This is a genomic window from Curtobacterium sp. PvP017, from assembly GCF_054060195.1.
This window is the reverse complement of record NZ_JBSSCY010000007.1, coordinates 56,206-165,675: the sequence shown is the minus strand read 5'-3', so window position 1 is coordinate 165,675 and position 109,470 is coordinate 56,206. Positions and strand designations below refer to the sequence as shown.

At 71.0% G+C, this 109,470-nt stretch carries 118 protein-coding genes and 1 pseudogene (2 of these 119 cut by a window edge); 53 read left to right on the top strand and 66 right to left on the bottom strand.

Features of this window, described 5'->3' with window-relative positions:
• The 5 genes in view from ACVKXF_RS14630 to ACVKXF_RS14610 are tightly spaced (at most 56 nt apart) and all read left to right on the top strand, a layout consistent with a single transcriptional unit that may run on beyond the window.
• Positions 1–718, top strand: partial view of a carbohydrate kinase family protein gene (locus ACVKXF_RS14630; RefSeq protein ID WP_456796166.1) — the 3' portion only. The gene continues 191 nt to the left of window position 1, outside the view; 718 of the gene's 909 nt are visible here — the last part of the coding sequence; the start codon falls outside the window, past its left edge; its stop codon occupies positions 716–718.
• Between the two features lie 56 nt (positions 719–774).
• Positions 775–1,536 carry a twin-arginine translocase subunit TatC gene (tatC, locus tag ACVKXF_RS14625; RefSeq protein WP_071293195.1) on the top strand — a complete coding sequence of 254 codons (762 nt, stop codon included), beginning with the start codon at positions 775–777 and terminating at the stop codon, positions 1,534–1,536.
• Positions 1,537–1,571: 35 nt separating this feature from the next.
• The gene (locus ACVKXF_RS14620; RefSeq protein WP_071293194.1) at positions 1,572–1,784 is read left to right on the top strand and encodes a twin-arginine translocase TatA/TatE family subunit; all 213 of its coding nucleotides are present in this window, start codon (positions 1,572–1,574) and stop codon (positions 1,782–1,784) included.
• A gap of 32 nt (positions 1,785–1,816) precedes the next feature.
• Positions 1,817–2,143 (top strand): preprotein translocase subunit TatA, encoded by a 327-nt coding sequence (locus tag ACVKXF_RS14615; protein WP_456796165.1) that lies wholly within the window; start codon positions 1,817–1,819, stop codon positions 2,141–2,143.
• Positions 2,133–3,722, top strand: coding sequence for a glycoside hydrolase family 32 protein (locus ACVKXF_RS14610; RefSeq protein WP_071293193.1), 1,590 nt, complete (start codon positions 2,133–2,135; stop codon positions 3,720–3,722). The genes ACVKXF_RS14615 and ACVKXF_RS14610 overlap by 11 nt, the downstream gene beginning before the upstream one ends.
• A 186-nt stretch (positions 3,723–3,908) precedes the next feature.
• On the opposite strand, the gene ACVKXF_RS14605 is transcribed toward ACVKXF_RS14610, so the two are convergent.
• Together ACVKXF_RS14605 and ACVKXF_RS14600 are read right to left on the bottom strand one after the other, a co-directional pair.
• On the bottom strand, positions 3,909–4,334 hold the full coding sequence (locus tag ACVKXF_RS14605) for a hypothetical protein (protein WP_456796164.1): 426 nt from the start codon (positions 4,332–4,334) through the stop codon (positions 3,909–3,911).
• A gap of 8 nt (positions 4,335–4,342) precedes the next feature.
• Positions 4,343–4,747 carry an SdpI family protein gene (locus ACVKXF_RS14600; protein ID WP_456796163.1) on the bottom strand — a complete coding sequence of 135 codons (405 nt, stop codon included), beginning with the start codon at positions 4,745–4,747 and terminating at the stop codon, positions 4,343–4,345.
• Positions 4,748–4,765: 18 nt separating this feature from the next.
• Between ACVKXF_RS14600 and ACVKXF_RS14595 the strand changes: the two genes are divergently transcribed.
• The 3 genes from ACVKXF_RS14595 (at position 4,766) to ACVKXF_RS14585 (ending at position 6,331) form a co-directional block, all read left to right on the top strand.
• Complete coding sequence (locus tag ACVKXF_RS14595; RefSeq protein WP_456796162.1) at positions 4,766–5,074, top strand: hypothetical protein; 309 nt, start codon at positions 4,766–4,768, stop codon at positions 5,072–5,074.
• A gap of 107 nt (positions 5,075–5,181) precedes the next feature.
• Positions 5,182–5,778: a hypothetical protein gene (locus tag ACVKXF_RS14590; RefSeq protein ID WP_456796161.1), complete on the top strand. Its 597-nt coding sequence runs from the start codon at positions 5,182–5,184 to the stop codon at positions 5,776–5,778.
• Positions 5,779–5,833: 55 nt separating this feature from the next.
• On the top strand, positions 5,834–6,331 hold the full coding sequence (locus ACVKXF_RS14585) for a hypothetical protein (RefSeq protein ID WP_456796193.1): 498 nt from the start codon (positions 5,834–5,836) through the stop codon (positions 6,329–6,331).
• 178 nt (positions 6,332–6,509) lie between these two features.
• On the opposite strand, the pseudogene ACVKXF_RS14580 reads toward ACVKXF_RS14585, so the two are convergent.
• From ACVKXF_RS14580 to ACVKXF_RS14570, 3 genes and pseudogenes are all read right to left on the bottom strand, one after another.
• Positions 6,510–6,620, bottom strand: a pseudogene (locus ACVKXF_RS14580) (methionine synthase); the annotation flags it as partial.
• 2 nt (positions 6,621–6,622) lie between these two features.
• Entirely contained in the window at positions 6,623–6,991 is a 369-nt protein-coding gene (locus tag ACVKXF_RS14575; protein ID WP_456796160.1) for a hypothetical protein, read from the bottom strand.
• 214 nt (positions 6,992–7,205) lie between these two features.
• Positions 7,206–9,188 (bottom strand): alpha/beta hydrolase, encoded by a 1,983-nt coding sequence (locus ACVKXF_RS14570; protein ID WP_456796159.1) that lies wholly within the window; start codon positions 9,186–9,188, stop codon positions 7,206–7,208.
• 420 nt (positions 9,189–9,608) lie between these two features.
• On the opposite strand from ACVKXF_RS14570, the gene ACVKXF_RS14565 reads away from it, so the two are divergent.
• On the top strand, positions 9,609–10,007 hold the full coding sequence (locus tag ACVKXF_RS14565; RefSeq protein ID WP_456796158.1) for a hypothetical protein: 399 nt from the start codon (positions 9,609–9,611) through the stop codon (positions 10,005–10,007).
• A 129-nt stretch (positions 10,008–10,136) separates the two neighbouring features.
• On the opposite strand, the gene ACVKXF_RS14560 is transcribed toward ACVKXF_RS14565, so the two are convergent.
• Entirely contained in the window at positions 10,137–11,186 is a 1,050-nt protein-coding gene (locus tag ACVKXF_RS14560) for a methionine synthase (protein ID WP_456796157.1), read from the bottom strand.
• Complete coding sequence (locus tag ACVKXF_RS14555) at positions 11,183–12,169, bottom strand: putative oxygenase MesX (protein WP_456796156.1); 987 nt, start codon at positions 12,167–12,169, stop codon at positions 11,183–11,185. Before ACVKXF_RS14555 ends, ACVKXF_RS14560 begins: the two co-directional genes overlap by 4 nt.
• A gap of 119 nt (positions 12,170–12,288) precedes the next feature.
• On the opposite strand from ACVKXF_RS14555, the gene ACVKXF_RS14550 reads away from it, so the two are divergent.
• Positions 12,289–13,230 (top strand): LysR family transcriptional regulator, encoded by a 942-nt coding sequence (locus ACVKXF_RS14550; protein ID WP_456796155.1) that lies wholly within the window; start codon positions 12,289–12,291, stop codon positions 13,228–13,230.
• Positions 13,231–13,304: 74 nt separating this feature from the next.
• Here ACVKXF_RS14550 and ACVKXF_RS14545 read toward each other — a convergent pair whose 3' ends face one another.
• Positions 13,305–14,702: a family 20 glycosylhydrolase gene (locus ACVKXF_RS14545; protein ID WP_456796154.1), complete on the bottom strand. Its 1,398-nt coding sequence runs from the start codon at positions 14,700–14,702 to the stop codon at positions 13,305–13,307.
• Between the two features lie 186 nt (positions 14,703–14,888).
• Between ACVKXF_RS14545 and ACVKXF_RS14540 the strand changes: the two genes are divergently transcribed.
• The gene (locus tag ACVKXF_RS14540; RefSeq protein WP_456796153.1) at positions 14,889–16,067 is read left to right on the top strand and encodes an SGNH/GDSL hydrolase family protein; all 1,179 of its coding nucleotides are present in this window, start codon (positions 14,889–14,891) and stop codon (positions 16,065–16,067) included.
• Positions 16,068–16,129: 62 nt separating this feature from the next.
• Here ACVKXF_RS14540 and ACVKXF_RS14535 read toward each other — a convergent pair whose 3' ends face one another.
• Positions 16,130–16,876 (bottom strand): SDR family NAD(P)-dependent oxidoreductase, encoded by a 747-nt coding sequence (locus ACVKXF_RS14535; protein ID WP_456796152.1) that lies wholly within the window; start codon positions 16,874–16,876, stop codon positions 16,130–16,132.
• 86 nt (positions 16,877–16,962) lie between these two features.
• Between ACVKXF_RS14535 and ACVKXF_RS14530 the strand changes: the two genes are divergently transcribed.
• Positions 16,963–17,592: a TetR/AcrR family transcriptional regulator gene (locus ACVKXF_RS14530; protein ID WP_456796151.1), complete on the top strand. Its 630-nt coding sequence runs from the start codon at positions 16,963–16,965 to the stop codon at positions 17,590–17,592.
• Here the strand turns inward: ACVKXF_RS14530 and ACVKXF_RS14525 are convergent.
• The 6 genes from ACVKXF_RS14525 to ACVKXF_RS14500 all read right to left on the bottom strand — a co-directional run bounded on the left by ACVKXF_RS14525 (position 17,540) and on the right by ACVKXF_RS14500 (position 23,266).
• A complete protein-coding gene (locus tag ACVKXF_RS14525) occupies positions 17,540–18,007 on the bottom strand; it encodes an alpha/beta fold hydrolase (protein ID WP_456796150.1) in 468 nt (155 codons plus the stop codon). The genes ACVKXF_RS14530 and ACVKXF_RS14525 overlap by 53 nt on opposite strands.
• Positions 17,976–18,224 (bottom strand): hypothetical protein, encoded by a 249-nt coding sequence (locus ACVKXF_RS14520; protein WP_456796149.1) that lies wholly within the window; start codon positions 18,222–18,224, stop codon positions 17,976–17,978. Before ACVKXF_RS14520 ends, ACVKXF_RS14525 begins: the two co-directional genes overlap by 32 nt.
• Before the next feature lie 341 nt (positions 18,225–18,565).
• On the bottom strand, positions 18,566–20,032 hold the full coding sequence (locus ACVKXF_RS14515) for an SDR family NAD(P)-dependent oxidoreductase (RefSeq protein ID WP_456796148.1): 1,467 nt from the start codon (positions 20,030–20,032) through the stop codon (positions 18,566–18,568).
• Positions 20,033–20,050: 18 nt separating this feature from the next.
• Positions 20,051–21,124: a threonine aldolase family protein gene (locus ACVKXF_RS14510; RefSeq protein WP_456796147.1), complete on the bottom strand. Its 1,074-nt coding sequence runs from the start codon at positions 21,122–21,124 to the stop codon at positions 20,051–20,053.
• A gap of 4 nt (positions 21,125–21,128) precedes the next feature.
• Entirely contained in the window at positions 21,129–21,800 is a 672-nt protein-coding gene (locus ACVKXF_RS14505) for an SDR family NAD(P)-dependent oxidoreductase (protein ID WP_456796146.1), read from the bottom strand.
• Positions 21,797–23,266, bottom strand: coding sequence for a DUF6421 family protein (locus ACVKXF_RS14500; protein ID WP_456796145.1), 1,470 nt, complete (start codon positions 23,264–23,266; stop codon positions 21,797–21,799). Before ACVKXF_RS14500 ends, ACVKXF_RS14505 begins: the two co-directional genes overlap by 4 nt.
• 328 nt (positions 23,267–23,594) lie before the next feature.
• Between ACVKXF_RS14500 and ACVKXF_RS14495 the strand changes: the two genes are divergently transcribed.
• From ACVKXF_RS14495 to ACVKXF_RS14485, 3 genes are all read left to right on the top strand, one after another.
• Positions 23,595–24,134 (top strand): hypothetical protein, encoded by a 540-nt coding sequence (locus ACVKXF_RS14495; protein WP_456796144.1) that lies wholly within the window; start codon positions 23,595–23,597, stop codon positions 24,132–24,134.
• 61 nt (positions 24,135–24,195) lie between these two features.
• A complete protein-coding gene (locus ACVKXF_RS14490) occupies positions 24,196–24,771 on the top strand; it encodes a TetR family transcriptional regulator (protein WP_456796143.1) in 576 nt (191 codons plus the stop codon).
• Positions 24,772–24,803: 32 nt separating this feature from the next.
• Entirely contained in the window at positions 24,804–25,025 is a 222-nt protein-coding gene (locus tag ACVKXF_RS14485) for a hypothetical protein (protein WP_148061831.1), read from the top strand.
• A 46-nt stretch (positions 25,026–25,071) separates the two neighbouring features.
• Here the strand turns inward: ACVKXF_RS14485 and ACVKXF_RS14480 are convergent, their stop codons facing one another.
• Positions 25,072–25,716 (bottom strand): GntR family transcriptional regulator, encoded by a 645-nt coding sequence (locus ACVKXF_RS14480; RefSeq protein WP_123314313.1) that lies wholly within the window; start codon positions 25,714–25,716, stop codon positions 25,072–25,074.
• A gap of 120 nt (positions 25,717–25,836) precedes the next feature.
• On the opposite strand from ACVKXF_RS14480, the gene ACVKXF_RS14475 reads away from it, so the two are divergent.
• The 4 genes from ACVKXF_RS14475 to ACVKXF_RS14460 all read left to right on the top strand — a co-directional run bounded on the left by ACVKXF_RS14475 (position 25,837) and on the right by ACVKXF_RS14460 (position 29,562).
• Positions 25,837–26,544 carry a DUF969 domain-containing protein gene (locus tag ACVKXF_RS14475; protein WP_123291728.1) on the top strand — a complete coding sequence of 236 codons (708 nt, stop codon included), beginning with the start codon at positions 25,837–25,839 and terminating at the stop codon, positions 26,542–26,544.
• Positions 26,541–27,611 carry a DUF979 domain-containing protein gene (locus tag ACVKXF_RS14470; protein ID WP_123291729.1) on the top strand — a complete coding sequence of 357 codons (1,071 nt, stop codon included), beginning with the start codon at positions 26,541–26,543 and terminating at the stop codon, positions 27,609–27,611. The genes ACVKXF_RS14475 and ACVKXF_RS14470 overlap by 4 nt, the downstream gene beginning before the upstream one ends.
• Complete coding sequence (locus ACVKXF_RS14465) at positions 27,598–28,653, top strand: DUF2891 family protein (protein ID WP_456796142.1); 1,056 nt, start codon at positions 27,598–27,600, stop codon at positions 28,651–28,653. Before ACVKXF_RS14470 ends, ACVKXF_RS14465 begins: the two co-directional genes overlap by 14 nt.
• Before the next feature lie 150 nt (positions 28,654–28,803).
• Positions 28,804–29,562 (top strand): glycoside hydrolase family 16 protein, encoded by a 759-nt coding sequence (locus ACVKXF_RS14460; protein WP_456796141.1) that lies wholly within the window; start codon positions 28,804–28,806, stop codon positions 29,560–29,562.
• Between the two features lie 11 nt (positions 29,563–29,573).
• Here ACVKXF_RS14460 and ACVKXF_RS14455 read toward each other — a convergent pair whose 3' ends face one another.
• The 4 genes from ACVKXF_RS14455 to ACVKXF_RS14440 form a co-directional block, all read right to left on the bottom strand.
• Entirely contained in the window at positions 29,574–29,876 is a 303-nt protein-coding gene (locus ACVKXF_RS14455; protein ID WP_456796140.1) for a putative quinol monooxygenase, read from the bottom strand.
• Positions 29,877–29,977: 101 nt separating this feature from the next.
• Complete coding sequence (locus ACVKXF_RS14450; protein WP_456796139.1) at positions 29,978–30,862, bottom strand: 5-oxoprolinase subunit C family protein; 885 nt, start codon at positions 30,860–30,862, stop codon at positions 29,978–29,980.
• A complete protein-coding gene (locus ACVKXF_RS14445; protein WP_456796138.1) occupies positions 30,859–31,482 on the bottom strand; it encodes a 5-oxoprolinase subunit B family protein in 624 nt (207 codons plus the stop codon). The genes ACVKXF_RS14450 and ACVKXF_RS14445 overlap by 4 nt, the downstream gene beginning before the upstream one ends.
• A 5-nt stretch (positions 31,483–31,487) precedes the next feature.
• Positions 31,488–32,258: a LamB/YcsF family protein gene (locus tag ACVKXF_RS14440; protein WP_456796137.1), complete on the bottom strand. Its 771-nt coding sequence runs from the start codon at positions 32,256–32,258 to the stop codon at positions 31,488–31,490.
• Positions 32,259–32,405: 147 nt separating this feature from the next.
• On the opposite strand from ACVKXF_RS14440, the gene ACVKXF_RS14435 reads away from it, so the two are divergent.
• Positions 32,406–32,588: a hypothetical protein gene (locus ACVKXF_RS14435; protein WP_456796136.1), complete on the top strand. Its 183-nt coding sequence runs from the start codon at positions 32,406–32,408 to the stop codon at positions 32,586–32,588.
• Between the two features lie 117 nt (positions 32,589–32,705).
• Here ACVKXF_RS14435 and ACVKXF_RS14430 read toward each other — a convergent pair whose 3' ends face one another.
• Both ACVKXF_RS14430 and ACVKXF_RS14425 read right to left on the bottom strand, forming a co-directional pair.
• Positions 32,706–33,050: a hypothetical protein gene (locus ACVKXF_RS14430; protein ID WP_123314304.1), complete on the bottom strand. Its 345-nt coding sequence runs from the start codon at positions 33,048–33,050 to the stop codon at positions 32,706–32,708.
• Between the two features lie 146 nt (positions 33,051–33,196).
• Positions 33,197–34,012 (bottom strand): alpha/beta hydrolase, encoded by an 816-nt coding sequence (locus ACVKXF_RS14425; RefSeq protein ID WP_456796135.1) that lies wholly within the window; start codon positions 34,010–34,012, stop codon positions 33,197–33,199.
• A 64-nt stretch (positions 34,013–34,076) separates the two neighbouring features.
• Between ACVKXF_RS14425 and ACVKXF_RS14420 the strand changes: the two genes are divergently transcribed.
• Positions 34,077–34,685, top strand: a complete 609-nt coding sequence (locus ACVKXF_RS14420; RefSeq protein ID WP_456796134.1) for an LppP/LprE family lipoprotein — start codon at positions 34,077–34,079, stop codon at positions 34,683–34,685.
• A gap of 17 nt (positions 34,686–34,702) precedes the next feature.
• Here ACVKXF_RS14420 and ACVKXF_RS14415 read toward each other — a convergent pair whose 3' ends face one another.
• Entirely contained in the window at positions 34,703–35,368 is a 666-nt protein-coding gene (locus ACVKXF_RS14415) for a hypothetical protein (protein WP_456796133.1), read from the bottom strand.
• 57 nt (positions 35,369–35,425) lie between these two features.
• On the opposite strand from ACVKXF_RS14415, the gene ACVKXF_RS14410 reads away from it, so the two are divergent.
• The 3 genes from ACVKXF_RS14410 (at position 35,426) to ACVKXF_RS14400 (ending at position 37,395) form a co-directional block, all read left to right on the top strand.
• A complete protein-coding gene (locus ACVKXF_RS14410) occupies positions 35,426–36,457 on the top strand; it encodes a YeiH family protein (protein ID WP_456796132.1) in 1,032 nt (343 codons plus the stop codon).
• A gap of 93 nt (positions 36,458–36,550) precedes the next feature.
• A complete protein-coding gene (locus tag ACVKXF_RS14405; RefSeq protein ID WP_456796131.1) occupies positions 36,551–37,162 on the top strand; it encodes a hypothetical protein in 612 nt (203 codons plus the stop codon).
• The gene (locus ACVKXF_RS14400) at positions 37,162–37,395 is read left to right on the top strand and encodes a helix-turn-helix domain-containing protein (RefSeq protein ID WP_456796130.1); all 234 of its coding nucleotides are present in this window, start codon (positions 37,162–37,164) and stop codon (positions 37,393–37,395) included. Before ACVKXF_RS14405 ends, ACVKXF_RS14400 begins: the two co-directional genes overlap by 1 nt.
• A gap of 58 nt (positions 37,396–37,453) precedes the next feature.
• Here the strand turns inward: ACVKXF_RS14400 and ACVKXF_RS14395 are convergent, their stop codons facing one another.
• The 3 genes from ACVKXF_RS14395 to ACVKXF_RS14385 are packed head-to-tail and all read right to left on the bottom strand — an operon-like array spanning position 37,454 to position 40,794.
• On the bottom strand, positions 37,454–38,233 hold the full coding sequence (locus tag ACVKXF_RS14395) for a TIM barrel protein (protein ID WP_456796191.1): 780 nt from the start codon (positions 38,231–38,233) through the stop codon (positions 37,454–37,456).
• A gap of 47 nt (positions 38,234–38,280) precedes the next feature.
• Positions 38,281–39,342, bottom strand: coding sequence for a Gfo/Idh/MocA family oxidoreductase (locus tag ACVKXF_RS14390; RefSeq protein WP_456796129.1), 1,062 nt, complete (start codon positions 39,340–39,342; stop codon positions 38,281–38,283).
• Between the two features lie 24 nt (positions 39,343–39,366).
• Positions 39,367–40,794 (bottom strand): sugar porter family MFS transporter, encoded by a 1,428-nt coding sequence (locus ACVKXF_RS14385; RefSeq protein ID WP_456796128.1) that lies wholly within the window; start codon positions 40,792–40,794, stop codon positions 39,367–39,369.
• Between the two features lie 123 nt (positions 40,795–40,917).
• Between ACVKXF_RS14385 and ACVKXF_RS14380 the strand changes: the two genes are divergently transcribed.
• Positions 40,918–41,934: a LacI family DNA-binding transcriptional regulator gene (locus tag ACVKXF_RS14380; protein ID WP_456796127.1), complete on the top strand. Its 1,017-nt coding sequence runs from the start codon at positions 40,918–40,920 to the stop codon at positions 41,932–41,934.
• 75 nt (positions 41,935–42,009) lie between these two features.
• Here the strand turns inward: ACVKXF_RS14380 and ACVKXF_RS14375 are convergent, their stop codons facing one another.
• From ACVKXF_RS14375 to ACVKXF_RS14360, 4 genes are all read right to left on the bottom strand, one after another.
• Positions 42,010–43,086 carry an ABC transporter permease gene (locus ACVKXF_RS14375; protein WP_456796126.1) on the bottom strand — a complete coding sequence of 359 codons (1,077 nt, stop codon included), beginning with the start codon at positions 43,084–43,086 and terminating at the stop codon, positions 42,010–42,012.
• The gene (locus ACVKXF_RS14370; protein ID WP_456796125.1) at positions 43,083–43,964 is read right to left on the bottom strand and encodes an ABC transporter ATP-binding protein; all 882 of its coding nucleotides are present in this window, start codon (positions 43,962–43,964) and stop codon (positions 43,083–43,085) included. The genes ACVKXF_RS14375 and ACVKXF_RS14370 overlap by 4 nt, the downstream gene beginning before the upstream one ends.
• A 337-nt stretch (positions 43,965–44,301) precedes the next feature.
• Positions 44,302–45,000 (bottom strand): response regulator, encoded by a 699-nt coding sequence (locus tag ACVKXF_RS14365; protein ID WP_456796124.1) that lies wholly within the window; start codon positions 44,998–45,000, stop codon positions 44,302–44,304.
• Positions 44,982–46,256: a sensor histidine kinase gene (locus tag ACVKXF_RS14360; RefSeq protein ID WP_456796123.1), complete on the bottom strand. Its 1,275-nt coding sequence runs from the start codon at positions 46,254–46,256 to the stop codon at positions 44,982–44,984. Before ACVKXF_RS14360 ends, ACVKXF_RS14365 begins: the two co-directional genes overlap by 19 nt.
• Before the next feature lie 65 nt (positions 46,257–46,321).
• On the opposite strand from ACVKXF_RS14360, the gene ACVKXF_RS14355 reads away from it, so the two are divergent.
• Positions 46,322–46,660, top strand: a complete 339-nt coding sequence (locus ACVKXF_RS14355; RefSeq protein ID WP_123314294.1) for a YciI family protein — start codon at positions 46,322–46,324, stop codon at positions 46,658–46,660.
• On the opposite strand, the gene ACVKXF_RS14350 is transcribed toward ACVKXF_RS14355, so the two are convergent.
• The gene (locus ACVKXF_RS14350) at positions 46,566–47,792 is read right to left on the bottom strand and encodes an MFS transporter (RefSeq protein WP_456796122.1); all 1,227 of its coding nucleotides are present in this window, start codon (positions 47,790–47,792) and stop codon (positions 46,566–46,568) included. The two genes, ACVKXF_RS14355 and ACVKXF_RS14350, sit on opposite strands and share 95 nt — an antisense overlap.
• Positions 47,793–47,845: 53 nt before the next feature.
• Here ACVKXF_RS14350 and ACVKXF_RS14345 point away from each other — a divergent pair, with 53 nt between their 5' ends.
• Complete coding sequence (locus ACVKXF_RS14345) at positions 47,846–48,406, top strand: TetR/AcrR family transcriptional regulator (RefSeq protein WP_123314292.1); 561 nt, start codon at positions 47,846–47,848, stop codon at positions 48,404–48,406.
• 117 nt (positions 48,407–48,523) lie between these two features.
• Positions 48,524–49,417, top strand: coding sequence for an alpha/beta hydrolase (locus tag ACVKXF_RS14340; protein WP_456796121.1), 894 nt, complete (start codon positions 48,524–48,526; stop codon positions 49,415–49,417).
• Between the two features lie 118 nt (positions 49,418–49,535).
• Here ACVKXF_RS14340 and ACVKXF_RS14335 read toward each other — a convergent pair whose 3' ends face one another.
• On the bottom strand, positions 49,536–50,018 hold the full coding sequence (locus tag ACVKXF_RS14335) for an ATP-dependent zinc protease family protein (RefSeq protein ID WP_123314290.1): 483 nt from the start codon (positions 50,016–50,018) through the stop codon (positions 49,536–49,538).
• An 87-nt stretch (positions 50,019–50,105) separates the two neighbouring features.
• Here ACVKXF_RS14335 and rimK point away from each other — a divergent pair, with 87 nt between their 5' ends.
• The 4 genes from rimK to ACVKXF_RS14315 are packed head-to-tail and all read left to right on the top strand — an operon-like array spanning position 50,106 to position 56,159.
• Positions 50,106–51,284 carry a 30S ribosomal protein S6--L-glutamate ligase gene (rimK, locus tag ACVKXF_RS14330; RefSeq protein ID WP_123314388.1) on the top strand — a complete coding sequence of 393 codons (1,179 nt, stop codon included), beginning with the start codon at positions 50,106–50,108 and terminating at the stop codon, positions 51,282–51,284.
• 53 nt (positions 51,285–51,337) lie between these two features.
• The gene (locus ACVKXF_RS14325; RefSeq protein ID WP_123314289.1) at positions 51,338–52,444 is read left to right on the top strand and encodes a 3-oxoacyl-ACP synthase III; all 1,107 of its coding nucleotides are present in this window, start codon (positions 51,338–51,340) and stop codon (positions 52,442–52,444) included.
• The gene (locus tag ACVKXF_RS14320; RefSeq protein ID WP_456796120.1) at positions 52,441–55,155 is read left to right on the top strand and encodes an alpha/beta fold hydrolase; all 2,715 of its coding nucleotides are present in this window, start codon (positions 52,441–52,443) and stop codon (positions 55,153–55,155) included. The genes ACVKXF_RS14325 and ACVKXF_RS14320 overlap by 4 nt, the downstream gene beginning before the upstream one ends.
• A complete protein-coding gene (locus tag ACVKXF_RS14315) occupies positions 55,152–56,159 on the top strand; it encodes an NAD-dependent epimerase/dehydratase family protein (protein WP_456796119.1) in 1,008 nt (335 codons plus the stop codon). Before ACVKXF_RS14320 ends, ACVKXF_RS14315 begins: the two co-directional genes overlap by 4 nt.
• On the opposite strand, the gene ACVKXF_RS14310 is transcribed toward ACVKXF_RS14315, so the two are convergent.
• The 11 genes from ACVKXF_RS14310 to ACVKXF_RS14260 all read right to left on the bottom strand — a co-directional run bounded on the left by ACVKXF_RS14310 (position 56,135) and on the right by ACVKXF_RS14260 (position 62,344).
• Entirely contained in the window at positions 56,135–56,710 is a 576-nt protein-coding gene (locus ACVKXF_RS14310) for a gamma-glutamylcyclotransferase family protein (RefSeq protein WP_260233164.1), read from the bottom strand. The genes ACVKXF_RS14315 and ACVKXF_RS14310 overlap by 25 nt on opposite strands.
• Before the next feature lie 73 nt (positions 56,711–56,783).
• Complete coding sequence (locus ACVKXF_RS14305) at positions 56,784–56,975, bottom strand: hypothetical protein (RefSeq protein WP_123314286.1); 192 nt, start codon at positions 56,973–56,975, stop codon at positions 56,784–56,786.
• A 38-nt stretch (positions 56,976–57,013) separates the two neighbouring features.
• A complete protein-coding gene (locus tag ACVKXF_RS14300; RefSeq protein WP_456796118.1) occupies positions 57,014–57,430 on the bottom strand; it encodes an MFS transporter permease in 417 nt (138 codons plus the stop codon).
• Complete coding sequence (locus tag ACVKXF_RS14295; protein WP_456796117.1) at positions 57,427–58,512, bottom strand: Asp23/Gls24 family envelope stress response protein; 1,086 nt, start codon at positions 58,510–58,512, stop codon at positions 57,427–57,429. Before ACVKXF_RS14295 ends, ACVKXF_RS14300 begins: the two co-directional genes overlap by 4 nt.
• A gap of 77 nt (positions 58,513–58,589) precedes the next feature.
• On the bottom strand, positions 58,590–58,763 hold the full coding sequence (locus ACVKXF_RS14290; protein ID WP_123314283.1) for a CsbD family protein: 174 nt from the start codon (positions 58,761–58,763) through the stop codon (positions 58,590–58,592).
• 98 nt (positions 58,764–58,861) lie between these two features.
• Positions 58,862–59,425 carry a hypothetical protein gene (locus ACVKXF_RS14285; RefSeq protein ID WP_123314282.1) on the bottom strand — a complete coding sequence of 188 codons (564 nt, stop codon included), beginning with the start codon at positions 59,423–59,425 and terminating at the stop codon, positions 58,862–58,864.
• Positions 59,422–59,997 (bottom strand): DUF6286 domain-containing protein, encoded by a 576-nt coding sequence (locus tag ACVKXF_RS14280; RefSeq protein ID WP_456796116.1) that lies wholly within the window; start codon positions 59,995–59,997, stop codon positions 59,422–59,424. The genes ACVKXF_RS14285 and ACVKXF_RS14280 overlap by 4 nt, the downstream gene beginning before the upstream one ends.
• A gap of 9 nt (positions 59,998–60,006) precedes the next feature.
• Positions 60,007–60,321 (bottom strand): hypothetical protein, encoded by a 315-nt coding sequence (locus ACVKXF_RS14275; protein ID WP_123314280.1) that lies wholly within the window; start codon positions 60,319–60,321, stop codon positions 60,007–60,009.
• Positions 60,318–60,509, bottom strand: a complete 192-nt coding sequence (locus tag ACVKXF_RS14270) for a DUF2273 domain-containing protein (RefSeq protein WP_123291766.1) — start codon at positions 60,507–60,509, stop codon at positions 60,318–60,320. The genes ACVKXF_RS14275 and ACVKXF_RS14270 overlap by 4 nt, the downstream gene beginning before the upstream one ends.
• Positions 60,506–60,973 carry an Asp23/Gls24 family envelope stress response protein gene (locus ACVKXF_RS14265; protein WP_111084754.1) on the bottom strand — a complete coding sequence of 156 codons (468 nt, stop codon included), beginning with the start codon at positions 60,971–60,973 and terminating at the stop codon, positions 60,506–60,508. The genes ACVKXF_RS14270 and ACVKXF_RS14265 overlap by 4 nt, the downstream gene beginning before the upstream one ends.
• Before the next feature lie 162 nt (positions 60,974–61,135).
• The gene (locus ACVKXF_RS14260) at positions 61,136–62,344 is read right to left on the bottom strand and encodes a helix-turn-helix domain-containing protein (protein ID WP_456796115.1); all 1,209 of its coding nucleotides are present in this window, start codon (positions 62,342–62,344) and stop codon (positions 61,136–61,138) included.
• A gap of 115 nt (positions 62,345–62,459) precedes the next feature.
• On the opposite strand from ACVKXF_RS14260, the gene ACVKXF_RS14255 reads away from it, so the two are divergent.
• The 4 genes from ACVKXF_RS14255 (at position 62,460) to pgi (ending at position 67,130) form a co-directional block, all read left to right on the top strand.
• Positions 62,460–62,750 carry a metal-sensitive transcriptional regulator gene (locus ACVKXF_RS14255; RefSeq protein ID WP_111084793.1) on the top strand — a complete coding sequence of 97 codons (291 nt, stop codon included), beginning with the start codon at positions 62,460–62,462 and terminating at the stop codon, positions 62,748–62,750.
• A 35-nt stretch (positions 62,751–62,785) separates the two neighbouring features.
• On the top strand, positions 62,786–63,004 hold the full coding sequence (locus ACVKXF_RS14250) for a heavy-metal-associated domain-containing protein (protein WP_260233163.1): 219 nt from the start codon (positions 62,786–62,788) through the stop codon (positions 63,002–63,004).
• Complete coding sequence (locus tag ACVKXF_RS14245) at positions 63,001–65,241, top strand: heavy metal translocating P-type ATPase (RefSeq protein WP_456796114.1); 2,241 nt, start codon at positions 63,001–63,003, stop codon at positions 65,239–65,241. Before ACVKXF_RS14250 ends, ACVKXF_RS14245 begins: the two co-directional genes overlap by 4 nt.
• A 167-nt stretch (positions 65,242–65,408) precedes the next feature.
• Positions 65,409–67,130 carry a glucose-6-phosphate isomerase gene (gene pgi, locus ACVKXF_RS14240; RefSeq protein ID WP_456796113.1) on the top strand — a complete coding sequence of 574 codons (1,722 nt, stop codon included), beginning with the start codon at positions 65,409–65,411 and terminating at the stop codon, positions 67,128–67,130.
• 221 nt (positions 67,131–67,351) lie between these two features.
• Here pgi and ACVKXF_RS14235 read toward each other — a convergent pair whose 3' ends face one another.
• Positions 67,352–68,251 (bottom strand): LysM peptidoglycan-binding domain-containing protein, encoded by a 900-nt coding sequence (locus ACVKXF_RS14235; RefSeq protein ID WP_456796112.1) that lies wholly within the window; start codon positions 68,249–68,251, stop codon positions 67,352–67,354.
• A 69-nt stretch (positions 68,252–68,320) separates the two neighbouring features.
• Between ACVKXF_RS14235 and ACVKXF_RS14230 the strand changes: the two genes are divergently transcribed.
• The gene (locus ACVKXF_RS14230) at positions 68,321–68,857 is read left to right on the top strand and encodes a hypothetical protein (protein ID WP_123314275.1); all 537 of its coding nucleotides are present in this window, start codon (positions 68,321–68,323) and stop codon (positions 68,855–68,857) included.
• A 158-nt stretch (positions 68,858–69,015) separates the two neighbouring features.
• The gene (locus ACVKXF_RS14225) at positions 69,016–70,473 is read left to right on the top strand and encodes a sugar porter family MFS transporter (protein ID WP_123314274.1); all 1,458 of its coding nucleotides are present in this window, start codon (positions 69,016–69,018) and stop codon (positions 70,471–70,473) included.
• 70 nt (positions 70,474–70,543) lie between these two features.
• On the opposite strand, the gene ACVKXF_RS14220 is transcribed toward ACVKXF_RS14225, so the two are convergent.
• From ACVKXF_RS14220 to ACVKXF_RS14210, 3 genes are read right to left on the bottom strand one after another with little or no spacing between them, the layout of a single operon-like run.
• A complete protein-coding gene (locus ACVKXF_RS14220; RefSeq protein ID WP_111084791.1) occupies positions 70,544–71,518 on the bottom strand; it encodes a zinc-binding dehydrogenase in 975 nt (324 codons plus the stop codon).
• A gap of 24 nt (positions 71,519–71,542) precedes the next feature.
• Positions 71,543–71,965 (bottom strand): organic hydroperoxide resistance protein, encoded by a 423-nt coding sequence (locus ACVKXF_RS14215; protein ID WP_071406102.1) that lies wholly within the window; start codon positions 71,963–71,965, stop codon positions 71,543–71,545.
• 21 nt (positions 71,966–71,986) lie between these two features.
• Positions 71,987–72,445, bottom strand: a complete 459-nt coding sequence (locus ACVKXF_RS14210; protein WP_456796111.1) for a MarR family winged helix-turn-helix transcriptional regulator — start codon at positions 72,443–72,445, stop codon at positions 71,987–71,989.
• 107 nt (positions 72,446–72,552) lie between these two features.
• Between ACVKXF_RS14210 and mvk the strand changes: the two genes are divergently transcribed.
• Genes mvk through ACVKXF_RS14185 form a run of 5 tightly spaced genes read left to right on the top strand, consistent with a single transcriptional unit; the run spans position 72,553 to position 77,866 of the window.
• Entirely contained in the window at positions 72,553–73,548 is a 996-nt protein-coding gene (gene mvk, locus ACVKXF_RS14205) for a mevalonate kinase (RefSeq protein ID WP_456796110.1), read from the top strand.
• Positions 73,548–74,558: a diphosphomevalonate decarboxylase gene (gene mvaD / locus ACVKXF_RS14200; protein WP_456796109.1), complete on the top strand. Its 1,011-nt coding sequence runs from the start codon at positions 73,548–73,550 to the stop codon at positions 74,556–74,558. Before mvk ends, mvaD begins: the two co-directional genes overlap by 1 nt.
• Positions 74,555–75,637, top strand: coding sequence for a phosphomevalonate kinase (locus ACVKXF_RS14195; RefSeq protein WP_456796108.1), 1,083 nt, complete (start codon positions 74,555–74,557; stop codon positions 75,635–75,637). The genes mvaD and ACVKXF_RS14195 overlap by 4 nt, the downstream gene beginning before the upstream one ends.
• Entirely contained in the window at positions 75,630–76,694 is a 1,065-nt protein-coding gene (locus ACVKXF_RS14190; protein ID WP_222658495.1) for a hydroxymethylglutaryl-CoA reductase, read from the top strand. The genes ACVKXF_RS14195 and ACVKXF_RS14190 overlap by 8 nt, the downstream gene beginning before the upstream one ends.
• Entirely contained in the window at positions 76,691–77,866 is a 1,176-nt protein-coding gene (locus ACVKXF_RS14185; RefSeq protein WP_340197074.1) for a hydroxymethylglutaryl-CoA synthase, read from the top strand. Before ACVKXF_RS14190 ends, ACVKXF_RS14185 begins: the two co-directional genes overlap by 4 nt.
• A gap of 82 nt (positions 77,867–77,948) precedes the next feature.
• Here the strand turns inward: ACVKXF_RS14185 and ACVKXF_RS14180 are convergent, their stop codons facing one another.
• Complete coding sequence (locus ACVKXF_RS14180) at positions 77,949–78,932, bottom strand: SRPBCC family protein (RefSeq protein WP_456796107.1); 984 nt, start codon at positions 78,930–78,932, stop codon at positions 77,949–77,951.
• A gap of 120 nt (positions 78,933–79,052) precedes the next feature.
• Between ACVKXF_RS14180 and ACVKXF_RS14175 the strand changes: the two genes are divergently transcribed.
• From ACVKXF_RS14175 to ACVKXF_RS14160, 4 genes are read left to right on the top strand one after another with little or no spacing between them, the layout of a single operon-like run.
• The gene (locus ACVKXF_RS14175) at positions 79,053–79,520 is read left to right on the top strand and encodes a hypothetical protein (protein WP_148061830.1); all 468 of its coding nucleotides are present in this window, start codon (positions 79,053–79,055) and stop codon (positions 79,518–79,520) included.
• Positions 79,520–80,425 (top strand): hypothetical protein, encoded by a 906-nt coding sequence (locus ACVKXF_RS14170; RefSeq protein ID WP_456796106.1) that lies wholly within the window; start codon positions 79,520–79,522, stop codon positions 80,423–80,425. Before ACVKXF_RS14175 ends, ACVKXF_RS14170 begins: the two co-directional genes overlap by 1 nt.
• Before the next feature lie 4 nt (positions 80,426–80,429).
• Positions 80,430–81,602, top strand: a complete 1,173-nt coding sequence (locus tag ACVKXF_RS14165; protein ID WP_456796105.1) for an alpha/beta hydrolase family protein — start codon at positions 80,430–80,432, stop codon at positions 81,600–81,602.
• Positions 81,603–81,610: 8 nt separating this feature from the next.
• Positions 81,611–82,006, top strand: a complete 396-nt coding sequence (locus ACVKXF_RS14160; protein WP_111084738.1) for a DUF7882 family protein — start codon at positions 81,611–81,613, stop codon at positions 82,004–82,006.
• A 413-nt stretch (positions 82,007–82,419) separates the two neighbouring features.
• Here the strand turns inward: ACVKXF_RS14160 and ACVKXF_RS14155 are convergent, their stop codons facing one another.
• The 3 genes from ACVKXF_RS14155 to ACVKXF_RS14145 all read right to left on the bottom strand — a co-directional run bounded on the left by ACVKXF_RS14155 (position 82,420) and on the right by ACVKXF_RS14145 (position 91,409).
• A complete protein-coding gene (locus ACVKXF_RS14155) occupies positions 82,420–84,210 on the bottom strand; it encodes a sulfite reductase subunit alpha (protein ID WP_456796104.1) in 1,791 nt (596 codons plus the stop codon).
• The gene (locus tag ACVKXF_RS14150; RefSeq protein ID WP_456796103.1) at positions 84,207–89,774 is read right to left on the bottom strand and encodes a glutamate synthase-related protein; all 5,568 of its coding nucleotides are present in this window, start codon (positions 89,772–89,774) and stop codon (positions 84,207–84,209) included. Before ACVKXF_RS14150 ends, ACVKXF_RS14155 begins: the two co-directional genes overlap by 4 nt.
• A 327-nt stretch (positions 89,775–90,101) precedes the next feature.
• Positions 90,102–91,409: a glycosyltransferase gene (locus ACVKXF_RS14145; protein ID WP_456796102.1), complete on the bottom strand. Its 1,308-nt coding sequence runs from the start codon at positions 91,407–91,409 to the stop codon at positions 90,102–90,104.
• A 136-nt stretch (positions 91,410–91,545) separates the two neighbouring features.
• Here ACVKXF_RS14145 and ACVKXF_RS14140 point away from each other — a divergent pair, with 136 nt between their 5' ends.
• On the top strand, positions 91,546–92,586 hold the full coding sequence (locus tag ACVKXF_RS14140; RefSeq protein ID WP_456796101.1) for a hypothetical protein: 1,041 nt from the start codon (positions 91,546–91,548) through the stop codon (positions 92,584–92,586).
• A gap of 11 nt (positions 92,587–92,597) precedes the next feature.
• Here ACVKXF_RS14140 and ACVKXF_RS14135 read toward each other — a convergent pair whose 3' ends face one another.
• The 9 genes from ACVKXF_RS14135 to ACVKXF_RS14095 all read right to left on the bottom strand — a co-directional run bounded on the left by ACVKXF_RS14135 (position 92,598) and on the right by ACVKXF_RS14095 (position 100,604).
• Positions 92,598–92,867: a hypothetical protein gene (locus ACVKXF_RS14135; protein ID WP_456796100.1), complete on the bottom strand. Its 270-nt coding sequence runs from the start codon at positions 92,865–92,867 to the stop codon at positions 92,598–92,600.
• A 177-nt stretch (positions 92,868–93,044) separates the two neighbouring features.
• Positions 93,045–94,559: a sensor histidine kinase gene (locus tag ACVKXF_RS14130; RefSeq protein WP_456796099.1), complete on the bottom strand. Its 1,515-nt coding sequence runs from the start codon at positions 94,557–94,559 to the stop codon at positions 93,045–93,047.
• 41 nt (positions 94,560–94,600) lie between these two features.
• Positions 94,601–95,323 (bottom strand): response regulator transcription factor, encoded by a 723-nt coding sequence (locus ACVKXF_RS14125; protein WP_456796098.1) that lies wholly within the window; start codon positions 95,321–95,323, stop codon positions 94,601–94,603.
• Positions 95,324–95,358: 35 nt separating this feature from the next.
• Entirely contained in the window at positions 95,359–97,506 is a 2,148-nt protein-coding gene (locus tag ACVKXF_RS14120; protein WP_456796097.1) for an ArnT family glycosyltransferase, read from the bottom strand.
• A 287-nt stretch (positions 97,507–97,793) separates the two neighbouring features.
• On the bottom strand, positions 97,794–98,606 hold the full coding sequence (locus ACVKXF_RS14115; protein WP_456796096.1) for a fructosamine kinase family protein: 813 nt from the start codon (positions 98,604–98,606) through the stop codon (positions 97,794–97,796).
• 45 nt (positions 98,607–98,651) lie between these two features.
• A complete protein-coding gene (locus tag ACVKXF_RS14110) occupies positions 98,652–98,939 on the bottom strand; it encodes a hypothetical protein (protein ID WP_456796095.1) in 288 nt (95 codons plus the stop codon).
• Between the two features lie 87 nt (positions 98,940–99,026).
• Positions 99,027–99,221 (bottom strand): hypothetical protein, encoded by a 195-nt coding sequence (locus ACVKXF_RS14105; protein ID WP_456796094.1) that lies wholly within the window; start codon positions 99,219–99,221, stop codon positions 99,027–99,029.
• A gap of 25 nt (positions 99,222–99,246) precedes the next feature.
• Positions 99,247–99,681 (bottom strand): excisionase family DNA-binding protein, encoded by a 435-nt coding sequence (locus ACVKXF_RS14100; protein WP_123314259.1) that lies wholly within the window; start codon positions 99,679–99,681, stop codon positions 99,247–99,249.
• A 74-nt stretch (positions 99,682–99,755) separates the two neighbouring features.
• Positions 99,756–100,604 carry a LysR family transcriptional regulator gene (locus tag ACVKXF_RS14095; RefSeq protein WP_456796093.1) on the bottom strand — a complete coding sequence of 283 codons (849 nt, stop codon included), beginning with the start codon at positions 100,602–100,604 and terminating at the stop codon, positions 99,756–99,758.
• Positions 100,605–100,675: 71 nt separating this feature from the next.
• Here ACVKXF_RS14095 and ACVKXF_RS14090 point away from each other — a divergent pair, with 71 nt between their 5' ends.
• Both ACVKXF_RS14090 and ACVKXF_RS14085 read left to right on the top strand, forming a co-directional pair.
• On the top strand, positions 100,676–101,599 hold the full coding sequence (locus ACVKXF_RS14090; RefSeq protein WP_456796092.1) for a DMT family transporter: 924 nt from the start codon (positions 100,676–100,678) through the stop codon (positions 101,597–101,599).
• Positions 101,596–102,465 (top strand): UbiA family prenyltransferase, encoded by an 870-nt coding sequence (locus tag ACVKXF_RS14085; protein WP_456796091.1) that lies wholly within the window; start codon positions 101,596–101,598, stop codon positions 102,463–102,465. Before ACVKXF_RS14090 ends, ACVKXF_RS14085 begins: the two co-directional genes overlap by 4 nt.
• Positions 102,466–102,514: 49 nt before the next feature.
• On the opposite strand, the gene ACVKXF_RS14080 is transcribed toward ACVKXF_RS14085, so the two are convergent.
• Both ACVKXF_RS14080 and ACVKXF_RS14075 read right to left on the bottom strand, forming a co-directional pair.
• Positions 102,515–103,696 carry an FAD-dependent oxidoreductase gene (locus ACVKXF_RS14080; protein ID WP_456796090.1) on the bottom strand — a complete coding sequence of 394 codons (1,182 nt, stop codon included), beginning with the start codon at positions 103,694–103,696 and terminating at the stop codon, positions 102,515–102,517.
• 35 nt (positions 103,697–103,731) lie between these two features.
• Positions 103,732–104,304, bottom strand: a complete 573-nt coding sequence (locus ACVKXF_RS14075) for a TetR/AcrR family transcriptional regulator (protein WP_456796089.1) — start codon at positions 104,302–104,304, stop codon at positions 103,732–103,734.
• A 109-nt stretch (positions 104,305–104,413) separates the two neighbouring features.
• Here ACVKXF_RS14075 and ACVKXF_RS14070 point away from each other — a divergent pair, with 109 nt between their 5' ends.
• Positions 104,414–105,319 (top strand): SDR family oxidoreductase, encoded by a 906-nt coding sequence (locus ACVKXF_RS14070; RefSeq protein ID WP_456796088.1) that lies wholly within the window; start codon positions 104,414–104,416, stop codon positions 105,317–105,319.
• Positions 105,320–105,432: 113 nt separating this feature from the next.
• Here the strand turns inward: ACVKXF_RS14070 and ACVKXF_RS14065 are convergent, their stop codons facing one another.
• The 3 genes from ACVKXF_RS14065 to ACVKXF_RS14055 form a co-directional block, all read right to left on the bottom strand.
• Positions 105,433–106,731 (bottom strand): NAD(P)/FAD-dependent oxidoreductase, encoded by a 1,299-nt coding sequence (locus tag ACVKXF_RS14065; protein ID WP_123314380.1) that lies wholly within the window; start codon positions 106,729–106,731, stop codon positions 105,433–105,435.
• A gap of 99 nt (positions 106,732–106,830) precedes the next feature.
• Positions 106,831–107,379, bottom strand: a complete 549-nt coding sequence (locus ACVKXF_RS14060) for a dihydrofolate reductase family protein (protein WP_456796087.1) — start codon at positions 107,377–107,379, stop codon at positions 106,831–106,833.
• 19 nt (positions 107,380–107,398) lie between these two features.
• Positions 107,399–107,767, bottom strand: coding sequence for a hypothetical protein (locus ACVKXF_RS14055; RefSeq protein ID WP_456796086.1), 369 nt, complete (start codon positions 107,765–107,767; stop codon positions 107,399–107,401).
• Between the two features lie 83 nt (positions 107,768–107,850).
• Here ACVKXF_RS14055 and ACVKXF_RS14050 point away from each other — a divergent pair, with 83 nt between their 5' ends.
• Both ACVKXF_RS14050 and ACVKXF_RS14045 read left to right on the top strand, forming a co-directional pair.
• Entirely contained in the window at positions 107,851–108,624 is a 774-nt protein-coding gene (locus ACVKXF_RS14050) for an alpha/beta fold hydrolase (protein WP_456796085.1), read from the top strand.
• A complete protein-coding gene (locus ACVKXF_RS14045; protein WP_456796084.1) occupies positions 108,621–109,358 on the top strand; it encodes an esterase/lipase family protein in 738 nt (245 codons plus the stop codon). Before ACVKXF_RS14050 ends, ACVKXF_RS14045 begins: the two co-directional genes overlap by 4 nt.
• 103 nt (positions 109,359–109,461) lie before the next feature.
• Here the strand turns inward: ACVKXF_RS14045 and ACVKXF_RS14040 are convergent, their stop codons facing one another.
• Positions 109,462–109,470: the end of a VOC family protein gene (locus ACVKXF_RS14040; protein WP_456796083.1), read on the bottom strand. Its footprint extends 378 nt past the window's final position; only the last 9 of its 387 coding nucleotides appear in the window; its start codon lies beyond the right edge, outside the window; its stop codon occupies positions 109,462–109,464.

Below are 109,470 nucleotides of genomic sequence, written 5' to 3'. Positions count from 1 at the left end.
CGCGTCAGAGGTCGGGCTGGTTCCCGGCGTCTTCGGGGCCACGAGAACCCCGGCGGCGACAGTCCGGCTCACTCCCGACGGCCAGCCCACGTACGAGTTCGACATCGAATGGGACCTGCCGCACCTACCGCAAACGCCGCGATGGCTGCACATCGGATCGATCGGCGCGTTCCTGCAGCCGGGAGCGGGCAAAGTGCGAGAGCTCGTCCAGCGCACCGCAGCCGCCGGCGGCATCGTCTCGTTCGATCCGAACATCCGGCCCGCGCTCCTCGGAGACGCGGCCGCTGAGCGGGTCTGGTTCGAGCACCTCGCGGCAGAAGCCACTGTGCTGAAACTCTCCGACGAGGACGCCGCCTGGCTCTACCCAGGCGACAGCGTCGACGTCGTCCTCGACCGTCTCCTCGAGCTCGGCGTGACGCTGGCCGTCATCACCACCGGTGCCGCCGGCGCAACGCTTGCGACCACCCGAGAGCGGGTTGCCGTGCCCAGCAAACGCGTCGACGTCGTCGACACGGTCGGCGCCGGAGACACCTACATGGCCACCCTCATCTGGCAACTTCAGGACACCATCGTCACCCTCGATGCCTTGGACTCCAGCGCTTTGGCACGACTCGGCCAGATCAGCGCCAGCGCCGCGGCGATCACAGTGAGCCGTCGTGGTGCGGACCTACCAACCGCTAGTGACGTGCTCGCAGCGCTTGGAGAACCCACCAGATGAGCGCCCCGTCCGTTCCGCGCGGGACGACGCGGCAGAAGCGCCCCGAAGCCGGAACGATGTCACTCGGACAGCACCTCAACGAGCTCCGGAAACGGCTCTTCCGCGCGGTGCTCGCCATCGCAATCTGCGCAGTCATCGGCTGGTTCCTCACACCGTTCGTGCTCGACCAACTCCGCGCACCCGTCACCGAGCTCGCAGACGCCGGCGGCGGTCACACCGCGGAACTGAACTTCCCTGCCATCAGCGGCGCCTTCGACCTGCGCCTTCAAATCACGATCACGATCGCGGTCGTCATCGCCAGCCCCGTTTGGCTGTACCAAGTCTGGGCGTTCATCGTTCCTGCCCTGGTTCGGAAGGAACGGCTCTACGCAATCGGGTTCCTCGGCTCCGCGATCCCGCTCTTCCTCGGCGGATGCTGGTTCGGCTGGTACGTCCTGCCGCACATCGTGCAGATCCTAGGCAGCTTCGTCGCACACCAGGACACCTCGATCGTCGACGCGAAGGCGTACTACGACTTCGCCGTGAAGCTCGTCCTTGCCGTCGGTATCGCGTTCGTCTTGCCGGTGTTCCTCGTCCTGCTCAACTTCGTCGGCGTCCTCACCGCGAAAGCGATCCTCGGTGCCTGGCGCATCGCCGTGCTCTGCATCCTCATCTTCACCGCGCTCGTCACACCATCGGCGGACATCGCATCGATGTTCCTCCTCGCCATTCCGATGGGCGTGCTCTACCTCGCAGCGTGCGCGGTCACTTGGCTGCATGACCGCCGTCTCGCCCGCCGCCTCGCGGCCGCTTCCTCAACCACCCACCCCGTGACGTAGCGTCCGCTTCGCCGCCTGCACACGAAGGACTCATCATGCTCGGCAACCTCACCGGCATCCACCTGCTCATCATCCTCGGCATCGTCGTACTGCTCTTCGGCGCCACCAAGCTGCCCGCCCTGGCAAAGGGGCTCGGGCAGTCGCTCAACATCTTCCGCAGTGAGATCCACGCCGGAGACAACAAGAAGAGCTCCGACCAGGCCAGCGCCCCTGTCGCACACGACGGCACCGTGCCGTCGCACGAGTGAGCTGCTTTTCGGCGAGCTGACGGGTAAGCACCGTGGACGTCGAGAAACTGCTCGTCATCGCCGTCATCGCCGGGTTGTGTCTCGGACCGGCTCGGCTGGCCGCCCACACCAAACAGCTCACCAACTTCCTGCGTCAGCTGCGGGGATGGGCTGACACGACTAAAGCTCAGATCGAGGAGCAGACCGGAGTCGACATCGACTGGTCAGAACTCGACCCGCGCCGTTATGACCCGCGCCGCATCATCCGCGACGCACTCACCCAACCTCCGACACCGCACGAACCCGCCGTTGAACCAACGGTGCTCACCCACACTGCGGAACCAACCAACTCTCGAACCGGAGTCAACGATGACGTCTGAATTCCACCGCCGAGCTCTCTTCCAGGGCGCCGGCATCGGCGCCCTGGCGCTGCTCGCCACCGCCGCGCCCGCTGAAGCCGCCCAGGCTGCCACCGCGGGATCCGCCTCCACATCAGCGACCGCAGCGACATCATTCCGCGCGAAGTACCACATGACCCCGCCGTCGGGATGGCTCTCGGACCCGCAGCGACCGGTCTTCACCCGGGGCGCCTACCAGCTGTACTACCTGCACTCCGACGTCGACAACGGGGACGGCGGGTGGGACCACGTCTCCACCACCGACGGCATCAACTTCACCTTCCAGGGCACCGTCATCCCCCTGCAGACCAACCTGCCCACCTGGACCGGTTGCACCCTGATCGACACGAACAACACCGCCGGCTATGGCGCCGGTGCCGTCATCGCCCTCGCCACCCGACCCACCGGAGGGGTGCGAAAGTACCAGGAGCAGTACCTCTTCTACTCCACCGACGGCGGCTTCACCTTCACCGCCCGACCCAACCCCGTCATCGTCAACACCGACGGACGCACCGCAACCACCGACGCGCAGATCTCCAATGCCGAGTGGTTCCGCGACCCCAAGGTCGCGTGGGACGACGCCCGCAACGAATGGGTCTGTGTCATCGGCCGGCAGCGCTACGCGGCGTTCTACACGTCGAAGAACCTCATCGACTGGACCCTGCAGCACAACTTCGACTACCCCGACCACAACCTCGGCGGCATCGAATGCCCCGATCTCTTCCAGATCACAGCAGATGACGGCACCAAGCACTGGGTTCTCAGCGGCAGCATGGACGCCTACAACGAGGGGCTGCCCTGCACGTACGCGTATTGGACCGGCTCCTGGAACGGCACCGCGTACACGGCGGATAACCTCACCCCGCAATGGCTCGACTGGGGATGGGACTGGTACGCGGCAGTCACCTGGCCGGCCAACGAAGCGCCGACAACGAAGCGGTACGGCCTCGGCTGGATGAACAACTGGAAGTACGCCAACCGGCAGGTCCCCACCGACGCATCCGACGGGTACAACGGCCAAAACTCGATCGTCCGCGAGATCACACTCCAGAAGCAGACCGATGGTCATTACACCCTCCTCAGCGCACCGATCGCGGCGCTCAAGGGCACCGCGAAGCGCACCGTGCCGATCGCGAACCAGACCGTCAACGGTTCAGTGGTCTTGCCCTACAACGGCCGCGCGTATGAGATCGAGCTCGACGTCACGTGGACCAACGCCACCAACGTCGGAGTCTCCGTCGGACGCTCGGCGGACGGAGCGCGACACACCAACATCGGCAAGTACGGCAGCGATCTGTACGTGGACAGGGCCCCGTCCGACCGTGCAGGATTCGCATTGGCGCCCTACACGCGGGCTGCAGCGCCCATCGACCCCGCCGCCCGCGCCGTGCACCTTCGCATCCTCGTCGACACGCAGAGCGTTGAGGTGTTCGTCAACGCCGGCTACACGGTCCTGTCCAACCAGGTGAACTTCGACGCCGGCGACACAGGCATCTCGCTGTACTCCGACGGCGGCACCGCAACGTTCTCCAACATCACCATCCGCGAATACGGAAGCTAGCGCGCGCAGGGCGGAAGGCAGCAGCTGCCTTCCGGCCTGCGGCTGCTTCTTCGCTGCCCGCCAGACGATCGTCTGGTGAGACGCCGACGCCGACGCCGACGCGGGCTCGGCACGCGAATCGCTGGGTGACGTGGACCGGGTTGCCGGGGTCCGCTCGCAGGGGGATGTCGCCTTTCCGGCAACCACTCACGCCGGCGGCGTCGTTCCCGCGCCCTCGGTGTCGTCTGCGCCAGCCGGAGCGGTGCCGGCCTGGTCGAGGTTCTCGTGCGGGTCGCCCATGTCGCCGGTGGCCTTGCCGGCGAGGGACAGCCCGAAGTGCTTGCGGACGGCGTTCGCCTCGGAAGGGGACAAGGTCTGTCCGACTCCGACGGACGGCGCGCCCTTGATCGCGCTCTTCGTGTACCCGACGTGCAGGTCCGTGCCGTCGAAGGTGGCGTCCTCGACCGGGACGAGCGTGGTGTGACCCCCGAGGAGTCCGGTCGCGACGCTGACGAACGCAGCGCTGCCGTCCTCGTCGGAGGGGAACACCTGCGCGACCTTGCCGACCGATGCGCCGACGCGGTCTCGGACGGTCGCGTGCTCCACTTCGTGGATCTGGTCCTTCGTGATCATGTGTGCAGTCAACGCCCTCGGCCTGACGCCGGTGAGTCAGTCTGCGCGTCCTCGTGACCGGTCTGATCCTCGAGCGCCGCTCGGCGTACCGCGAGGTGGGCAGCAGGAACGGAGAGGGCTGCGCCGCCCACGAGGATGACCGACGCGACGATCGCCGGGGCGGGGCGGGGCGGGGTGCGGAGCGCGGGCACGAGGATGCACACCGCGCACCAGAGGACGGTGATCACGCCCGAGATCAGCGTCGGAGGTAGCGCCGCTCGGTGCCCGGTCCGCCAGGCGTCGTCGCTGGACATCGTGGCGCGCGTCCGGACGCCGGCGAGGTAGTTCCGGCCGAGCTGCCCGGTCGCAGCTCTCCACGTCAACCACATCACGAGGACCGCTCCGCCGATCTCGAGGGCGAGTGCGGACACCATTGCTAGGTCGACTCGTTCGTGTCGTACGGGTCCGTCGCCTTCCCGCGCGGGACCGAGATCGACGACGTCCACGCCGCGAACGTGTACGCGAAGGACGATCCGCTCGCGCCGGTCGGTCAGTGGCTGGGCATGGCGACCGGAGCGGATCCGCTCGGGTTCGACGACGTGCAGGAGTTCTCCTCGGAAGCAGCCGAGGGTAGGAGAGGGGTGACGGGCCACGACATGTGGCACGACTCCGATTCGGACGACGTCGGGTACCTCTCGAACGACTCGACCACGCTCCGCACGCTGGCGCAGATCGTCGCAGACGGGAAGATGGGGCCATGAGAGTCAAGCTTCGTCGCCGACTGCGCGGCGCGATCGTGACCATGCTCGCGGCCGTGGTGCTCACGACGACCGGATGCGCCTCAGGCGGCGCACGCAGAGGAGGCGACGTGACCGGACAGGACGCGCAAGACGCAGCAGGCAAGACCCAGGCGCAGGTAGCCGACCTCTCGTTGCAGGACGAGTTCGAGCTGGCTGGCGAGCGGTACGAGCACGGGCAGGCCGTGCTCGCAGCCGCACAACGACAGATCTCGGACGGCACGTGGTACTGGAACGGCGGAGACGTCCGTCCTCTGCCCGGAGGCGACGACGCGTTCGGCAAGGCGCCGGAGGGTGCGACCAACGAGAACTCCTACGCGTTCCGAGCCGTACGGATCATCGAACCGGAGGGTGCGACCGGCGGGGTGGAGGACCTCGATCCGATGCAGCGCTACTTTGATGAAGAAGGGTGGCGCTGGAGCAGCGCGAAGGTCGGTACGGATCACGAGGTCCGGGCCGACACCGGTGACGGATGGTGGGTGACCTGGAACGTGCGGCCGAACGGGCAGTACTCGCTCGGGGCGTACAGCGAGGCGTTCTGGGCACACGATGCTCCGGAGCTCATCAAGGCGATCGCACTGCGCGACCCCGCCGACTTCCCCGATGAATCCGAGCCGGGTGTCTCGGAGCCGTTCCCGAAGTGGAGCGATCCTGTCCGGCAGCGCTGATCTCCGGACGAGGGTGCGCCTCGCAGATGCCGACCGGTCTGCGAGGAACTCCCGCGTGGCACCCACTCGGTGGAGGGCTGTCGCCGGCCTCCGAACGACCGCAGCCGCACTGCTCATGGTGGTCGTCCTCACCGGCTGCAGCGCCGGCATCGGGAAGACTCCCGAGCAGGCGAAGGAGTCCATCGTCACGTTCGTCGAGGGCTCGACCGACGTGGTGGGGGACGGCTGGGAGGTCAGTGAGGGCCCTGGGCTCGGGAAGTGCGGCTTCGCCCCGGGCGTCCGCGGCGTCGAGTACTCCTACGCCATGGTCCGGTCCACGAGCGTTGACCCGAAGGCCGACGTCGAGGCGGTGGAGCAGCACTGGAAGGACCTCGGGGTCACGACCGAGCGCTACCAGACCGGCGGCGAGGACCCGATCCTCGGCGTCCGAGGTCGCGGTGGCCCAGCGAAGTCTTCGGACTTCCGCGCCGATCCCCGCGGGTACACCATCGACGGCAGCTCGCAGTGCTTCGTGGGGAACTTCGACCGGATGAGCCTGGACAGCCAGGACTGACGGACGTGACCCGCCTGCCGGAGCCGAGCCGTGCCTCCAGGTCGGTCCGGAGCCGCGCCGTTACCGCGCTGCCGGCACCGCGACGTTCGCCAGCTCGGCCCGCACGATGTCCGCACCCGCGGACAGTGCACTGAGCTTCCCGAGCGCCGCGCCCCGCGCCAGCGGTGCCATCCCGCAGTTCGAGCGCGGCGACGCCCCAGTCCTGCACCTCGTCGTGGAAGACGGTGAAGGCGGGCTCGTCGAACTGGATGACGTCGACGGCCGCAGCTTCGAGCTCCCGCGCCTCTTGGATCACTCCCCGTTGCGCTGGAGCTCCTCCGCGTCGCCAGCGGTGCAGGAGGAGACGGCGTCGAGACTGTAGCCGCGTTCGTCGGCGAGGAAGTCGATGCTTTTCATCGGGCCACCGACACCTCGGAGGCCGAGCGTCGGATCCGCGCCGCCGCTCTTGTATCGCTCGGTTTCTATCCCCTTCTCCTTCCAGAGCCGTTCGACGTTCGCCACGTCTTCGGCGGGGTCGCTGCTGCGCTGCTCCCGCATCTTCGTGTAGAAGTACGCAGCGCCGCGTCCGCCGCTGTCGCGATTGCAGCCCTGGACTGCCGGTCCGCTCGCCACCGACCACGCGCCGCCGACCGCGTTCGCGGTGTCGTCGACGATCGCCATGACGGCCTCTTTTGCCTGGGTAGGGGTCTGCTCGTTCTCCACGGTGGTTCCTCCGTTGCATCCCGTCAATGAAAATACCGCTGCCGCGACTACGGCGATCGTTGCCGACAAACGAACCGTCGGCAGCTGGGGAGTCCGTTGGATCATGCGTCGAGCCAAGTCGCTGTCGCTTCCTGCGGTCGGCGAATTCGTAGGCGTTGCTGATGCTGAGGGTTCACTTCGTGAGCTTCCCTTCTTGATTGGTCGTGGCGTAAGCGACGTTACGGAGCGACTGTGTGTCGCGGTCGAGATAGCCGGTGTCGTGGGACGTATGCACGCCGTGGTCCGTCACACCTACGAGCGGGCCATCGCCGTCCGCGCCGAACGTGTGAGCACCGAACCCGGGCGTACTGGGATCGACATGATGATCGTCACTGAACTCTCGTCCGACCGAGGCCCACTGGTCACCTTTCCCCTCGCGGAACCACGGGATGGTGCCATCAGTGATGGGATTGACGTACTCGGCCTGACCGGCGTACACCTCATCGGCATGGAGGGTCGAGGCGTTCGGTACTGAGTCAGGAAGCCCAGCGGAAGCCAGCGTGACCAGCGAGTCGACGTGGACGCCCTCCTCGGTCAAGGCGAAGGCGGCGGTCGTCGTGCCGTAGGAGTGCGCGACGACGTTCGTGGTCGGCGCGCTTCCAGCGCGGACGGCCTCAAGCCCTCGCAGTGTGTTTGCGAGATTCTTGCCGCCCGCCTTCGCGTAGTCGCTCTGCCAGACACCGGGGTCGACATTGCCAGCGCCCGGAATGGGGGGAGAGTCGTAACCCATCCAGGCAACGACGGCCCTCTCGGGTTCGCCGTGCACCCGCCCTTGCTCGTCGAAGATCTGCTGGGACGCATCGGCCCAGTCGGTCATCTTCTCGGAACTCGATGCCATGCCGGGAACGGCGAGAGTGACGTTCCTGGCGGTGTCGAGGTCACCGATCGACACCGCAGCGAGCGGAGGGTGATCGCCCGTCAGAGAGATGAGGGAGCGCTCTCCGGCACGTCGCCCCTGGACCAGTGAGGTCTTGATGTTCTCGAGTGCGCGAAGGTCCCGAGCATTTGCAGCGCGAGCTGGTTGGTTTTGGTTCGAGGGCTGGTTGAGCCCGTTGAGGAAGTTCCGAGCGTCGGCAATACGTTGATCAAGTACGGCGACGTTCGCGGTGTTGCGCGCCCAGTACGGAACCCCCTCAAGGTTGCCGAGCTTGCTCAGCGCGCTCGTCGGGAGAGCGGCGAGGTCGCGCTCGTCCGCTTTCGTGTAGCCGAGCCTCGCCCAGAACGCTGCGACTTCTGCCGGGGTGAGCCCGTTTCGGAACAGTCCCTGGAGCTGAGCGGGCAAACCGTTCGCATCCGAGGCGTCAAGCGACACGTTGGACAAGGAGCCATCTCCGCCAGCGCGTTCGAACGCTTGCGCAATCCGTTCCACCCACGCGGCGTCAGCTTCGTTCTCTTCGAGCAGACGCTCGAAGCCGCCAACGAAGGTCGCGCTGGTGACCGATACCCAAGTACAGGCGCCGGTGAACGCTGACCAAGCGTTCTTCACTGAGACAGCGCGAGCCGACAACGCTGCGTCCTTTGCTCGGGTCGTCGTCGCGAAGGATCGCAGCGTGGATGGATCAGCGGAGCTTCTGCCGGTCCCCGTGCCCAGGCCAGTGCGAACCCGCCCGCGCGGAGAGAAGGACGCTTCGATCGGCACAGGCCGGACGGGTTTTTCCGAGGGCTTCATGTCGAACGGCTGCGCGGGAGGAAGGCTGAGCGGTCCGAGCGGTGCGGCGGCTTCGGCTGCGTGTCGATCGTCCTGCCGCTTCTGCCAGGCCGCGAGGTCGTGAAGACGGGCGCGCTCCTTCTCAGCGTCGGCCTTGGCGGCGGCCACGGCTTCGCTGAGGTCGTCCAAGACAGATGCAAGCTTGGGGCGATCCTCGGCTTCTGTGGCCACGGACTCAGTGAAGCGGCCCGCGTAGGCGCCTGTGAAGTCCTGCGCCGCGTCCTCAGCAGCTCCACGCCTCGCGCCGGCTTGCGCCCGCATGTCGTCAGCCGCAGTCTTCGCGGCTCGGGCCAGACGATCGGCCACGGCGTCGTCGAACGGTATCGCGCCCACGAGATCCCCCAATGCTTCCCCCCGGCAATAGGCGAGCATAGTGGCATGAAAGCTTGTCGGGCCGCCGATCCACATCGGCTGTGGGGAGGCGGCAAGGCCCTTCTCGCCGCCCTCGCATCGGAGGTGACCCCGGACAGCATCCACGGGGCGCGCCGAGATCAACGCCGATGTGGTGTCGCGTGCAAGCAGGACGCCAGAAGCTTCGGCGGCCGATGGAGCGCCAGGTCTCGAGGCCGTCCACGGCCATGAAGTCCACCTCGTACGGCGGTGGTCATCTCGACGAGGACACGCAGTCGCTGCAGAACGTCGCGTACGCCACGACCGGACAGCCCGAACGATTGACGAACTGATCATGCCGATTTCGCAGAAGCGAAAGGGTCTGGAAGGAACGCCCAGATGAAGAAACCTCGGCGGAGAGCCGTCTCCGTTCTCCGGTCGACAGGAGCAGTCCTGCTCGCGGTCGCCGTTCTCACTGGTTGCAGCGAAGGGTCTGGCATGAATACAAAAGAAGCGAAGCAGTCGATCGTCACGTTCGTCGACGAGTCGACCGACGTTGTCGGTGACGGTTGGGAACCCAACGACGGTCCACGGCTGGGGAAGTGCGGACTCGGCCTCGGGACCGGCGGCGTCCAGTACGTCTACGCCAAGGTCCGCGCTGCCAGCGCTGATCCAAAGGCCGACGTCGAGGCGGTGGAACAGCACTGGAAGGAGCTCGGGGTCACGACCGAGCGGTACCAGACCGGCGGCGAGGACCCGATCCTCGGCGTCCGGGGCAGGGGCGGTCCGGTGAGCTCCTTCGACTTCCGCGCGGATCCCCGCGGATACACGATCGACGGCAGCTCGCAGTGCGTTGCGGGGGACTTCGAGAAGATGAGCCTCGACAGTCAGGAGTGACGACCGCGACCTGACCACCGGAACCGAGCCGCGCCTCCCGGTCGGACCCAGACCCGGGCGCCTGCTGGACGCGACACGAACGACGGCCCGCCCCGTTGCCGAGGCGAGCCGTCCGGTCGGACCGGGACGCTAACGCGCAGACGGAACGGCCGAGCCAACGAGTTCAGCCCGCACGATGTCCGCCCCAGCGGACAGCGCCCCGAGCTTGTCGAGCGCGGCCCCACGCGCAAGGGGAGCCATCCCGCAGTTCGAGCTGGGGATGAGCTTGTCCGCGTCGACGAACTCGAGCGCTCGACGCAGCACTTCCGCCACCTCTTCCGGGGTCTCCACGGTCTCGGTCGCGACGTCGATGGCCCCGAGCATGACCTTCTTGCCGCGGATCAGCTCGACGAGCTCGAGCGGCACGTGCGAGTGGATGCATTCGAGCGAGACGATGTCGATGGATGACTGCTGCAGGAGCGGGAACGACTGCTCGTACTGCCGCCACTCGGCCCCGAGGGTCTCCTTCCACTTGTTGTTCGCCTCGATGCCGTACCCGTAACAGATGTGCACGGCGGTCTCGGCGCGCAGGCCCTCGGTGGCGCGTTCGAGTGCGGCCACGCCCCAGTCCTGCACCTCGTCGTGGAAGACGGTGAAGGCGGGCTCGTCGAACTGGATGATGTCGACGCCGGCGTCCTGCAGTTCGCGTGCCTCTTGGTTGAGGATCGTGGCGAACTCCCACGCCAGCTTCTCGCGGCTCTTGTAGTGCTGGTCGGAGAGCGTGTCGATCATGGTCATCGGGCCGGGGAGCGCCCACTTGATCGGTCGGTCGGTCTGGGCGCGGAGGAAGCGGGCGTCGTCCACGAACACGGGCGCCCGGCGGCTCACGGCACCGACGACGGTCGGGACGGCCGCGTCGTACCGGTCACGGATTCGGACGGTCTCCTTGCGCTCCTGGTCGATGCCGTCGAGGTGCTCGATGAACGTCGTGACGAAGTGCTGCCGGGTCTGCTCGCCGTCGCTGATGATGTCGATGCCGCGGTGCTCCTGCTCGTGCACGGCTGCGCGGAGGGCGTCCTGCTTGCCCTCGGTCAGCGCGGCGCCGTCGAGCAGCCAGGGGGACCAGAGCCGTTCGGGCTCGGCGAGCCAGGACGGCTTCGGCAGGCTGCCGACGATCGAGGTGGGGAGGAGGGTGCTCATGCGGTTGCGAGTCCTAACGATCGAAGAGAAGGAACGGCGGCTTCGGCGGCGAAACGCGACAGCAGCGCGTGGTGCGGCGTCACGAGGTGCTCCTCGGTCCACCGGCCCTGGGTGATCCCGAGGCGGCTGCGCTCCTCGCGGTCGTAGGTGACCGGAGTGGGCGTGAAGTCGGTGTGGTCGAGCGTGGGGCGGTAGGTGCTGCCGGCCGGGGTGTTCGCGGCGTAGATCTCCGGGCGGTAGATCTTCTGGAACGTCTCCATGGTGGCGATCGTGCCGATGAGCTGGAGGTCCGTGTAGTCCCCGGTCAGGTCGCCGCGCGTGTAGAACGCGAGCGGGGCCGACGCTCCGGCGGGCTGGAAGTACCGGACCTGCATGCCCATCGGGCCGAAGTAGTCGTCGGTGAGCGAGGAGTGCTCGTGCTCGTACTCGGCGCCGAGGACGGGGTGGACGTACCCGTTCTGGCGGTAGGTCTGACTCGTCGAGACGCTGATGCAGACGACGGGCTCGGCACCGAACTCCGAGCGGAACGCGGAGGACTCCAGGAAGCGCTGGAAGAGCGCCCCGTGCAGCGCCCCGAAGTCAGACGGCAAGCCCGGCGATGACGGCAGCAGCACCGAGAAGTCGTAGTCGCGCAGGTACGACGAGAAGTTGTTCCCGAGGATGCCGTGGTGGTGCTCGCCGGTGAGCTGGTCGACGATCGTGACGTCGAGCATCTCGAGCAGTGGGAACTCGGCGTCCGCTCCATCGTCGAAGAACTGCAGCGAGGCCGAAACGATGTCGAGCTGCAAGCGGTAGCGATCACCGGCAGCCAAGAGGTCGTTCGCGCGTCCGTCGATCATCGCCAGCGCTGCACGCAGGTTTTCCTGTCGACGCTCGCCCCGCGCCAGGTTCGCGAAGTTCGTGGTCAACCGGGAGCTGTCCGCGGGGGAGTAGTCCTCGTCGAAGCGGGTCCGGGTGATGCTGAAGGTGAGGTCGTTCGCCATGGTCGGCAATCTGTTCGTCGAGCACCCGAGGGCACTGGGGAAGGGGTACCTCGATGATGGCGGGAACCACGAGCCATCAGGTAATACCGAGACGCTATGCACCGGTATAGCCTCGGCCTATGGCCCGTGTCTCGAACGACATCACCCTGCAGCAGCTCCGGTACTTCATCGAGGTCGCGACGGAGGGCTCGATCAGCGCAGCGGCCGACCTGCTCTACGTGTCGCAGCCGACGATGTCCGCCGCGATGAAGGACCTCGAGACGCGGATCGGGCGCCCGCTCTTCACCCGCTCGGCCCGGGGAGTCGTGCTCACCGTCGACGGCGTCGAGTTCCTCGGGTACGCCCGACAGGTCGTCGAGCAGGTCTCCCTGCTCGAGCAGCGGTACGTCGGCGGCCAGCGGTCGCGTCGGCTGCTCGGGGTGTCCGCCCAGCACTACTCGTTCGCGGTGGAGGCCTTCGTCCGGATGGTCGAGGCAGCGGCTGCGGACGAGTACCAGTTCTCGCTCCGAGAGACGCGCACCTGGGACATCATCGAGGACGTCCGCACCCTGCGCAGCGAGGTGGGCATCCTCTACCGCAACGACTTCAACACGCAGGTGCTCGGCAAGCTGCTGCGGGACGCCGGCGTCGTGTTCACGCCGCTGTTCGTCGCGCAGCCGCACATCTTCGTGGCCCGTCGGAACCCCATCGCGTCACGGGAGCGCGCGACTCTGGAGGACCTCGCCGACCTGCCTCGGCTCACCTTCGACCAGGGCGCGAACAACTCCTTCTACCTGGCGGAGGAGATCCTGTCGACGATGTCGAGCAAGCGGGAGATCCGCGTCTCGGACCGGGCGACGATCTTCAACCTCATGATCGGCCTGGGTGGGTACACGATCTCGACCGGGCTCATCAGCGACGACCTCGACCCCGAGATCGTCGCCATCCCCCTCGACGTCGACGAACGCATCGAGATCGGCTGGATCGCGCACGCCTCCGTGCCCCTCACCGTGCAGGCGCAGACGTACCTGGACGAGTTGCGTGCGGTGGTCAGCAGCTACGGCGTCGAGCCGCTCGGGTAGGCAGGCCGCGGTTCGCGCGGTTCGCGCGGTTCGCGCGGTTCCGGCGGTCGGCCGGGAGGCCCGTCATGCGTCCGTCAAGAGGCTGCGGTCTCGAGCATCGCCGTCACGTGCGGCGCGCTCCACCGCAGGAGCGCGTCAGCGGGTGGACTGTCGAGGTCCTCGCCCCAGATCGCGACGGCGGCACCCGACATCGGAGCTGCGAGCAGCGAGCCGGAGTCGCCGTCCCACGCCCGGAGTGACCAGTTCTCGCGGAGGTCGGCGACGGTGTACTCGCTGTCACCCGGGTCGAGGTCGGTCGGCACCTCGTACAGGTAGTACGAGTTGTAGTTGAGCAGGTCGATCCCGGCCTGCTGCAGGTCGACCGCACTCGCCCGTCGCACTCGGCGTTCGCGGCGCTCGGCTGCGTCCTCGGTGTCGCCGTCGAAGCTCCAGTAGGTGACGCGGATGCGCGGATCCAGGCGCCCGACCGCAGCGCGATCGATCCCGTCGTTCCACGCCCAGACCTCGCGGTTGCCGAGGGTGGCCGCCATCGCGTTCATCCACGTGACGCGTTGGGCGGCGGTGACGCCGTCGCCCCATTCATCGCCGCCGATGTGCACGGCGCGGCTGGACGGGAACGTCGACTGCAGCTCCGCGTAGAGCTTGGTCGCCAGCGCGAGACTCCCGGGTGCTGACGGGTCGAGCTCGCTCGCACCCGAGCGGATGCGATCGACCCACTTCGTGCCGTGTTCCGCCTCGAGCAGGGCGAAGGCGGCAGCCATGTGCCCGGGGGTGTCGACCTCGGGCACGATCGCGATGCCCCGCTTCGCCGCGTAGGTGGTGATCGTGCGTGCCTGCGCGGCGCTCAGGAACGGGCGATGGGTCACACGGCTCGTGTAGACACCGTGGTCGAGATCGGCGTTCGCGAGGGTCTGGCCGAGGACCTTGCTCTCGATCCCGACGTTCTGGTCGTCGGTGAGGTGCAGGTGCAGGAAGCGCCCGCCGTTGTCGTCGAGCAGGTCGATGTACCGCTTGATCAACGCCACGGGGTAGTAGGCGCGGGCGACGTCGAGCATCACGCCTGTCTCGGGACGCGTGCGTTTCGTGGGTTTCGTGCTGACGGTCGCGGTCGACGTGCGGCACTGTTTTGCGGAGTACGCACCAGTGCAGGCGAGGACCGAGTACTTCCCGGCTGCTGCACGGGAAGGTGTCCCGCGGACTGCGGTGACCGTCGTGCTCGAACCAGCGGACAACGCCTTCACCGCGACCCGGCCGAGTGTGTACTTCTTGGTGCCCGTGGACAGGTACAGCCAAGCTGAGGTAGCGGGCTTCCGCACCGAGGCGGTGTTCTTGAGCTTCAGGGTGGTGCGCACGGCGCTGCCGGTCGAGGTGACGGTGGTGGACGCGGTGACCTTCGTGACCGTCACCGTCGAGGCTGCGGTGTCCGCGGATCCTGCCGTTGCACGGATGCCGACCAGAGCTGCTGCCGACACGGCGATTGCCAAACCGACCGCGATGGTCCGTCTGACGGAGTGCGGCGCGGTCGCTGGACCGGCAGTCGGGTCCGGAGTTCCGGTGGAGGAGGGCACGAAGACGACGGTAGTTCACCAGGGTTGCGCGGTTAGCATTGCCCGACCCGGCGCCCGGTCGCGGACCACATCCCACCCAGGGGAGACAACGTGAACGGCCACGAGCGCACCACCGATCGCGGTCGGCGTCGCGGGTCGCCCCGGCTCGTCGCAGGCCTGGTCGTCGCACTCGTGTCGATCGTCGCGACGGGGTGCTCCGCGGCGAAGACCCCGGAGGTCGCCGAGCCGCTCGCGACATGGAACGCCGCCGTGGCCGACCGGACCGGGGCGCCCGCGAACTGGGTCGCCCTGGGGGACTCGATCACCGAGGGGCAGGGCGCCTCGTCACGCTCCACCCGGTGGATGGACCTCACGCTCGACCAGCTGCGCACGGAGCACCCGACCGACGGGGTCACCGGAGGGGCCGGGTACCTCCCGGCGCAGTTCGCCGTGTACGCACCGGACTCGACCTGGGGTGACTGGGCGACGGCGCGCACGGGGGAGAGTCAGTTCGACGTCACCACCCCCGACCTCGGCTACCGATCGGTCGCCATGCAGGCGGGCGCTTCGCGGAGCTACGGCTTCTCGGGCACCGGGATCGACATCTGGTGGGCGCGCTACCCCGGGTCCGGCGACTTCACCTACAGCGTCGACGGAGCCGCACCGACGACCGTGGCCACGACGGGGACCGCCAGCACCGGGACGACCACGACGGTGGACGGATTGTCGAGCGGGGAGCACACAGTGACCGTCACCGCCGTCGCGCCGTTCTCCTTGCTGGGGTTCACGATCTACGACGGTGACCGGGACAAGGGGATCCACCGCTACGACTCCGCGCACTCGGGATCGACGATCGCGACGTTCACGAAGGACCAAGAGGGCTTCCTGACGGCGATGCGTCGTGCTGCTCCGGACCTCATCACCATCACGCTGGGTGGCAACGACGCGGCGAACCTCACACCCGACGAGCTCGGCGCCCGGTACGTGGCGTTTCTCGAGACGCTCGCGGCGTTGCCCACGAAGCCCTCGCTGCTCGTGGTCGGCGAGTTCACGCCGGCGTCGAGCATGACGGACGGCATGGCGGAGCCGTGGTCGAGCTACCTCGCAGAGATCAAGCGTGCCGCGGCGAAGGGCGGCGCCGCGTACGTCAGCATGGCTGACACCTTCCCCGAGGCCGACACCTCCGGGACGGGGATCTACTCGACGGACGGCATCCACCCCAACGACGAGGGGCAGCGTCGGATCACGAAGCTCGTACTCGCCACCCTGGCTGCGCACGAGGGCGACTGAGCGACGGACGGGAGGCGCGGCGCCAGCTTGCACCGTGCCTCCCGTCCGCCGTGTGGCCCGGTTCAGGCGATGGTGCTGCCACCGTCGACCAGGAGCTCGCTTCCGGTCATGCCGGAGCTCTGGTCGGACACGAGGAAGAGGACCGCGGCGGCGACCTCCTCCGGACGCAGGAGTCGACCGAGGGGCATCCCGTCGGCCATCTGTTCCAGCAGCGCGTCGCCGTTGTCCGGAGCGAGACCCTTCAGCCCGGGCGTCTCGGTGGGCCCGGGGACGACCGTGTTGATCCGGATGCGTCGCGGTGCGAGCTCCGCGGCCCAGGTGCGGGTCAGGGTCGCGATCGCGGCCTTCGACGCGCCGTAGAGCCCGAACGACGGTTCCGTGCCGGAGGCTGCCGTCGACCCGGTGACGACGATCGCGGATCCTTCGAGCAGGAACGGCAGTGCGCCCTGCACGGTGAGGGTGGTACCGCGGACGTTCGTGCCGAAGGTCGCCTCGAAGTCCTCCGCGGTGACGTCAGCGAGGGGCTTGAACTCGCCGATCCCGGCGTTGACGTGCACGGCGTCGAGGCCGGACCCTCGCTCGGCGACGGCGCGGAAGACGGTCGCGATGCCGTCCGGATCGGTGGTGTCCGCGCGGATCGGCGTGACGGCGTTACCCAGTTCCTCGCGGATGGTGTCGAGTGCTTCCTGGCGTCGTCCGGTGACGAAGACGTGCGCTCCTTCGTCGACGAAGCGGTGGACGACGGCGAGGCCGATCCCCGACGTTCCGCCCGAGACGAGCGCGGTCTTACCCTGCAGTGCACCGGTCATGGTGTCCTCCTTGTTATTGACTGAATGATCCAGAACGGTACGTCATAATGGACGGATCAGTCAACAACCGACCTGCAGGAGTTCCGATGCCGCGACCACGCAAGTTCGACGAGGCCGACGTGATCGAACGCGCCCGACGAACCTTCGCCGAGAGCGGGTTCGAGGGGACGTCGCTCGACGACCTGCTCGAGGCGACCGGACTCGGGCGTCAGAGCCTGTACAACGCGTTCGGTGGCAAGAAGGAACTCTTCATGCGGGCCTTCCTCAGCGACACCGCGGAGGCCGTCGACGCGGTGAAGACCGTCCTGCAGGGGGCCGAACACCCGATCGCCCGGATCCGGACGCAGCTCGTGTCCTCGGCGGTCGAGCACGGTGAGGCCCAGGGGCCGCCGTCACTGCTGCTCCGCGCGGCGGTCGAACTCTCCGCTCGTGATCCGGAGGTCGCGGCGACCGTCACCGAGGCCTTCGACGCCATCCGTGCCGACTACACCGCGTGCATCGTCGACGCGCAGGAGGCCGGCGAGATCGAGGCCGACGCCGACGCGGAGGCGCTCGGTACCTACTTCTGCGCCGTCATCGAGGGGATGGGTGCGATCGGCCGCGTCGGGACGTCCCGCGCCGCGCTCCTGCAGGTCGGTCTCACCAGTCTGGGCGTCGTGCCGATCACGCCCCTGGGGCACGAGCACCTCGGCACCGCTGACGGCCCCTGGACCTGACCGGCGCACGGTGGGCAACGCCATCCGCGTCGGGCACGACCCGGTCGTCGTCGCCCTGCAGGACGAGGACGGGCCCGGTGATCGCGCACAGGTCCTCGGTCTGGTCCGTCTCCGAGAGCGCCTCGATGCCCTCGTCGTGCGCGACGGCGCTCCCCGTCATGCCCTGACGCCACCAGTTGGCGATGACCGGCTCGGACGGCGTCACGCCGTCACGGTTGAAGCCGGAGAACGGGCCGGAGGCGACGGCCTGGAAGAACTCGGCACGGTTGGCGGCGGGTGCCTGGCGGAACCCGTCGAAGACCGAGACGTCGGTGCCCTCCCGGCGGCTGCGACTCGTGCCGATCCGGCGCCCCTTCGTCTGGGCAGCGGCTTCCGGGCGTCGATCAGTTTTCCGACCGGAGCTTGTCGGGCACACCGTCGGAGCATGCGGAGCTAGCGGAGATCTGGTAGTCGCCGGGGTAGGCGTTGAAGCTCGCCGAGGTCACCGGACCGCCTCGACCACGGACGCCGGGTACTGGATTCGCGCCTCCGCTCTGGTACTCCTCGACCTGGATGCCGAGGTCCTGCCAGTGCTTGCTCACCGACTGGACGGCGGTCTTCGCGTCGGCGCCCGTGGTGTCCGCTCGCTTCATGACGTACACGAACGTCGTCCCCGTCGCACCACTCGGCTGCTCGCACTCCCGAACTCCCGGACCGCTCAGGTGCTCCCAGCGCCCGCCGGCTGCTGACGAGGACTGTTCCACGAAGTCGACAACGGACTGCTTCGCTTCTGACGGTTGCACGGTGGGTTCTGCTGGATCGTTGCTGCAGCCGGACAGGAGGAGGGTGGAGCATCCGAGGACCACTGCGGCCGCGATCGACCTGTTGAGCGGGGAGCGCTTCGTCGTCACGGTTGCCCCTGCATCTGATAGATCACGGTCTTCTCCTACCACGTCATTCCTCTGGGCTGCGCAGCGTCACTGCCGTACGGAGGTCACCAGGAGCTCGGCTTGTAGTCCTTCAGGAACACACCGAACACGTCCTCGCCCGCCTCGCCCCGCACGATCGGGTCGTACACGCGGGCAGCCCCGTCGACGAGGTCGAGCGGCGCGTGGAAGCCCTCTTCGGCCAGCCGGACCTTCGTCGGGTGCGGCCGCTCGTCGGTGATCCACCCGGTGTCGACGCTCGTCATCAGGATGCGATCGGTCTCGAACATCTCCTGTGCGCTCGTGCGGGTCAGCATGTTCACGGCGGCCTTCGCCATGTTCGTGTGCGGGTGCCCCGGCCCCTTGTAGGCGCGGCCGAACACACCCTCCATCGCACTGACGTTCACCACGTAGGTGCGGTGCGCCTCGCTCGCCGCCATTGCGGGGCGGAGCTTCGAGATCAGGATGAAGGGAGCCGTCGTGTTCGCGAGCTGGACCTCGAGCATCTCGAGCGGGTCGACCTCGTCGACGGCTTGCGTCCACGAGTTCGCGTCGTGCAGGTCGGGCACGAGTCCGCCGGCATCGATGGCGGTACCCATCGCGAGCCGTTCGAGCGAGCTGGAACCCGGAGCCATGGCCTGCTCGGTCAGTTCGTCGGCCCGGGCTGCAGCGGCCGCGAGGATCGGGTGCGCCGTCACCGACCGGGCGAGCGCCTGCGGGTGCTGGTCGTTCGTGTGCCCGAAGGTCACGAGCTCCGGCAGCGGGCCGTCCGGCAGCGGCGCGAGCTCGGCGTCGACGAGGGGCTGGTACGCGCCGGTCGATCGGCGGACCGTCTGCGTGGCGTTGTTGATCAGGATGTCGAGGGGGCCGGCCGCGGCGACGTCCTCGGCGAGCCCGATGACCTGAGCGGGGTCGCGCAGGTCGATGCCGACGACCTTGAGGCGCGAGATCCAGTCGGCCGAGTCGGGCAGGCTCGTGAACCGACGGACGGCGTCGCGGGGGAACCGCGTCGTGATGGTCGTGTGGGCGCCGTCACGCAGCAGGCGGAGCGCGATGTACATGCCGATCTTCGCGCGACCGCCGGTCAGCAGCGCCCGCTTGCCCGTCAGGTCGGTCCGGGCATCGCGCTTCGCGTGGCTCATCGCCGCGCACGAGGGGCACAGCTGGTGGTAGAACGCGTCGACGACGGTGTACTGCTGCTTGCACATGTAGCAGGGGCGTGACTTCAGCAGTGTGCCGGCGGTGGACGCCGTGGTCGAGGTGCTGATCGGGACCCCGCGGGTCTCGTCGTCGATCCGGTCGGCGGCTCCGGTCGCGGTGGCGGCGATCACGAGGCGGTCGGCCTCGGCGATGACCGCGCGCTTCTCGAGTCGGTGCGCACGCTTCACGGCCTTGAACATCTTCGCCGTGGCCTGTCGCACCCGCACGAAGTCGGGGTGCGTCTCGTCGATCTCGGTCATCTGCTCGAGCACCCGGAGCGTGGCGTCGAGGTCCTCGGGGAGGATGCCGCTGGGTTCGGGGTGCTCGGAGATCACACGGGATTCTACGTTGGATCAGGCCGCGTCGAGCTCCCGCGTCAACGCCGCCACGAAGTCGTCGATGTCCTGCTCCGACGTGTCGTACGCGCACATCCACCGCACCTCGTTGCGGCTGGCGTCCCAGTCGTAGAACCGGAAGTGCTTGCGCAGCCGCTCGGCCACCCCGGCGGGCAGCGTCGCGAACACCCCGTTCGCCTGGGTCTCCTGGCTGAACCCCACGCCCTGGATGCTGCCGTCGGCGATCCGGGCCTCGAGTGCTCCGCGGAGTCGGGCGGCCATGGCGTTGGCGTGCCCGGCGGAGCGCAGGTACAGGTCGTCGGACAACAGCGCGATGAGCTGGGCGGAGACGAACCGCATCTTCGACGACAGCTGCATGTTCATCTTGCGCAGGTAGTGCAGTCCCTCTGACGCGTCGGGGTTGAGCACCACGATCGCTTCGCCGTAGAGCATGCCGTTCTTCGTGCCGCCGAAGCTCAGCACGTCCACGCCGGCGTCGGTCGTGAAGTCACGCAGGGGGAGCCCGAGGGTCGCGGCGGCGTTGGAGATCCGAGCGCCGTCCATGTGCAGCGTCATGCCGAGCGGGTGGACGTGGTCCGCGATCGCCCGGATCTCGTCGACCGTGTAGGCGGTGCCGAGCTCGGTGGTCTGCGTGATCGACACCACGAGCGGCTGGGCGCGGTGCTCGTCACCCCAGCCCCAGGCCTCCTTGTCGATGAGCTCGGGGGTGAGCTTGCCCTCGGGGGTCTCGACCGGCAGCAGCTTGATCCCGCCGATGCGCTCGGGAGCGCCCGCTTCGTCGGTGTGGATGTGCGCGGTCGTGGTGCACACGACGGCACCCCACCGCGGCAGCATCGACTGCAGCCCGACGACGTTCGCGCCGGTCCCGTTGAACACCGGGAACGCCTGCGCCTGCGAGCCGAAGTGCTCGGCGATCACCTCGTTGAGGCGGGCCGTGTAGACGTCCTCGCCGTACGCGATCTGGTGGCCGTCGTTGGCCGCGGCGATCGCGTCGAGGACCTCGGGGTGGACGCCGGCGTAGTTGTCCGAGGCGAAGCCCCGCAGGTCCAGGTCGTGGAGTCGAAGGGTCACTGGTTCATCCTAAGGAAAGGGAGAGCGGGAGACGGGCGCCGTTCACGTCGGCCGGCGGTGCCGTCCAGAGCCGCACGACCTCGTCGCCGAGCCGCTCTTCGAGACCGGCCAGAGCGCCGACGACGAACACGGTGGCTGCCGCCGAGTCCGGTGCGTCCTTCCGGAAGCCCTGTGCGACGGCACGCACCCAAGCATCGGAAGCGGCCTTGGCGGCGGCGTAGTTGGCGGCACCCGCGGTGGGGGAGTCGACCGCGGTGGAGGAGACGAACGCGAGCCGTCCGGCCGGGGACGCCACCAGGTCGTCGTAGAACGCCCGCGTGGTGTTCCGGAGGGTGCGGAACGCTCGGTCGAAGAAGTCCCAGTCCTCGTCCGTCTGGCCGGCGATGCCGCCGCCCCCACGCCACCCACCGACCAGGTGGACCAGCCCGTCGACCGGTCCCGACGTCTCGCGGACCGCAGCCGCGAGCGCGGTGACCGCACCGAGGTCTGCGAGGTCGCACGTGTGGGTCGTGACGCCCGGGACGGAGGCGTGCAGGGCCTCCAGTGCGTCTCGTCTGGTGCCGACCGCGACGACGGTCGCCCCGGCGGAGGTGAGTGCGTGCACAACCGCCGCGCCGCTGGCACTGGTCGCACCCGCGATCAGCACCGTGCGACCGGACAAGGACCGAGCGCTCACGCGGCGACGTCCGCATCGGACGGCGCGACCGACGACGAACCGGTGATGCCGGCGGTCGAAGCGATGACCGTAGCCATCTTCTTGTTCAGCGCTTCGTAGAACATCGACAGCGGGAACTCGTCGTCCATCACTGCGTCGGTGTACCCCTTGGGCATTCCGGCGAGCGTTTCCTCCGGCAGCCCACGCGCCCATCTCGACGCCGGGTGCGGCGTGAGCGTCCGGGTGAGCATCTCGTACGCAGCGAGCCAGTGCGCCGACTTCGGCCGGTCGATCGACCGCCGGTACAACTCGTTGATCTGATCGCTGAGCGCGATGATCACGTCCGGCACCGCATCCCAGTCGATCGTGAGCTGCGTGTCGGTCCAGTGCAGGACATCGTGCTGGTGCATCCACGCGAACAACAACTGCCCGCCGAGTCCGTCGTAGTTCCGGACACGGCTGCCGGTGATCGCGAACCGGAAGATGCGGTCGAAGACGACGGCGTACTGCACCAGGCGGGCGTGGTCGCGGATCGCGCGTTGGGCATCATTGAGATCTGCATCCCGCAATGCCGAAAGTGCACGTTCGAGCCGCACGGACTCCCGGAACGCCGTCAGGTCGCACCGCAGTTCTTCGAGCGAGTAGAGGAAGAACGGCATCCGCTGCTTGATCATGAACGGATCGAACGGCAGGTCCCCGCGCATGTGCGATCGGTCGTGGATGAGGTCCCACATCACGAACACCCGTTCCGTCAGCTCCTGGTCGTCGAGCATCGCTGCAGCGTCGTCAGGCAGTTCCAGTTTCGTGATCTCCGCAGCGGCACGCACGACTCTGCGGTAGCGAGCGGCTTCGCGGTCCTGGAAGATCGCACCCCACGTGAACGTCGGGATCTCGCGCATCGCGACCGTCTCGGGGAACAGCACCGCCGAGTTCGTGTCATAGCCGGGCGTGAAGTCGACGAACCGCAACGCGACGAAGAGCGTGTTGCTGTAGTCGCCCGCTTCGAGTTCCACGACGAACTCCGGCCAGATGACCTCGACCAGGACGGCTTCGACGAGCCGCGAGGAACTGCCGTTTTGCGTCACCATCGGGAAGACGACCAGGTGGCCGAGCCCGTCGACGCGGTGCTGTTGCGGCTGGAATTCGTTCAGTGCGTCGAGGAAGTCGGGAACGCCGAAACCGTCGCGTTCCCAGCGTGCGAAGTCGCGCTGCAGTGCAGCGAGGTACGCCGCATCGTGCGGGAAGAACGGTGCCAGTTCGGCAATGGCCGGGAGGATCGTGGCCAGGTGCTCGGAAGCGGTTGCGTGATCCGCGTGGTCGGGTATCGAGCCGTCGGCCGTCTGCAACGCACGGAACGACACGACAGCGGCTTTCAGCCGCGTCCACGCGGGGTGCTCGGCGACCTCGCGCACCGACGTGCGGTCCTCGACGACCTCGGGTTCTCCGACGATGGCGCCCTGCGTGAACTCCTGGACGAACTGTGACATGTCGAACCTCCCGTCATTGGGCCGGCCGCGGATCTGCGGCGTGGTGGTGCGCTTGTCATGAGCCTAGGGAGGATCGGGAGACGCATTCTTGCCCATTTGCGGGGGATTCGTGCGCGGCGCTGTTCTCCGCGCACGCGATGCCGTTCTGCGCGCAACGTTTCGCCGACGCGGGCTCGGGGGAACGTCAGCAGCTACGACTTCGTGACGGCGGCGATCGGCTCGCTCACGGTCGAGCTCGGGTGCTCTGTGCGCCATCGCCGGACTGCCGCAGGGTCCGGCGATGCTCCCTAGGGGATCGGCTGCAGCGCGCCGGTACTAGCCTCAGAATGTGAAACATGACGAACGGATGGATCTGGTGTGGTGGAGGCAGGGATCATTCGCGATCGCCTCTTCGAGCGTTGCTCTCGGTACTTCGATGACCACTGCGCCGGCTTCGACTTGGTGGGGAGCAGCGTCGCTCCTCGTCGTCGGTGGCACCCTCGTCTGCTTCGTCTTTTTGTGGGGACTACGTCGGTGCAGGGATGGCTCGCCAGTCACGCTCCGCGTGGCGGACTGGGTGAGCTTTGCGATCGGCCTCGGAGGCGGACTGCTCGGAGGGGTTCTCTTCTTCGAAGGCTCGGCTGCCTTCGCTGCGCTCTTTCCCGTCCCGCTCGTGGCGATCGACTCCGCTGTCAGTCGTTCCGGCGGGGGACTGCGAGACCGGTCGATCGTGCTCGGCCTGATCGCTGCCCTGATCGCCGTGGTCCTCTTCTGGAACGCCGACGTGCGCCAGGGCTTCTCCGACCTGGTCCAGGGATCGGTGGTCGCCGGCGTCCTGCTGGCGGTGGGGCTCGTCCTGAGGGGGGTCGTTCGGCGACAGCGCGCCTGACCAGCGCGGTATCGCGACCCTCCGGCTCCGCGGCGCCGACTCGGTCGATACGGTTGTCTGCATGGCACGCTTCACGCCCCCAGCCGCCGACGCGATGCGCGCACGACTCCTGCTCGCAGCACGCGACGAGTTCGCCGCGGCTGGGCTCGTCGGCGCCAAGATCGAACGGATCGCCGCGGCGGCGTCGAGCAACAAGGCGCAGATCTTCCACTACTTCGGCAGCAAGGAGGGACTGTTCGACGCCCTCCTCGCACAGACCGTCGCCGAGACGTTCGACGAGGTCCCCGTCGACACCGACGACCTCGCCGAGTGGGCCGCCCGCCTGCACGACTCGTACGTCCAGCGCCCGTGGGCTGAGCGGCTCGCGACCTGGCACCGCCTCGAGCGGGGGAGTGACGGTGCGCTCGAAGCCGTCATCGCCAGCAACACCGAGGCCGTCGCCGCGGTCGAGCACGCCCAGCGCGCCGGGGTCCTGCCGCGCAGCTACCGGCCGGCGGTGCTGCTCGGTCTGGTGATGCACCTCGCCGCGTTCTGGAGCTCGACCTCTCCCGAGTACGGCTCGTTGGTCGCGGCGGTCGCACCTGCGCGTCGCCGGCAAATCGTGATCGACGCGGTGAAGGCGCTCGTCGGGGGCTGACGTCTCGTGCGCCCGGGCGTAGGGTTCGGCCCATGAGCAGTGACAGCCGTCTTCTCCGGGCAGCCTTCGGTCGGCCGTTGGTCTGGGTCGGCGCGGTGTGGATCGCGGTCGGGGTGCTGTGGAGCGTCATGGCGGTCATCGAACCGAGTGGCTTCCGCGTGTTCATGGCTGTCCTGTGGCTCGTGCTCGGCGGCAGCATGCTCGCCGTCGCGCTCCGCGACAAGAAGCGCGGCCTCGGCCGGTACCAGCGCTAGTCGCGGCGGCCCGAGGCCGCAGGAACGACCCGCACCGGGCCTCCCGTCAGCCTGCCGCGCCCGCAGCGACCCGCAGCGTCCGCTCCGCATCGTCGAGGTAGTCCGCCAGCAGTGCTGAGGCCCCGGTCTGGTCGCCGGCGCGCAGCGCCACGACGATCGCCTCGTTCCGCTCCACGAACTCGGCGTGGAACGACGCCGGGTCGTCGGCCGTCAGGAAGGCCAGCCGCATCTCGGCGAGCAGCCCGTCCATCAGCCCGTGGATCCGTGTGCTCGGAACCGCGCGCACGAGCTCGGAGTGGAACCGGATGTCCGCCGTGCCGACGGCACCCCAGTCGCCCGTGACCGCAGCGTCCCGAGCAGCCGTGACGGCGGCGGCAGCAGCGTCGAGCGCCGGTGACGTCGGTGTGCACGCCCGCACCGCGGCTTCCTCGAGTACCCGCCGGGCGGCGTAGAGGTCGGTGACGTCCTCGGCGGAGAGTCGTCGCACGAAGACCCCGCGGTTGAAGACGTGCTCGACCAGCCGGTCCCGCGCGAGCAGCCGGAAGGCCTCGCGCAGCGTGTTCCGCGACACCCCGAGCTGGTCGCTCAGCCGCTCCTCGGACAGCTGCGCCCCGGGGGAGAACTCGCCCGAAGCGATCATGGTGCGCAGCCGATCGGCCGTCGAGTCGGCACCACTGACGGTTCGGGTCATGTCCCGATCCTGACACGGCCTCGGGCATCGCCGGTGCGAACCTCGCACCGTGTGACCGTCGTGTTACAGAGCGGAACAGCCTCTTGCGATTGTTGAACAATGCGGGCCAGACTGTCCCGCATGTTCGTCCTCATCGGCGTCGCCGTCGTCATCATCGGGTTCGCGTTGCGCATCAACGCGCTGCTCGTCGTGACCGTCGCGGGCATCGTCACCGCGGCCATCGGCGGGATCGGTCCCGTCGGCATCCTCACTGCGTTCGGCGACGGTTTCGCGTCGAGCCGGTCCGTCACGACCTTCGCGCTCGTCCTGCCCGTCATCGGCCTGATCGAGCGCTACGGGCTGCAGGACCAGGCCAAGCGCCTGATCGCGAAGCTCGACAAGCTCACGACGGGTCGTCTGCTGGCGGGCTACCTGGCCATCCGGCAGGTCACGGCTGCGGTCGGCCTGACCAGCATCGGCGGGCCGGCGCAGACCGTGCGACCCCTCGTGCACCCGATGGCCGAAGGTGCGGCGATCAAGAAGTACGGCCGGATCGACGAGCGGATGCGCGAGAAGATCAAGGGCTACTCGGCGTCGTCCGACACCGTCGGGGTCTTCTTCGGCGAGGACGTGTTCGTCGCCGTCGGCTCGATCCTGCTCATCACCACCTTCGTCGACGCCACTTACGGTCTGTCGCTCGAGCCCATCGACCTGGCGCTGTGGGCGATCCCGACGGGCATCGCCGCGCTCCTGGTCCACGGCACGCGGCTGCTGCTGTTCGACCGCACGCTCGACAAGATGGCCGCCGATGCCCGCGTCGACGCCCCGACGCAGGGAGCAGCAGCGTGATCACCAGCGAATGGCTCTACTGGCTCATCGGCGCGTTCTTCATCGCGGTGGCCGTCCTCATCGTCACGGACACCTCGCACGCCAAGCGACTCGGCAACGCGGCGTTCTGGGGGATCCTCGGGGTCTCGTTCTTCTACGGCACCTTCGTCGCCGCCAAGACGGCGCCGTCGTGGGTGCTCGGCATCGCCGTCCTGGTGATGGTCGCGCTCGCCGGACTCGGGTTCACCGGGACCACCAGTCGCACGCGGGTCGCCAGCATCCCCGGTGCCGGCACGGGGGCGGAGACCGGCCCGGCCGAACCCACCGCTGCCGCCACGAAGCCGTCCGCCAGCACGAGCGTCCTCGCCACCACCAGCCCCGACGAGCGCGCGGCGTTCGCCACCCGGTTCGGCAACAAGCTCTTCATCCCGGCCCTGGTCGTGCCCGTGGTCGCCGTGCTCGTCGCGACGCTCGGGCCGCTCGTCTCGATCGGCGGTGCGCCCCTGCTCGCCGAGGGCAGTGCGACGCTGACCGGCCTGGGCATCGGCTCGGTGCTCGCCGTCGTCGTCGCGGTGTTCGTCCTGCGTCCGCCGAGGATCGCGACGCCCATCCGTGAGGGCGGTCGACTGCTGCAGGCCATCGGGTGGGCAGCGCTCCTGCCGCAGATGCTCTCCACCCTCGGCATCGTCTTCACCCAGGCCGGGGTCGGCGATGCCGTCGGCACCATCATCAAGTCGATCCTGCCCGGCGGCTCGCTGATCGCCGCGGTGGTCGTCTACTGCCTCGGCATGGCGCTCTTCACGATCATCATGGGCAACGCGTTCGCCGCCTTCCCGATCATGACGGCCGCGATCGGATGGCCCGTCCTGGTGCAGGGCTTCGACGGCAACCCCGCCGCGATCTTCGCCATCGGCATGCTCGCCGGCTTCTGCGGCACGCTGGTCACGCCGATGGCCGCGAACTTCAACCTGGTTCCGGCTGCCCTGCTCGAGATGCGGGACAAGTACGGCCCGATCAAGGCGCAGATCCCGACCGCCGCCATCCTGCTCGTCGTCAACATGGGAGTCATGTACCTTGTCGCTTTCTGATGCTGCCCCGCTCGACCTGACCCGGGCCGCGTGGGCCGACCGCTTCGCGGCCGTCGCTGCCGAGAACACCACGCGCGAGTACCCGTACGCGGCGCACCACACGACGTCCGGTCCGGACGACCGGGCACTACCGGTCGAGCTGCACCCCGCCTTCGCGACGTCCTACGACTGGCACTCGTCCGTGCACATGCACTGGCTCGCAGCGCGTCTGGTCGCGCACGGCCTGTCGGCCGACCTGGAGGCCCGACTCACCACGATCCTGCGGGCCCACCTGAGCGCGGATCACCTGGCGACGGAAGCCGCCTACTTCCACACGACGCCGCACTACGAGCGCCCCTACGGGTGGGCCTGGCTCGCGAAGCTCGCCGCCGAGGTCTCCGCGTCGGACGTCCCGGCGATCCGGGAGCTCGCCCCGGGGTTCGTGTTCGTCGTCGACGTGCTCGAGGACCTCGTCACCCGCTGGGTCGACGGTGCCGCCCACCCCGTCCGGCACGGCGTGCACTCGAACTCGGCCTTCGGGCTGCTGCTAGTGCTCGAGGCCGCACGGTCGCTCGGGCGCGACGAGCTCGCCGCGACGGTGGAGCGTGCCGCGCGCGAGTGGTTCGGAGATGACGCCGGCTGGCCGTTCGCCTGGGAGCGCAGCGGACACGACTTCCTGTCGGCCGGGCTGGCCGAGGCCGACCTGATGCGGGCAGTGCTGACCCCGGCCGAGTTCGCGACGTGGTCGGACGGCTTCTTCGCCCAGGTGCGGTCGGGCGACGCGATCCTGCAGTCCACGGTGGTCCGCGACGAGGCCGACCCGCAGCAGGTGCACCTGTTCGGGCTCGACCTGTCACGAGCGGGATCGGCCCGGCGCATCGCGGACGCCCTGCGCGCCGGCGAGCTGGACGACGACGGACTCGCGAGCCTGCTCGACGAGGCGGCCGACCGGCTGCTGGCCTCCGGGCTGGCAGCCAGTGTCGGCGAGGAGTACTACTCCACGCACTGGCTCGCGAGCTTCGCCTGGGACGCGATGGAAGCGCGGGAGCACGCCGCGCGCTGACCCCCGAACGAGGGGCATGGTCGCCGATCCGACGTGCTGCTGTCAACCCCCTGCGTCGGTTGCGCAATGCACCTACCCTCGGTGCGCAGCCGAGATCCGGCTGGGTACCCGAGGGGAACGGGTGCCACCAGTCACAGCAGGGAGTGACACATGCAGCACCGCAGGATCAGGCGGACCGCACTCATCGCCGCACTCATCGGAGCCGTCGTCGTGGCGGCACCGCTCGGAGCGGGAACCGTTGCCTACGCGGGGGTCACCGCCCCGGTCGGCAACGTCGGCAAGTTCAAGCAGACCTTCGTCGAGAACTTCAGCAAGGCGGCGTCGGCCAACGGACCGTTCGCGAAGACCTACGCGAACTCGTGGCAGCCGTACCCGGACGGGACCGGCGGCACGTACTACTCGGGCTCGCAGGTCAGCGCCCGCGACGGCTACATGGACGTCAAGCTCGACGGCAAGCGCGGCGCCGCCGGGACCTTCGGGACCCCGAACGGCGCGTGGTCGCACGTGGGCGGCAAGTTCAGCGTCCGCGCGAAGGCCACCGGCGGCAACGGGAACGGTGCGGCGTTCATGCTGTGGCCGTCGTCCGACGTCTGGTCGGACGGCGAGATCGACTACCCGGAGGCGAACTTCGAGGGCTCGCCGATGCTCCACCACCACTCGATGGTCGCCGGGCAGGAAGCGAACTCGACGAGCATGAGCACCGGGGTGACCTGGCGCAGCTGGCACGTCTACTCGGTCGAGTGGATCCCCGGCAAGTCGGTGCAGTACCTGCTCGACGGCAAGGTGATCAAGACGGTCACGTCGAACGTGCCGAAGACCGCGCACCGGTACATGTTCCAGGTCGGCAACTGGGGTGCAGCCGGGCACCTGAACATCGACTGGGTCAGCACGTACGAGTACACGGGCTGACCCACACCCGGTCAGCCGAGCGCGATCGTCCGCTCGAACGTCCGCGCGACGGGCGGAGCGGCGACGATCGGCCCGATCGCTGCGGCACCGTCCGGGGTCGCCCGCCACGCCTCGTAGGCGTCGTGGGCGGCCCCGCTCGTCCAGGACTCCACGACGACCACGCGCGTCGGGTTGGCGTCGTCGACCAGGACCTCGAGGGACTCGCAGCCGTCGAAGGCGCGGGTCTGCGCGAGCGTCTCGCGGATCGCCGCCTCGACGGTGTCGGTGGGGACGTCGCTCCGGAACTGGACATCGAGCAGGACGGTGATCGACATGTGGTGCACCTTTCGTCGGCACTCCGACGCAACTGGTCGGCAGTGTCCGACTCAACCCGCGGCGGCGCCGACCTGTTCCGGATCGGTGCGCAGGCCCGCCGTCAGCCAACGAGCCGGAAGCGGATGGTGTCGCCCGGACGGAGCTGCGCCGCACGGTCGACCGACTCCGGTGTGAGGACCGCCACGACGGGGTAGCCGCCGGTCACCGGGTGGTCGGCGAGGAACAGCACCGGGAAGCCCTCCGGCGGGACCTGCAGTGATCCGGTCTCGACCCCCTCGCTCGGCAACTCGACCGTCACGGCGCGGACGAGTGGCTGCGGAGCCGTGGTGCGGACACCCACGCGGTCGCTGTCCGACCCGACGGTGAAGTCCTGGCCGGTCAGGGTGTCGCGCCACTCCGGTGTGAACCAGTCGTCGCGAGGGCCGGCGGTCGCTTCGAGCACCACGGGGTCGTCCGGCCAGCGCTCGTCGGGTTGCGGGACGGCGTCGACGATCGGCCACGACGCGCGGGCATCGCCGATCGGCAGGACGTCGCCCGACGACAACGGGGGCGGCCCGAGGCGTGCGAGTGCGTCCCACGAGCGGCTGCCGAGCACGGGCTCGACCGCGAACCCGCCGAGCACCGCGACGTACGAGCGCAGCCCGGTGGTGGCGGTACCGATCCGGAGCGTGTCGCCCGGGGCGAGCATCAGGACCTCGTGCGAGGCCGCTCCGCGGACCCGGCCGTCTGCCCGCTCGATCTCGACCGGGCAGGCGGCCCCGGCGGTGGCGGCGACCACGTACGCGTCGGCGCGCAGCGTGACGGAGCCGAGCAGAGCCTCCAGGACGGCCGCATCCGGACGGTTGCCGACAAGCCGGTTGGCCAGTGCTGCGGACCCCCGGTCGGCGGCACCCGCCGCACCGAGTCCCATGTCGCTGAAGCCCGGCCGTCCCAAGTCCTGCGTGGCCACGCCGAAGCCGACCTGCAGGACGGTCAGCGCACTCATACCGCACCCGCGTCGACGAACCGAACCCGTGTGCCGGCCGGTGCCCGTGCCGGCGGTTCGTGGTCGAGCGACCACATCGGCACGTCGGTGCGGCCGATGAGCTGCCAGCCGCCGGGGGAGACGCGTGGGTAGACGGCGCTGAACTCGCCCGCGAGGGCCACGGCACCGCTCGGCACGGCGGTGCGCGACGCGCTCCGGCGTGGCAGGTCGAGCGACGGTTCGGTGCCGGTGAGGTAGCTGAAGCCCGGGGCGAAGCCGCAGAACGCGCTCGTCCAGAGCTGGCCGGTGTGCCACGCGATCAACCGGTCGCGGTCCATGCCCGTCAGGGCCGTGACCTGGTCGAGGTCCTCGCCGTCGTAGACCACCGGGATGACGAGGGAATCCGCGGCGCTCGCCGCATCGGCGTCGGTGGCGGGTGCGACCCGTTCGAGTGCACTGCGGAGCCGTGTGGCGTCGGTCGTCGCCGGGTCGAACCGGAGCAGCAGCGTCCGTGCGCCCGACACGACCTCGGTCAGGCCGCGCAGCCGAGCCTCGGCCAGCCCCGTGCGGAACGCGACGACCTGCGGCAGGGAGTCGAAGGTGGCGAGCAGGGCGGCGCGGCCGGCGGGCCGGAAGTCCACGCCGGTCACGGTGCGGCGGGTGCGAACGGCGCGATCGTGACGCCGTGCTCGGTCAGGGTCGCTCGGATCGCGCGGGCCATCGCGACGGCACCGGGGGAGTCGCCGTGGACGCAGACGGAGTCGGCACGGACCTGCAGCTCGGAGCCGTCGACGGCGGTCGCGACGCCCTCGGTGACCATGCGGAGGACCCGGGCGGCGACCTCGTCCGGATCGTGGAGCACGGAGCCCGGCTTGCTGCGGGACGCCAGGGAGCCGTCGGGTTCGTAGGCGCGGTCGGCGAAGGACTCCGCCACCGCGCGGAGCCCGTGGCGTCCGGCGGCGAGCAGGAGTTCGGAACCCGGCAGCGCCAGCACCGCCAGCGAGCCGTCGACGTCGGCGATCGCCCGGACCACGGCCTCGGCCTGGACCGGGTCGGCGCACGCGGTGTTGTACAGGGCGCCGTGGGGCTTGACGTAGGTGACGGCGGTGCCGGCGACCCGTGCGGTGGCGGCCATCGCGCCGAGCTGGTGCACGACGTCGGCGTGGAGTTCGTCCGCGGTGACGTGCATCGGTCGGCGACCGAAGCCGGCGAGGTCGCGGTAGGCGACGTGCGCCCCGATGGCGACACCGCGCTCGGCAGCGGCGCGGGCGGTGGCGAGCATGATCGTCGGGTCGCCGGCGTGGAACCCGCAGGCGATGTTCGCGCTCGACACGACGTCGAGCATGGCGGCGTCGTCGCCCATGGTCCAGGCGCCGAAGCCCTCGCCGAGGTCGCTGTTCAGGTCGATCGTCGTCACGGGGACTCCCTGTCGTCGCGGGTTGTTGAACAATCTACCGAGCGCGCGGCGCCGTGTCACCTGATTCCGAGCAGCGGCACGTAGCGTCCGAGGTCAGCACCTGCCGGGGGCGTCGCCCTCGGTTCGACCACTGCACTGGAGCAGACCATGACCGACAGCAGCAACACGCACGACCACGACACCAAGGCCCCCGTGAACGACTCCGAGGGCACCGAGAAGCCGGGCGGGCTCGGCGACGACAACACCATCCCCAACGACCCGGACGGCCTGGCCGCTGGGCACGTCGGGGACGATTCGCACTTCAACCCGGAAGAGGACGGGGAGAAGTAGGCGGGTCGCTCGTCGACTCGGAACGACGTCCTCGTCGTCGTACGACATCGAGGACGTCGTTCCGCGTCGACACCGCGTCGACACCGCGTCGCCACCGGCGCCAGCAGCGTGCAGGGGTCAGGGCTGCGGCAGCCGGCGACCGAACACCGCGCTGAGGAACCGCGCGAAGCGGGACTCCGGCACCTCCGCGGTCTGCACCGCCCGCGTCGGCGACCGGAACGCCAGGTCGTGCAGCATGTTCCGTTTCGAGCCGTCCCAGTTCGCGAACAGGTAGGTGCCGCCGATGAACGACATGCTCCGGACCGGTGTCCGCTTCCACGAGTCGGCGGCGACGTAGTAGCCGGTGTGGCCCGAGCTGATGTGCTGGATCACGGTGTCGACGTCGATGACGCTGGTGGTCGTCACGACGGCGGTGATGCCCGTGCGGTCACGGGCGACGTACTCGATGAGGTGTTCGGTCACGGTGGGACTCTTCGTCGCAGAGGCGGGACGCCACGACGGTGAACGTGGCGAAGGGTGTTCGGAACCGCCGTTGCTTCCGACAGCAGAATACGTCCGCTTCGTCGTGGCGTCACAGGAATGTCCGACGGTCGCACACGCTCGACCGTTCAGTCGGGCCGTCGGACCACCCAGGACGCGATCCGATCGACGGCAGCCGCGAAGTCGCTGCTCGCCGGACGGTTCAGGAAGGCGTGTCGGCTGTCGGGCAGCACCTGGCGCTCGACGTCGACCCCGGCTGCGCGGAGCTGCCCGGCGAACCGGTCGCCGGACGCGCGCATCGTGTCACGCTCGGCGTCGAGCATCAGCGTGCGCGGGAACGTGCCGAGCGCCTGCGGTGCCGGGAACGCTCCGGCACCGAGCGGCCCGGCGTAGGTGCGGTTCGCGGCGTCGAGCAGCAGCGGAGCGTGCGTGATGCGCCGGTGCCCGCGGACGAGCCGCTGCACGGCCGGGTCGCGGGGGATCCGCGCGTGGAAGAACCCGTACGCGAGCACTGCGCCGGCGAGCGCGGGGGCGGCCGGGATCACCGTGGCGGCGAGGCACGCTCCCGCGCTCGCGCCGCCCAGCACCGTGCCGGCGGGACACTCCGTCGCGAGTGTGCGGAGCGCCGCCACGACCTCGTCACGTGCATGCGGCGCACCGCGGCGCGCTCGTGGGCCCGTCCGACCGACCCAGGGCATGCCCGGCATCGGACCGAGCCGGTAGTCGACGGTGACGACCGGGACGCCGCGCGCGCTGAGCGCACGAGCCACGGCATCCGACTCCGGCAGGTCCAGGTCGCCGCGGAAGAAGCCGCCGCCGTGCAACCAGACGAGCGTCGGCGCGATTCGGGCGTCCGCAGGTCGGTACCGCCGGATCGGCACCGGGCCGTGGGGACCCGCGAGCACGTCGTCCACGACGCCGACCGTCCCCGCTGTTCCCCCCATGCCAGCAGACTACGGGCCGGTAACGATGCGAGCGGAGCAGCTGTCGACGGTCCACGGTGGAGGGGTGCGTGGATCGAAGAGTGCCCTGTTCCTGACCGGCGCCGCCCTGGTGGCCCTGCTGACCGGGTGCTCCGGCGGTGGAGACGGCGACGAGGGCGGTGACTCGACCCCGACCGTCACCGAGACCGTGACCGCGGCGCCGACGGACACAGCGGCCGCCCCGACGCCGACGACCACGCCGACCCCCACCGCCACCCCCACGTGTGGACCCGCGAGCGGCGCCGAGGCAGCGGCATCGGGGATCGCTGCGCTGCCGTCGCCCGCCGGCCTCGAGGGCACGAAGTGGGACGCCGCGAACGCCGACTACTCCGGCTACGACGCCTGCGCGCCACTCTCCTGGTCGGTGGTCTCGCCCGAGATGGCCACGGCCGGCTCGCCGTACGCGATCCTGCTCTTCCACCAGGGCCGCTACCTCGGCACCGCGACGTCCGAGCAGTACGCGTTCGAGCCGGCCGTCGAACGGCTGTCCGACGCCTCGATCACCGTGACCTACACCTACGCGAAGGCGAACGAGGCGAACGCTGACGCCTCTGGTCGCACCACCGCGACGTACATCTGGAACGACGGCACCGAACGCGTCGACATGACCGGCGAGGTCCCGCCCGTCGGCTGAGCCGGCCCGTCGTCGGCTCAGCGCGGGGCGTGCTGCGTGGTGCCCGGGTCGAACTCCCGCCACAGCGACCGGAGCACCTGCATCAGGATGTGGATCTTCGTCACACTGGCACCGAACGGCCTGCCGATGACAGCCCGCGGCAGCAGCACGAACCGGCCGACCGCCTCGGTGACGATCCAGATGCCGGTGTCGGTGCGTTGTCCTCGGACGTCCGTTGAGGCGAGCTCGATCGTCCTGATGTCGTCCCACGCAAGGTCGAACACCGGTTCGTTCCGTTCGGGTGACCACGCGTGGAGGCCCGCTGCGTCGACCATCCACATCTCCGGCCTCGGGTCCGGGAAGTCGTCGGCGGCGTACTGGCCCGTGCGCAGGACGGGCAGGTGGAACCGCGGCGTCGTCCCGTTCCGGCGGATCCGGTCCAGCACCATGCGGTCGCGCCGCCCGCGCAACCAGGACAGCACCGCGGCCACCGGCCCGGACCCGAGCAGCAGCACCGAGAAGAGCGGCAGGGCGAAGGGGCGTCGGGCGTCCGAGTGCAGGATGCCGTCGAGGTGGGTAGCCGAGAAGTACACCCCGATCCCGCCAGTCACCGTGACGATCGCGAGGCCGATCAGGAACGGCCACCGCTTCGGCATCTCGCCGTCGCGCAGCCGTTGCACCCACCGCTCGCCCGCGTACTCCACCGCACCATCCTGCCCGGCTGCACCGCACGACGGCCGCGAGCACGAGATGCTGGTCCCATGCAGTTCGCCCGCACCGCCGCACCCGGTGTCGCCGTCGCCGTCGCGATCGGCCTCGTCGCCACCCTGGTCGGCACGGCCGTCCCGGTCGTGGGCGGGCCCGTCCCTGCAGTCCTGATCGGCGCGGTGCTCGGCTGGCTCGTCCGTCGGCGCACCGGTGGCAGCCTCGCCGTACTCGCTCCCGGCGTGAAGTTCTCGTCGAGCCGTGTGCTGCAGTTCGCCGTGGTGCTGCTCGGCGCGCAGCTGTCGATCGGCGAGGTGCTGCGCATCGGCGGCGAGACCCTGCCGGTCATGCTCACGACCCTGGTCGTGTGCCTCGCTGCCGCCTGGGGGATCGGTCGGCTGCTCCGGGTGTCGAGCGCCCTCCGCACCCTGATCGGCGTCGGGACCGGCATCTGCGGTGCGTCCGCGATCGCGGCCGTCACGCCCGTCATCGGTGCAGTCAGCGCAGACGTCGCCTACGCGATGTCGACGATCTTCCTCTGCAACATCGCCGCCGTGTTCGCCTTCCCCCTGCTCGGCCACGCCCTCGGGCTCAGCCAGCACGCCTTCGGCGTCTTCGCGGGGACGGCGGTGAACGACACGTCCTCCGTCGTCGCCACCGCGACGGTCTACGGTCGCCAGGCGACCGACACGGCGGTCGTCGTGAAGCTGGTGCGGACCCTGATGATCATCCCGATCGTCATCGGGCTGGCCGGACTGCAGGCCCGACGCGCCTCCCGCGAGCAGCTCGCGCCCGACACGGGGGCGCGCAGCGGGTTCCGCGTCTTCCGGTTGGTCCCGTGGTTCCTGATCGGGTTCCTGGTGGTGGTGTTGCTCCGGACGGTCGGGGTGCTGCCGGCTGGGGCTGCTCCCGGGTTCTCGACCGCGGCGTCGTTCCTCATCACGGTGGCGCTCGCCGCGATCGGCTGCTCGACGGACTTCGCGGCGCTGCGCCGTGCCGGGTTCCGTCCGATGCTGCTCGGCATCGCGCTCTGGGTGCTGGTGGCGGGCACGAGCCTCGGGGCGCAGGCGGCGTTCGGCTTGCTGTAGGTCGGGGCGGCGCAGGGTCTTGCACCGGTCGGACCCATCGTTTATCGTTGTATCGAAATTCGATGGTATCGATGATCGACAGGGGAAGACGCCATGACCGCACCCGTGTACGAACCGCCCCGCGGGCGGAACTCCTATCTCGCCTACGTCGCCTGCTGCGCGATCGGCATCGTCCTGGTCGTCTGGCGGTACGTCGACCTGCTCGTCCGCTCGGTCGGCTCCGGAACGGTGTCGGTGCCCGTCCGGATGACCGCGACGAGCGACGTCCCGCAGCCGCCCGGCGGTGCGACCGTCACCGCCGACCACCTCGTGCTCCGGGCTCCGATCGCGGACGTGCCGGCCGGGGCGATCGGGTACATCCGGGTCGGTGACGCGCTCGAGGTCCTGTTCGTCAGTGCGCTCATCGCCCTCGTCGCGGCGGTGGCCTGGAAGATCTCGCGCGGCGGGCTGTTCGACCGGTCGACGACCCGCATCCTCGACTGGCTCGCCGCTGCGGTGCTGGTGGCCGGCTTCGTGCCCCAGTTCGTCCGCCGGATGGGGTGGAACTGGGTGGTCTCGGGGCTCGGGTGGGACGGGTACCTGCCGACGCCGGACGTCGACCACCAGTTCGTTCCCGTGTACCTCGGCCTGCTCGTCGTCATCTGCTTCCGGTTCGCCCTCACCGCCTCGCAGCGGATGGTGCGCGACCAGTCCGGGCTGGTCTGATGCCCCCGGAACAGGAGGAGGGCCACGCGGTCGTCTGCCACCTCGACGAGCTGCTCGCCGCTCGCGGCATGACCCTGACCGAGCTCGCCGACCGGGTCGGGGTCACCGTGGTGAACCTGTCGGTGCTGAAGAACAACCGGGCGCGCGCGATCCGGTTCTCCACCCTCACCCGGCTCTGCCAGGAGCTCGGGTGCCAGCCGGGCGACGTGTTCTCGGTGCGCGCGGATCGATGACGGAACCCGCGGATGACGTGAGCAGGCCTGCTCACGTCATCCGCGCCTCCTGTCCGTCTCAGCGCGACCGTTTCCCGGTCGTCTCCCCGGTCGCCGCTGCGAAAGCCGAGCGGAAGGCGACCAGCGCGTCCGACGCGGACGCACTCGCCCAGGCCTCGATGCCGACCACCCCGCGGTACCCGATGTGGTCGAGGGCTTTCGCCACACCCGGGTAGTTGATCTCGCCGGTGCCCGGCTCGCACCGGCCCGGGGCGTCGGCGACCTGGATCTCGCCGATCAGCGGGAGCGCACGTGCGACGAGCTCGATCAGGTTCCCCTCGCCGATCTGGGCGTGGTACAGGTCCAGGTTGAGGCGGAGGAAGGGACTGTCGACGGCCTCGACCAGGGCGATGGTGTCCTCGGCTCGGGCGAACGGTGTCCCCGGGTGGTCGACCGCCGTGTTGAGGTTCTCGAGGGTGAACACCCGGCCGTGGGCCTCGCCGAGTCGAGCGAGCCGGTCGAGGGTCCGTGCTGCGGCCAGCCAGTCTCGACCGGTGACCGTGTGCCGCGGCTCGACGGGGTGACCGTCGCGGTCGAGGCCCGTTCCGTGGACGTTCAGCCGGGGAGCGTCGATGACGGCAGCGGCTCGCAGGGACTCCTCTGCGGTCGTCAGGAGCTCGGCGGAACCCTCAGCTGTGGTCAGGTCGCCGCGGACGTAGCCGGTCATCGAGGAGAAGGTCGCGCCCGAGGCAGCCAGTGCGTCGAGGTCCTTCGTCGTCCAGTCCCAGATCTCGACCTGGAACCCCAGCTCGTCGAGGCGGCGGACACGGTCGACGAAGGGCAGGTCGGTGAAGAGCATCTCGGCGCACGCGGCCAGGGTGACCCCGGCGGTGTTCGACGCGACGCTCACGCGACGTGTCCGCCCGACGTGAGCTGGACGACGCTTCCCCGCTCGATCGACGCGCGGGCCGCGAGCGCGAGGACGAGGGCTGCGCGGGCGTCCTCGCCGCGGGCGCCGGTGACCTCGCCGGAACGGACCGCGTCGACGAAGGACAGCAGTTCGTCGGTGTAGGCCTGGTGGAAGAGGTCGATGTTCAACCGGGTGGTCTCGGCGGCCTCGCCCTCGGCGCCGAAGTACCGCGTCGTCGTCGCGCGGACGTCGCCCGCGGTGACCATCCCGGCCGATCCGAAGACCTCGCCACGAACGTCGTAGCCGTAGGAGGCCTGGAAGTTGGCCTCTGCGACGGCGAGGGCACCGTTGTCGTACCGGATCGTGACGACCGCGGTGTCGAGCAGCCCGCCGTCCTTGAACTCCGGTGCCACCAGCGCGTCCGCCATCGCGACGACCTCGACGGGGGTCGCGTCGGCGTTGAACCAGTTGAGGGTGTCGAAGTCGTGGATCAGGGTCTCGTTGAAGATGGTCCACGGCTTGATCCCGCTCGGGTTCGACAGTGCGGGGTCGCGCGTCAGCGAGCGCAACAGCTGCGGCGTCCCGACCCTGCCGCCCCGGACGAGCCGGTGAGCGGCTGCGAAGTCGGTTGCGAACCGGCGGTTGAACCCGACCTGCAGCGGTACCCCGGCTGCGTCGGCGGCGGAGATGGCCCGGTCCGCGTCCTCGAGCGTCAATGCCATCGGCTTCTCGACGAACACCGCCTTCCCGGCCTCCGCCGCGGCGACGACGAGGTCGGTGTGGGTGAAGGCGGGCGACGAGACGACGACACCGTCGACGTCGGGGTCGGCGAACAGGTCGGTTGCATCCAGGTACGTCCGTGGCACCCCGAGCGGGTCGGCGACGCGTTCTGCAGCTCCGGGGACGGGGTCGGCGACGGCGACGAGTTCCGCGCCGGGTACCCGGAGCGCGATGCTCTGCGCGTGGAATGCGCCGATCCAGCCGGAGCCGACGAGGCCGAGCCGGACCGGCCTGGTCGTGGTGGTCATGGTGGTCGTGGTGGTCGTGGAGTTGGTCATGGGTGCCTCCAGCACTTCGATGGGCTACTTGACGATGTAGATGGAACCGGTGGTGACGCCCTCTTCGATGTTCTCGAGGGTGCGTCCGCGGGTCTCGGGGACCTGCGTGGCGATGAAGACGATGGCGAGCACGCCGATGCCGCCGAACAGGAAGAAGGTCCCGGAGATCCCGAGCCCCTGCACGAGGGTGGGGAAGAAGAGGCCGAGGAACGCGTTGGCGATCCAGCCCCAGAACACCGAGATGCCGATCGCCAGGCCGCGGATGAACAGGGGGAAGATCTCGGCCAGCATCACCCAGATCGCGATGTTGAGGAACGTCTGCATCGAGCCGACGAACAGCACCACGAGGGTCAGGATGACGTACGGTCGCGCCTCGTTCCCGACCGGCAGCGCGATGGACGCGATGCCGATCAGGAAGTGCATCGTGGTGGTCAGCGAGAACCCGAGCAGCAGGGTCGTCCGGCGGTTGATCACCTGCATCAGCCGCAAGCCGATGAGGCCGCCGATCACCGCGATGACGCCCGGCGCGATGTTCGCGACGAGTGCGGCGTTGTGGGTGAAGCCGGCCTCGGTGAGCACGGACTGGCCGTAGTACATGATCGAGTTGATCCCGGTGAGCTGCTGGCCGAGGCTGATGCCGATGCCGATCAGCAGGATCCGGAACACCCACTTGTCCCGGAGGGACCGGAGCGATGCACGAGGCCGCGTCGTCTCGTCGTGCGTCAGTGCCTCGATCTCGGCCAGTTCCGCCGCTGCACGCTCGGTGGACCGGATCGTCGACAGGACCCGGAGCGCCTCCGCGCGCTTGCGCTTCGACAGCAGCCAGCGCGGCGACTCCGGCATCCGGAGCATCCCGATCAGCAGTACGAGCCCGGGGATCGCGGCGACGGCGAGCATCACCCGCCAGATACCCGTCACGTCTCCCCAGACGGTGCCGATGACGGCGTTGACGACGAACGCCGCCAGCTGACCGACGACGATCATCAACTCGTTCCGACCCGCGATCTTGCCGCGGATCTCGTACGGTGCCAGCTCTGACAGGTACACCGGGACGACGACCGATGCGCCGCCGACCGCCAGCCCGAGGATGCTGCGCCCGACGACGAGCAGCCCGAGTCCCGGCGCGACGACCGCGAACGCAGCTCCGACCACGAACATCACGGCCAGCAGGATGATGGTCCGCCGCCGTCCCCAGGCGTCCGACAGTCGGCCGCAGGCGAGGGCGCCGGCAGCGGCGCCGAAGAGCAGTGACGAGGTCACCACACCCTCGCTGAGTGCGGTGAGTCCGAGGTCGCGGGACATCGGTTCGAGGGCGCCGTTGATGACGCCGGTGTCGTAGCCGAACAGCAGGCCACCGAGTGTCGCGATGATCGCCACCAGGCCGAGCCGGCGCGAGTGCGCCCCCGTGGTGAGCGGTGGCAGCTGCGCAGGGCGCGCGCTTGTCGAGGCCATGAGACTCCTTTGTCGTTCACGATCTGAATGTCAGGACATACAATGACTAGCACGTTCTATTGTCTCGTGCCAGTACCGCTCGGGAATCGACTCGGACCGCGTCGGGCATGGGACGATGGCACCGTGCCCCGACCAGCAGGAGAACACTCGACGAGTCGCCCGACGATGCGGGACGTCGCCGAGGCCGCGGGGGTCTCGCGCCAGCTCGTCTCGCTCGTCTTCCGTGACCTGCCGGGTGCGAGTGCCACGACGCGCGCTCGGGTCCTCGCGGTCGCCGAGGACCTCGGGTACCACCCCGATGCGTCGGCGCGCCTCCTGCGGGGGAGTCGGAGTCACCAGATCGGCGTGGTGTTCTCGATGCGTGAGCCGTACGAGGTGGACCTCGTCGAAGCGTTGCTCGATGCCGGGGCCGACGCAGGGTTCACCCTCGTCCTCGGGCCCCTGAGCGATCGGCGTCCGCACACGGCGGTGCTCCGGGAGCTGCTCGGCCACCGCATCGAAGCGTTGCTCGTCCTGGCTGCCGACGGAGGCGTGGCAGCCATCGACGAGCTCCCGCCGAGGATCCCGGTCGTCACCGTCGGTGGCCCTCGTTCAGGCGGAGCGGATGACGTGCGGGTCGACGAGGTGGCCACCATGCGCCTCGCCGTCCAGCACCTGGTGGGGCTCGGGCATCGCGACGTCGCGCACGTCTCGGGCGGTCACGGGCCGAACGCCGACGAACGACGGCGGGCGTACGAGCAGGCGATGACCGAGTGCGGCCTGACACCCGACGTGGTCGAGAGCGCCTTCTCCGAAGCAGCGGGATCGGCTGCTGCGCAGGTGCTCCTGGCTCGGGAACGGCTGCCGACCGGCATCGTCGCCGGGAACGACCGCGCGGCCGTCGGCCTCATCGCGACCCTCGTCCGGACCGGGGTGTCGGTACCGGAGGACGTGTCCGTGGTCGGGATCGACGACAGTTCGGTGGCGAGCCTGCCGTACGTCGACCTCACCACCGTGCGCCACGATCCGGGCGAACTCGCTCGCCGTGCTGTCGACGCCGTGGTGCAACGGGTCGATGAACCGGATGCCCCCGCGCTCGAGGTCCGCACCGCCCCCCGGCTGGTGGAGCGGCGCAGCACGGCGCGACCAGCGGATCGATGACGGGAGGCCCGGACCACGTGAGCCGACCTGCTCACGTGATCCGGGCCTCCCGTCCGACCTGCGGGGTCGGCGGCGTCAGCCGCGCAGCGCCTCCGTCAGCTTCACGCGACTGCCCGTCCGCAGCAGCGCGTTCTCGTAGACGCGAGCGCCGACGAGCACGACCACGACCACCGCGGCGACCACGATCAGGAGCGACAGGATCGGCTCCCACCACTCGGCCGTACCCAGGAAGATCCGCATCGGCATGCCGATCGGAGCGCTGAACGGGACGTACGACATGATGCCGAGCACCGTCGGGTTGTTGTACGCGACGATGATCAGGATGTACGGGATCATCACGAGCATCATCACCGGGGTGGTGACGCTGCCGACGTCCTCCTGACGCGACACCAGCACGGCCGCCGCGGCGAACAGCGAGGCGATGAGTACGAAGCCGACGGCGAAGAACCCGACGAACCAGAGGATGCTCGGGCCGAGCATCGAGAACATGTTGTCCTGCCCGGTGACCGCCAGGGTGACGACCGCGGCGACGGCCACGGCGACGATCTGCGCGAACGCCATGACGCTGTTGCCGAGGACCTTGCCGGCGAGCAGCGCCCTGGCCGAGATCGCGGACATCAGGATCTCGACGACCCTGGTCGACTTCTCCTCGACCACGCTCTGCGCGATCGACTGTCCGAACGTCACGGCCGAGGCGAAGTACACGACGCCGAACGCGATGGCGATGAGGTAGACGAGTCCGCCGGGCAGCGCGTCCGGGTCGAGCAGTTCGATCCGCGGTGTGACGCTCAACGCGGAGACGACGTCGGTCGGTGCCTCGTCGAGGCCGACGACCTTGTACCCGAGCGGGTCGTCGGACGGCACGATCGCCGCGTCGACGTCGCCGTTCTGCACGAGCCGTTCGGCGTCCGCCACCGAGGTGGAGTCCGTGACGTCGAGGCCCGTGGTGGTCGGTAGCGAGACGCCGTCGACGACCGCGACCGGCGTGGTGTCGTCGGCGGTGGCCTTCCCGACGATGCCGCCGACCACGATGGACGCGACGACCATGCCGATCAGGATGAGGGCGGAGACCACGAAGGCCTTGCTGCGGATGCGTGCCTGGATCTCGCGTGCGGAGACGAGCCGCACGGCCTGCACGAAGGAGTCGTTCATCGGATGACCTCCCGGAAGACCTCGCTGAGCCGCGGGACCCGCGGGGCGAACGAGCCGACGGTGCCGTGCTGCACGGCCCGCTGCAGGACGTGTTGGGCGGTGGACGGCTCGGCTTCGAAGACGGCGTAGCCGCCGTCGAACTCGCGCACCGTCACGCCGGGCTCGTCGCGGAGCCAGGCGACGTCACCGTCGACGAGCAGCTCCCAGGCGGCGGGGCCGGCCTGCTTGCGGAGTTCGTCCTGCGGGCCGGCAGCGCGGATGGTGCCGCCCGCGATCACGACGACGTCGTCGCAGAGCCGCTCGACGACGTCCAGCTGGTGGCTCGAGAACAGCACCGGGACGCCCCGGGCCGCGGTCTCGCGCAGGACACCGAGCACCGTGTCGACCGCCATCGGGTCGAGGCCCGAGAACGGCTCGTCGAGCACCAGCACCTCGGGGTCGTGCGCGAGGGCCGCGGCGATCTGCACCCGCTGCTGGTTGCCGAGCGACAGCTTCTCGACGGCGTCGTCGGCGTGGCCGGTCAGTTCGAGCCGTTCGAGCAACTCGGTGGTGCGCGTGGTCGCTGCGCGCTTGTCCACGCCGTGCAACCGGGCCAGGTAGGTGATCTGCTCGGCCACCGGCATCTTCGGGTAGAGGCCGCGTTCCTCCGGCATGTAGCCGAACCGGCGGCGGTCGGCGGGCCGGACCTCGGTGCCGTCGATCGAGACCGAGCCGGCATCGGCCTGGAGCACACCGAGCATGATGCGCATGGTGGTCGTCTTGCCGGCGCCGTTGCCGCCGACGAACCCGGTGAGGCGGCCGTCGCCGACCGTGAACCCCACGTCGTCGAGCACCCGGCGGTCGCCGAAGTGCTTCGTCACCCCTTCGATGGTGAGCATGTCGTACCCCTCTCGCGACGGCCTGCGCCGCCTGCGTCGACGCTATTGGCCAGGAGGCACGGGTCGCCTCCGCCGTCCGGCGGGACTTCGGCGGGTGGGCGGCTCCACCGCACGGGGGAGGGGGCGGGGTCGTCGCGTGGTGCCGCGCGGTGTGCGGCGACCGGCACGGTGCGGGGTTGTTCGGCCCGTGGGGCTTTGGTTGCTCGGTGCGTGGTCGTGGCGGGGCACGGTGCGGTCAACGCTGCACGGGTTGAACGAGGGCGCACGGTGCGAGCGTGGTCCGCGAGCTCGGCACGGTGCTGGGTTGTTCGGCCGGTGCTGGATCGGTCGGTGTCGGTCAGCCGGCGACGCGGTGCTCGAACGCCCAGACGACCGCCTGGATGCGATCCCGCAGCGCGAGCTTCTGCAGCACGTTCGACACGTGGGTCTTCACGGTGGCGTCACCGACGTACAGTTCGGCGGCGATCTCGGCGTTGCTGAGCCCCCGGGCGAGCAGCCGGAGCACCTCGGTCTCGCGCTCGGTGAGCCCGGCGGATGCGAGGGCGGCGTCGCCGGACCGGTCGGAGGCGCGGCCGCTCGACACCGGCGCCGCCGTCGCCCGGCTGATCACCCGCCGCGTGACGTCGGGCGCGAGCAGGGCGTCCCCGGCGGCGACGGTCCGGACGGCGTCGATCAGTCGTTCGGGGGAGGCGTTCTTCAGCAGGAAGCCGCTCGCACCCGCCTCGAGCGCTTGGAACAGCGCGTCGTCGCTGTCGAACGTCGTCAGGATGAGCACCGCCGGCGGGTCCGGCAACGCTGCGATCCGCCGCGCCGCCTCGAGCCCGTCGACGCCGGGCATCTGCACGTCGAGGCACACCACGTCCGGGCGCAGGATCCGGACGGCCTCGACCGCACGGGCACCGTCGGGGGCCTCGCCGACCACCCGGAACCCCGGCTCGGACTCCAGGATCACGCGGAACCCGGCCCGGACCAGCTCCTGGTCGTCCGCGAGCACGATCGTCAGGTCGGTCGTCTCGTTCACGTCGTCGGCAGCCATGCCCGCACCAGGTAGCCTCCCCGGGCGCGTGGCCCGATCTCGATCCGTCCGTCCACGGCCGCGACGCGCTCCCGCATGCCGACGTGCCCGAGGCCGCTGCCCGACGGGTTCCGCACCGCGCGGCCGCCGTGGCCGTCGTCGGTGACCTCGACCTCGAGGCCGTCGTCCAGGTACCGCACCCGGACGTCGGCGCGGGCGGTGGGGCCGGCGTGCTTGAGGACGTTCGTCACGGCCTCCTGCACGATCCGGTACGCGACGGCGGCGACCGTCGGGGGCACCGGACGCTCGTCGCCCACGACCACGTACTCGGTCGGATGCCCGGCGACCCGGGCCGACTCGGCGAGCTCACCGATGCGCGCGATGCCCTCGGTGCTCGGACCGTCCCCGACACCGGGGTTCCCGGCGCTCGGTTCGTCGACCGACCGCAGGGTGCCGAGCATCCGCCGCAGCTCCTCGACGGCCGTGCGCGCACTCTCCTCGACCACGCCGAGCGACGCCGTCGCCTGCGCGGGATCGCGGTCGATGACGCGTCGGGCAGCGCCGGCTTGCACACCCATCAGGGACACGTGGTGGGCGACGACGTCGTGCAGCTCGCGGGCGATCCGGACCCGCTCGATGGTGACGGCCTGGGCAGCGCTGCGCTCCCGTTCGGCCGCGAGCTCCGCGGTGCGTTCGTCGAGCTGGTGCCGGGCCACGGCCGAGGCCCACGCCCGGTTGCCCGCGTACCAGGCGGCACCGAAGTAGATGACGTTGATCACGATGTTCAGGAGCGAGTAGGCGATGTACGGCGGGATGAGGGAACCCTCGTCGTTCGGCAGCGCGTTCGGCACCGCCCAGCCGAACGAGATCGCGATGAACAGCCACGCGAACATCCCGCCGATGACGACCCACCGGACCGCCTCGGCCCGCACCCGGTCGGAGCACCACGCGCCGACGGAGTACAGCGAGATGAACAGGGTGAAGTTGACCAGGAACACCTCGGGCACCTGCAGCAGCTGCGTGGCCGCGAACGCCAGCGCGGACACCACGGCGGCCGACATCGGGAACCGGCGCCGGAACACGATCGGGGCGGCGTTCGCGACGATCATCAGGGCGGACACCCACCAGGCCGCCTGGTCGTCGCCGTAGGTCCCGGCCGACCCGTACAGGACCGTGGTGACGGCCAGACCGGCGGCGAGCACCAGTGCGAGCACGGCGTCCTGCCGGTGCTCACGGCGCCCCACGGGCAGCCGTGACCACTCCGCCGTCGTCCCCATGCAGAGAACGCTAGCGGGTGGTTCCGGGCGGGAGTAGCCTCCGGCCAACGAGCAGGGGAGTCACCATGCAGTTCCTCGTCAACGTCATCGACGACGGGCAGGCCGACGCTGCCGGTCGGACGGAGTCCGCCACCCAGGCCGAGGCCACCGCGGTCGATGTCCTGAACGAACGCCTGGGGGACGCCGTCGTGTTCGCCGCCGGGGTGTCCGCCCCCGCCGACGGCATCGTCGTCGACGCCCGTGGCGGTGGCTCGGACACCACGCCAGGGCTGGTGGCCGACAGCTCCGAGTTCGTCGCGGGGTTCTGGGTCATGGAGCTGCCGGATGCCGAGACGGCGCTCCGTGTGGCGCACGAGGCGTCGCAGGCGTGCAACCGGAAGATCGAGCTGCGTCCACTCCTGTGACGGCGGCGTCACCGTGCGGAGGGCCTCCGCGCCTGCCGACCACGGCGGGTACGGCGCTCGCCGCGGTGACGACCGCACCGACCACGAACGTCGCCGCGTAGCCCGACACACCGACGAGCGCGCCCGACGCCGCCGCTCCGACGGCCTGCCCGAGCACGAGTGCGACGAAGAGCATGGACGTCCCCGCCGACGACCGCGCAGCGTCGAGTTCGGTCGTCCAGGCGATCAATGCGCCGGTCGCGGCCGTGTAGCCCCAGCCGAACACCGCGCAGGCCAGCATCGCCACCGCCGTGGCCTGCGGCGCGAGCCCGAGTGCGACGACGGCCACCGCCACGGCGCCCGCGGTCACCGCCCAGAGCACCCGCGCGCGGAGTCCGCTCGTCCACCGTGCCGTCACGGCGACCGCGGCGCCGCCGACGCCGAGCGCGATCCACGCCGACACGGACACCACGGCCGGCGCGCCGGCGTCGACCAGCGCCGACCGACCGTACGTCCACACGACCGCCGACCCGGCGCCGAAGAGCAGTGCGAGCGTCAGGACCCGACGGTGCGCCGCGAGCCACGCGGTCCCCGGTGCGGCGGCCCGGTCGTTGCCGGACCCGCTCCCGCGCGACACGAGCAGCAGCACGACGCCGACGACGAGGGCGAACACCCCGGACCACGCCCAGGCCGTCCGCCAGTCCGGCAGCAGCACGAGCGCGAGCGCGCCGGCGGCGACGAGCCCCGGGCCGGTCCCCGAGTTGACGACCGCCTGCGCCGTTCCCTGCACGGACTCCGGCACCGTGTGCGACACGAGCTGCACGAGGGCCGGTGACGCGAGCCCGGCTCCGGTCGAGGCGAGCACCGCGGCGATCCCGAAGGTCCACGGCCCCGGTGCCGTCGCCATCGCGAGCGCGCCGACCCCGGCGAACCCGGACGCCGCGGTGACGAGCACTCGGGGGACCCGCGCGGCGACCAGGAACCCGACCACCGCGCCGACGCAGTACATCGCCGAGGCGCCCGAGGAGACCCACCCGGCGGCGTCCGGACGCAGCCCGAGGTCACGTTCGACGTCGGGCAGGAAGAGACCGAACGCCAGGCGGACCAGCCCGTACGTCGCGGCGATCAGGGCCACCCCACTCCCGAGGAACACCCACTGTCGTAACGAAAACGATCGTTTCACTTTTGAGAGCCTAGGGTGCTTCCATGGCGATGCGTCCAGGAACCGAGCAGAAGCTGCTCGACGCAGCCGAGGAACTCTTCTTCACGCAGGGCATCGCTGCGACCCCGATCGACGCCGTGCTCGACCGCGCCGGGATCTCGAGCGCCACGCTCTACCGCGGGTACGCGAGCAAGGAGGCCCTGGTCGCTGCAGCACTCGAGCGCCGGCACGACGACTGGCTCGCGACGTGGGACCGTGCGGTCGAAGCCGCTCCGGACGACCGTGGCCGCCTGCTCGCGGTGTTCGACGCACTCGATGACTACCGGACCACCGCCGCCGGCTCACGCTGGTGCGCCTTCCTCGGGACCGCTGCCGAGTACGCGGACGCCCCTGCCGAGGTGCACGCGGTGCTCGACCGCGAGACCGGCGCGCTCCGCACCCGGCTCACCGCACGGGCCGCGCCCGTCGTCGGCGATCGTGCCGGTGCCCTCGCCGACCAACTGCTGCTCGTCGTCTCGGGGTACCTCGCGATGCGCCTGCGCGACCCGTCGGTCGGCACGGCCACGGCGCGCGCGGTCGCCGCAGCGCTCGTCGAAGCCGCCTGACCGCTCGTCGGCCCCGGGTTTCTCCGACACCACGCTCGGTACCCTGCCCGGTGTGCAGCGACCCTCCTCGACCCTCGTGATGCAGCGCGTGACCTCTGATGGAACGGTGCCCCTCGGATGACCCGTTCGCGTGCGTCGACGATCACCCGGCGGTCGCTGCTGATCGGTGGCATCGGCGTCGTCGCCGCTGGTGCAACCGCAGAGGCGGTCAACCTCGACCTGCTCCCGGGGCGGTCGACGATGTACCGCGTGCTCGGGCTCAACGGTGCCGACGGCACGATCCCCGACGTCGACCCGGTCCCCTCGGTCTCCGGCACCTTCGTGTCGGCGTCCAGGAAGGGGCGCACGGTCGGCTGGACCATCGCCGCCCCGGCGTCGGACACCCCGTTGCCCGTCGCCGTCGCGCTGCACGGCTACGGCGACGACCACGCGTCGTTCTTCGGGCGGGAGCTCGGCTGGGACCGGTTCCTCGCGGCGCACATCTCGGACGGTGGGGCGCCCTTCGCGATCGCCTCGATCGACGGCGGCAACCGGTACTGGCACCACCGGTCGGACGGGGACGACCCTGCAGCGATGGTCGTCGACGAGTTCCTGCCTCGGATCGCACGGCGCGGGTTCGACACCGACCGGCTCGCGCTGACCGGGTACTCGATGGGCGGGTTCGGTGCCCTCCGGCTCGGCGGGGTGCTCGGTGCATCCCGCGTCCGCGCGGTGTCGGCGATCAGCCCCGCACTCTGGACGTCAGCAGCGGACACCGCGCGCGGCGCCTTCGACGACGCGGCCGACTTCCGCGCGAACACCGTCCTCGGTCGGCAGCGCGCGCTCGACGGGGTCGCGGTGCGCGTCGACTGCGGCAACGGCGACGGGTTCGCGCCGGCGGTCCACACCTACGTCGACGGGTTCGACGCGCCACCGGCGGGGGGCTTCGAACCTGGCGCGCACACCCACGGCTATTGGCGGCGCCTCGCGCCGCAGCAGCTCGCGTTCCTCGCTCGCCACCTCGGTCGCTGACCCGAGTCGCGCCCTGGACGCGCGTCGAGACGGACGGGAGGCCCGTGGCGGCCCCGCACCGGGCCTCCCGTCCGTCGACCGGTCGCGACCACGGCACGCGGAACGTGACGAGGAGCGCTCAGGCGCGCCCGCGGTTCCGGCGCCGGATCTCCTTCGGAGCCCGACCGGCCATGAAGGACCTCGCAGGGTCGACGAGGAACCCCTGTCGCAGGGCCTCTCGTCCGACGAGCATCCGGAACCCCATCTGGTCACGGTTGCTCAGGGTGACCTCGGACTCGACGGCACGCCCCGCCAGGGTGATCGTGGTGAGCACGACGATGCGTTCCTGGGTGTGCCCGGTCGAGCTGCGGATGACGCGCCGGTCGTGCACGGCGCACTCGATCGTGACGGCGTCGGCATCGGTGTCCTGCCAGGGGTGCACCGAGAACCGCACCCGGTCGCCGGGCAGTTCCTCGAGGTCGAACGCGTGCAGCGCCGAGCTCCGCGCACCGGTGTCGAGCTTGACCTTGATCCACGGCAGCCCGAGGTCCGGCAGGCCGGCCCACTCGCGCCAGCCGGCGACGACGAGCCCGCCGTCGGGGGACTTCGGAGCACGCGCCATGGCCCCATCTTGTCGTACGCCCGACGGCAGTGTCCGCGTGCTTTGATGGACCGTCGCCGTCGATCCGACCCCGCGGAGAACCCCTCGATGAAACTCGCCATCCTGTCGCGCGCCCCGCAGGCGTACTCCACCCAACGCCTCCGTGCGGCAGCGCTGGACCGCGGTCACGAGGTCAAGGTGCTGAACACCCTGCGCTTCGCGATCGACCTGTCCGGCGAGGACCCGGACCTGCTCTACCGCGGCAAGCTCCTGTCCGACTACGACGCCGTCCTGCCCCGGATCGGCAACTCGATCACCTACTACGGCACCGCGGTCGTGCGGCAGTTCGAGCAGATGGACGTCTACACGCCGAACACCGCGACGGGCATCACGAACTCACGGGACAAGCTCCGGGCGAACCAGATCCTGTCCCGGCACCACATCGGCATGCCCGCGACGACGTTCGTGAACAGCCGGGCCGACGTCCGCGGCGCGATCGAGCGGGTCGGCGGCGCTCCGGTCGTCATCAAGCTGCTCGAGGGCACGCAGGGCATCGGGGTGATTTTGGCGCCGGAGGAGAAGGTCGCCGAGTCCATCGTCGAGACCCTGCACTCGACGAAGCAGAACGTCCTGATCCAGTCGTTCATCTCGGAGAGCCGTGGCCGCGACATCCGCGCGCTCGTCGTCGGCGACCGGGTCGTGGCCGCGATGCGCAGGACGGCGTCGGGGGACGAGTTCCGGTCCAACGTGCACCGCGGCGGCACGGTCGAGAAGGTCACGCTGTCGCCCGAGTACGAAGCGGTGGCTGTCCGGTCGGCGCAGATCATGGGCCTCAAGGTCGCCGGCGTCGACATGCTCGAGGGCAACGACGGCCCACTGGTGATGGAGGTCAACTCGTCACCGGGGCTCGAGGGCGTCGAGCGTGCGACGGGCCTCGACGTCGCCGGCGCGATCATCGACTTCATCGGCAACCAGGTCGCCTTCCCGGAGATCGACGTGCGCCAGCGGCTCAGCGTCTCGACCGGCTACGGCGTCGCCGAGCTGCTCGTGCACACCAACGCCGACCTGGTCGGGAAGACGATCAAGGAGTCCGGGCTCTGGGACCGGGACATCACCGTGCTGACCCTGCACCGGGGCGCGACCGTCATCCCGAACCCGCGCAGTGGGGTGACGCTGCAGGCAAGTGACCGGCTGCTCTGCTTCGGCAAGCTCGAGGAGATGCGCTCGATGGTGCCGGATCGTCGACGCCGTCGGAGCACGATCCGGAAGCTCCCGAAGGACGCCTGACACCGCGCGTCCAGCCGAGCCGGACTGCACACACAGGCGAAATGAGGAAGTATGTGTCGGTGACGATCATGACGGAACGGCCGGTCGACCAGGCAGCGAACGGGCAGCGGGCGGCGAGCAGTGAACCCGAGCAGCCCGGCAACGCCACGGCGAAGCACCACAACGTCTCGCTGCTGTCCGTGGCGACGACCACCGCCGAACGCGTGACGACCTCTGCTGACATCGAGGCCCGGCTCCGCGGCGTGCTCCGTCGACTCCGTCTGCCGATGGGCCTGCTCGAGCGCGTCGCCGGTGTGATCGAGCGTCGCAACTGGGGCGAGGGCCAGACCTTCCAAGACGCCGCCATCGACGCCGGTCGTCGTGCGATGGCCGAGGCGGGTGTGCGTCCCGACGAGATCGGGCTGCTCATCAACACCTCGGTGACCCGTCCGCACCTCGAGCCGTCGGTCGCCGTGCGCCTGCACCACGGGCTCGGCCTGCCGTCGTCCGCCATCAACTTCGACATCGCGAACGCGTGCCTGGGCTTCGTCAACGCCATGAGCGTCGCGGCGGGCATGATCGACTCCGGTCAGATCAAGTACGCGCTCGTCGTCGACGGCGAGGACGCCGACCAGGTGCAGCTCAACACCATCGACCGTCTGAACCAGGGCGGACGGAACCGCAAGGACTTCATGAGCGAGTTCGCCAGCCTGACCCTCGGGTCCGGCGCCGCGGCCGCCGTGCTCGGCCCGGCGGACCTGCACCCCGAGGGCCACCGGATCGTCGGCGGCGTCACCCGCGCCGCGACCCAGTGGTACGACCTGTGCGTCGGCAGCGTGGACGGCATGTTCACGGACGCCAAGATGCTGCTCAAGGGCGGCATGGAGCTCGTCGTCGCCGCGTGGACCGAGGCCCGCGCCCACTTCGACTGGGCGAACATGGACCGCTACGTCCTGCACCAGGTCTCCGACGTGCACACCAACGCGTTCGTCGAGGCCATCGGCATCCCGCGCGACAAGGTCCCCACCACCTACCAGCGGTTCGGCAACGTCGGTCCGGCGTCGATCCCGATCACCCTGGCAGACGAGGTCGAGTCCGGCGGCATCCGCCGCGGCGACCGCGTGTTCCTGGGCGGGGTCGGCTCCGGCATCAACACGGCGATGATGGAACTGCACTGGTGAGGTCCCGGCTTCCCCGCGTCGCCGCGAGCACGGCTCCGGCGACGCAGCCGCCCTCCCTGCCCGGTCTCGACCCGGCGTGGTCGCGCCTGGTGACGGTTCCCGCGTGGTCCGGGGATCGGACGGGAGGAACGGATCGCGCCGCGCGCACCTGGCACCTCCTCGACACGGCCGGGTCTCTGGCCGCGCTCGGCGTGGAGCCGGTCGGCACCATCCTGTGCGTGCACGGCAACCCGACGTGGTCGTACCTGTGGCGGTCGGTGCTCCGCACCTCGCTCGAGGTCGCCCGCGCCGGTGGCCCGGCGTGGCGCGTGGTCGCCGTCGACCAGCTCGACATGGGCTTCTCGGAGCGCACCGGCGTCGAACGGGGGCTGCCGCAGCGCGTCGCGGACCTCGGTGCCCTGACCGACGAACTCGGACTGACCGGCCCGGTCGTCACCCTCGGCCACGACTGGGGCGGCGTGGTGTCGCTCGGGTGGGCGGTCGACCACCCCGACGTCCTGGCCGCCGTCATGACGTGCAACACCGCCGTGCACCAGCCCGACGACGCCCCGATCCCCGCGCCGCTGCGGCTCGCCCTGGGCCCGGGGCTGCTCGGCCGAGCGACCGTCGTGACGCCGGCGTTCCTCGAGACGACGCTCGGCATCGCGCACCCGAAGCTCGAGCGTGCCGTGGCCGACGGCTACCGTGCGCCCTACCGCGGTGCCGCCCGACGCGGCGGCATCGGGGGATTCGTCGCGGACATCCCCGTCGACGCCCGCCACCGGAGCGCGCCCGAGCTCGACCGCATCGCCGCGGGTGTGGCGGCGCTCGACGTGCCGGCGCTGCTGCTCTGGGGCCCGCGCGACCCCGTGTTCCTCGAGCGCTACCTCGACGACCTGTCCGAGCGGCTGCCGCACGCCGACGTGCACCGCTTCGAGGGTGCCGGCCACCTGCTGCCCGACGACGCCGACGTGGCGGGCGCGGTGTTCGACTGGATCGGCGACCGCCTGTCGGGCGGGAGCGTCCCCGACGACGCCACCCCGGGCCTCCCGTCCGCTCCCGACCAGCGCGCGGACGTGAGCCGCCCGCTCGGCGCCGCGCTCGACGACCTGCGTGACAGCGACGAACCCGCGCTGGTCGAGATGGCCGCTGCCGGCGGGCCCCGCACGATCACGTGGCGCCTGCTCGCACGTCGGGTGGACGAGATCGCCGCCGGGTTGGACGACCTTGGTGTCCGGAGCGGCGACCGTGTCTCGCTCCTCGTCACCCCCGGCGCCGACCTGACCGCCGTGCTGTACGCCTGTGTCCGGATCGGCGCGGTCGTCGTCGTGGCGGATGCCGGGCTGGGCCTGCGCGGCCTGACCCGCGCGGTGCGCGGGGCCCGGCCCGACTGGATCATCGGCGCGCTGCCCGGACTCGGAGCCGCCCGTGCGCTCGGCTGGCCGGGTCGGCGGATCGCGACCGTCCCGCTGCCCGCCCCCGCTCGGCGTGCCCTGCGCGTGGAGCACACGCTGGTCGACGTCGCCCGGCGCGGCGCCCGTCGACTCGCCCACGGGACGTCGCTCCCCACGGTGCCGACGTCCGACGCTCCGGCAGCGATCCTGTTCACCTCCGGGTCGACCGGTCCGGCGAAGGGCGTCGTGTACACGCACGGACAGCTCGGAGCCGTCCGCGACGTCCTGGCGACCCAGTACGACATCGGTGTCGGCACCGGGCTCGTCGCGGGCTTCGCGCCCTTCGCCCTGCTCGGTCCCGCCCTCGGGGCGCGGTCGGTGGCTCCGGACATGGACGTCACCGCGCCCCGCACCCTGACGGCCCGTGCCGTGGCGGCCTCGGTGGCCGCGGCCGACGCGACCGTGGTGTTCCTGTCACCAGCGGCACTGGCGAACGTCGTGGCGACGGCGTCGGCGCTGGACGGTGCCGACCGTGCAGCGCTCGCACGCGTCCGGCTGTTCCTGTCGGCGGGTGCCCCGGTGTCCGCCGCGCTGCTCACCGCGGCGACGGAGCTGATGCCGAACGCGAGCGCGCACACCCCCTACGGCATGACCGAGGGACTGCTCATGACCGACGTCGACCTGGACGGCGTCCGTTCCGCTGCGGCCTCGGACGACGAGGGCATCTGCGTCGGCGCTCCGGCGGCGAACGTCCGGGTGCGGATCGCGCCGCTCGACGCCTCGGGTGCCGCGACCGGGGCGCTGACCGACTCGGCGGGCGTCACCGGCGAGATCGTCGTCGCAGCACCGCACGTGCGCGACCACTACGACCGGCTGTGGCGGACGAACCGGGTCGCGCGACTCGGCGTCGAGGACCCGCGCGGCCACCGCACCGGCGACGTCGGACACCTGGACGCCTCCGGGCGCCTCTGGGTCGAGGGGCGGATGCAGCACGTGCTCACCACCCCCGACGGCGTCGTCACCCCGGTCGGACCGGAGCAGCGCATCGAGGGCGTACCCGGGGTCGGTCGTGCCGGCGTCGCAGGGATCGGCCCGCGCGGAACGCAGCAGGTCGTCGCCGTGGTCGAGACCACGAGCGGACGGCAGGCCAGTCGTCCCGCCCTGGCGTCGCCGGCGTTGGCCGCGTCGGTCCGGGCCGCTGCCGGGGTCCCCATCGCCGCGGTGCTGACCGTGCCGGTGCTGCCGACGGACATCCGGCACAACTCGAAGGTCGACCGCACCCGGCTGTCCCGCTGGGCGACCGCGGTGCTGTCCGGTGGACGGATGACGCGGCCGTGAAGGTGCTGGTGACCGGGGCCAGCGGGTTCCTCGGGCAGGCCACCGCCGCAGCCGTGCGCGACGCCGGGCACGAGGTCCGCACGTTCCAGCGGCGGCCCTCTGGGGTCGCGGGCGTGCAGGACGTCGCCGGCACGATGACCGACCACGCTGCGGTGGCCCGTGCGGTCGAGGGGGTCGACGCCGTCGTGCACCTCGCCGCCAAGGTCTCCCTGGCCGGTGACCCTGCCGACTTCGCTCGCGTTAACGTCGACGGCACCCGAGCGCTCGTCGACGCCGCACGCCGTGCCGGTGCCCGGCGGTTCGTGTTCGTGTCGTCACCGTCGGTCGCGCACACCGGGTCGTCGCTGGTCGGCGCCGGAGCGGGCGTCGCCGAACCCTCGCGTGCGCGTGGCGACTACGCCCGCACGAAGGCCGCGGCCGAACTGCTCGCGCTCGACGCCGACGCTCCCGAGTTCGCCGTCGTCGCCGTCCGGCCGCACCTGGTGTGGGGGCCGGGGGACACGCAGCTGATCGGCCGCATCGTCGAGCGGGCACGGGCCGGACGGCTCCCGCTGCTCGACTCCGGGGCCGCCCTGATCGACACCCTCTACGTCGACAACGCCGCCTCGGCCATGGTCGCGGCGCTCGAGCACGCGGCGGACGACGACGTGCACGGCAACGCCTACGTCGTGACGAACGGCGAGCCCCGGCCCGTCGCGGACCTGCTCGCCGGGATCTGTGCGGCCTCGGGCGTCGCAGCACCGCGGTGGCACCTGCCAGCAGCGGTAGCACGGGTTGCGGGGTCCCTGGTCGAGGCCGTGTGGCGGGTGCGTCCGGGGCAGGACGAGCCGCCGATGACCCGGTTCCTCGCCGAGCAGCTCTCGACGGCGCACTGGTTCGATCAGCGCCGCACCCGTGCCGACCTGCAGTGGGCGCCTTCGGTGTCGATCGACGAGGGCCTCGCGCGCCTGGCGGACGCGGCCCGAGTCTCGGCGGCGGCTCAGACCTCGTCGGCCGCCACGTAGACCCAGGCCGACAGGCCCGAGGTGAGCTCGACCCGGATGCGCTGGTAGTCCGCGACCTCGTAGCCGTCGACCGCGCGGAGCTGCCACTCGTAGCCGAGGGTCAGGGTCGACCCCTCGACGACGTCGTCCGCAGTGCCGCGGCGGAGGATCGGGTGCAGGTCCGAACCGCTGGTCCGGACGACCTCGGGGTCGGTGATCGCCACCCAGTCGAGCCTCCAGCCGGGCAGCGTGTCCGGGGTGGTGGGCACGTGGTCGCCGAACAGTGACTCCTGCACGAGCGGCTGCCGCAGCGTGCCGTACGAGAACACCCGGTGCGTCTCACCCGGACGCGGCGTCGGGCGCCTGATGGGCCGGGGAGCGATCGTCGGGGTCGAGGTCCAGACGAGCGCGCCCGCGACCCCGGTCAGTCCGAGGTGGAGCAGCCCGACGACGACGAGGAGGATCCCCCAACCGGCGCCGACGGCGATCGCGATGATGCCGACGACGAGACAGACGAGCGCGAACGCGCCAAGACCGATGACCCAGCGCTGGCCGGGGGAGAGACGCTTCACGTCGCGAGGGTAGCGGACGCGAGGCCCGGATCACGCGCGCCGATCGGCGCAGGTGATCCGGGCCTCCCGGTCGTCAGCTGTGCCGCTTGGCGGCCTTGGCGATCTTCTTGCCCAGCTTCTTGCGGGCCTTGCGGGCGTGCGGGTCGTTCCACGCCTTGCGGACGGTCTCGCCCTTGGACGTCTTGATCACCGGACGGTTCGCGCGCGAGCCGAACCAGAACCCGACGAGGACGATCAGGCCGATGACGATGATGCGGTTGCGCATGGTGGGACTCCTTGGTCGGTGGTGCAGGTGCCGGCGGTTCAGCCGGTGAAGCGTTGCCAGAGCTCGGTGACGATGGGCCACACGTCGCCGGCACGGTCGGCTGAGCCGACGGCCACCAGGACCACGGGGACGATCGTGACGGCGATGCTCACCAGCACGGCGAGCACGACGGCGATCGTCGCCGTGGTGGTGTGCCGCCGGGTGAGGGCCAGCGCGAGGAGCGCCAGCACGACGACCAGGCCGAGCACCGCGACGACCGTCACCCGCAGGAACGGGAACGGGACGAGGCCCGCGGTGGTTGCCGTGACGCCGCCGAGGAAGCCGACCAGGGGCAGGAACGCCCCGAGCAGGACCCCGGCGACCAGGACCACGCCGATGCCACCCGCGATCCACACGCCGCGTGGCCGGGGCCGTCGGTCGCGGGGCCGACGACCGCCGGACCAGGCGGTGGTCACGGGCGGTCCGCGGCCGGCGTCGTCGGCTGGTCGGCGTCGCGGGCGGCTGCCCGCGCTGCATCACTGGCGTCGGCCGCAGCATCGGCAGCGTCCTGTGCGGCGTCCTCGGCGGAGTCGGCGGCACGCACCGCTGCGTCGGCGGCGGTCTCACCGGCCGGGTCGGAGGTCGCAGCGGTGTCGTCTGCCGCAGCGGCCGTCCGTGCGCGGTCGGCTGCGTCGCGGGCGGTGTCCGCGGCGTCCCGGGCGCCCTCCGACGCCCGGTCGAGTGCGTCCGACGCGGCGTCGTGCACACGGCCAGCCGTGTCGGTCGTCGCGTCGACGGCCCGCTCCGCTGCGTCCGCGGTCGCGTCGGCGGCACGCTTCGTGGCGTCGGCGCTGGCGGCAGCGGCACGCTTCGTCGTGTCCGCGGTGGCGTCGGCTGCGCGTCGAGCGGTGTCGACCGTCGCGTCGGCTGCACGCTTGGTCGCGTCCGCGGTGGCCTCCGCAGCCTGCTTCGTCACGTCGGCCGTGGCGTCCGCGGCGCGCTTCGTCGCCTCGGCGGTGGCGTCCGCTGCCTGCTTCGTGGCGTCGACGGTCGCGGATGCCACGCGCTTGGTGGTGTCGCTGGTCGCCTTCGCGGCGTCCTGCACCGCGTCGCCGACGGCAGTGACGGCACGCTCGACGGGCGAGGGTTCGTCGTCGAACGGTCCGTGCACGTCGAGGACGCGGACGTCCACCGTCGTCGGCTCGGTCGAGACCTGACCGGCGGCGGCGGTCACCTGTCGGCGCACCTCGTCGGCGACCTCGCGGACGTTCCGCGGGTAGGTGACGATCACGGAGACGTGCACCGCGAAGGTGCCGTCCTCGTCGTCGACCTGGACGCCGGCGGTGCCGGCGGAGCGGCCGAGCCGCTTCCGCAGTTCGTCGGCGGCTCGGGAGACGGTCCCGCCGAGGTGGTGCACGCCGGGCACACCGAGCGCCGTCTCCGCCGCGGTCCGCGCGATCAGCATCGCGGGGGTCGCGTCGTCGGGCAGCGGCTCCGTCAGTTCTGCGGGCAGGGCCACCTCGGTGACCTGCGTGTGCGCATGGGGGTCGTGCTGCATGGTTCCTCCTCGTTCGGGTCCGCGGGGACGCATCGGGGCACTCGACGTCGCGAGTGCCCCGACACGCATCGGGCGTCCTACTTCTTGAAGACGTCCTTGACGTCCTCGCCGGTCTGCTTGACGCTCGCGGAGGCCTGGTCCTTCTGGCCCTCGGCGACCTTGGAGTCGTCGTTCGTGGCCTTGCCCACGGCCTCCTTCGCCTTGCCGGCGAGGTCCTGTGCAGCGTTCTTGATCTTGTCGTCGAGTCCCATGACGGGTCCTTTCATCGGTCGGGCGTGCGCCCGGTGGTGGGTGTTGCGTGGGTCTTCGGTGGGCCGGGAGGCCCGGGGTCGCGTCCGGCTGACGGGTGTCAGTGGACGCGGGTCGACTTCGCGAGCGCCGAACGGGTTCCACCGGTGAGGTGGACCAGGACGGGCACCTGGCGACCGAGCGTGCGGTCGAGGACCGCGACGGCGCGGTCGACGGCGTCGAGCACCGAGACGGCGTCTCCGCCGCGGCGGACCGCGACGCGGATGCGAGCGGCACGCTGCTTGCGCACCAGGTAGGTGTCGACGCGGGAGCCGACGACGTCGCGGACACCGGCGAGCTCGTGCTCGACGACGTCGCGGACGAGGGCGACGTTCACCGTGACGGCGTCCTCACCCGAGCGTTCGCGGACGGCGACGGACGTGCCGCCCCCTCCGCGGGTGAACACCCAGACGAGGGCGAGCACGATCACGACGGCGCAGGCGACGGCGACGATCCAGAGCGAGGACGCGGGGACGTCCAGGTTGCTCGGCAGGTCGACGTAGGGCTTGACCGCGTCCTGCACGGCGGGCAGCACACCCGCGCCGATGGTGAGACCGACGACGACGGCGACGAGGCCGAGGACGAAGAGGATGATCCGGTTCATGGTCCGGTTGCTCTTGGTCATGCGAGGGTCCCCTTCTCGTCGATGCGGACGCGGATGTTCTGGCCGAAGCGTTCGTCGAGACCACTGAGGCGGTCGCGGACGGCCGCCTGCACGGCCTGCTCGTCGACCGGGATGCCGGTGACCGGCACGATCCGCACCTCGGTGCGGCGACCGCGCGCGGTTGCCGAGGCGTTGCCCTCGGGGACCCCCGCTGCCGTCCCGGCGGCGTTGGCCGCGGTCGAGGCGACGATGCGGGTGTCGATGACGACTGCGCCACGGTCGTGCTGGACGACCGAGCGGTGCTGACGACCCGGCTTGAGGGCCAGGACGATCAGCACGACGCCGAGGACCACGAGCACGACGGCGATGACCTCGGCGATCGTGACGAAGGCGGCGTCGGGCTGCAGTGCGGCGTCGACGGCGGTCTGCGGGTCGGCGAGGAGCGGGGGGCGCCCGATCGCCCGCAGGACCGACTCGGTGCCGATCCACGCGGCGAACAGTGCCAGGACCACCAGCGCCACGGCCACTGCGGTCGAGCGGGAGCGGTGCACGCTCCGACGACGGATGCGTCGTTCGACGGAACCGTTGCTCATGATGGTCTCCTAGCGGGTTCGGGACTCGCGCTCGCGCACGATCCCGGTGAGTTCGATGTGGGCACTGCCGACGCGTCGGCCGGTGAGTTCGCTCACGCGGCTCTTGACCTCGTCGGCGACCCGGGCCGAGCGGGCGACGAGGTCGTCGCCCGCGGCGATCGGGCCGGTGACGTCGAGGGACATCGCACCGGACGCGTCGCCGAGACCGACCCTGACCCGCTTGGCGGGGGCGCCGAGCCGTTCGGCTGCGACGGCCCGCGCCAGCGAGGTCAGTGCACGAGCGGTGATCTCGACGCGGCCCGGGACGACCGGGCCGGCGTTCACCGGGAGCTCCGGCGCCCGGTGAGCACGTCGGTCAGGGCGCCGCGGTCGATCTTGCCGGTGGCGAGGGCGGCCACGAGGGCGCCGATCGCACCGAAGACGATGACCAGGACGAAGCCCCAGAATCCGAACTGCAGTGCGACGACTGCGAGGACGGCGCCGATGAGGGCACCGATCAGTGTGTTGCTCATGCGACTCGCGCTTCCTTCTTCTCGTCGTTGTCGTTGTCGTCGTCGTCACCCGGGATGAAGACGTCCTGGACGGTGACGTTGACCTCGGCGACCTCCATGCCGACGATCTGCTCGAGGGCACGGGCGACGCTGCTGCGGACGCCGTCGGCGACCTGCTGGAGCGACACCGGGTACTCGGCGACGATGACGATGTCCGCGGCGACCTGCTTCTCGCCGACCTCGACCTTGACGCCCTGACCGAAGTCGCGCTGGCCGATCGCGTCGCGGAGCGCACCGATCGCACGGGCGGCGCCGCCACCGAGGGAGTGCACGCCGTTGACCTCGCGGGCCGCGATGCCGGCGACCTTCGACACGACGGTGTCGTCGATGACGGTCTTGCCGGTGACGCCGCTGTTCGAGCCGGCGTGCGAGGTGGTCCGGGCCGCTGCGGTGGTGGCCGGGGTGGTGGTGATGGAGTCAGCCATGGTTCGTTCCTTCCGATTGACCCGCCGGGCGTTCCCAGCGGTTGCTGTTCACGGATGAGACGGGCTGCACCAGAGATTCGTCACACATGACTTTCCTGATTCGGGAGAATTCCAGGGATCCGCGGAAACACGGGGATGTGGCTGTACCCCCTGGTCGTCCACTCAGGCGGTTTCGCGCGTTCCGTCCGCCGCGTTGCGTTCTGCAGCGGCGCGGATCGCCCGGGCGCACGTCATCGGGGACTCGCCTCGCTCGGCCCGGAAGAGCTGCTGCAGCCGTCGCGGCAGGACTCCGGCGGCGTCGGCGATCTCCTGCAGGGAGAGGTCCTCGGTGGCGTGCTGCTCGATGAAGGAGACGGCACGGCGGACGCGCCACGAGGACCGGCCGCTGTCGGGTCGTGCGGACAGTGAGGCGCGGCGGGTGGCGGCGGGGTCCTCGCCGAACCGCTCGCGGTAGGCGGTGGCGAACCGACCAGGGTTGGTGAAGCCCCACCGGCGCGCGACCACGGCGACACCGTCCGCGCTGGGGGATCGGTCGTCGCCGGTACGCAGGAGCTCGCTCCGGACCCGGTCGAGCCGGTGCTCGCGCAGGAACCGGTGCGGCGTCGAGTCCAGGGTGCGGGCGAACACGTCCTGCAGGCCGCGCTGGCTGAGCCCGCACGCCGCGGCGATCTCCGACACCGCCGGACGCTCGGCCGCGTGCCGTTCGACGTACCGGATGGCGTCGCGCAGGCGGTTCGCGACGGGGACGTCGTCACCGCGGTTGCGGATCGGGAAGGTGTCGAGCACGACGATCGCCAGCCGGCGGTTCAGCGCGGTCCGCATCGGACCGACCACGCGGTCGTCGACGAGTGCCGGGCCGAGCTCCCCGATGAGGTGGCGCAGCGGTTCGCGGCGGGCGATGACCTCGTCCTGCTGGTCGAACAGCAGCGGGCCGTCCGGAAGCCGGTAGCCGAGGTCGCGCCCGACGGTCCGCAGGAACGAGTCCGCGATGTGCACCCCGTTGTAGACCGTGCCGTCCGACTCGAAGCGGTACGCCTCGGACGCGCTGGCGATGTAGGGGCTGCCCGGCTCGACCACCCGCGTGCGGTCGGGGAAGTGCATCTCGAGCCGACCCTTGGTGAGCCAGAAGACCACGTGGTCCTCCCGAGCCCCGATGACCCCGCCGCGGCGACCGCCCTCGGCGCGCATGGTCCGCAGCGTGAGGTCGTCGTCGCCGACCACGGTGTACTCGTAGCGGGTGTCGTCCGTCGCGTACGTCTCGGAGGCGAAGCCGGACCCGTGGTACTCCGCCTCGAAGATGTCGGAGTAGTCCGAGCCGTCGCCGTCGGCGAACCGCAGCTTGCGGAAGCCGTTCGTCGTCGGATCGGTCATGGTCGAAATCATGACACCGACCGCGCGCCGAGGTGAATACCCGCGTTCGCGCACCGCCCGTCGCTCGGAGGGAATACCCTAGGGGGGTACCGTATTGAGCACCGTGGAGGCCACCATGCACGAACACGTCGGGTACATCGGCGACAAGGACGACCTGCTCAAGCGGCTCCGTCGCGCCGAGGGGCAGGTGCGCGGCATCGCCCGGATGGTCGAGGACGAGACGTACTGCATCGACGTCCTCACCCAGATCTCGGCGGCGAACCGGGCGCTCGAACGCGTGGCGCTCTCGCTGCTCGAGGACCACCTCAAGCACTGCGTCGCCGAGGCCGTCGCCGAGGGCGGCGACGCCGCGGACGAGAAGGTCCGCGAAGCGAGCCAGGCCATCGCCCGGCTCGTGCGCTCGTGACCCCCGCCCGCACCGGAACCACAGGAGGAGACACCGTGACCACCGAACTGCTGCTCGTCGAGGGCATGACCTGCGAACACTGCGTGATGAGCGTGACCGAGGAACTCACCGGACTCGAGGGGGTGTCCGACGTCGCCGTGGCGCTCGTCCCCGGCGGTGCCTCGTCGGTGACCGTCACCTCGGACGCACCCGTCGACCCCGAGGCGCTCCGCGGCGCGGTCGCCGAGGCGGGGTACGAGGTCGTGCCGTCGTGACGGAGGGCATCGTCGAACTCGACATCACGGGCATGACCTGCGCCTCGTGCGCGAACCGCATCGAACGGAAGCTGGGCAAGCTGCCCGGGGTCACCGCCACCGTCAACTACGCCACCGAGAAGGCGCAGGTGCAGGTCGCGGCCGACGGCACCGCCGACCCCGCGACCCTCATCGCCGCCGTCGAGTCCGCCGGGTACGGCGCGACCGTGCCCACCCCGCCCGCCGACACCACGGCCGACGCGGACACCGACGCCGACGACCCGACTGCCGCGCTGCGCCGTCGACTCGTCGTGTCCGCGGTCCTCGCCGTCCCGGTCGTCGTGCTCTCCATGGTGCCGGTCCTGCAGTTCCCGAACTGGCAGTGGCTCGCCCTGACGCTGGCGGCCCCCGTCGCGGTGTGGGGCGCGCTCCCGTTCCACCGTGCGGCCTGGGTGAACGCCCGACACGGCGCGGCGACCATGGACACCCTGGTGAGCGTGGGCGTGCTCGCGGCCTTCGGCTGGTCCCTGTACGCCCTCTTCTTCGGCGACGCCGGCACGACCGGCATGCACATGACCTTCTCGTGGATCGCGACCGACCCCGAGGCGACCGACCTGTACCTCGAGGTCGCCGCGGCCGTGACGGTGTTCATCCTGGCCGGCCGGTACATGGAGGCCCGCGCCAAGCGGCAGTCCGGAGCAGCCCTCCGCGCCCTGCTCGAACTCGGCGCGAAGGAGGCCACGGTGCGGCGGGACGGCGTCGAGCGGCGCGTCCCGGCGTCGGCCCTCGTCGTCGGGGACGTCGTCGTCGTGCGGCCGGGGGAGCGGATCCCGAGCGACGGCCTCGTGCAGGACGGGTCGTCGGCCGTCGACCGCAGCATGGTCACCGGCGAGTCCGTCCCCGTCGAGGTCGGACCGGGCGACCGGGTGACCGGTGCGACGATCAACGTCGGCGGCCGGCTCGTGGTCCAGGTCACCCGCGTCGGCGCCGACACCGAACTCGCCCGGATGGGGCGGCTCATCGAGGACGCGCAGACCGGCAAGGCCGACGTGCAACGCCTGGCCGACCGGGTGTCCGGCGTCTTCGTGCCGATCGTCATCGCGCTCGCCGTGCTGGCGTTCGTCGGCTGGCTCGTGCTCGGCGGTTCGGTCACGGCGGCGTTCACCGCAGCCGTCGCCACGCTCATCATCGCCTGCCCGTGCGCCCTCGGGCTCGCGACGCCGACCGCGCTGCTCGTCGGCACCGGCCGTGGATCGCAGCTCGGCATCCTGATCGGTGGGCCGCAGGTGCTCGAGCAGACCCGTGGCGTCGACACGATCGTGCTCGACAAGACCGGCACCGTCACCACCGGCGAGATGACCATGCGCGCGGTGACCTCCGCCGACGCCGCCCTCGACGAGGACGCCGTGCTCCGCCTCGCCGCGGCCGTCGAACACGGGTCCGAGCACCCCGTGGCCCGTGCGGTCGTCCGTGCGGCAGTGGCCCGGCACCTCGACGTCCCGACTGCCGAGCAGTTCGAGTCGACCCCCGGCGCCGGCGTGCAGGCCGTCGTGGACGGCGACGTCGTCCTCGTCGGCGGTACCCGCTGGCTGACCTCGTCGTGGGCGATCCCCGTCCCCGACGCGGTGACCGCGGCGATCACCGCCGCCGAGACCGACGGCGGGACCGCGGTCGTCGTGGCCCGGAACGGCAGCGTGCTGGGCGTCGTGGTCGTCGGTGACACCGTGAAGCCCGAGGCGGCCGACGCCGTCGCGCGGTTCGTGGCCCTCGGCCTCCACCCCGTCCTGCTCACCGGCGACAACGACGGAGCAGCCCGAGCCGTCGCCGCGCAGGTCGGCATCGACGAGGTGCACGCCCGCGCGACCCCGGCCGGCAAGCTCGACACCGTCCGTGGCATGCAGGCCCGGGGACGGAGCGTCGCCATGGTCGGCGACGGTGTCAACGACGCCGCGGCACTCGCCGCGGCCGACCTCGGCATCGCGATGGGCGCCGGCACCGACGCGGCGATCGCGGCCAGCGACATCACGGTCGTGAGCGGTCGGCTCACCGTCGTCGCCGATGCCGTCCGGCTGTCGCGGGCCACGCTCGGCATCATCAAGGGCAACCTGTTCTGGGCGTTCGCGTACAACGTGGCGGCGATCCCGCTCGCGATGGCGGGGCTGCTCAACCCGGTGCTCGCCGGCGCCGCCATGGCGTTCTCGTCCGTCTTCGTCGTGACGAACAGCCTGCGGCTGCGTCGTTTCGCACCCCGGCCCTGAGGCCGACCACCCGCCGGACGTGACGCGCGCAGCGAACGCAGCCCGCGCCTCCCGTCCGGCGGTGCGCACCACGGTGCCGACGGCACTACGCTCGAAGACGGTCCGCGACGCACTGGTGCGGTGACCTGCGGGCTGTACGTCTCGAACGTGATCCCAGGAGGACCGAAGTGACCGAATCCGCTCCCGTCGACCCCACATCGACCGAAGGCTGGAAGAAGCTCGACGGCATCGCCGCCGACTTCACCCCTGACCTGCGCGGGTGGTTCGACAGCGACCCCGGCCGTGCCGAGCAGTACACGTTCCAGGCAGCCGACCTGACCGTGGACCTGTCGAAGGGCCTCGTCACCGACGAGATCCTCGCCGCCCTGCTGCAGGTGGCGAAGGACACCGGCGTCGCCGAGCGCTTCCAGGCGATGATCGCCGGTGAGCACATCAACGTCACCGAGGACCGCGCCGTGCTGCACACCGCGCTCCGCCGTCCGAAGGCGACCGAAGGCCTCGTCCCGGCGGCCCCGCTGACCGTCGACGGCCAGGACGTCGACGCCGACGTGCACGCCACGCTCGACAAGGTCTACGGCTTCGCGTCGCAGGTGCGCGACGGCTCGTGGACCGGTGTCACCGGCAAGCGCATCGAGACCGTCGTCAACATCGGCATCGGCGGATCGGACCTCGGCCCGGTCATGGTCTACGAGGCGCTCAAGCCCTACGTCCAGCCCGGCCTCGAAGCCCGCTTCGTGTCGAACATCGACCCGGCGGACATCTACGAGAAGACCGCGGACCTCGACCCCGAGACCACGCTGTTCATCGTCGCGTCGAAGACCTTCGGCACGCTCGAGACCCTGACCAACGCTCGTCTCGCCCGCCAGTGGCTGTGGGAAGAGCTCGGCCTGACCGACGCCGCCGACGACGAGAAGAAGAACGCCGTCGCCAAGCACTTCGTCGCCGTCTCCACCGCCCTCGACAAGGTGGAGGCCTTCGGCATCGACCCCGAGAACGCCTTCGGGTTCTGGGACTGGGTGGGCGGCCGCTACTCGGTCGACTCGGCCATCGGCACGAGCGTCATCGTCGCGATCGGTCAGGAGAACTGGGAGCAGTTCCTCGCCGGGTTCCACGCCATCGACGAGCACGTCCGCACCACGCCGCTCGAGCAGAACGTCCCCGTCCTGATGGGCCTGCTCAACGTCTGGTACACGAACTTCCTCGGCGCCCAGAGCCACGCGGTCCTGCCGTACACGCAGTACCTGCACCGCTTCGCCGCGTACCTGCAGCAGCTCACCATGGAGTCGAACGGCAAGCGCGTCCGCTGGGACGGTTCGCCCGTCACCACCGAGACCGGCGAGGTCTTCTGGGGCGAGCCCGGCACGAACGGCCAGCACGCGTTCTACCAGCTCATCCACCAGGGCACCCGCCTGATCCCGGCCGACTTCATCACGGTCGCGAACCCGGCCCGTCCGCTCAAGGACGAGACCGGTGACGGCAAGGGCGTCGCGCCCGGCACCGACGTGCACACGCTGTTCCTGGCGAACTTCTTCGCGCAGACGAAGGCGCTGGCGTTCGGCAAGAGCGCCGACGAGGTCCGCGCCGAGGGCACCACCGATGAGGGCATCGTCGCGGCGCGCACGTTCCCGGGCAACAAGCCGACGACGTCGATCCTGGCGCCGGAGCTCACCCCGAGCGTGCTCGGCCAGCTCATCGCGCTCTACGAGCACATCGTGTTCACCGAGGGCACCATCTGGGGCATCGACTCGTTCGACCAGTGGGGCGTCGAGCTCGGCAAGCAGCTGGCGCTGCAGGTCACGCCGGCCGTCGAGGGCGACCAGGCCGCGCTCGACGCGCAGGACGCCTCGACCAAGGCGCTCATCGCGAAGTACCTGGAGCTGCGCAAGTAGCGACGCACCCACCTGCGAGACGGGAGGCCCGTGGCGGATCCGCCACGGGCCTCCCGTCCGTCTCGTGCGTGCTGTCAAAGCGACAGCTGCGTGCCCTGGGTTGTCGTCAGGCCTGCGAAAGCGACAGATGTGCGCCGATGTTCATCGGAGATGTGTCGCTTTCGCAGAGGCCCCACTGCGAGACCGCCCCGCACCACCGGAACGATGCCCGAGACTCGTGGTCAGCGGCCGAGCGGGTCGAGGTTGAGGGTCGTGCCCTCGTACAGGTGCTGGTCCTGGCCGAAGACCTGCACGCCCTCGTTCAGCCACACGAGGTCCCGGACGGTGATGCCGAACCGCGCGGCGACGTCACCGATGAGGTCGCCCGGTGCGACGGTGTACGCCGCCGGAGCCCCGGCGGCGGTCGTCCCCGCGACGGCCCCGGCCGCGTTCGCACGGGTTCCGGCGTCCTTCGGGTGCACGTTCGTCTGCCGTGCGGGCACCGACCACCGCACGGTCGACACCGCGAGGACCTTGCCGGCCGCGATCTCCACGGGGACGTCCTGTCCCGGTGCCGCCGCCGAGGACACGACGAGGGTGCCGAGGTGCGACGGGTCGACCCCGGAGCCGCTCAGCGGGACGTCCACCGCGGTCGCCGCACTGGTCGGGCCGCCGAGGACCCGGTCGCCGACGCCGGGGTAGGTCAGCCCGTCGCCGACCGCACGCGGCAGGTCGAACAGCCCGACGCCGACCGGCACCGGCAGCGTCGAGGTGAAGCCGGAGTACTGCGCGGTGAAGGTGTCGTCGCCGTTCGCGATCACCCGGAAGTGGAAGTGGATGCTGCCCTTCGGCGATGCGACGTCCCCCTGCGCGAGGACGGTGCCCGCGGGGATCGGCGTGAGTGTCGGCGCGGGCGCGGCGGACTCGGTCGGCTCCGGGGTCGGCGTGCGCGGGTTCGCCGAGGCCTCGAGCAGGTCGGATGCGGACTCGCCGTCGGGTGTCGCGGACGGGGTGTCGCTCGGGGTCGTGGTCGTCGACGGCGTCGAGGGTGCCGGCAGGGGATCCGGCCCGCGCAGCAGGGAGCACCCCGACACCGCCACCGTCGCGGCCAGGACGACAGCGATGGCGCCGATCCGGTTCATGATTCCCCCTCAGGTCGATGCTAACCCGGTGGCAGCTCGGTGTCGGTCGGAGCGGCTACGGTCGAGGCCATGGAGCGTTCGGAGATCCTCGCCGCGGCTGCCGCCGCGCACGCCGCCCGCATCGCCGAGGAAGGCGGTGACGACGGTGCCGCGCGCGAACGGGCCGACAGCGTCCGCCGCCGAGCCGACGGCCTCACCGACCGGTACGACACGGTCGAGGGCACGAGTGGCGAGTCCGACGCGCGCGACGCCGCACGCCGGCGTGCGGCCGAGGCCGACCGTGCGGCCTCCCGGACCGAGGGCGTGCTGTCCGACTGGCACCGGATGGGCACGCGACGCGGTGTGACGCCCGACGCCCAGGTGCGCACGGCGTGGACCGTGACCGGGGTGCCCGAGCGCGGCGACGCCCGGGCACTGGCGAACGTCTTGCTCTCGACCGCGGGGCACGCGGGTCGCGTCGCCGATGCCGCGCGACGCAACCCGGCGCTCTCCGGTGCCGCCAGCGCAGCGGCCCGGCGGACGGTGCGCCGGTACACGGACCACGGTGCGGACATGGCCTCGCTCGGGGATGTGCTGGGGGACAGCCCGGAGCCCGACGAGTCCTGACGCGGGCTCGGAGTGCGTTGGAGCGCTCCCGTTCTGATCAGGTGTTATGTGGACCGATCCAATCGTCCTGACGACAGAATGTCCAATTGACAGGACATGGATTCGGGTTACCATCGGTGCACGCACTGAAGCGCGATCACCGACGAAGGAGTCACCGAATGGTCGACATCAAGCCGACAGCCCCGACTGTCGCACTGCCCCCGATCGGGACCGGACCGCACCGCCGACGCCTCGGCGTCCTGGCCCTGGTCGCCACGTTCGGCGGACTGCTCTTCGGGTACGACACCGGTGTCATCAACGGTGCCCTGAACCCGATGAAGGCCGAGCTCGGTCTCACGAACTTCACCGAGGGCGTCGTCACCAGCTCCCTGTTGTTCGGTGCCGCGATCGGCGCCATGCTCGGCGGCCGCATCGCCGACGGGTGGGGCCGCCGCAAGACGATCATCGCCCTCGCCGTGACGTTCTTCCTCGGCACGCTCATCTGCGTCGTCGCCCCGACGTTCGGAGTGATCGTCGTCGGCCGCGTGCTCCTCGGCCTCGCGGTGGGTGGTGCATCGACCGTCGTCCCGGTGTTCCTCGCCGAACTCGCCCCGTACGAGATCCGCGGTTCGTTGTCCGGCCGCAACGAGCTCATGATCGTGATCGGGCAGCTCGCCGCGTTCGTGGTCAACGCCATCATCGGCAACCTCTGGGGTGAGGGCAACGGTGTCTGGCGCGTCATGCTCGCCGTCTGCGCGCTCCCCGCCATCGCACTCTTCGTCGGCATGCTCCGGGTGCCGGAGTCGCCGCGTTGGCTCGCGTCGAAGGGGCGGTACGACGAAGCGCTGTCCGTCCTGCAGCAGGTCCGGACCACGGAGCGTGCGACCGCCGAGCTCGACGACATCAAGCGGAGCAACGACCTCGAGGCGAAGGCCGATCGGGTCAGCGGATGGCAGACGCTGCGCGGGAACAAGTGGCTCATCCGCATCGTGCTCATCGGTGCCGGGCTCGGCGTGGCCCAGCAGCTCACCGGCATCAACTCGATCATGTACTACGGCCAGACCGTCCTCATCGAGTCCGGGTTCCAGGCGTCGGCGGCCCTCATCGCGAACATCGCCCCCGGCGTGATCGCCGTGGTCGGTGGCGTCATCGCGCTGTACAACATGGAGAAGATCAACCGCCGGACGACCCTGATCATCGGGTTCTCGCTCACGACGGTCTGCCACTTCCTGATCGGCATCGCCTCGGTCGCGCTGCCCGAGGGCAACCCGGCCCGCCCGTGGGTGATCCTGTTCCTCGTCGTCGCGTTCGTCGGCTCGATGCAGACCTTCCTGAACATCGCCGTGTGGGTGGTGCTGTCGGAGATCTTCCCGACGCAGATCCGCGCGCTCGGCATGGGCATCTCGGTGTTCTGCCTCTGGATCGCGAACGCGTTCCTCGGGCTGTACTTCCCGACGATCGTCGCCGCGACCGGCATCACCGGCACGTTCTTCGGATTCGGCATCGTCGGTCTGCTCGCGCTGCTCTTCATCTGGAAGTTCGTGCCGGAGAGCCGTGGTCGCACCCTCGAGGAAGTGGAAGAGGGCGTCACCACCGGCAACATCTTCACCGTCCCCGACAAGGCGTCGCGCCGCTAGACGCAACGACGGACAGACGGGAGGCCCGGTGCCAGCTGGCACCGGGCCTCCCGTCCGTCCTGTGCTCGCGTCACGGGCGCAGGAGCACCTTGCCGACGCGGCCAGCGGTGTCCGAGGCGCGGACGGCGTCGCGGACCTGCTCGAAGGCGAAGGTCTCGGCGACGGGGAGCGTCAGCGAGCCGTCGAGCACGCGGGTGATGAGCTCACCGAAGAGCTGCCCCTTCGTCTCGGCCGGCATCGTCTTGCTGACGACGGAGCCCCAGAAGCCCTTCACGGTGAGCTGGCCGAAGATGACCTTGCCCGACGGGATCTCGAGCGTCGGCGACGCCATCGCGCCGAAGACGACGAGGGTGGCGTTCTCGCCGAGCACCGATGCGATGTCGCCGGCGGCCTTGCCGCCCACGGACTCGACGCCTGCGACGATCGGAGCGCCTCCGGTGATCGCGGCGACCTGGTCCTTCCAGTCGTCCGCGTCGGTGGCGACGATGCGCTCGATGCCCTGCTCGCGCAGCTCCTCGACACCGGCGGCGCGACGCACCAGGCCGATGACGTTGATGCCGCGGGCTGCACCGAGCTGGGCGACCATGCGGCCGACCGCGCCGTTCGCGGCGTTCTGGATCAGCCAGTCGCCCTCGTGCAGGTCGAGCGAGTGCAGCAGGCTGATCGCGCTGAACGGCATCGAGACGAGCTGTGCGGCGGCCTCGTCGGACATCGCGTCCGGGACCGGGACGAGTCCGGCGGCGTTCGCGGTGTAGTACTCGGCCCAGACGCCGAAGGCGCCGCCGGCGACGCGCTGGCCGACCGTCAGGTTCGTGACGCCCTCGCCCAGTGCCTCGACGACACCGAGCGCCTCGGTGCCGGACGCTGCGGGCAGCTCGGGCTTGAAGCCGTAGGTGCCGCGGACGGTCCACAGGTCGTGGTTGTGGATGGGGGAGAGGACCGTGCGGACGAGGACCTCGCCGGCGCCGGGCGTCGGGACGGGGCGCTCCTGCACCTCGAGGACGTCGGCGGGCTCGGCGAAGGTCTCGTGGACGACGGCGCGCATGGTGGTGGGGGTGGTGCTCATGGGTCAGTCCTCCGAGACGACGATGGTGACGTCGATGTTGCCGCGGGTCGCGTTCGAGTACGGGCAGACCTGGTGGGCTGCGTCGGCGAGGGCCTGGGCCTGGTCGTGCTCCAGGCCGGGGATGACGACCTCGAGCATGACGGCGAGCTGGTAGCCGCCGTTGCCGTTCGGGCCGATCGACACGCGACCGCCGACGGACGAGTCGGTGATCTTCACCTTCTGGCTGCGGGCGACGCCCTGCAGTGCGGAGTGGAAGCAGGCGGCGTAGCCGGCGGCGAACAGCTGCTCGGGGTTGGCGCCGTTGCCGGAGCCACCCATCTCCTTCGGGATGGCGAGGTCGAACTCGACCGTGCCGTCGCTCGTGGCGACGTGGCCGTTGCGGCCTTCGCCGGTGGCCAGGGCCTCGGCGGTGTAGAGGGTTTCCATGGTGTTCCTTCCTTCGTGGGGTCAGTGGTCCGTGACGGCGCGATCGGGGGCGTCCGCCGCGGCGTGCATCGTCTCGGTCAGCCGGTGCAGGGTCGCGATGAGTTCGGCGGCGGCCCGCTCGTCGGCCAGGCCCATGCCGGCGGCGATGCGTGCGGGGATGCCGCTCAGCTCGGACCGGAGCTCGCGCCCGCGGTCACCCACGGTCACGGTGACGACGCGCTCGTCGGCGCTGCGGCGCTCACGGCGGACCAGGTCGCTCTGCTCCATGCGACGGAGCAGTGGCGAGAGGGTGCCGGAGTCGAGCTGCAGGTGTTCCCCGAGGCTCGAGACGGTCTGGTCGCCCTCGACCCACAGGGTGACGAGCACCAGGTACTGCGGGTAGGTCAGGCCCCAGGGCTCGAGCATCGTGCGGTACGCCTGCGTGGTCGCGCGGCTCGCTGCGTAGAGGGAGAAGCACACCATCTCGTCGGTCACGGGCATGGCGTCAGCCTGTCACGCAACCCGGTTGTGCACAACTCATCGCAGCGGATGCTCAGGTCACGACGAACACGCCGACGGCCCGGACGGTTAGGCTGACGTGACCCACGATGACCAGCACCCACCTCGACACCACCACGACCCCCGGCAACGGATCGGCGTCGTCCCACGGCAAGACGATCCTGATCGGTGAGCACGCCGTGGTCTACGGCGCACCCGCTCTCGTCCTGCCGGTGCTCGACGCACGGGTCGTCGCGACGGTGAGCCCGGTCAGCGCCGGGGCGGACGAAGCCGCCGGCACGACCGTCGGGCACACCCTCGAGTCCACGGTGCACACCGGCCCGCTCGACCTCGCACCCGCGGCCGTGATGCCGACGGTCACCGCCGTCACGGCGACGCTGCGGCACTTCGGCGTGACCGACCGGCACTTCCACGTCCGGGTCGACAGCGAGGTCCCCACGGCCCGCGGCATGGGCTCGAGCGCAGCGGTCGCCGCGGCCGTCACGGCAGCCGTCGCGGATGCGCTGGGCGAGACCCTCGACGCCGAGACCCACCACGACCTCATCCAGGAGTGCGAGCGCGTCGCCCACGGCCGACCGTCGGGCCTCGACGCCCGCGGGGTCGTCGCCGCGGTGCCGGTCTGGTTCGAGGGGGGCCGCATCGAGCCCGTCGCGCTCGGGGCACGCTTCACCTTCGTCGTCGCCGACACCGGCGTCCCCGGCCACACCCGGCAGGCCGTCGCGGCCGTGCGGGAACGGCACGACCAGGACCCGGCGGCGGTCGACGGCGTCATCGACCGGATCGGCGAACTCGCACGGCAGGCGCGGGGGACACTCGAGGCTGGCGACGCACAGGGGCTCGGTGTCACCATGGACGCCGCGCACGACCTGCTCAGCGCACTCGACGTGTCGAGTGCCGACCTGGACCGGCTCGTCGACGCCGCACGTGCTGCGGACGCCCTCGGCGCGAAGCTGACCGGCGGCGGGCGGGGCGGGTGCGTGCTCGCACTCGCCGCGGACGACGACCACGCGGACCGCATCGCGGCCGCACTCCGCGGCGCAGGTGCCGCAGCCACCTGGACCACCACGATCGGAGCCCGCGCTTGATGACCGCCACCGCCGTCGCGCACCCCAACATCGCCCTCGTCAAGTACTGGGGCAAGGCGGATGCGCAACTGGCGCTGCCCGCCACGGGCAGCGTCTCCATGGGCCTCGACGTGTTCCCGACGACCACGACCGTCACGCTGGACGGCGGGTCCGGTGCCGGTGCGGAGGCTCGGGACGCCTTCACGCTGAACGGCCACGTCGTCGAGGACGGTGCCCTGGTGCGCGTGCAGCAGTTCCTCGACCTCGTGCGGGAGCTCGCCGGCAGCGACGCCCGCGCGTCCGTCGTGTCCGAGAACACCGTGCCGACCGGTGCCGGGCTGGCGTCGAGCGCCTCGGGGTTCGCGGCGCTCGCGACCGCCGCGTCGGCGGCGTACGGTCTCGACCTGTCCGCGCGCGACCTCTCCCGCCTCGCCCGCCGCGGCTCGGGTTCGGCGACCCGGTCGATCCCCGGGGGCGTCGCCGTCTGGCACGCCGGCGACGACCACGGTTCCTTCGCCGAGCCGATCCCGGCACCGCCGATGGCCATGGTGGTCGTGACGATCGACGCCGGCCCGAAGCCCATCGGTTCGCGCGAGGCGATGCGCCGCACCATCGCGACGTCGCCGTTCTACCCGGCGTGGGTCACCTCGACCACCGAGACCGTCGGCGACATGCTCGACGCCTGCGCAGCCGGCGACTTCACCCGCATCGGCGAGATCACCGAGAGCAACGCGCTGCGCATGCACGCCACGATAGAGGGCGCCTTCCCGCCGATCCGCTACCTCAACGCGCGCAGCGTCGCCGTGTTCGACGCCGTGGGCGAACTCCGCGCCGCGGGGCTCGAGGCCTACGCCACGGCCGACGCCGGCCCGAACGTGGTCGTGCTCTGCCAGCCCGCGGACCGCTCCGCCGTGGCCACCGCGCTGGCGTCGTTCGGCGACGTGATCGAGTCCGGCACCGGACCTGCCGCTCGGGTGCTCCGCTCCGAAGAGTCGGGGAGCAATCCCGACCAGAAGGAGTCCGTGCAGTGATCGAGTTCCGCGCCCACGGCAAGCTGTTCGTCGCCGGCGAGTACGCCGTCGTCGAGCCCGGCCAGCCGTCCGTCCTCATCGCCCTCGACCGTGCCATCACGGCACGTGTGTCCGAGGCGCACGGTGCGGGCAGCGTGCACTCGGAGGAGTACGGCCACCTGCCGCTCACGTGGACGCGGGACGAGGACGGCCTCGCCCTCGACCGCGAGCACCACCCCTACGACTACGTGATGGCGACGATCGACCTCGTCGAGAAGCTCCGCGCCGAACGGGGCATCGCGCCGCGGTTCCACGACCTGCGCATCGAGAGCCAGCTCGACGACGCCAGCGGCCGGAAGTTCGGGCTCGGGTCCTCCGCGGCGGTGACCGTCGCCACGGTCGGTGCCCTGGACCGCTTCTACGGGATCGGCCTGACCCAGCGGCAGCGCTTCCAGGTCGCCCTGCTCGCCACCATCCGGGTGAACCCCCGGGCATCGGGCGGCGACCTGGCAGCGAGCACCTTCGGCGGCTGGCTGCGCTACAGCGCCCCGGACCGCGACCACCTCGCCTCGTTCGTCGACGAGCGCCGGGTGTCCGACATCCTCACCGACGCCGAGGCGTGGGAGGGGTTCGACGTCCAGCGACTCCCGGCCCCCGAGAACCTGCAGCTCCTGGTCGGTTGGACCGGCTCGCCGGCCTCGACCACGAAGCTCGTCGGGGTGGTGCGTCGGCACCGCAACGGCGGGTACCAGGCGTTCCTCGACGAGAGCCGGAGCTGCGTCGACGACCTGACCACGGGCCTCCAGACCGGCGACGCGGAGCAGACGCTCGACGCGCTCCGACGTGCCCGGGTGCTCATGCAGCGTCTCGGCGACTCGGTCGGGTCGAAGATCGAGACCGAACGCCTCGCGACCCTGTGCGACGTCGTCGAAGCGGCCGGCGGGGCGGCGAAGCCGTCCGGCGCCGGTGGCGGCGACTGCGGCATCGCGCTCGTCCCGGCGGACACCGACCCCGCCGGCATCCACCGCGCCTGGGAGGCGCACGACATCAGACACCTCAGCGTCGCGGTGCGAGCACCAGAAGGAGCCCTCGATGAGTGACCTGCTCACGCCGATCCCGACCAAGTGGGTCGGACCGATCCGCATCAGCGGCAACGCGGTCCAGGGCGAGCACGAGGTCCCGCTCGCCACGTACGAGTCGCCGCTCTGGCCGTCCGTCGGCCGTGGCGCCCGGATCTCGCGCATGGTCGACGACGGCATCGTCGCGACCGTCGTCGACGAGCGCATGACCCGATCGGTCGTCGTCCGCGCGGCCAGTGCCGCCGCGGCGCACGTCGCTGCGGGGCAGATCCTGGCGCGACAGGACGAACTCGAGGCGCTGGTCGCCGGGCAGAGCCGGTTCGCGAAGCTCATCGAGGTGCACCCGGAGATCGTCGGCGACCTGCTGTTCCTGCGGTTCGCGTTCACCACGGGCGACGCCTCCGGCCACAACATGGTCACGCAGGCGGCGGACAAGCTCCTGCCGGCGATCCTGGCGTGGCAGCCGGGCCTGCGGTACGTCTCCGTGTCCGGCAACTTCTGCACCGACAAGAAGGCCACCGCCGTGAACGGCATCCGTGGCCGTGGCCGCAACACCATCGCCGAGATCGTGATCCCCGGCGAGGTCGTCGAGAAGCGCCTGCGGTCGAGCACCGAGCGCATCGTCGAACTGAACATCGCGAAGAACCTGATCGGGTCGACCATCGCCGGCGCCCTGCGCTCCGCGAACGCCCACTACGCGAACATGCTGCTCGGCTTCTACCTGGCCACCGGGCAGGACGCCGCCAACATCGTCGAGGGCTCGCAGGGCATCACGAGTGCCGAGAACCGCGACGGCGACCTGTACTTCGCCACCTCACTGCCGCACCTGATCGTCGGCACGGTCGGCAACGGCAAGGGTGGGGACCTGCCCGTCGTCGAGGACGCCCTGGTGCGGCTCGGCTGCCGTGAGGACCGCGAGCCCGGTGCGAACGCCCGTCGTCTCGCCGCGCTCTGCGCCGCCACGGTGCTGTGCGGGGAGCTCTCGCTCCTCGCCGCCCAGACGAACCCGGGTGAGCTGATGGCTGCCCACGTCGCCATGGAGCGACGCGGCGCGAAGCCCGCCGGAGGTGCAGCATGACGGCGAACGGCGCACTGCGCATCGGCATCCACGACATCGCCATCGCGACCGGGCACCACGTGCTCGAACTCGACGACCTGGCCGAGCGCCTCGGCGTCGACCCGGCGAAGTACCACGTCGGCATCGGCCAGGACGCCTTCAGCGTGCCCGCCCCGGACGAGGACATCGTCACGATGGGCGCCGCCGCGGCCAAGGAGGTCATCGACCGCCACGGCGTCGAGGGCATCCGCACCGTGCTGTTCGCCACCGAGTCCGGCGTCGACCAGTCCAAGGCCGCCGGGGTCTTCGTGCACGGCCTGCTCGGCCTGCCGAAGAACGTCCGCGTCGTCGAGCTGAAGCAGGCCTGCTACGGCGGGATGGCCGCCGTCCAGCTCGCCCTCGGCATCATCGCCCGGGCGCCGGGCGAGCGGGTCCTGGTGATCGCCGCCGACGTGGCGCGCTACGACGTCGACACCGCCGCCGAGCCCACGCAGGGTGCCGGCGCCGCCGCGATCCTGGTGTCCGCCGACCCCGACCTGATCGAGATCGAGCCGGCCGCCGGTGTCTTCACCGCGGACGTCGACGACTTCTGGCGCCCGAACGACCGGTCGACGGCGCTGGTCGACGGCCGCCTGTCCGTGAGCGCCTACGTCGACGCGTTCGTCGGCGCGTGGGACGACCTGGCGGACCAGGGCGGCCCCGCGTACGAGGACATCGTGCGCTTCGTCCACCACCAGCCGTTCACGAAGATGGCGCTCAAGGCCCACCGGAAGCTGACGCAGCACGTGGGTGTGCCCTTCGACGAGTCGGAGCTGTTCGTCGGCTTCACGTACAACAAGCAGACCGGCAACACGTACACGGCGTCGCTCTGGATCGGGCTCGCAGCACTGCTCGACCTCGACGAGGACCTGGCGGGGGAGCGCATCGCCCTGTTCAGCTACGGTTCCGGCAGCGTCGGCGAGCTCCTCACCGGCATCGTGCAGCCGTCGTACCGCGACCACCGTCGCGTCGGCCGGGTCCGACAGCTGCTGTCCGCCCGCGTCCCGCTGACCGTGGACGCGTACCGCGAGCTGCACGCGACCGGCGCCGCGACGAGCGACGACCTCGAGCGTCCGCGCGTCACGGCAGGGCCGTACCGGTTCGCCGGTGTGCGCGGCGGCGCGCGCCACTACGAGGCGAACACGCCGGTCTGACCGGTCCGACCCATCCGCGAAAGCGACAGATCCCCGCGGAACGTTCGCGGGGATCTGTCGCTTCCGCGTGACGGACGGGAGGTCACGTGGCGGACAGGACCTCGCGTTCCAGACGTTGGTAACTGGTCTCCATGCCGTCGGTCATGCCGGTGGCGAGGATCATGTCCCGCTGCGCCCGGTCGGGGTAGGTGACGAGCAGCGTCATCAGGGTGACGCCGTCGGCCTCGTCGAACTGCAGGTCGTTCGTGTTCGGCGGGAACGGGGCACCGGTCATCCGCTCGGTCGACACGATCCGGCGCTCCGGCTCCACGACGAGGTTCTCGCCCTCGAATCCGAACGGTTCCCCCTCGGTGTCACCCGTCGGCGCCCACGCCTGCCGGAACGTGCCACCCGGCGTCAGGTCGTTCTCGTACACCGTCATCTCCCACCCGTCCGGACCGAGCAGCCACTGCCGGACGAGCTCGGGTTCGGTGTGCGCCCGCCACAGCAGGTGGCGCGGCGCCGCGAACGCCCGCGTGATGCGGACGTGGGTGTCGTCGACCAGCTCGGTGACGGTGCCCGTGCCGAGGGCGTCCTCGCGCAGGTCGGCGAGGACGGTGTCCAGCTGTCCGAAGGCCTGCTCGTACCCGTCGACCATGCCCATGTCGATCATGGTCTCGAGGTCGGCGGCGGACCCGAACGACGACCGGACGGTCACGCGCGACCCGGAGCCGACGGCCTCGAAGGACAGGACCGTCTCGCTGGTCGGCAGGGAGTCGTCGACCGTGCCGTCGGCGTCGGTGAAGAGGTCACGGACGGTGATGCGGTGCGGCTCGTCGACCTCGGTGACCTGCCAGACGGCGTGGAACCGCTCGCCCTGCGGCGACGTCATCCGGTAGTCCGCGCGGCCACCGGGCCGCAGGTCGAACGAGGTGAAGGTGGCGGGGAAGCCGGGCGGGCCCCAGAAGCGTTCGAGCTGACGGGGATCGGCGAAGGCGCCCCAGAGGCGCTCGACCGGCACCGTGGACTCGGCGACGAGGGTCATCGCGAGGGCCTCGGGATCGGTGTGGACGGACGTGGTGGGCATCGTCGCTCCTGGTCGTCGGGTTCGGTCGTCGGGTTCGGTCCTGGTCCCAGGCTCCGTCCGAGCGACCTCGTGCGCAAGGGGATCGTGCAGGTAGTCTGTCCGCGGAGATCGAAAGGGGCGATGTCAGTGGGCAGGAGTGCGTCGGACACCGTCGGAGCCCTCGTCGCGACCCTTCCCCCGTCGCCGAGGCTCCCCGACGTCGTCGCCGGGGTCGGGCGGTTCGTCGGCAAGACGACCCGCGTGGTCGACGTCGACGGTCCGAGCTGGGGCCCGCTCACCGCGCTGGTGTCGCAGTTCGAGCACGAGAACCTCGTCCTGGTGCCGGCCGGCGCTCCCGAGCTGTACCGGATGCACTGTGTCCTGCACGAACTCGGCCACCTGGTGCACGGCGACGTCGGTGCGCCCTCGGCCACGTCCATCGCCGAGTTCGCCTCGGGCGGCCACGTGTGCCGCCGTGCGCTCGACGGCGACACCGGACTGGTGAGCATCTCGGACGACGACGAGCACTTCGCCGAGCGGTTCGCGTACGAGCTCGCGACCGTGCTGCTCGCCGGCAGCGCGGGCGCGGACGAGCGGGCCTACGGCTGATGGTCGTCCTGCACGCCGCCGCCTTCTGGTGCGCGGCGCTGATCTTCCTCGCCCGCACGCCCTACGTGCTCCGGAACCCGCGCGGCCGTGCCGCCTGGGGCGCCACCGGGGTCGGCGCGCTCGGGTTGCTGACGCTCGGCAGCGTCGTGCCGCAGACCGTGCTCGACGGCGCCCTCGGGGGCACGAACCTCATCAACCTCGTGCAGAACGTGTGCGCCACCGTGGCCTTCTGGCTGATGCTCCGGGCGAGCACCTCCGACCTGCCGAAGCGCCCGCTGCTCGCGAGTCCGCTGGCACTGCTCGTGGTGGTCGTGGCCTTCGCCGTGCCGTTCTTCGCCGTGCGCGACCGGGGCGGCACCGACTTCCACTTCATCGTGCGCGAGATCCACCAGCCGGCGATGTGGTTGTACAGTTCGATCTACATGGTGGGCGTCGGTGCGATCGCGGCTGCCACGCTCCGGCACGGTGTGCTGCGGAACCCGGTCGCGCTCGTGGTCTTCCGGGTCGGGCAGTCGCTGGTGGTCATCGCGAGCACCGACGAGCTGCTGTCGCTCACCGCCGACCACTTCGGGTGGTTCCCCGCAGCGGTGCGTGACGGACTCCGCCTGGGCTTCGACCCGCCGTTCTACCTGGGCATCGTCCTCATCGTCGTCGCGATGGCGTCCCTGACCTTCCGGCGCTGGGTGCGCGACGTGACGTGCCGTCGGCACCACCGCCGGCTCCGGCGCATCGCCCGCCGCCACGCGGTGCGCGCCGTCGAACGGGACGGCGACGTGCAGGCACGGACCTACGACCTCGTCATCGCGATCCGTGACGCCGAGGTGCAGGGCCGCACCCTGGACGATGCCGAGCTCGCCCAGGTGCGCTCGGCGGAACTGACCCTGACCCGCAGTCTCGGAGGCTGATGCGATGACGATCGTCTGGTGGGTGCTCGGCGTGCTCGTCGTGCTGGCGGCGGCGTTCCTGCTCGTGCTGCGGAAGGTCGTCGGCAAGATCGTGCTGCCCGGCGGCGACCGCTGGACCCCGGTGCTCGAGACGACCGACGACTCGATCCAGCTCCCGATCACCGACGACACCGTCCGCCCGGGGGAGTACGGCCTGTGGCACGACGGCACCGGGCACACCACGGTCGGACCGGTGCTCGAGGTCGACGAGGCTGCCGGCACCGTCCGCCGTGCGGTGGTCCGGACGAGCGGCGACGTGTCGGCACGGGTGCGGTGGAGCGGGCACGTGCACCCGGACCCCGCCGCGATGGACGTCGACTGGGCGGAGCTCGACCTGCCGACACCCGTGGGGCCGGCGCCGGCGTGGGTCATCCGGCCCGGCGGCCCCGCACCCGCACCCGCCGCACCCGCGCCCGCCGCGCCCGCGCCCGCCACGACGTGGGCCGTCCACGTGCACGGCATCCGCACCACCCGCGTGACGGCACTCCGGACGGTCCCGGCGGCACTCGAGGTCGGCTGGACCTCGATCGTCCCGTCGTTCCGCGGTGACGGCGAGGCGCCCTGGCAGGGCCGGGCCTCGCACCTCGGTGCCCGCGAGTGGCCCGATGTCGAGGCCGCGCTCGACCATGCCGTCGCGAACGGGGCCGGACGGCTCGTGGTCGTGGGGTGGTCGATGGGCGCGACGATCACCCACGAACTGCTCGCTCGATCCGCCCACCGCGACCGGATCGCCGGCCTCGTCCTCGTGTCCCCGGCGCTCGACTGGGAGACGACGGTGCGGTCCCAGGCGGGTCGTGCCGGACTCCCCGGGTTCGTCGTCGGTGCCGCGCTCCGGGCGATGGCGCTGCCGCTCGTGTGCCGCGTCGTCGGGCTCCGCTCGCCGGTGGACGTCCGCGCGCTGTCCTGGTTGCACGCGCCGCGGAACCTGCCGCCGACCCTGCTCATCCACTCGTCGGGGGACACCACCGTGCCGTTCGCCGTCAGCCAGGAGTTCGCCGACGCACACCCCGGCACGGTGACGTTGGCGGTCAGCGAGCCGGCCGAGCACGCTTGGGAACGGAACGTCGACGCCGTCTGGTTCGACACCACGATCACGACCTGGGCGAGATCGCTCGAGCACACCGGCACCGTGGAGTAGAAGGGGCCATGGGTCAGCTCATCTACGACGGCCAGCCGCTCGACCTCCGCATCGACGACCGCGCCATGACACACCTGCAGATCGTGATCGTGAACATGCTCCGACGTGAGCACCGGTTCGCGTTCTCGTGGAAGGACGACGTCATCCACGGCAACGGCCGCAGCACGATCTGGCTGAACCCGAACGTCAGCCTGCACTTCAAGTTCTCCGGCAGTCGGGTGCCGTCGATCAACCGCAGCTGGCTCGAGGACCTCTACGCCTCGGCCACGTCCGGCTCGGGACTCGTCCTGACCCCGGAACCGCCGGACACGAGCACCGCGGCCGACTCGGCGTGGTCACGAGCCGTCGCCCCGGGGGACGCCGATGACGCTTCGGGGACACCGAGCGGTAGCACGGCTGAGTGATTCCCGTCAACGGGTTCCGAAGACCACATCATCGTCGTACGGTTTCGGTACCGCGGATCAGTGTCGTCCCTTCGGGCCGGCATCCAGGGAGCCGGTGACGGCAAGGAACCGCGGGAGGAGGGGGACCCGAATGACCGTGACGCAGTGCGCGCCCGGCGCCGACCAACCATCGGCGACTGAGCGGCGTGCACGACGGGAGTCCCGGATCAGGAGACTCGTCGTCCAGGAAGCCGGGTCATCGCACCCGGTTCCATGCGTCACGCCTCTGGGCTCGTCGGTCAGGCCTCACTGACCGGCACCCTCCACAGGACGCCCCGGCTGTCGGATTCGGGTTCCGCTGCCGGGGGCGTTCTGCTGCCCTGGTCGGGCGCGTGCTGCGGGCTCGTGCGCTGCGCGCTCCGCGTGCTGCGGGCTCAGTAGACGTCGCGGACGTACCGCTTCGTACGGCGCAGGTCGGCCAGGTACGACAGCGCGTCGTCCTCGTCCCGTCCGCGGCCGGTCCGGATGACGTCGAGCAACGCCGCCTCGACGTCCTTCGCCATCCGCGAGGCGTCGCCGCACACGTACACGTGGCCGCCGTCCTCGAGCCAGGCGAACAGTTCGGCGGACTGCTCGCGCATCCGGGTCTGCACGTAGACCTTCTCGGCCTGGTCGCGCGAGAACGCCAGGTCGAGGCGGTTCAGCACGCCCTGCTCCTGCAGCTCGGTGAGCTCGTCCTGGTACACGAAGTCGGTGTCGCGGTGCTGGTCGCCGAAGAAGAGCCAGTTGCGCCCCGTCGCCCCCGCCGCGGCCCGTTCGTGCAGGAACCCGCGGAACGGAGCGATGCCGGTGCCCGGACCGATCATGATCATCGGGGCCGACTCGTCCGCCGGCACCCCGAACGACGCGTTCGGCTGCAGGTAGACGTCCACCGTACCGTCGGGGGCGACCCGGTCGGCGAGGAACGTCGACGCGACCCCGGCGTACATCCGGTGCGGGTCACCGTAGCGCACCGACGCGATGGTCAGGTGGATGCGGTCCGGGTGCGCCAGCGGGCTCGACGAGATCGAGTACTGGCGTGCCTGCAGCGGGCGCAGGTTCGGGAGCAGTTCGTCGAGCCCGGGGGCGGCCGGTCCGGCGTCGCGGAGCAGGTCGAGGACGTCGCGTCCCCACAGCCAACGGTCCAGCTCGTGCTTGTCGCCGTGCGAGACGACCGCGGCGAGTTCACTCGCCGGGGCGCGTTGCACGAGGTCGGCGATGAGGTCCTTCGAGGGCGTGCGGATCTCGCGGTCGCTCCGCAGGACCTCGGTGATCGGGCGGCCGTCGAACGACTCGCCGCCGTTCGCGCCGACCTGCTCGAGCAGCTCCGCGACGAAGACCTCGTCGTTGACCGGCACGACCGCCAGGGCGTCGCCGGCGGCGTACTCGATGCCGGAGTCGCCGAGGTCGAACTCGTAGTGCCGGATCTCCTTCGCGCTGCGCGGCGAGGAGAGCAGCCGGTTCTCGGCCAGACGCGACGGGTACGGGTTGCGCTTGTTCCACTGCGACCCCGGCCGGGAGGCACGGCCCGCGCCCGCCCCGCCGGTCGCGGTGGCACCGTCGCCGGCACCACTGCCCGTGGTCGCGCCGGGTGCGCCCGTCGCGCCGGCCTCGGCAGCGAGCCGGTCGAGCACGGCGGCGCTCCACAGCGCGGCCGCGTCCTCGAAGTCCACGTCGCAGTCGACGCGGTCGTGCACCCGGGTCGCGCCGAGCTGCTCGAAGCGGGTGTCGAGGAGCTTGCCGGCCTGGCAGAACTCGTCGTAGCTGGTGTCCCCGAGGCCGAGGACGGCGTACTGCAGTCCCTCGAGTCGTGGGACGGTGGTCGCCTGGATCGCGTCCCAGAACAGTCCGGCGTTGTCGGGCATCTCGCCCTCGCCGTACGTCGAGGTGACGACGAGCACGTGGGTCATCTCGGCGAGCTGTTCCGGGGTGACGGCGTCGAGCGCGGCGGCACGGCCACCGAGCCCGCGGGCCTTGGCCCCGGAGACGAGCTCGTCGGCCAGGAACTCCGCGTTGCCGGTCTGCGTGCCGAAGAGCACATCGATCGTCGTCGTGGGGGCGGCAGCGGACGCCTTCTTGCCGGCGGCGGCGATGCCCGCGATGAACCCGGCGAGCCAGGACTCCTGGGCAGCCGAGAACGGTGCGTCGACCGGGATCAGCGAGCCGGTCGGGGGGAGGAGGCTCACGCGGACACCGCCTCGGTCGGCGCCTGCGGTGCACGGCGCGCGATGTCCTCGAGCGCCGCGGTGGCGAGCAGCTCGTCGAAGCGCGCCTCGCGGACACGGCCGTCGTTCTTGGCGTTCTGGTGCATGATCCACCCCGTGGTGCCCGGCGCGTCCATGCTGCGGTTGTTCCGCTGCGTGAGCGCACGCTTGTAGTCGTCGAGTCGCTTGATCGCGATGAGCGTCGCGAGCTGGTCGTCGGCGAACCGGTCGAGCGTGCCGCGCAGGTACTTCACGACGCGCTGCTTGACCGAGAAGTCCTCGGTCAGGACGAGGTTCTTCACCGCCTCGGCGACCCGGGGGTCGTTCGGGCCAGCACCGGGGACGCGCTCGAGGGCGACGTCCTGGGCGACGCCGAGCACCGTGTACGACGACAGCAGCGAGAACATGTCGTCGCCCTGGTCGCCGAGCGCCGGGGCACGACCACCGAGGACGGTGCGCTGGTCACGGTAGTCGACCTTGAACGCACGGAGCTTGTCCGTGGCGATCGAGGTCGCGAGCTCGTCGAGCAGCTCGGGACGGGTGGCCGCCGCGAGGATCTCGCCGGCGTCCTGCGTGAGCAGCAGGGCGCGCGGCATGCCGACGTACACGTGCTGACGGGTGGTCTCCCAGTCGGCCAGCAGGCGCTCGGCCAACGCCGACCCGGTCGCCTCGAGGTGCCACTCGAGCAGCAGTCGTGCCCCGGCCTCGTGGAACGCCCCGCGCTCGGTGTCGGTGACGGGGAAGACGAGGAGCGAGTCGGTGCTGGCACGCTGGGCGACCTGACCGGACGGGTCGTACTGGTACAGGAACCCGCCGGACATGCCGTTGCCCAGGCCCTTCCCGAACGCGCCGAGGTTGAACACGGCACCGCCGGTCATGTACTCGCACCCGAAGTCGCCGACGCCCTCGACCACGGCCGTGGCGCCGGAGTTCCGCACGGCGAACCGGTCGCCGGCCTCGCCCTCGACGAACGTGCGGCCACCGGTGGCCCCGAACAGCGCGAAGTTGCCGATCAGGACGTTGCCGCCCTGGTCGGCGCTGCCGCCGCCGGGCGCACGGACGATGATCCGCCCGCCGCTCTGGCTCTTGCCGACGCCGTCGTTCGCGGTGCCGGTGTGCTCGAGCACGATGCCGTCGTTGTTGAACACGCCGTACGACTGACCGGCCGAGCCCTGGGTGCGGATCGTGACGGCACCGTCGACCAGCCGGCGGCGCCCGCGGTCGTCGGTCGCCACGGCGGGCAGGCCCCGGACGTCCTCGGCACCGAGCTCGTGGTTGAGCAGGCGCTCGACGTCGATGCTGAGCTGGCCGCCGACGGACTTGTCGCTGTTGCCGAGCAGGACGCCGTGCACGAGCACGTGCTCCTGAGCGTGGTCGACCAGCGCCGTGCGGATGCGCTCGAGGAGCGCGTCGTCGGTGTGGAAGTCCTTCTCCAGGTACTCCGGGTCCGTCACGACCTTCTCCGGCACCTGTGCGAGCAGGGCGCGGGCGTCGAGACGACCGACGCTCGCCGGGTGGTCGAGGAGCTGCAGCAGGTCGGTGCGGCCCCGTGCCTCGCGCAGGGAGCGCAGGCCGAGGCGGGCGAGGATCTGCCGCACGTCGTGCGCGATGTTGAGCAGGTACTGCGCGAGTGCACGGGGGTCGCCCTCGAACGCCTCGGCGTTCGTGGTGAGGCCGGCGGGGCACTTCACGTTGCAGTTCTTCGCCATGACGCAGCCGAGCATCATGAGCGCGGTCGTGCCGAACTCGAAGCTGTCGCCGCCGAGCAGCGCGCTCGTCACGACGTCGGAGCCGGTCTGGTGCGCGCCCGAGCAGCGGAGCGTGACCTTCGAGCGCAAGCCGTTCGCGACGAGGGCCTGGTGGACCTCGGCGACGCCGATCTCCGCCGAGCGGCCCGCGTACTTCAGGCTCGTGACGGCCGCGGCCCCGGTGCCACCGGTGTTGCCCGCGACGTTGATGACGTCCGCGCCGGCCTTGGCGACGCCGACCGCGATGGTGCCGATGCCCTCGGAGGACACGAGCTTCACGATCACCCGGACGCGGGCGGCCTTGCAGTCGTGGATGAGCTGCGCCAGGTCCTCGATCGAGTACGTGTCGTGGTGCGGCGGCGGCGAGATGAGCTCGACGCCGGGCGTGCCACCACGGGCCGCTGCGATGTCCACCGTGACCTTCGGCGCCGGCAACTGGCCGCCCTCGCCGGGCTTCGCGCCCTGCCCGATCTTGATCTCGAGTTCCTCGAGCATGGGGTCGGCGAGGTAGCCCGCCCAGATCCCGAAGCGGCCCGAGGCGAACTGCTTGATCCGCGAGCCGCGGATGGTGCCGTAGCGGGAGTGGTGCTCGCCGCCCTCACCGCTGTTCGACATGCCGCCGACCATGTTCGTGCCGTGCGCGACGGCCTCGTGGGCGGTGGCGACGAGCGCGCCGTGGCTCATCGCACCGGACGCCAGGGTCCGGGTGATCTCGTGCGCCGGCTGCACCTCGTCGAGCGCGACGCTGTCGGGGGCGCTCTCGAGCAGGGCGAGCAGACCGACTGCCGCGCCGGTGGCGCGGAGCGTCACCCGGGTGTCGTCGACGGCGTCGACGTCGACCTGGCCCGGGTACAGCAGCGCGAGGCCGTCTGCGAGGGCCTGGTGGCGCAGTGCACCCGTGGTGCCCGTCGACGTGAGCTGCAGACGGAACCGCTCCGTGCCTCCCGGCAGGTCCTGGTCGTCCGCCGGACGCGAGCCGGACAGCCCGCGCACCGTGACGCTGGCGTTGCCGCTCGTCGAGAAGCGACCGAGCTCGCGGGCGAAGTCCTCCGCCGTGTCGATGCCCGTGATGTCCGCGGGCAGCGCGAGCACGTCGCGGAGCGCAGCGGGACGGCGCGACCGCTCGTCGTGCGTGGTCTGCAGGAACGTGACGTAGCCCGGCGTGATCCGGTGCTGGTCGATCTCGGCGTCGCTGAGGCGGTCGTAGCCGGTGTTGCGGTACGCGGCGTCGGTGATGCCGAACGAGTCGTCGAGCTGACCGAGCGTGAGCAGGCGCAGCGCGTCCGAGTCGCCGGAGCGCTCGAAGGCCGGACGCTCCTCGGTCATTCCGCCGAACCCGCGCACGCTCGCGACGCCGAACGAGTGGCCGGCGCCGTCGGAGCGTTCCTTGAACAGGCCGAGCAGCGGGACCTGGCCCTCGGACGCCACCGAGCGGGCACGCTCGTGCCAGTCCGTCGCCGCCTGGGCGATGCGCGCGAAGCCGACGCCGCCGACCGGGGCCTGCATGTGCGGGAAGATCCGGGCGAGCACGTCGTCGCCGGTGTCGAGGTAGTTCGGCTCGAAGAACTCGCCGCCGATGTAGCTCTCGGCGGTGCACAGACCGACGCGGCCCATGGTCTTCGCCAGGGCCTTCTCGGCGGCCTTGCGGAACTGCTTGAGTGCCAGGTCGGTCGCGGTCAGCTCGCCGGCGGGTGCGGGTGCGGCGGGGTACTTCTCCTCCGCACGCAGCCGAGCGCTCAGGCTGTACACAGCGGCGGCACCGAAGCCCAGCGCGGTCGCGACGTGGTGTGACGATGGCAGCTGACCGCTCTCCGCCACGACGGACACCCGCAGGCGCAGACCGGTCTCGATGAGCCGCTGGTTCACGGCGGCCACGGCCAGGATCACGGGGAGGGGCGCATGGGTCGACGACACCTCGCGGTCGGTCACGACCGCGATCCCGCCACCGCGCGCCGCGAACGCCTCGATCGCGTCGCACAGGGCGTCCAGCGCGCCGCGCATCGCGTCGGCGTTCGCCCGCTCGTCGGCGGGCACCGGCACGTAGAGCATGTCGAAGCGCTCGAGCGGCACGATGTCCTGCTCGCGCAGTCGCACCATGTCGAGGTGCCCCAGGATCGGCGACTGCACGACGAGCTGACGGCCCGTGGTGCCCGTGCCGTCGGGCTTCGCGCCGAGCGCGACGCGCATCGACATGCCGTCGGCCTCGCGGATCGAGTCGAGCGGCGGGTTGGTCACCTGGGCGAAGCGCTGCGAGAAGTACTTCGCCATCCCGCCCTCGGTGTCGCTCAGCGCGTTGATGGCGTTGCCGTAGCCCATCGCCGAGATCCGCTCCGAGCCGTTCTGCAGCATCGGGTCGAGCATGAACCGGAAGCTCTCCTGGTTCAGCGAGTACGCCACGTACCGGCCGGCGAGCGACAGGTCGCCCGCGTAGCCCAGGGTGTTCCTGGTGCGGTCGTACGCGGGCGCGGGCAGGTCGTCGAGGTTGACGCGGGCGGCCTCGAGCAGGGTGCCGTAGTCACGGCGGGCCGCGAGCATGCGCAGCACCTCGCCCGTCCGCATCCGGGTCCCGGTGCGGTGGTCGACGACGAGCATGCCGCCGGCCTCGATGCGGCCGCGGTGCACGACCTCCTCCGCGTCGAACGTGACCTGGCCGGCCTCGGACGACACCATCAGGTACTCGGTCGTCTCGACGGTGCGCAGCGGGCGCAGCCCGAGGCGGTCCAGGCGCGCGCCGACGACGTCGCCGTCGCTGAAGATCACGGCGGCAGGACCGTCGTTCTTCTCCTCGTACAGCGAGAAGTACTCGAGCATGTCCCGCACGTCGGCGGTGAGCGTGCGGTCGTTCTCCCACGCCGGCGGCATGAGCGACACCACGGCCTCGACGATCTCGAGCCCGTCGTCGAACACGCGGCTCTGCAGGGTCTGGTCGAGGCGGCTCGAGTCGGACTGGCCGGGCGGGCGGACGATGCTGCGCGTGCGGGCACGGGCCAGCGCCTCGTCCGACAGGCGGTTCTTCCGGTCGGTGTTCAGCTCGCCGTTGTGCGCCATCAGACGGAACGGCTGCGCCATCGTCGGGTGCGGCTCGGTGTTCGTCGAGAAGCGCGTGTGGAAGTACAGCGTCCGCACCGAGTGACGCGGGTCGCGCAGGTCCGTGAAGTACCCGATGACCTCGCCCGAGTTCAGGCGCCCCTTCAGGATCTGGGTCCGAGCGCTGAGCGACAGCGGGTACAGGGCGGCGTGCTCGGCTCGCTGCTCGGCGGCCTCGCCGTAGGACACGGACTCGATCGCGAGCAGGGCACGGTTCGCTGCCGCGTCGACCTCGGTGCGGTCCCACTGCTCGGGCGCACGGAAGACCCACTGCACGATCGGCAGCTGGTACTGCTCGGCCTCGGGCCGCGCGACGGAGTGGTCCACCGGGACGTCGCGGACGACGAGCAGCTCGAAGCCCTCGGCCGTGATGGCGTCCGTGACGGTCTGCTCGGCGCGGGCGCGCTCGTCGGCGCCGTGCGCTCCGTCGCTGCTCGGGACGAAGCAGTTCGCGACGCCGAAGTGGCCGGCGCGCAGCTCCTGTCCGGTGATGGCGCTGAAGAACTCCACCGACAGGTCGATGCTGACACCCGCGCCGTCCCCGACACCCTCGGCGGACTTGCCGCCGCGGTGGGGGATGGCGCACAGTGCTTCGTCGCCCTTGCGGATGACGTCGTGGCTCGGCGTCCCGTCGAGTCGGGTGATGAAACCGACGCCGCAGTCGCTCGATTCGCGGGCAGGGTCGTAGAGACCGAAAGAGGTGGGGTTCACGTGCGGGTCCAGTGGGGCGTTGCCGGCAGCGGACGGCGCGGGCTGCATCGATGGAGCGCTCGCCGCGGGCAGACCGATGGTGGCAGTCGGGCCCTGTGGGGTGGTGGTGCGGTACCGCGATGCTACGGCTTGGTATACCGCCCACGCAACACCGCGCCGTGCGCCGCACCGCGCGCGTCTGTCCGGCTGGTGCGAGGTTGCCCGCTCGGTGCGAGGTCGTTGCGCTGCACGGAGCGTGGAAGCTCGCACGGGATGGTCCACAGCGCACGGTGCGGCGGGCCGCGCGTGCCGAACAACCCCGCACCGAGTGGACAGCCCGGCACGGTGTCAGGCTGCGCGATCGCCGGTCCGCTCGTCGGTCCGCTCGTCGACGGCGATCGGCTCGGTCGCCGCGGTGCTGGCGTCGGCGGCGGGGGTCGTCCCCGGGCGGATGAGCTCGGGACGACGACGACCGCTGCGGAACACCCACGCCTTGAACAGCACGAACCGGACGCACGTCGCGAACAGGTTGGCGGCCGTCAGCACCAGGATCTCGGCACCGTGCGACGCTCCCGGCACGCTGCTGTGCAGCACGACCAGCGATCCCGCGGTGATCGCCCACGCGATGCCGAAGACGACCAGCCCCTGCACGTGGTGCCGACCAGCACCGGCACGTCCGCGCACCCCGAAGGTGAAGCGACGGTTCAGCGCGGTGTTGCCGATCGCCGTCAGCAGCAGGGCGAGGAAGTCCGCCGTCTGTGCCCCGATCGCCGGACGGAACAGGGCGTACAGCACCGCGAACGCCACGGTCGACAGTACCCCGATGGCGCCGAAGCGCAGCACCTGCCCGAGGAACCCGACGTGCGGGGGCGTGAACGGTCGACGACCGATCGCGTCGTACACGGTGCCCACCGGCACCCGCCCGGTAGCGATGCCCCGCGAGACGCGCCACATGCCCTTCAGGTCCTCCGTGGCGGTCGAGGCGATCTGCACCGACGAGTTCACGTCGTCGACCCAGTCCACCGGCACCTCGTGGATCCGCAGCCCCGCGTGCTCGGCCAGCACGAGCATCTCGGTGTCGAAGAACCACGCATCGTCCTCGCACAACGGCAGCAGCCGTTCCGCCGCCCGCTTCGTGACGGCCTTGAACCCGCACTGCGCGTCCGAGAACGACACCCCCATCGTCGTGCGGAGCAGCAGGTTGTACGAGCGGGAGATGAACTCGCGCTTGCTGCCCCGGACCACACGCGACGAGTCCGCCAGCCGTGTGCCGATCGCCAGGTCGGAGTGCCCGGAGAGCAGCGGTGCGACGAGCGGCTCGAGGGCGGCGAGGTCGGTGGACAGGTCCTCGTCCACGTACACGAGCACGGTCGCCGGGGAAGCACCCCACACGGCCTTGAGCGCCCGGCCACGGCCCTTCTCGGCCAGGTGGACCGCGTGCACGCCGGGCAGCATGGCAGCCAGGTCGTCGGCGATGCGCGCGGTGTCGTCGGTCGAGGCGTTGTCGGCGATCGTGATCCGCCAGGTGTGGTGCAACGACGTCCGGCAGAAGGTGTGCAGGCGTCGGACGTGGGCCGCGAGCGTGTCCTGCTCGTTGTAGCAGGGGACGACGATGTCGATGTCGAGGGTCTGGTTCGTCTCCGTCATGCCGCTCATGCTCGGCAGCGGGGCTACGGGGGCCGAGGCAGGGCGCTGTGGCCCGGGTAAGAACGGCATTGGGCACGGTGACGGAACTCGTTCGCTCCCGGCTCGGGCCGCTCCTCGGCGAAGTTGCCCGCCCTAGAATCGGAGGATGGGGAATCTGGTGGGGATCCGCGACCGATTGCGCCGTATCGCCAGGGTGTTGCTTGATGGGTGGACTTCGCACCGCGTCGACATGCATCGGGATCAGGTGCTCAGTCGCGTATGGGATGACGAGGTCATGTCAACGCACGAAGCTGCTCGTTCTCTGCGGGCAATCGGCGCACACCTTGAGCAGGTTCCCGTCGTTAGCCCGGACATCGCGACCACCTTGATCAAGGTCTGCGTCTTCTTTCGCTCACGTGGCCTCACGAGAACACAGATCAACACGGCGCTCGCGGCCGCAGTCCTGCAGTCCGTCGCGCCGTGGACAGTCAAGAAGGCAGTGAAGCGAGCCACTCATTGGGACGGGTCTCTCGAACAGCGTCCCCGCGAGGCTGACTTGACGACGTTCGGTCGTTTCCTGGCGGATCACGCAGACGAATTGACCAGGAACCGACTCGACGGCCCGGACACCGAGCACCTCTTGATGCGCATGTCTCGTGGGTTGCCGTCGGATGCTGGCCTGCCAGATAGCTGCGCTGACGAGCCGACGGAAGTCCCTGAACTGTTGGTGCGACTTCACACGTTGATCGACAACTCGCTCGATGCGCCGTTCCGACGTCAGCGGATGATTGCCCTGCTGTTCGCGGCGGTGGGAGTTGGCATCGTGGTCCTGTCCATCTGGCTCGAGGCCGCCGGCGGGAAGTCCGTTCCCCCGTTCTTCGGCGTCACCGTCGGACTCTGGCTTTGGACGATTGCCGGAGCGAGCTTCGCGCGGACGCTGGTGGTGAATCGTCTCGATCGGTGGTCGCTGGCGACAGCACGAACGACGGCGCACTCACTCACGGGGATGGTGACCATCGCGGTCGCGATCATCGGCTTCTGGACGATCACGGAGCAGCCACCGGGCTTCACAGTTGCCGGCGTGGCCCTGCTCATCGTCATGGTGTCGGCGAGCGTGTGCGCCGAACACATTGTCGCTCTCGGGGACGTCCGGCTCGCAGAGCTGCTCGACGGCGACCTCGTTCCTGCAGGCTCTGACGCGCGCTGAGCCGACTCCGGTCAGCGTTGCAGCAAGACCTGCACGATCGCGACGACTGCGAGGACCGCGATCGGCACGCCCGTGATCCACATCCCTGCACGGGCCTGGGTCCGGCGGATCGTCGGCGGTGCGTGGGAATTCCGGGCGAACTCGGTCGCTGCGACGAGCTCGGGTGCGGCCGCCGGCGGCGCAGGTTCGGGCTGCGGACGGTCGTCTTCGAACGCGGGCACTTCGACCACGAGTTCTGACGGGTCCGGGCGGCCCGGCAGCTTGCCGTACTCCTTCGTCATGCGACCAGTATGCGACGCCGTCGGGATCGGCATCCTTCGTGAGCAGAAATGGTCGAGTGGCGCCAGAGCACGCGACCATTTCTGCTCACGAAGCGGGCGAGGCGGGCGTCACGAAGCGGGCGAGGCGGGCGTCACGAAGCGGGCGAGGCGGGCGTCACGAAGCGGGCGAGGCGGGCGTCACGACGCGGGCTGCCCCGGCAGGTCCACCGTGAACGCCGTCCGACCGGGGCCGGAGGCCACCCGCACGCTCCCGCCGTGCGCCGATACCACGGCCTGCACGATCGCCAGCCCGAGCCCGCTCGTCCCCTGTCCCTGCGCACGGGTGCGCGAGGCCTCACCCCTGGTGAACCGGTCGAACAGCGTCGGCAGGGCCTCCGACGGGATCGGCGGCCCGTCGTTGGCCACGACGAGGCGAGCGGCCGCACCAGTACCGGACGGCCCCACCCGCTGCAACGACACCACCACCGCGGTCCCGGTCGGGGTGTGCGTCCGGGCGTTCGCGAGCAGGTTCGTCACGACGCGACGCAGCTGCTCCGCGTCGCCGGCCACGAGCAGCGGCTGGTCGTCCACGATCTGCAGCGTCCACCGGTGCCCGGGGGCGGTGGCTCGGGCGTCCATCGTCGCTTCGACAACGAGCGACGTCAGGTCGACCGGCTCGCGCACGAGCGGGGAGACGGGAGCCCCCGACGCCAGGGCCGAGGCGTCGAGCCGTGCGAGCAACAGCAGCTCGTCGACGAGGTCGCCCATCCGGACTGCCTCGCGTCCGATCCGTTCGACGTTGCGGTGTACGGCGTCCAGGTCGGAGGTCCGCTCCGACAGCTCGGCGTACGCCCGGACAGTGGCGATCGGGGTCCGCAGCTCGTGCGAGGCGTCGGCGACGAAGGTCCGCATGCCGGCCTCGGCGTCGCGGCGCACCGTGAGTGCGCGGGCGACGTGCCCGAGCAGCCGGTTCAGTGCGGTGCCGACCTGCCCGACCTCGCGGTTCGCGGTCAGGTCGGCGTCGGCGACCCGCGCCGGGATGTCGGTGTCGCCGCGTTCCAGGTCGAGGGCGGTCACCCCGGAGGCGACCGCGGCGACGTGTTCGAGTGGCCGGAGCGAGCGCCGCACGAGCAGTGCGAGCGCCCACGCGGCGACGACGAGGCCGAGCACCGTGACGATCCCGATGACGAGCAGCAGGCGTGCGATGGCGGCGTCCAGGTCGCCGAGGGGCAGCGCGGTGACGAACACATCGCCGTCGTCGCCGACCGCCTGCACCCGGTAGCTGCCGAGCGAGCCGAGGTCGATCGTCGCCGGCCCGGCGCCGCTGTCGACCGCGGTGAGCGTCTTCCGTTGCGCCGACGACAGCCCGTGCTGGTCGCCGTCGCTGTCGGTGTACCCGCCGAGCACGACGACGCCGTCGCGGACGATCGCGACGACGGTGCCGGCGGACTGTCCGGGCGCTCCGATGAAGGCGTTGTCCGGATCCGGACGATCCGACGACGACGACCCGGGCGGCGGTCCGGTGGGCGCTTCCGCACCGTCCCGGCCGCCGGGGGTCCGGTTCGCCGCCGTCGACAGCTCCGCGTCGAGACGGTCGACGAGGTACCCCCGGAACGCGACGACGGTCACCGCCCCCACGACGACGTTCGTCGCGACGAGCAGCAGCGCCACGGCGGCGACGACCCGCCACCGCAACGACGGCACCCGTCCCACGCGGGTCGGAGGGGAGGCGCGGATCGCCTTCCGGGGGCGGCTCACGTCGCCGGCCGCAGCACGTATCCCGCCCCACGGACGGTCTGCAGCATCGGCTCACGTCCGGCGTCGAGCTTCTTCCGCAGGTAGGACACGTACATGTCGACCAGGTTCGACGACGATCCGAAGTCCATCCCCCAGACGTTGGCGAGCAGCTGCTCCCGCGAGAGCACCCGGTTGGCGTTCCGCGCCAGGTGCCGCAGCAGTTCGTACTCGGTCGGCGTGAGCTCGATCGGGTCGCCGCCACGGCTGACGGCGCGGGCGTCCTCGTCGAGGCGGAGGTCACCGACCACCACCTCCACGCTCCCGCCGACCGATGCGACCCGAGCGGAGGTCCGTGCCAGGATCCGCGCGCGGACGAGCAGCTCCTCGATGCCGAAGGGCTTCGTCAGGTAGTCGTCACCCCCACCGGTGAGTCCGGCGAGGCGGTCCTCGGGGGCGTCGCGCGCGGTGAGGAACAGCACGCGGACGGCGTCGCGGGAGTCCCGGAGCCGCTCGAGGACCTCGAAGCCGTCGATGTCGGGCAGCATCACGTCGAGGACGATGACGTCGGGTTGGAACTCCCGTGCGGCGAACAGGACGTCGCGGCCTCGGTGCACGGTCCGCACGGCCCAGCCGTCTCCCTCGAACGCGAGGGCGACGGCGTCGGCCAGGGCGTGCTCGTCGTCGACGACGAGGGCGCGGACGGGGGTGCCGTCGGTGCGCGGCAGCGGTTGGCCGGTCACGTCCGCGAGCCTATCCACCGCGCCCTCGTCGTCGATCACTTCGTGGTGCTCAGGTCGTACACGGTCTGGCCGCCGACGGTCGTCGACTCGTAGTTCGCCGCGACCCACTCCTGGATCGCTGAGGCGGTGGACGAACCGCCGCCCATCCCGCCGCCGGACCCGGATGACACGTAGTACCCGATGTCACCGTCGGCGACGTACGCCTTGAACTGCGCGAGCGTCGGTGCCGGGTCGCTCGACCAGCCGCCGATCGCCATCACGGCGGTGTCGGTGTCGAGTTCGAGCTGCGCCGCCGACTGCGAGCCGTTCACCGCGGCCGCCCACTTCGCGTCGGACGCCTCGAGCAGCTCCTGCAGTGCCGACGAGGTCGTCGACCCCTCGCCGCCCGTGCCGCCCCCGCCCTCGGTCGAGCCCTCGGCGGTCCCGCCGGCGGAGTCGCCGGGGGCCTCTCCGGGCGCCTCGCCGGTCATGCCCTCCGGCGGGGTCCCGCCGGGACCCTGCTGGGAGCCGTCGTCGGCGGTGGAGTCGTCGCTGTCGGAACCGGCGGCCGATCCGCCGGGTCCACCCGTGCCTCCCGGCATGCCACCGGTGCCACCGCCGCCCATCCCGCCGGAGCCGCTGCCCGCCGGACCGACGCTCGGGATCGAACCGGAGTGCGCGACGGTCGTCGTGGCGAGGGCGTAGGCGGTGGTGCCGGACAGCCCGAACAGGGTGCCGGCGAGGACGCCGATCGTGACGAGCCTGCGCAGCGACGGCACGCTGCCGATGACGATCAGTGCTGCGGACAGCAGGCCCCCGGCGAGCATCACCCAGCGCAGCCACGGCAGCCAGGTCGGGTTCTCGTTGAGCAGGCACCAACCCCAGAAGGCCGTGGTGCCGATCATGGCGGCCAGGCCGATCCGGCCGACGAACCGCGCTCGTGCGTGCCAGAGCAGCGCGCCGCCGGTGCCGACGAGCCCGGCGATCGCCGGGGCCAACGCGACCGTGTAGTACGGGTGGATCGTGCCGGACATGTACGAGAAGACGAGTCCGGTGACCAGGAGCCAGCCGCCCCACAAGACGAGCCCGGCGCGTGCGGGATCAGCCATGTGCCGACGGCCGACGACGACCAGGCCGACGACCAGCGCGATGAGGGCGGCGGGCAGGAGCCACGAGATCTCGAGCCCCATCTCGGACGAGAACAGTCGGTTCAGGCCCGTCGAGCCACCGAACGAGCCGCCCGCGGTGCCACCGGTCATGCCGCCGCCCCCGCCCCCGCCTCCGCCGCCGTTGCCCGAGCCGCCGAAGATCCGGCCGAGGCCGTTGTAGCCGAACACCAGGTCGAGGACGGTGTTGTCGGTCGAACCGCCGATGTACGGGCGGGACTCCGCGGGCCACAGCCAGACGGCGACGACCCACCAGCCGGCGGCGACCACGAGGGAACCCGCGGCGATGAGCAGACCGACCACGCGCCGGACCCACCTGGTGCGGGCGGCGAAGAGGTAGACCAGGCCGAAGGCCGGCAGGACGAGCAGGCCCTGCAGCATCTTCGTCAGGAACGCGAAACCGAGGGCGACCCCGGCCAGGGCGATCCACTTCCAGCTGCCCCGGGGCAGAGCGCGCACGGTGCAGTACGCGCCGGCGGTCATCAGGAACACGAGCAACGCGTCCGGGTTGTCGAACCGGAACATCAGGGCCGCCGCCGGGGTCGCCGCGACGACGAAGCCGGCGAGCAGCGCACCGACGTTCGCGGTCGTGGTGCCGACGCGGGCGAGGGTGCGGCGGACCGTGCCCCAGACCAGGGCGACGGAACCGACGGCCATGAGCGCCTGGGGGAGCAGCAGGCTGAAGCTCGAGAAGCCGAGCAGCCGGGCCGACAACACCATCACCCAGAGCGACGCCGGGGGCTTGTCGACCGTGATGAAGTTCGACGAGTCGAGGGAGCCGAAGAAGAACGCCTCCCACGACTTCGTGCCTGCCTGCACGGCGGCGGCGTAGAAGCTGTTGGCGTACCCCGAGACGCTGAGGTCCCAGAGGTACACCACGGCGGTCACGGCGAGGAGCGCCCAGAACGCCGGCCGGAGCCAGCGGGCGTCCTCGCGCTCGCCGAGGAACAGGCGGGCGAGCGGCTTGCGGCGCCGATCCTGCGCGTCGGTCAGCGCGGAGCCCGTTCGGTCGGTGACGGGTATCGGGTACGTGGTCATGTCGATGAGCATCCGGGGCGTTCCCCGAGCGCGGCACTGCGCCGGCTGTGCGCTGCCTAAGGACGCACGGTGCGAGGTTGGCTGACTCGGCGCCGGCGGGGCTGGCTGGGCTGGGGCGGCGCACGGTGCGCTGTCGGCCGGCCCGTGCCGGGTTGCCTGCCCGGTGCGCGGTTGTAGTGCTGCACGGAGCGGGCAACCTCGCACGGAGTGAGCGAGCGCGCACGGTGCGGCGCCGGTCCCCGGGCGAGCAACCTCGCACGGGCCGAGCGAGCCCGCACGGTGCGCGGTCAGGCGTACCGCTGCGCCGCGTGCAGAGCCGCCCCCGTGTACGAGCCGCCGAACAGGAACACGTGCAGCAGCAGCGGCGCGAGCTGGTGCAACTCGACGCGCTCCTGCCAGCCGTCGGCGAGCCGCGATTCGCGGTCGTAGGCGGCGAGCACCGTCTCCAGCCGCGGCAGCCCGAACAGTCCGAGGAGCGCCAGGTCCGTCTCCGCGTGCCCGCCGTGCGCGATCGGGTCGATGAGCACCGCCCCGGTCGGTTCGGACGAGTCCGTCGGCCAGAGCACGTTGCCCGCCCACAGGTCGCCGTGCAGCCGTGCAGGACGGTCCCCGACGAGCGCCGGCTGCGGGGACCCGAGTGTGCCGTCCTGCACCCGGTCGGCGACCCGGTCGAACACCGCGGCCTGGGCGTGGTCGAATCCGCCGGCGTCGACGGTGCGACGGACGAAGTCGCGGATCCGGTACTCCGCGAAGAACTCGCCCCACGTGGCCGGTGCGTGTGCGGCGTCGACGAACGGGGTGCGGGAGCGTCCCATCCGCAGTGCGGCCCCCTTCGTCCAGCCGGCGGGCGGCGCACCCCAGTGGTCGGCGCCGGCGGCGTGGGTGTGCGCGAGGGAGCGGCCGAAGCGCTCGGCCTGCGCAGCCGTGGGGGAGCCGTCGGAGATCAGCTCGAGGTCCAGCACGGTCGGGCTCGGTCGGCCCAGCACCCGCGCGGTCCTCGTGCCGCCCGCGTCCTCGGCGTCGGCGAGCCACCGGAGTCCGGCGGCTTCGGCTGCCGCTTCGTCCGGGGTGGTGAAGGTCTTCACGTGCGTCTCGGCCATCGGTCCATCCTGCCGACGGGTCGTCGACGTCCGTTCAGCGCACGGTCATCCGGCGAGGAATCGCAGATGTCGTTCCACCCGCCCGGCGAACGTCGGGCAATCGGCGTCGCGGAGTGCCCCGGGCAGACTCTTCCGTGCGCCGCGGGGACGGCTGGACCAGTACCGCGCCTGCTCGCGCACGACGTCGCGCACGATCCACGGCGCCGAGTCGTCGACCAGGCTGAAGAACTCGTCACAGCGGTACACCTCGTACATCGCTGCATCCGTCGCGCGGAGACCACGGTCCTGCGTGAGGAGGACGTGCGCCCCGCAGGCGATCGCGGCGGCGTGCACGTGTCGGTCGTCGGGATCGGTTCCGTGGTACTCGACCGTGGCGTCGAAGTCGTCGACGAGCTCGTCGACGGAGGTGAGGATCGCTGCTCACAGCCGGGAGACGGCCGACCCGGGCCGGTCGGGGTGCAGTCGACGGAGGGTGTGCGTGGTCTCGGCCAGCACGTCCTCGGTCGTGTGGAGCTGGAACATCCCGTCCGTGTGCAGTCGGAGCAGGCACGTCCAGTCTCGCAACGTCCGGCTGCAGAAGACGTTCGCATCGACGAAGACTCGCTGAAGCATCACATATCAAGCCTCGTGCGGCCGGGTGTCAGTCGAAGGCCTCACCGGACTCGAGCAGTTCGCGAGCTGCCGCTGCGCGGGCGACCTGTCGTGTGTCTCGGGCTGCGAGGACGTCCGCGCGCCGGAGCCGGTGGTGGGTCCCGACGGTGTGTGCAGCGATCTCACCTCGGCCGATGGCCTTCATCAAGGTGGGCCGTGAGATCCCGATGACGTCGGCGGCGACGGTCGTCGTCATCTCGTCGGGGAGGATGCTCGTCGAGACGCCTGCCCCGTCGGCCATGCTGCGGACGAGGTTCGCGACGAATCCCCCGAGTCGCTCCGGGAGCACGAGTTCCGTGCCGTCGTCGAGGTGGAGCTCGACGGTCGCGACCTGTCGATCGCCAGCGCGCTCGACGATGTCGACGGCCTCGGCGCGAGCGACCTCGTCGACGCGGAGGGGCCGTGGTGTCGTCGTCTGGCGCATCGGATCTCCGTCTCGCGTCCGTTGGTGGGCAACTGGCTCAACGGTACCGGGGTTGCACTTGCAAGTGCAACCCGTCAGACGGCGTCGACCAACGCCTTCGCCAACGGGTGCCAGTCCCGCGACGACGGCCCGCTCAGCACCAGGGTCCGCTCGAGCCGCCTGGCCATCGGGATCATCACGAGGTCCGGCGGCAGCATCACCCGGCCGAGCGTCGGGACGATCGACACCCCCTCGCCCCGTTCGATCATCCCGAACATGGTGCTCATCTCCCGCACCCGGTGGGCGTAGCGGAAGGGGCGTCCGTCGAGCTCGTGCAGCTTCTGGATCTGGTACTCGCACCCGCCGCCGCCCGCGACCAGGCCGTCCTCGTGCAGGTCGTCGAGCGTGAGGGCGGGCAGCTCGGCGAGCGGGTGGTCGCGCCGGACGACCGCGGCCATCTCGTCCCGGGCGACGACCACGCCGCCGGTCGGCAGCGGGGAGGGGTCGACGAGCACGGCGGCGTCCACGGTCCCGCTCTCCAGCCACTCGGGCATCTCGTCGTCGTCGCCCTCGTAGACCTGCACGTCGACGTCGGGCAGCGTCACCGCCCACAGTTCGCGGAGCCGCGGCAGCAGGCCCTGGCAGACGGTGGGGACGGCCGCGAGGCGCACGGTGCCGCGCGCCGTGGCGGGCCGGACCACCGCCTCCAGGGCGTCGACCGAGGCGAGCACGCTGCGGGCGTGGGCCAGCAGGCGGTCACCGAGGGGGGTCGGGACCGCGACCGCACCACGACGGACGACCGGCCCGCCGACCTCGCGTTCGAGCCCGGCGACGGCGTGCGAAACGGCGGACTGCCCCACGCCGAGCACGGAGGCCGCGGACGTGAACGACCCGGCGTCGAGCGTCGCGACGAACGCACGGAGCTGGGGGACCGAGACGGGCATGCGTGCTCCTCATGAGGGTATGAACCACATGCGTTTGCCGCATGTGCGGGACTGGTTCGACACTAGGCCACATGAACGCCCTCCTCTACGGTCTCGTCGCCCTCACCTGGGGCTCGAGCTTCCTGTTCGCGAAGATCGGCCTCGACGGGCTCGCACCGCAGCAGGTCGCCACCGTGCGAACCGTGCTCGGGGGCGTGACGCTCGTCGCCCTGCTGCTCGCGACCCGTCGTCGCTGGCCGCGGGAGCTGCGTGTGTGGGCACACCTGGCGGTCGTCGCGTTCTTCCTGAACGCCCTGCCGTCGTCGCTGATGGCGTGGGCCGAGCAGACCGTGCCGTCCGGACTCGCGAGCATCTACAACGCGACGACCCCGATCATGACGCTGGCCGCACTCGCGGTGCTCGTCCCGTCCGAACGGCTGCGGGGTCGGCAGGTGGCGGGCATCGTGGTCGGCATCGTCGGTGTGCTCGTGCTCGTCGGCCCGTGGGACCTGCTCGGCGACCCCGCGGTCCTGGCGAGCGTCCCGGGACAGGTGGCGCTGCTCGGCATGACCGCGTCCTACGGCATCGGACTCGCCTACCTCCGGCGCGTGGCGGTGGGCAGCGCCCACGACCCGGTCACGATCGCGACGGTGCAGCTCACGCTGGCATCGGGCATGCTCCTGCTGGTCGCGCCCGTCATCGCCACCGGCCCGGTCCAGCTGGACGGGAGGATCGTGGCCGCGATGGTCGCGCTCGGTTGCGTCGGTACGGGGCTGGCCTACGCATGGAACACGCGGCTGGTGCAGGCGTGGGGTGCCGGTCGGGCGTCGACGGTCACCTACCTGACGCCGGTGGTCGGTGTCGCGCTCGGCGTGCTCGTCCTCGGTGAGCGGGTCCGGTGGAACGAGCCCGTCGGCGGTCTGGTCGTGCTGCTCGGCATCGCGCTGGCCTCGGGGGTGCTCGGCCGCCGGAGTCTGCGCCGTCGCGCACGCCCCGCCCGTACGCTGGCCGGGTGACCGCCGGCCAGGACCCCCACGTGGTGCGACTGCTGTTCGCCTCGTCCCACCCCGGCCCGACGGTCACGGTCACGGTGCTCGCCGCCGTGATCGCCGCCGCCGTCGGGCACCCGTTCTGGCTCGTGGCGCTGGTCGCGCTGACGGTGGTCGCCGGGCAACTGTCGATCGGCCTGGCGAACGACTGGATCGATGCCGACCGTGACCGTGCCGTGGGTCGGAGCGACAAGCCCGTCGCCCGCGGACTCATCGCCGTCGGGACGGTCCGCACGGCAGCGTTCGTGACGGCCGGAGCCGCGGTGGTCCTCTCGCTGTTCCTGGGCCCCGTCGCCGCCGTGGCACACCTCGTGCTCGTCGCCGCCGGGTGGGCCTACGACGCCGGGCTGAAGCGCACCGTGTGGTCCGTCGTGCCGTTCGTCGTCGCCTTCGGACTGCTGCCCGTGGTCGCGGTGTCCGCCGGTCCCGAGGGGCTGTGGCCGGCCTGGTGGGCGATCGCCACCGGCGCGGTGTTCGGTGTCGCGATCCACTGCACCAACGTCCTGCCGGACCTGGTCGACGACGCCGCCACCGGTGTCCGTGGGTTCCCGCACCGCCTCGGGCTCCGGGGCGCCGGGATCACGGCGTTCGGCTTGCTCGTGGTCGCAGCAGCCCTCGTGCTCGGCGGCCAGGTGCTCGGTGACGACCCGGTCCGTGGCGCCGGTGTCGTGCTCGCCGTGGTCGGGGCGGTCGTCGTGCTGGCGCTCGCCGTGGTGGGGGTCCGACTGGTGCTGGCGGGACGGGCGTCGCGGACCCTGTTCCGGCTCGTGATCGCGTCGTCCCTGGTGCTCGTCGTCGAGCTCGGCTTCGCCGGGGCGCGACTCGTCGCCTGACGCACTTCCGCGCGGCTCGGACGGCGACGCCCGTTGCCGACGCGAGCCGTCAGGCCCAGCGCATGGCGTAGAGCCGGGCCAGGGCGTGCGCGGTCGGCAGCGACAGGACGGTCCGGAGCAGCGCCTCCCGTCCGATGGCGGCGACGGTGCCGAGCGGACGACCGAGCCCCATGTTCGCCTCGGCCTGCCGGGCCGCGCGGCGGGCGGCTGCCTGACGGCGGGCGGCGTAGCCGGGCCACGGTCCGGCCACACCCGTCCGGACGGCGCCGGCGAGCAACGGCGCGAGCTCGGCCGCGTCGAGCCAGCCGAGGTTCATGCCCTGCCCGCCGATCGGGCTGATCTCGTGGGCGGCGTCGCCGACGAGCACCACCCGGCCGACCCCGACGCGGTCGGCGGCGCGACGCCGGACCCGGAACCCGCTGAGCATCGTGCAGGTGGACGGATCCGGGGTGACGCCGGTGCGTGCCGTGACGATCGCGGCCAGTCGTGCGGCCGTCGCCGGGTCGGGCGCGACGCCGCTCGGGGCGAACGCGAGCGAGTCCGGTACGAGTGCGACGTACCGGCGTCGACCGTGCGGCAGGGGGAAGGACTCGACGACGCCGCCGGGTCCGACGTCCACCAGGGCGGCGGTCCGCGCGTCGGCGTCCTCGGGGTCGGCGAAGTCGCCCATCACGTAGCGGTCCGGGTAGTCGCGTCCGCTGGTGCCGATGCCGAGCAGGTCACGGACGACGCTCCTCGCGCCGTCGGCCCCGACGACGAACGCGGCGCGCACGGCGACCGCTGTGCCGTCCGGGCCGCTGCCGACCGCGTCGACGTGATCGCGGTGCCGGGTCAGGCCCGTCACCGTCGTCCCGGTGTGCAGCGCGGTCGGGTCCAGGTCGGCGAGCCGGTCCCGCAGCAGGGACTCGGTGCGGTGCTGGTCGAGCGTCGCGACGTACGGGTGGGTGTCCGAGGCGCGGTCGAACGTCAGCGTGCCGAGCGTCCGCCCACGGCTCCGGGCGACGCCGGTACGCACGAGGGTCGCCTCGGCGAGCACCGGGGCGTCGAGCCCGATCTCGGCGAAGGCGTCGAGGGACGGCGCGTGGATGCCGATGGCGCGGGACCCCTCGGGCGGACCGGGGCGGCGCTCCCACACCTGCACGGTGGCACCGCGGGTGGCCAGCAGCGCGGCGAGGAACAGGCCGACGGGACCGCCGCCGACCACGAGGACGTCGGTGCGCTCCGTGGTCACGGGCCGAGCCTACGGTCGGGTCGACCGCCGTGCACTCAGCGAGCGGGGTGCACCAGTGCCGTCAGGGCATCGAGCCGCTCGTGCACGATCGCGTCGAAGGGGCGCTCCTCACCCGGGGCGATCCACTGTGCGAAGGACAGGTGGAACACCGTCACGGCGGTCTCGGCGGCCATGGTCGCCGCCGGTTCGGGGACGCCGCGCTCGCGCATGACCTCGCCCAGGCGTGCCTTCAGGGTGGCGAGCTTGCCGAGCTCCCGTTCGCCGAGGGCTGCGTTCGCGTCGATGATCCCCTGCCGGGCCCGTGACCACGACCGGCGGTCCTCGGGGAAGAACCCCGCGGCGGCGTCGAGGGCGCGGCCGACCAGGTCGAAGGGCGCTGTGTCGGCCGGTGCGGCCGCGATCGGGTCGACGAACATCGCGAGGAAGTCGTCCTGGCCGGCGAACAGGACCTCGCGCTTGTCCGCGAAGTGCCGGAAGAAGGTGCGCTCGGTGACGTCGGCCTCAGCCGCGATCCGCGCGACCGTGGTGCCGTCGTAGCCCTCGGACGCGAAGAGCTGCAGGGCGACCGCCTGCAGTCGTTCACGCGTTCCGGGTTGCCACCGAGCCATGCGCAGAGTCTACTGATCAGGATGCGTTGATGACAGCGGCTGACATCGAGTGCTACGGTGATGTCAGTTCATGACATAACCGCCGTGGACACCTGCGAAGGGAAATCACATGCACGTGTTCGTCACCGGGGCCTCCGGATGGATCGGCTCCCACACCGTCGACGACCTGCTCGCCGCCGGACACACCGTCACCGGTCTCGCCCGGTCCGACGCCTCGGCCGCAGCGCTCGAGGCGAAGGGCGTCACCGTCGTCCGGGGCGACCTCGACGACCTCGACGCCATCCGCCGAGGAGCCGCCGGGGCCGAGGGCGTCCTGCACCTCGCCAACAAGCACGACTGGGCGAACCCTGCCGCCACGAACGCCAGCGAGCGCGCCGCGGTCGAGACCATCGGTGCAGCGCTCGTCGGCACGGACCGCCCGTTCGTCGTCGCCTCGGGTGTCGCCGGCCTCGCCCCGGGTCGCCCCTCGACTGAGGCGGACCCCAGCCCGTTCGTCGGCCCGGACAGCATGCGCGGTGGCAGCGAGAACCGCGGGTTCGACTTCGTCGAGCAGGGCGTGCGGACGATCGCTGCCCGCTTCAGCCCGACCACGCACGGCACCGGCGACCACGGGTTCATCGCCGCGATCGTCGGAGCCGCACAGCGCACCGGCGTCTCCGGCTACATCGGCGAAGGCACGAACAGCTGGTCCGCCGTGCACGTCACCGACGCCGCACGGCTCGTACGGCTCGGCCTCGAGCAGGCACCGGCCGGCACGCGGCTGCACGCCGTCGCCGAGACCGCGATCCCGACCCGCGCGATCGCCGAGGCCATCGGCGAGGTCCTCGGTCTGCCGGTGACCTCGATCGACCCGGCCGACGCGGACGCGCACTTCGGGTTCATCGGCCGGTTCTTCGGCATGGAGATGTCCGCCACGTCCGAGGCCACCCGGGAGCTCCTCGGATGGCAGCCGACCGGCCCCGGGCTGCTCGAGGACATCGCCGCCGGCGCCTACTCCGGCGTGCGGGTCGTGTAGGCGGCGCGGGGCAGTACCGGCACCCGCGGATCGTGAGCAGGAATGGTCGGGTTCCGTCTCCGGACCCGACCATTTCTGCTCACGAAGCGACCGCGAACGCCGCGAACGCGCTGCTACTCCGCCTTCTGCATCTGCCACGGGTCGGGCTCGCGGTCGCCGTTCGGGCGCACGGGGCGGACGTCACCGACGATCGGGATGGCACGCTTCCGCATGAACCACAGGTAGCGGACGAAGAAGTGCGACAGGGTCGAGAGCCGGTTGCCGTTGCCGAGCAGCGACGCGATGTGCACCACGACCCACGCGGCCCAGGCGATCGGCCCGACCATGGTGATCCCGCCGCGCAGCTGGGCCACTGCGGCGTTCGTGCCGATCGTCGCCATCGTGCCCTTGTCGAAGTACTTGAAGTGCTCGGTGGGCTTGCCCTCGAGCAGGCGCTTGATCTGCTTCGCGACGTGCCGTCCACCCTGCAGCGCCGGCTGGGCCAGCTGCGCGAGGGCCTCGGACTGCGCCGCGATGTCGCCGGCCGAGAAGATCCGCTCGACACCGTTGACGCGCAGGTCGTCGCCCACCTGGATGCGTCCGCCGCTCGTCTGCGGCAGGCCCCAGCCGGAGACCTCCTTGTGGGCGGCGACGCCGGTTGCCCAGATGACCTGCGAGGCGGGGATGAACTCGCCGTCGGCCGTCATCACGCCGTCGGTCTTGACCTCGGAGACGCCGGTGTTCAACCGGAGCACGACACCGCGCTTCCGCAGGACCTTGGCTGCGTACCGGCGGAGGCGCGGCGCGAACGGCTTGAGCAGCTCGCCGCTGCGGTGCACGAGGGTGATCGTGATGGCGCCCTTGTCGAGCTCGGGGTACGCGCCCTCGAGTGCCTGGTCGCGGAGCTCCGCGAGCGCTCCGGCCATCTCGACGCCGGTCGCGCCGCCGCCGACGATGACGATCTTGATCTCGTCGGGGCCCTGGTTCGCAGCGGCCTCTTCCAGCCGGGTGAACAGCTCGTCGCGGATCCGCAGGGCCTGCGAGCGGGAGTACATCGAGTACGCGTACTCGTAGGCGCCCGGGGTGCCGAAGTAGCTCGTGTTCACGCCGTTCGCCAGCACGAGGTAGTCGTAGTGCAGGTGCTCACCGTCGGACATCTCAGCGATGCGTTCGTCGGTCCGGATGCCGGTGAGCAGGCCGTGCCGGAACTCGGCGTTGTCCTGCTTCGCCCGCAGGCTGCGCAGGAAGTACGTCACGTCGCCCGCGTTCAGCCCGCCCGTCGCCACCTGGTACATGAGGGGCTGGAACATGTTGTAGACGTGCCGGTCGACGAGCGTCACCCGGACCGGGGCGTCCGCCAGCTCGCGCATGGCAGCGACACCGGCGAATCCACCGCCGACGATGACGACGTGCGGGCGGGTGTCCTGGGGCATGCTGATCCGGCTTTCCTCGGTGAGTTGGTCACCCACGAGGGTACGCGCGGTCTGGAGCGCTCCGGTTCACTGCCGGACGGGAGGCACGGGTCGGCTCCGTCAGGCGTCGAGCCGTGCGTAGGTGCTCAGGACGTTCCCCTTGCTCGTCACGGTGCTGTCGACCAGCCGTAGGCGCGTGGCCGGGTCGGTCGGCTCGAAGAGCTTCCGGCCGGATCCGGCGATCGCCGGGTGCACCATCAGCTGGAGCTCGTCCAGGAGTCCGGCGAACAGCAGGTGCCGGACAACGCTCACGCTCCCGCACACGGCGATGTCGGCACCGTCGCGTTCCCTGAGCTCGCGGACGAACGTGTCGAGGTCGCCCGGGATCCTGGTGGTGTTCTGCCAGGTCAGGTCGTCGCCCAGCGTCGTGGAGGCCACGTACTTCTCGATCGGGTTGATCCACTGCCCGAAGCCGTCGTCCGGGTGCGCGGGCCACCACTCGGACCACTCGAGGTAGCTGTTCCTACCGAGCAGGACGGTGTCGGTGCGGGCCATGAACGCGCCCATCCCGGCCCCGAGCTCGTCGTCGAAGCTGTCGTACTGGAACTCGTACGGGTCCTGCACGACGCCGTCGACCGACGTGAACAGCCCTGCTGTCACCTTGCGCATGGCCGGAGCGTACTGCGGATCAGCTGCCGGTGCCGCCCGGGAACTGGTTCGTCCCACCGTTCGTGCCGGGCAGCTGCGTGGTCGACCGGGATTGGTCCCCGCCGATCGCGTGCCCGATGGCGAAGCCGATGCCACCGCCGACGAGCAGTGCGGCCAGCCCGACGATCGCCGCGAGGACCGGCCAGAACCATGGCGGCTTCGGGGCACTCGTGCGGTTCGTCGGTGCCGCGGTGCCGTACCAGGGGGTGGCGCCGTTCGGGGCGGGGGCGTCGAGGGTGGCCGTCGAGGTCGGCGTCGGGGCCGAACCCCAGCCGGCCGGAGCCGCTACCGGAGGGGTGCGGGTGGGGTCGCCCGGCGCGTGGCCGTTCGGGGGAGTGGTGTCGCTCATGGAAGGCAGTGCACACCCCGTGTCTGTGGGTGGCCGATGACGACGCTGATCCGGTGCTGCGAACCGCCGCGTAGCCTCGGTTCGTGCGCGCCAAGGTGGAGACGATCCGGATCGACGGCCTGCCGGTGCGCCTCCACACCGCTGCGCCCGCGGGCCGGGTGCGGAGCGACCTCGACCCCACGGTCGTGCTGGTCCACGGCATCGGGATGTCGCACCGGTCGTTCGGCCGGTCGCAGCAGGCCATCGCGGCGACCCACCGCACCGTCAGCGTCGACCTGCCCGGCTTCGGCGGGCTCCCCGCCGCCGGCCGAACGCTGTCGATGGCCGAGCTCGGCGACCTGGTCGTCCGGGCCGTCCGTGCGCGGGGAGCGGAGGACCTCGTGCTCGTCGGACAGTCGATGGGCGCGCAGGTCGTGACCGAAGCAGCCCGGCAGCACCCCGGGGCCGTCGGCTCCGTCGTCCTGGTCAGCCCGGTGGTCCCGGTGGAGCGGCGGTCCCTGCCGTTGGTGGCGTCCGACCTGTTCCGGGACGGAGCGGGTGAGGGGTTCCGGATGAACGGCTTGCTCGTCACCGACTACCTGCGGAGCGTCCGGCAGTACGTCCGCGAGCTGCGCCCGATGCTCCGGTACCGGCTGGAGGAGACGATCGCTGACGTGCACGGACCCGTCCTCGTCGTCCGGGGCAGCGACGACCCGATCGTGCGCCGCGACTGGGCCGTCGGCGTGGCGACGCGCGCGCAGCGAGGGTCGTTCGTCGAACTCCCGGGGCCGCACCACCTGCAGGAGCGGCACCCCGTCGCGTTCGCCCGGCTCGTCGACGAGTTCCGCCGGGCACAGACGCTGGAGGGCCTCCGATGACCGAGCCGACCACGTCCTCGACGGAAGCGACGGGCACGAGCCGACCCGTGCCTCCCGGCATCCCGCTGGTGCGACGCGCGACGTGGGCCGCACTCGACTGGTGGTACGCGATCACGTGGCAGGTGCGGAGCCTCGGACCCACCACCGCCGACGACTACCGGACCGGCGAGGGTCAACCCGTCGTCGTGATCCCCGGCGTCTACGAGACCTGGCACTTCATGCGGCCGCTCATGGACGCCCTCCACGACCGCGGCCATCCCGTGCACGTGCTGCCGGTGCTGCGCCACAACCTGCGGCCGGTGCCGGTCTCGGCGCGCGACGTGTTCGCGTACCTCGAGGAGCACGACCTGCGGAACGTCCTCGTGCTCGCGCACAGCAAGGGCGGGCTCATCGGGAAGTACGCGATGACCCAGCTCGACGACCACGGCCGCATCGACCGCATGGTCGCGGTGTCGACGCCGTTCGCCGGGTCCGGCTACGCGCGGCTCGCTCCGGTGCGGCACCTCCGGGTGTTCCGGGCCGCCGACCCCGTGCTGGCGGGACTGGCGCGGGAACTCGACGCGAACGCTCGCATCACGTCGGTCTACGGGGTGTTCGACACGCTCATCCCCGAGGGCAGCGAGCTGTCGGGGGCGACGAACGTGCGGCTGCCGGTCGGCGGGCACTTCCGGATCCTCGGCGATGCCCGCACGCGCGCCGCGGTACTGGCGGCGGCCGACCCCGGCCTGTCCTGAGGTTCCGAAATCTCGGCATCTCGGCGCTCGGATCGCCGCAGTTCGGAACCTCGGCGGCGATCATCCGGCGTGTTGTGGAACCTCGAGACGTGGCCAGCCGGTGTCAGGCCCC

Excerpts from the sequence above, each read along its gene's own strand:
- ACVKXF_RS14220 (WP_111084791.1), bottom strand. The coding sequence starts at position 71,518 with ATGCGCGCCGTCGTCCACGAGACCTTCGCCGAGCCCGCCGACGTCCTC.
- ACVKXF_RS14485 (WP_148061831.1), top strand. The coding sequence starts at position 24,804 with ATGAGCAGTGACAGCCGTCTTCTCCGGGCAGCCTTCGGTCGGCCGTTG.
- ACVKXF_RS14555 (WP_456796156.1), bottom strand. The coding sequence starts at position 12,169 with ATGGCGAACGACCTCACCTTCAGCATCACCCGGACCCGCTTCGACGAG.
- ACVKXF_RS14225 (WP_123314274.1), top strand. The coding sequence starts at position 69,016 with ATGGTCGACATCAAGCCGACAGCCCCGACTGTCGCACTGCCCCCGATC.
- ACVKXF_RS14165 (WP_456796105.1), top strand. The coding sequence starts at position 80,430 with ATGACGATCGTCTGGTGGGTGCTCGGCGTGCTCGTCGTGCTGGCGGCG.
- ACVKXF_RS14460 (WP_456796141.1), top strand. The coding sequence starts at position 28,804 with ATGCAGCACCGCAGGATCAGGCGGACCGCACTCATCGCCGCACTCATC.
- ACVKXF_RS14145 (WP_456796102.1), bottom strand. The coding sequence starts at position 91,409 with ATGAGCGGCATGACGGAGACGAACCAGACCCTCGACATCGACATCGTC.
- ACVKXF_RS14425 (WP_456796135.1), bottom strand. The coding sequence starts at position 34,012 with ATGGGGGGAACAGCGGGGACGGTCGGCGTCGTGGACGACGTGCTCGCG.
- ACVKXF_RS14255 (WP_111084793.1), top strand. The coding sequence starts at position 62,460 with ATGCACGAACACGTCGGGTACATCGGCGACAAGGACGACCTGCTCAAG.
- ACVKXF_RS14355 (WP_123314294.1), top strand. The coding sequence starts at position 46,322 with ATGCAGTTCCTCGTCAACGTCATCGACGACGGGCAGGCCGACGCTGCC.
- ACVKXF_RS14210 (WP_456796111.1), bottom strand. The coding sequence starts at position 72,445 with ATGCCCGTGACCGACGAGATGGTGTGCTTCTCCCTCTACGCAGCGAGC.
- ACVKXF_RS14435 (WP_456796136.1), top strand. The coding sequence starts at position 32,406 with ATGACCGACAGCAGCAACACGCACGACCACGACACCAAGGCCCCCGTG.
- ACVKXF_RS14075 (WP_456796089.1), bottom strand. The coding sequence starts at position 104,304 with ATGGCTCGGTGGCAACCCGGAACGCGTGAACGACTGCAGGCGGTCGCC.
- ACVKXF_RS14395 (WP_456796191.1), bottom strand. The coding sequence starts at position 38,233 with ATGCTCTTCACCGACCTGCCCTTCGTCGACCGTGTCCGCCGCCTCGAC.
- mvaD (WP_456796109.1), top strand. The coding sequence starts at position 73,548 with ATGACCGCCACCGCCGTCGCGCACCCCAACATCGCCCTCGTCAAGTAC.
- ACVKXF_RS14340 (WP_456796121.1), top strand. The coding sequence starts at position 48,524 with ATGACCCGTTCGCGTGCGTCGACGATCACCCGGCGGTCGCTGCTGATC.
- ACVKXF_RS14550 (WP_456796155.1), top strand. The coding sequence starts at position 12,289 with ATGGCCCGTGTCTCGAACGACATCACCCTGCAGCAGCTCCGGTACTTC.
- ACVKXF_RS14180 (WP_456796107.1), bottom strand. The coding sequence starts at position 78,932 with ATGCCCACCACGTCCGTCCACACCGATCCCGAGGCCCTCGCGATGACC.
- ACVKXF_RS14610 (WP_071293193.1), top strand. The coding sequence starts at position 2,133 with ATGACGTCTGAATTCCACCGCCGAGCTCTCTTCCAGGGCGCCGGCATC.
- ACVKXF_RS14360 (WP_456796123.1), bottom strand. The coding sequence starts at position 46,256 with ATGGGGACGACGGCGGAGTGGTCACGGCTGCCCGTGGGGCGCCGTGAG.
- ACVKXF_RS14175 (WP_148061830.1), top strand. The coding sequence starts at position 79,053 with ATGTCAGTGGGCAGGAGTGCGTCGGACACCGTCGGAGCCCTCGTCGCG.
- ACVKXF_RS14070 (WP_456796088.1), top strand. The coding sequence starts at position 104,414 with ATGCACGTGTTCGTCACCGGGGCCTCCGGATGGATCGGCTCCCACACC.
- ACVKXF_RS14475 (WP_123291728.1), top strand. The coding sequence starts at position 25,837 with ATGTTCGTCCTCATCGGCGTCGCCGTCGTCATCATCGGGTTCGCGTTG.
- ACVKXF_RS14135 (WP_456796100.1), bottom strand. The coding sequence starts at position 92,867 with ATGACGAAGGAGTACGGCAAGCTGCCGGGCCGCCCGGACCCGTCAGAA.
- ACVKXF_RS14190 (WP_222658495.1), top strand. The coding sequence starts at position 75,630 with ATGAGTGACCTGCTCACGCCGATCCCGACCAAGTGGGTCGGACCGATC.
- ACVKXF_RS14410 (WP_456796132.1), top strand. The coding sequence starts at position 35,426 with ATGCAGTTCGCCCGCACCGCCGCACCCGGTGTCGCCGTCGCCGTCGCG.
- ACVKXF_RS14160 (WP_111084738.1), top strand. The coding sequence starts at position 81,611 with ATGGGTCAGCTCATCTACGACGGCCAGCCGCTCGACCTCCGCATCGAC.
- ACVKXF_RS14215 (WP_071406102.1), bottom strand. The coding sequence starts at position 71,965 with ATGGAAACCCTCTACACCGCCGAGGCCCTGGCCACCGGCGAAGGCCGC.
- ACVKXF_RS14290 (WP_123314283.1), bottom strand. The coding sequence starts at position 58,763 with ATGGGACTCGACGACAAGATCAAGAACGCTGCACAGGACCTCGCCGGC.
- ACVKXF_RS14140 (WP_456796101.1), top strand. The coding sequence starts at position 91,546 with ATGGGGAATCTGGTGGGGATCCGCGACCGATTGCGCCGTATCGCCAGG.
- ACVKXF_RS14120 (WP_456796097.1), bottom strand. The coding sequence starts at position 97,506 with ATGACCACGTACCCGATACCCGTCACCGACCGAACGGGCTCCGCGCTG.
- ACVKXF_RS14285 (WP_123314282.1), bottom strand. The coding sequence starts at position 59,425 with ATGACCAAGAGCAACCGGACCATGAACCGGATCATCCTCTTCGTCCTC.
- ACVKXF_RS14375 (WP_456796126.1), bottom strand. The coding sequence starts at position 43,086 with ATGAACGACTCCTTCGTGCAGGCCGTGCGGCTCGTCTCCGCACGCGAG.
- ACVKXF_RS14455 (WP_456796140.1), bottom strand. The coding sequence starts at position 29,876 with ATGTCGATCACCGTCCTGCTCGATGTCCAGTTCCGGAGCGACGTCCCC.
- ACVKXF_RS14365 (WP_456796124.1), bottom strand. The coding sequence starts at position 45,000 with ATGGCTGCCGACGACGTGAACGAGACGACCGACCTGACGATCGTGCTC.
- ACVKXF_RS14090 (WP_456796092.1), top strand. The coding sequence starts at position 100,676 with ATGAACGCCCTCCTCTACGGTCTCGTCGCCCTCACCTGGGGCTCGAGC.
- ACVKXF_RS14335 (WP_123314290.1), bottom strand. The coding sequence starts at position 50,018 with ATGGCGCGTGCTCCGAAGTCCCCCGACGGCGGGCTCGTCGTCGCCGGC.
- ACVKXF_RS14620 (WP_071293194.1), top strand. The coding sequence starts at position 1,572 with ATGCTCGGCAACCTCACCGGCATCCACCTGCTCATCATCCTCGGCATC.
- ACVKXF_RS14400 (WP_456796130.1), top strand. The coding sequence starts at position 37,162 with ATGCCCCCGGAACAGGAGGAGGGCCACGCGGTCGTCTGCCACCTCGAC.
- ACVKXF_RS14185 (WP_340197074.1), top strand. The coding sequence starts at position 76,691 with ATGACGGCGAACGGCGCACTGCGCATCGGCATCCACGACATCGCCATC.
- ACVKXF_RS14230 (WP_123314275.1), top strand. The coding sequence starts at position 68,321 with ATGGAGCGTTCGGAGATCCTCGCCGCGGCTGCCGCCGCGCACGCCGCC.
- ACVKXF_RS14480 (WP_123314313.1), bottom strand. The coding sequence starts at position 25,716 with ATGACCCGAACCGTCAGTGGTGCCGACTCGACGGCCGATCGGCTGCGC.
- ACVKXF_RS14370 (WP_456796125.1), bottom strand. The coding sequence starts at position 43,964 with ATGCTCACCATCGAAGGGGTGACGAAGCACTTCGGCGACCGCCGGGTG.
- ACVKXF_RS14270 (WP_123291766.1), bottom strand. The coding sequence starts at position 60,509 with ATGAGCAACACACTGATCGGTGCCCTCATCGGCGCCGTCCTCGCAGTC.
- ACVKXF_RS14065 (WP_123314380.1), bottom strand. The coding sequence starts at position 106,731 with ATGCCCCAGGACACCCGCCCGCACGTCGTCATCGTCGGCGGTGGATTC.
- rimK (WP_123314388.1), top strand. The coding sequence starts at position 50,106 with ATGAAACTCGCCATCCTGTCGCGCGCCCCGCAGGCGTACTCCACCCAA.
- ACVKXF_RS14565 (WP_456796158.1), top strand. The coding sequence starts at position 9,609 with ATGAATACAAAAGAAGCGAAGCAGTCGATCGTCACGTTCGTCGACGAG.
- ACVKXF_RS14280 (WP_456796116.1), bottom strand. The coding sequence starts at position 59,997 with ATGAGCAACGGTTCCGTCGAACGACGCATCCGTCGTCGGAGCGTGCAC.
- ACVKXF_RS14385 (WP_456796128.1), bottom strand. The coding sequence starts at position 40,794 with ATGGCCTCGACAAGCGCGCGCCCTGCGCAGCTGCCACCGCTCACCACG.
- ACVKXF_RS14055 (WP_456796086.1), bottom strand. The coding sequence starts at position 107,767 with ATGAGCGACACCACTCCCCCGAACGGCCACGCGCCGGGCGACCCCACC.
- ACVKXF_RS14605 (WP_456796164.1), bottom strand. The coding sequence starts at position 4,334 with ATGATCACGAAGGACCAGATCCACGAAGTGGAGCACGCGACCGTCCGA.
- ACVKXF_RS14260 (WP_456796115.1), bottom strand. The coding sequence starts at position 62,344 with ATGACCGATCCGACGACGAACGGCTTCCGCAAGCTGCGGTTCGCCGAC.
- ACVKXF_RS14235 (WP_456796112.1), bottom strand. The coding sequence starts at position 68,251 with ATGAACCGGATCGGCGCCATCGCTGTCGTCCTGGCCGCGACGGTGGCG.
- ACVKXF_RS14405 (WP_456796131.1), top strand. The coding sequence starts at position 36,551 with ATGACCGCACCCGTGTACGAACCGCCCCGCGGGCGGAACTCCTATCTC.
- ACVKXF_RS14535 (WP_456796152.1), bottom strand. The coding sequence starts at position 16,876 with ATGACCGGTGCACTGCAGGGTAAGACCGCGCTCGTCTCGGGCGGAACG.
- ACVKXF_RS14100 (WP_123314259.1), bottom strand. The coding sequence starts at position 99,681 with ATGCGCCAGACGACGACACCACGGCCCCTCCGCGTCGACGAGGTCGCT.
- ACVKXF_RS14265 (WP_111084754.1), bottom strand. The coding sequence starts at position 60,973 with ATGGCTGACTCCATCACCACCACCCCGGCCACCACCGCAGCGGCCCGG.
- ACVKXF_RS14490 (WP_456796143.1), top strand. The coding sequence starts at position 24,196 with ATGGCACGCTTCACGCCCCCAGCCGCCGACGCGATGCGCGCACGACTC.
- ACVKXF_RS14390 (WP_456796129.1), bottom strand. The coding sequence starts at position 39,342 with ATGACCAACTCCACGACCACCACGACCACCATGACCACCACGACCAGG.
- ACVKXF_RS14115 (WP_456796096.1), bottom strand. The coding sequence starts at position 98,606 with ATGGCCGAGACGCACGTGAAGACCTTCACCACCCCGGACGAAGCGGCA.
- ACVKXF_RS14305 (WP_123314286.1), bottom strand. The coding sequence starts at position 56,975 with ATGCGCAACCGCATCATCGTCATCGGCCTGATCGTCCTCGTCGGGTTC.
- ACVKXF_RS14575 (WP_456796160.1), bottom strand. The coding sequence starts at position 6,991 with ATGGCGATCGTCGACGACACCGCGAACGCGGTCGGCGGCGCGTGGTCG.
- ACVKXF_RS14450 (WP_456796139.1), bottom strand. The coding sequence starts at position 30,862 with ATGAGTGCGCTGACCGTCCTGCAGGTCGGCTTCGGCGTGGCCACGCAG.
- ACVKXF_RS14560 (WP_456796157.1), bottom strand. The coding sequence starts at position 11,186 with ATGAGCACCCTCCTCCCCACCTCGATCGTCGGCAGCCTGCCGAAGCCG.
- mvk (WP_456796110.1), top strand. The coding sequence starts at position 72,553 with ATGACCAGCACCCACCTCGACACCACCACGACCCCCGGCAACGGATCG.
- ACVKXF_RS14295 (WP_456796117.1), bottom strand. The coding sequence starts at position 58,512 with ATGCAGCACGACCCCCATGCGCACACGCAGGTCACCGAGGTGGCCCTG.
- ACVKXF_RS14570 (WP_456796159.1), bottom strand. The coding sequence starts at position 9,188 with ATGTGGATCGGCGGCCCGACAAGCTTTCATGCCACTATGCTCGCCTAT.
- ACVKXF_RS14095 (WP_456796093.1), bottom strand. The coding sequence starts at position 100,604 with ATGCCCGTCTCGGTCCCCCAGCTCCGTGCGTTCGTCGCGACGCTCGAC.
- ACVKXF_RS14345 (WP_123314292.1), top strand. The coding sequence starts at position 47,846 with ATGGCGATGCGTCCAGGAACCGAGCAGAAGCTGCTCGACGCAGCCGAG.
- ACVKXF_RS14530 (WP_456796151.1), top strand. The coding sequence starts at position 16,963 with ATGCCGCGACCACGCAAGTTCGACGAGGCCGACGTGATCGAACGCGCC.
- ACVKXF_RS14520 (WP_456796149.1), bottom strand. The coding sequence starts at position 18,224 with ATGAAGCGAGCGGACACCACGGGCGCCGACGCGAAGACCGCCGTCCAG.
- tatC (WP_071293195.1), top strand. The coding sequence starts at position 775 with ATGTCACTCGGACAGCACCTCAACGAGCTCCGGAAACGGCTCTTCCGC.
- ACVKXF_RS14045 (WP_456796084.1), top strand. The coding sequence starts at position 108,621 with ATGACCGAGCCGACCACGTCCTCGACGGAAGCGACGGGCACGAGCCGA.
- ACVKXF_RS14170 (WP_456796106.1), top strand. The coding sequence starts at position 79,520 with ATGGTCGTCCTGCACGCCGCCGCCTTCTGGTGCGCGGCGCTGATCTTC.
- ACVKXF_RS14600 (WP_456796163.1), bottom strand. The coding sequence starts at position 4,747 with ATGGTGTCCGCACTCGCCCTCGAGATCGGCGGAGCGGTCCTCGTGATG.
- ACVKXF_RS14500 (WP_456796145.1), bottom strand. The coding sequence starts at position 23,266 with ATGTCACAGTTCGTCCAGGAGTTCACGCAGGGCGCCATCGTCGGAGAA.
- ACVKXF_RS14060 (WP_456796087.1), bottom strand. The coding sequence starts at position 107,379 with ATGCGCAAGGTGACAGCAGGGCTGTTCACGTCGGTCGACGGCGTCGTG.